This is a genomic window from Bartonella rattimassiliensis 15908 (genome assembly GCF_000278215.1).
GTDB lineage: Bacteria > Pseudomonadota > Alphaproteobacteria > Rhizobiales > Rhizobiaceae > Bartonella > Bartonella rattimassiliensis.
In genome coordinates this window covers 154,218-252,636 of sequence record NZ_JH725065.1, presented here as the reverse complement: position 1 = coordinate 252,636, position 98,419 = coordinate 154,218, and the positions used below count along the sequence as shown (strand labels likewise).

Below are 98,419 nucleotides of genomic sequence, written 5' to 3'. Positions count from 1 at the left end.
TCTCACTCACTTGTGGAGAAGATTGATCCTGAGTGCTTGGACGCAACATCGTCTGATCAGCTGAAGATTGAGAAGACACTGCAGAAACAGTTTGTTGTTTTACATTAGGAAGATAAGGAGAAGCTAATGAACCTGATACTTCAATAACTTGTTGTGCTTGAGTTGAAGATACCGACACACTAGAAACATTCTGTCCCTCTCTTAAATGACGTGGAGGCCGCAATTTAGCTGGTGGTTTGTTAGATCCACCGGAATTATTGCTTTTTCTTCTAGAAGAAGCGCCTTTCTGCGATGATGTACTACTACCAGCAGATAATGCAACAGGAACCTTCGTTTTCTTGCTTACACACTGTACCTCATTATTAGAACGCTCCTTGTCTTTAGATACTCTGCCTAAATACCAAGTTGCTGAATTACCACTAGAGTTAGCACATCTCTCTCTCTTCAGCAATTGATACTGATAGGTTCCACCATCAACAGTTGTAATTTCTTTACCAAAAAAATCTTCCAGAGTAAAATTAGCTCCTCCATTTTGGCTTCTATCGGTAGCTAACGGAATCTCAGTAACAAAACTATTTTCTTGTGAGAGAAAACCTGTAATTTCATGACCAGAATCTGCAATGCTTATTTTGTGGTTACCTGCACCCTCACCAATCGTCAAGTAATCACTTGCATCCCACGTAGCACTAATATTGAATCGAAAATGTAAATCCCCTGAAAGTTTCTCAACATGAAGTGAAATATGTCGTGGATCATACGGAATAGAAGTAAAAATGACAGTTCCTCCGTTCCCTCCTAAATCTTCAATTTCAATCTGAGGTTTCTCTCCTATCTTTCGTTCACCAATCTCAAATATCGTTTCATCAGCTCTTCCTTTTATAGGAATATTTTTCTTGGTAATGTGATTTGTTTTATCACCAGCGAATAAATAAAGTTCTCCACCACTATTGACCCTTACCTCTCCAACAACTGCTTGTACACCAATATGTAGCCACGATTTAGCAGAATCCATAATAGTTAAAGTATCAACAAACCCTCTAGGATATACAACTTGAACAGCTTTCCCCTTCAAATTAGTATTATAAGCTCCTCCATGCGCTAAAACATGCTGTCTCCCATCCCCAGATACTTCTGTATCCATTGATTTTCCCCCCTCTTGTCTTTGCGCCGCGTAAAGATTTTGTTCTCCGTTATTTCCTACTTTTGTCTTCCAAACCCATGCCCCATCATACACATTCTGCTGTCCCACTGCTCCCCCCTCCCCAGAAACTGTGGTATTATATGCAGTACTTTTTCTCTCCACGCTTGTAAGATCAAGATTTGCCTCTTCATGAACAAACTGCTTACCTCCAAGGATTTTAGCATTTATTGCATTTCCTCCACGTGTAACTATTTGCATCCCCCCTTTTTTAATAGTGGAACCTATAGAAGTTGCTCCATTTTCAACGATCTCAACACCACCATCTTCAATCTTAACGTTATTGCTGACAATACGAGAAATCAGTGCTGAACCTTTTGGTACCTCTACTCCATTCCCCAAATGTTCCACTCTTTTTAGCCCTTTACTCTCAACTGCACTTGCAACTTGCACAAGACAACTACTGATCATCAATACTGAAAAACTTAACTTGTACTTATACCGCATAATCTACACTCCACTTTCAATTATTTAGAAAAATATCCCGCGGCTACGTAGGTAACAGGCCTTAGATTGTATCGTAATGTGTTTTATTTATGTCTATATACAATTTAATAGTGTTATTTTTTAAATTAAACAACTATAAGTTGTAAATTTATAAATCACTAAAAAACTAAATAAAATTCAAATTGTTTATTTTTTTCAAGAAACAATTTGCAATATTTAAAGTTATAGATAAAAAAAACACTCGCACCTCTAAAAAAGAGTATAAAGACATCCTCATTGTTTAGAAAGTCTCTACACTCTCAAAAAGATAAAGCCGAGCGTTGTTTGCTTAAGTTTGCAAAACAATTACATTTGTAAAGTTAATCAATCGTGTACGCGTATATTTAGAAACTATAGCGTAATCCTAAAGTACCTTGAAGAGCATTCTTAAGCTTATGTCCTTTTAAATAATGTGCTTCCGCATAAAGTGTTAATTTATCATTGACTGAACTGTTTAAACCAATTCCCAATTTACCCACATTACCTGATAAGTCTGTGATAAATTTATGCTGATTATTAATTATCGTATAATTATTATTTATATTCTCACGCAACCAAGCTGCCATAATGTAAGCTGTTAATGAAGTTTCTGAGTTCACAAAAAATTCATGTCCTGCAATCAATCCAACTTCACTATGGAATGAAATCAATGGGCTTAGGTCACCTATCATTTTATTGGAGAGTTTTATTTTTTTACCTTCAACCTGCAAACCTGTTAGCTTTATATAAGGCTGCATCCAAGTATTCTGTGCCGGTTCAAAATAACAACCAATCTCAAATGACCCACCTATCGCCCACTGATTATAATGACTTTGAATAGCTAATCCATTCGTTGAGATGGCTTTCAAATTATCTCGGTAATAATTATATTTCAAAACACCATCCATATACCATCCACGATGATCGAAATAAGTTGTATAAGTTCCAATGCTATAAGAGTTCAGATCGCTATCACCACCTCGTGCATGAGAAATACGTGCTTGATCATAGCTACCGAAACCACCAACATACAGCTCACCATGCTTTAACTCCCTCAAATGATCAGCACCAAAAACTAAACCTGTTTGCCCAAGTTTAAAATGTATATGGCCTGTCGCAACGCGTTCTCTGCTCTTAATGGCATAAGTCCATAGTTCAATATCTTTCTTATTTCTGTCCCAAATTTTTCTACCATTCCGTACAATTTGCAACTCATTGTTAAAAATAATTCCAGGAACTACGGACAGTGTTAACACTGCATCAGTCGAGGGAGTGGTTGATGTTCCACCAGGAACGAATGGATTTGTAAGATCTGAAAAAGAAGTTTCCGGTCCATTGAGGCGGTCTGCAGATAAAAACCAAACTTTTCCATTTTCATACTTTCTTTCTTTCAGGCCATACATATAGGTTCCCCCATCAATGGCGTTAATGTTTTCACCTTTAAGATTTGTCAGCATAAAATGCGCCCCACCACTTTGATCCGTAATTAAATCACGTTTATTTGAAAAAGGATCAGTGATTTCAACTCCAGAATCAGCAACACTTATCGTATGCTTCCCAGTACCTTTCTCAATCAAGAGATAATCGCCACGGTTATGAGCAATTGTGGTATTGAATGCAAAATGTAAATTTCCTGAAAGATTATTTACATGAATCTGAGAATAATATGGATCAGAACCCGTAAACGCAAAAATAACACTCCCCTCACCGCTTAATCTTTGTATCAAAGAGCTTTTTCCATCAAACTCATCAGTGATAGTGTACAGTTTTGTATCTTTTCCATTTAAAATAACATCTTCTACCGTGGTACGATGTTGATCATTGCCAGCATAAAGATGAAGCTTTCCAGAATGATTTATTTGTGTCTTTCCTTCTAATATAGCTCCAGCACGCACCCACGATTTTGTTTCATCATGCATTGTTAGATTTTTTACAGATCCATCACTATCTATTTCTTGAATAGCGCTCTCATTTAAAGTGACACCAATAGCCTGACCACCTTTTAAGATACGTTGTTTTCCACCACCAAAAACTTCTGTTTCAAATGCAAAACCACCATTTTTTACATTTTGAGATTTTTTTCCAACCTCTTGTACGCCCCCTCGCATAACCTTGGTATTCCAAACTTTCCCTCCATCATATACCTTTTGTTGGCCGAATGTTTCATCTTGACCATAAATGACAGTATGAGAAGCAATACTCCCTTTAATCTCTCCTCCCACATCCCCCTCGCCGAAAACAAGCTGCTCACCACCATAAATTTTAGTCCCCTCTACTTTCCCTCCATTTCCAACACTTTGTTGTCCGCCTTCTTTAACAATAGTACCTTTCGAAAAGCCTTGTTTTCCCTTTAGAGCCTGAACATTTTCAATTCCACCATGTTCAATTTTACTATCCTCACTGAGACCTCCTGCATATACATAAAGCTCTGCACCATTCCTTACGGTGTTATTAATGGATTGCCCTGGATTATCACTTTCACCATCATTTGAAATGTAAGCTTTACCTTCATTATCAAGGACATAATTTTCTAGCAATGCCCCATCTTTAATAGAGATAAGTTCAGGTTTTTTAAGAAATGCAGTATTTTCTTGTACATTACATCCAACATTTTCATAACTACTTCCATCAAGTTCTTGTTGTCTCGCTAACCCTCTCACATCTTTAACAATAGTAAAATCGCTCGGATTTTTTAAAAAATCTAATTTATTGCGCTTCTTTACAGTGAAATCATTCGATGCTCTAAGTATGCAGCTTCCTGGCTCATTTTCATAACTTGAAGATTGACAAAAAAGTTGTTTTCTCCCCTCATTTGCCGCAGCAGTATACACAAAACAGTTACTTAATATGAATATCCAAAAATTCCGTTTCCATTTATATTGTATAGTCATATACGCCCCCCTTCACGTTTGCATAGACACCAAATGTAATTAGCTCTACAAAATACATTTTCAATCTTAGATTGTAATAATTCTTCTGAGTAGCTCCATTACTTCACTAAAAACTATTCTTTACAATCTCTTAGATGCGTTTCTGATCGAGAATATAAGGGAATTCCTATATTTCTTTAAAGTTTTTTATCAAAGAAAAAAGTAACATATAATAAACTATAATATAAAATAGAGTATATAATCTGTCATGAAAAGCGAAGCTGCATGCTCTGAAAATTGCACTTTAAATTAAAGATTTTAAAAAACAATCATACCTTAAAAATAAAGGATAACCTTATATTTAGAAACTATAGCGTACACCTAAAATACCCTGAAAAGACTGTTTTATTTTACGCCCTTTAACATAATGAGCCTCACCATATAACTTTAACTTCTCACTCACAAAACTGCTCAAACCTATTCCTAATTTACCCGCATTGCCTGATAAGTCTGTGGTAAATGGATGTCGTTGATTAATCAACGTCTGATTGTCATCTTTATTCTCACGTAACCATGCTGCTGTTATATATGCAAGTGATGAAGAAACCTCGCGAGGAGAGCCAAATTCATACCCTAAAGATAAGCCAACCTCACTGCGTAATGAAGTAAAGGGACGCATGTCACCTGTCATATCATTCGATAACTTGATTTCTTTACCCTCAACTTTCAGCCATGTAAATTGTCCATAAGGCTGGAGCCAACTGCTCTTTGACGTCTGAAGTCGATAACCCGCTTCAAAGGAGGTACCTACTGCCCATTGCGTATAGGTTCCTTCAATCCCTAAACCATTCGTTGAAACTGCCTTCAGAGTATTTTGATAATGATTGTATTTTAAAATACCGTCGATATACCATCCACTATGATCCAAATAAGTGACATAAGCGCCAATGCCATAAGTATTGAGATCACTGGTGCCTCCCCGTGCATGCGCAATACCGGCACGATCATAACTGCCAAAACCACCGATATAAAACTCTCCATTTTCCCACTCGCTTAAACCATTGATCCCCAAAACGATACCAGTCTGATCGAGCTTAAAATCTATATGTTCTGTTGCAATGCTCTCTTTAGATTTAATCGCATAGGTCCATAAAGCCGTATTCTTTTTACCTTTATCTAAAATTCCCCGTCCTGAACGCACAGTTTGTATTTCATTGTGAAATATCATCGCTGGAGCTACAGACATAGACAATACTGCATCTGTAGAAGGTGTTGTTAAAAACTGAGAAACTGAAAGCGTCTCACTCACTTGTGGAGAAGATTGATCCTGAGTGCTTGGACGCAACATCGTCTGATCAGCTGAAGATTGAGAAGACACTGCAGAAACAGTTTGTTGTTTTACATTAGGAAGATAAGGAGAAGCTAATGAACCTGATACTTCAATAACTTGTTGTGCTTGAGTTGAAACAGTTGGAGAAACAGATACTGGAGACTTTTGCCTCAAGTTTTGGCCATTTTCTCTTCGATCCGACAATTTAATCGCATACTCTTTTGTAGCTGTAATAGTTGAAAGAGAAGAAACCGGTTGATTTTGACTTAAATGCCGCGCAGATCTGCTTCTACTCCGTGGCAAGCTGTTAAGAAATGGAAAATTATCAATAAAGACCGCAGATAAATACCAAACTTTGCCCACCTCATCCTCACCAATTCTTTGTTTTAAACCATACGTGTAGGTTCCACCATCAACCATTCCAATTTTTAGACCAGAAAAACTTTGCAGAGTAAAATGCGCACCTCCACTTTGATCCCAAATTAAATCAAGTAACGTTGAAGAAGGATCAACAATTTCAATGCCAGAATCGACTACACTTACTGTGTGAGAACCATGACCATTCTTGATAAAGAGATAATCACCTTCTCCTTCTGCAAGGCTAACATTAAATTTGAAATGGAGACTGCCCGAAAGATCATCAACATGAAGCTTAGAGTAATGTAAATCGGATTCCGTAGAAGCAAAAATAATATCTCCTATACCGCTCAACTTCTTAATATACGTCTCTATAGTTCCATATCCATTAGAAATAGAGTATAATTTAGCATTTTCTCCCTCTAAATTGATATCATCGACTGTAGTATGATGATTTTTATCTTCCGTATAAAAACCATCACTTCCAGCATAAAGATGGAGTTGTCCAAAATTATGAACCTTTACTGTCCCTTCTAATATCGCACCAGCAAAGACCCATGAATTAGCTCGCTCTTTAATTGTTAGATTTTTTACAGTACCACCAGCATGAACTTCTTGAACAGCATAACTGTGTAAAGTCACAAGATCTGCCTTTCCTCCTTCTAATACCCTTTGTACACCATCCGCGAAAACCTCAGTATTCACCGCTAAACCACCGTCTTTTTCCGCAAAGTTATCATCACCGGGAAACCATTTAGCAAGAGTTTGTATTCCTCCATTCATCACTTTTGTTCTCACTGCCATTCCATCATCGTACACATTCTGCTGTCCCAGTATATCACCTTGTCCATAAATTATCGTGTTATAAGCACTACTTCCAACAACCCCACCGTTCTCGTAACTATCTCCCCAAATAAGTTGATCACCACCGTAAATTGTAGTCTGCAATGCTGTTCCTCCTCCTTCTATCTTTTGTTTTCCACCCTCGTAAATAATCGTAGACTCCGATATTCCCTGTTCCCCTACAATCTCTGAACCACCATTTTCAATTGTCGTATTCTTACTTAACCCACCAGCTTCAACATAAAGTATTCCAGATCCCTCAATTGTCGTATTAACGGATTGCTTATGAGCCCCTCCATCATCAGAAATAGAAACTATGCGATCATCACTAAGCCAAAAATTTTGTAAAATGCCTCCTCCCTGATGAATACTGAAATTCATGACATCAGAGATATTAAAATCTTTTGAAGATGTCACATTCTCTTCTTTTTCAAGAAGCTTATCTATAGAATCCGCATGAGGTGAGGAAATTACAGGAGTAAAAGTTGTTTGTGACGTAGCCAAATACCAAATCTTTCCACCGTTATGATCTTTCATCTTTAGATCATACATGTAGACTCCGCCATCAATCATACTAATCTTTTCACCGGAAAAATCCGTCAAAGTAAAATGAGCTTTTCCACTTTGTTCATGAATTAAATCAAGCTCTAAAACTAAGTTCTGGTTTTGTAGAGAAAAATTGGCAATTTCAATACCAGAATCAATCACGCTTATTGTATGATGTCCTTCCCCCTTTTTTATAAGAAGATAATCACCGCGCTGCTCCTCAAAATTGGTCTTTAGTCTAAAATGTAAATTACCTGAAAGATTACCGACCTCAAGTTTAGAGTAATGTGGATTAAAAACGGTAGAAGTAAAAATAACACTGCCATCGCCACTCAGATTCTCAATCAAGGAACTTTCACCATCCATATTGGAAGCAATAGCGTATAATTTTGTATCTCTGCCATTTAAAACAATTTTTTCGACTTCAGTACGAGATTGCTCAGCACCAGCATAAAGATAAATTCGCCCAGAATCATGAATCATAGTGCTTCCTTCTAATGTTGCACCAGAATGTAACCACGATTGTGCTTGATCCTTAATGATTAAATCTTTTACGTAGCCCCCTAAATCTATTTTCTGAAAAGCACTCCCTTGTAAAAGAACTCCAAGAGCCATTCCCCCCGCTAATACGTGTTGCTCTCCACCAGAAAAGATCTTCGTATCGAATGCAAAACTGCCATAATTGTTTAGATCCTCTTCTACATAAAGATTTTGTACCCCTCCTTCCATGATCTTTGTGCGAAAAACCTCTCCATCATCGTACACATTCTGATAGCCTCGCATATCCTTTTCACCAGAAATAACGATGTCATAGGCGCTGCTTCTTACCATCTCACCTTTGATATTAGACTTTCCTGAAACAAATTGCTCACCACCAGAAATTTTAGCCCCTTCAGCTTTCCCTCCATCTTCAATCTTTTGTTTTCCCCCTCTCTTAACCATACTATCCTGTGAAAGACCCTGTGTTTTAATAAGCTCAATACCACCTCTTTGAATTGTCGTATACAAGCTAAAACCACCGTTATAAATGGTGAGCTGTCCATCATCTTTAACCGTATTACTAATTGAAGTTTCTCCATTGCTATCAATTTTCTCACTGTTACGATCAGAGCTAGGATCAGAAATTGTAACAATCATTCCCTTTTCAATTGTGAGTTCTGTGAGATCATTCGATAATGAAGCTATAGCAGATGGTTGCAAACTAACATCAGAAAATAAAGAGGTATTTGTCTCATCAAGAGCATAATTCGCATCTAAAAACCAAATTTTACCGGTATTTTTATTCTTTCTGTATTTCAAACTATACCTATAGGTTCCGACATCAATCGTTTCGATTTTTTCACCAAAAGTATTTGTCAGAGTAAAATGAGCGCTTCCACTGTGATCAGAAATTAATTTAAGCTTTTTGTGAGAAGAATTTGTAATTTCACGCCCAGAATCAGTCACACTTATTGTATGATAACCAGAACTATTTTTTTTAATGACAAGATGATCACTAAGGTGTTTGGCAAAGTTGACATTAAAATCGAAATGTAAAGAACCTGAAAGATCATCAATATTAAGCTGAGAATAATGCTTATCAGTTCCTAAAGACGTAAAAATAACTCTACCATTTCCTTTTAAATTCTGGAGCTTAACATGAGATTTTTTGCTGTTATTTTCAGGAGCAACAATGTATGATTTGGTATCTTCTCCACTTAAATTAAGATTTTCTATTTCTGTAACTGATTCACCTTTACTAGCATAAAGATAAAGGCTTCCAAAATCATGAACATTTGTATCCTTATCTAATATTGCACCAGCAAAAACCCATGACTTTGCTTGATGATTAATTGTCAGATTATCCGCGTATCCAGAATCATATATATTTTGAGTAGCTCTATCGTATAAAGTAACTTCGCTCGCATTGCCTCCTGCGAAAATATTCTGCACCCCATTTTTAAAAAGTTCGGTATTAAGTACAAAAGCCCCCTCATTTATTGTAAAATCTTCATCTTCCGTATCAGCATCTTCTGAGAAGCCATTATTAAAATTCTCTTTACCATCAAGATTCTGGACACCTCCTTTCATAACCTTTGTGTCAACAGCCATCCCCCCACTATAGACACTTTGTATTCCTGGCATTCCATCTGCAGCATAAATTTCAGTGCTATAAACACTACTTTCCTTATCTTTAAGCAACAAACCATTTCCAAGGCGTCCCTTACCCCAAATAATCTGCTCACCACCATAGATTTTCACCCCCTCAGCATTTGCACCACTTTCAACAATCTGTTTTCCCCCTTTTTTAACAATGGTATATTCTGAATTGCTCAAGTTTTGAACATACTCAATCCCACCATGCTCAATTGTCGTATCTCTACTAACACTCGCCTCAACAATATAGAGTTTTCCACCCTCCTGAACTGTATTATTAATGGAATAGGCTGCATCTTCATAGCTAAAGCTATTTATTTCAGAATCTTCAGAGTCACGGTTAGTAATATAAATAGTAGCACCATCGCTTATTATTGAATTTGTGAGAACTTCAAAGAATAGGTTTTCTAATCCATCCCTTTCCTTTTCTGAATACTTCTTCCCTTCTATCGTCTTTTCATGTACTATCATCTCTGCCTCCCCTTTTTTTGCTTTTAATCCCCTTACTTTGGATGACAATTTTCGATTTTCTTTTAGATATTCATTGATACCTACTGGTGTTAATAGCTTTTCTTTTACTGTTGCTACTCCATCTGCATTCGCAATCTTGATAAAAAAACTACTGGTCATTAACGCATAAAAACTTAATTTCAATTTTCGTTGCATTATTCACACTCCATAATTCCAAATTTAAATCCCCCATTTAGAAAAAGTGCATAAACCAAAACAACACACTGTAATGGCTCAATCTTATCTTTTTTAAGAGATAACAAAGCATTCGATAATTAAGCTCAACAGATCAAATATACATCATGTGTTTTAAAATAATACACAACTAAAAGATTTAGTTTTTAACAATACACTTAAAAAGTGTTTTAATTATATTCATAAAAAAAATTTTTAATATTTTTTAGATACTAAACAAAGAAACAGCACCATAAATAAGAGCAGCCTTGATGTTCCCATATTGCCATCTTTTACAGCATTTAAAATAGTTTCTTTATTTTATTCAATTTGATAATCCCTAAAACACTTATTGATGTTCATAAGTTCATTATTATTGTTCTGATATATTAAGAAATATCATAATATCGACTCGACACTGATTTGAAATTTTTATAATTATAGTTTGTTAAGTTATATTCGATTTGTCATATTTTGTCATATACTGAAAGGGACATTCTATTCATGTCTATAAATTTAGAAATGCAAGGTACAAGCAACAGAAATTCCCATCGTCGTATTTTGTTTGCAAGCCTTATCGGCCCAACAATTGAATATTTTGATTTCTATGTCTTTGTCACTGCCGCAGCTATCATATTTCCTCGTGTGTTTTTTCCAACACAAAATGATCAAGTTGCCATTTTACAATCTTTCCTGATCTTTGGAACAGCTTTTTTTGCCCGCCCTTTAGGATCAATTATTTTTGGACATTTTGGAGATAAAATTGGACGAAAAGCAACTCTTATCGCTTCTCTACTCACAATGGGGATTTCAACAGTTATTATTGGTTTTCTTCCTACGTATGAAACAGCTGGCTGGTTTGCCCCTTTCCTGTTAGCCTTGTGCCGTATTGGACAGGGAATAGGGCTAGGAGGAGAATGGGGAGGAGCTGTTTTACTTGCAACAGAAAATGCACCTCCAGAAAAGCGTGGTTGGTACGCTATGTTCCCCCAATTGGGCGTTCCAATCGGTTTATTTTTATCCATTGCTGTTTATTTAGGTCTGTTACACTTCTTTGATCCTGATACACTCGTAGCTTGGGGATGGCGCATTCCTTTCATTGCTTCAATTGTTTTTATGATTATAGGATTATGGGTTCGTCTTTCAATCAATGAAACTGTTCAATTCAAAAAAAATCTTGAAAGTAAAGAGCGTGTTAAAGTTCCTATCATCGATGTCTTTTTAAAATGTCCACGAATCTTATTTCTTGGAGTATTTTCTGGTATGGCAACATTTGTTTTGTTTTACTTGGTCACCGCATATTTATTAAGCTATTCAACAAACCATTTGCAATTGTCATATTATCAAGCTCTTCAAGTCGAAATTATCGGTGCTATTTTCTGTGGAATTTTTACTGTCATTACAGGAAGACTTGCTGATCGGATTAGACGTAGAACTTTGATGATTTGGGTTACAATCATCACCGGTATTTACTCTTTCGCAATTCCCTATTTCTTAAATTCTGGAGTTATAGGAGTCCTTGCAATGTCTGTCATTGGTTTGTCTATCATGGGGATGATATACAGTCCTCTTGGTGCTGTTTTAGCTTCACCATACCCAACAACAATTCGATATACTGGTTCTTCTATCACTTTCAACTTAGCTGGTATTGTAGGAGCATCTTTTGCGCCATATATTGCCGAATATCTAGTCCAACATTTTGGTATATCTTATATCGGCTATTATTTGCTTCTTGCTTCTTTTATTTCACTGATTTGCTTCATTGGATTTACAGATGATGAAATATCTAACTAAAATATAATAAAGAAGAATAAAATAAATACTGGCAGCAAAAATGCTGCCAGTTTCATTTTTAAAGACATGGGTTGAGGTATTTTCCACCACAATATTCCCGAAAATAATGCGCTCAAAAAGAAAAATAAAAAATCTGCAATATAGTTCATATAAGCAACAGAAAACATTTGTGATAGAATATGCGTTGTCCCTAACCACGAAACGCAAAAAAAAGCCGACATCACAGCCCATAAAACAAGCAAAATTCGATCAATAATCACTATCACACCGTTTTGCTTTTCTTATTACAGGCCATATCTTTAAAAGACCTAAAAGGAAAATCACAATAAAAATCCAACGTCCTCCCCCTAATCCTTCAGCAATAAAAAGTGCTGGATTTACTATTCCTACTAATCCTATAAAAATCAGAATGACAGATACAAGACGCATTAAACCCGTTTTTCCCAACAACGATCTTCAGTCTGTTGCCAATACGTTAAATTATGATTTTCCATTTTATATTTTTTCCACTGTGCACGAACAAGATTCAACTGTTCAACACTGCTACCATCAAATATCACAACAAGCCGTTGATAAGCATCAATATCCGAGCAAACAGCCCCCTCTATGAGAAAACGAATCTTGGAATCATTCGGATTTTCTTGTCCTGTAGTAAGAAATACAGGCTGAAAGTTTGAATATTGATCACATTCAGTTCCATGTCCAATAAATGAGACATCAGAATAAACCCATAAATGGATATCTATGGAATCGCGTTGTTCTTTACTCACACATTGTATTGTTACTTTACCAAAACGAGCCAATGCACGCTCGACAAGCGTTGGCAAAATATCTTTTAGCGTTGACTGCGTCAAATGATAGAATAAAATATCCAACTCTTTAAACCCTCACTACTCCTTAATAAAAAGCTAACATCTCTTTAGAAAAACTTCTATATCTCCAATACAAAGGGAATAATGCAAGATACAAACTTCTTTTTCGATTAAAATATACTATCTTTTTATGTATATCTTTAAAAGACAAAAAACTGTTAGTTTATACATTAATAAAGAAGTTTTTTTTACGTTACTTTCTAGATTCCTTGTACTATACTTGAAAACAAAATATAATGCATGGAAAAATAGAGAAAACTTAATAGGCTATTTTATAGCATTTATTTGGTAAAAAGGTGCAATCCATAGAAGAATATTTTTTAAAATTTTATTACATTTTAACTGAAAGCAATATAAAATATTTGCTGTCTAATTTTAAAGACTGAGAATATTCCCCAATTATATGTATATTATTGAGTTCTATATCCTGAAACGCGTCTTTTTTTTATTTAGTTCTGTCATGATTGCGGCAGTGGGCATTAGTTGGACGGTACAGATTCTTGCAAAGATAAACTTCCTCACAACAAGTAAACAAACACTCCTTACTGTTTTACAATTTTCACTTTCATTGGTTCCTTCTGTTATTTTTCTTGTCATTCCATTTGCATTAGTGATCGCAATTATCACCATTCTTTCAGCAATGAATCAAGACTCAGAACTTGCTGTCATCAATGCTTCTGGTTTTCCTAAAAGTACCGTTTGGAAACCTATTCTTCTGCTTGCGATTGTTGCATCATGTATCTCATTTTCTATAGCTAACTTTGTTGTTCCTCAAGCGCGTCTTCACATGCGACACATGCTAGCAAGCGCCCATTTCGATCTTATTAATCTTTTCATCAGTGAAGGGAGCTTTCAAAAACTCGCCAATAACCTTTATATAGAAATTGGCGAACGAAATCCAAACGGAATCCTTGAACGTCTTTTCATTGTCGACCAGCGGGACCCTAAGACTGATCTTTTCTATTATGCAACAAAAGCATCCATTGTAAGCAATCAAAACGGTCGCTTTTTAATCCTTAATAACGGTGAAATAGAAAGAGTTAATCATCAAAATAACAGCGTTTCAATCGTTCAATTTAGCTCATATACCTTTAGCTTAGAGCAGTTTATCCCCAGTGATAAAACACCTATACTTTATCCAAAAGATCGGTCTCTTTCTTATTTACAAAATCCTGATCCCACAGATCCCTACTATCAACGAAAACCTCTCCAATATAAAGCCGAATTTCACCGCAGACTAACACAATGGCTCTACCCAATCGTTTTTTCACTTATTGCATTAGCAGCGGTAGGAAATGTATGCTCACATCGGCAAGCACGTCATTCCGCAAATTTCTCGGCTATTGCCCTTTCTTCGCTGGTGTATTGGATAGGGTATTTTTTCGCCGAAAAAGCCAAAAACGATCTTGCATACGTTCCGCTCCTTTACATCACGCCCATAGGAACAAGTATATTTGCCTTTTTTATGCTTTTAACGAATCACAAAATTGGCCTCCCCACAAAAATTAATGAGGTTATTCAAATCGTTTTTCAAAAAATAATGAACAAATTTGAACATAAAAAATCTCAAGATTTTCCGGATGAAATATCATGATTGGGTGGACACTTGGACGATATTTTTTTATACGTTACCTTAAAACAACTTGTTATTTCTGGGGGAGCATTTTTGTTCTTGCTCTTTTAATTGATTTTACAGAAAATTCCGGTAGGCTATCATCCGTTCCGCATTATACAGCAAAAGATGCATTTCTTCTCTCTGTTTTACGTATTCCTTTTATCATGCAACAACTTATCCCTTTTATTGCACTCTTTTCTGCAATGACAACGCTTATCTCACTTAACAAAAAACTTGAGCTTGTAGTGACTCGTTCAATCGGTGTCTCTGCATGGCAATTTCTTACGCCAGCTTGTTTAGGAGCCTTACTTTTGGGATTATTGTCAATTCTTCTCATTAATCCACTTGCTGCATGGGGATTTTCTCAAGCAGAAAAAATGATGACTGAATGGCGCAATAATAATGTGCTAACACCTCTTCAGAATACACGTATTCACTGGTTAACACAGCGTACAAATTTAGGCAGAACAACCATTGGTGCTAAATTAATCACCGATCAAGGACTTTCTCTTATCGATACAACTTTTGTACAATATAAGGACGATGCAACCGTCAAAAACTGGATTAACGCTCCAAAAGCAACATTAACCAATGGTGCTTGGCTATTAACAAATGGAACAATCTATAAAATAGGGCATCCTCCTGAAAAATTTACCGTATTGCAAATAAAAACCAATCTAAAACCTGAATTTTTAACGGAACGTCTAACGAATCCAGCAACTATCTCATTTTATCAATTACCCAAAAAGATTATGATTGCACGTTCATTTGGCTATTCGGCTAATAATTTTGATATGTATTTACAATCTTTGATCGCATTACCAGCATTGCTTGTGGCAATGACTCTCATTGCAGCAACTGTATCTTTAAATTTTACGCGTTCTGGACAATCTAAAACATTAATTCTTGGTGGCGTAATAGCTGGATTCATACTTTATGTTATTTTCGTACTCGTTCAAGCTTTTGGTAATGCTGGCTATATTCCACCAATTATTGCAGCTTGGACACCTGTTGTTATTGCATTATTCTTGGGAATCTTTTTTTTACTTCATAAAGAGGATAGCTAAGTGAAGGCCTTAACACATAAAAAAACCATTTTAACAAAATTAAGTGCTATCGCTTTTAAAAGTGTTATAGGGATTATTTTAGGGAGTTATTTGCCTTATTGTGCACACGCTCAAAGCTTTAGATCCCCTTCTCACAATTACATTCAAAATCAGGAACATCCTCTTTTGCTTTCTGCGGATGAACTCATCTATAACCGTGATGAAAATACTATTTCTGCACAAGGTAATGTTCAAATCGACTATGATGGCAATAAAGTTATCGCTCAAAAAATTATTTACAATCAAAAAACAGGACGACTTATAGCACAAGGTAACGTTGAAATTACTCAAAAAGATGGTAATAAAATTTATTCCAATCAAATTGATATGACTAAAGATCTTGGCGAGGGGTTTGTAAATGCCTTACGTATTGATACAGCCAATAACGTTCACTTTGCAGCCCAAAATGCTACACGCAAAAATAATCACATAACAGTTTTTGAAAATGCAACCTATACAGCCTGCGAACCTTGCTCTTATAAACCAGATAGAGACGTTTTGTGGAGAATCAAAGCAAGAAAAATCATATGGAATAATAGTATCAAAAAAATTCGATTTGAAAATAGCAGTTTTGAAATTTTTGGGGTACCAATTATAAAATTTCCAAATTTTGAGCTCTATGATCCAACTATTAGGCGTGCTAGCGGCCTACTTACTCCTCATTTTTTTTATACTGATTATCTCGGTATGGGAATAAAGAATTCTTATTTCTGGAATCTCACCCCCCATTATGATTTCACGCTTTCTACTACGGTTTATACCCAACAAGGATTTTTAACCGAAGGGGAATGGCGTCAACGTTTTAAAACGGGCCGTTATAACATTCGCTTTGCTCATATATATCAAATGAAACCGCATAGATTTGAGAATGATACGATTGATGGACAACATAAAAACCGTTATATGCTGGCGACAAAGGGAGACTTTCGTATTAATTCACACTGGACTTATGGATGGGATATTCTTGCACAATCCGATCGTCATTTTAGTCGTGTCTATAAACTTGAAAACTATAGCAATCCTATACAGCTTTCTCAGATTTATCTGAATGGTTTTGCAGGAAAAAACCATTTTGATATGCGTTTTTATCATTTTAAAGTTCAAGATCCGATACTGAATGATCCTCTTTATGAACGTCACTCTCAGCAAGCGTGGGTTCTACCGCGCATCGATTATTTTTTCACACCAAATACCCCCATTTATAATGGAGAGCTTACCTTCCACAGTAATATGCAATCAATTTATCGTCCTCATGCTGACTTCAATTCTATAGAATGGGACGGAAATCATCTAGTAAGACTTTCTGGTATGACTGGAAATAGTTTGCGTTTAACAAACGAGCTTCTATGGAAAAAGCGTTTCAACACGCAGAATGGACTCATCTTAACTCCCCTTCTCTCTTTACGAGCCGATGTCATTACAACTAATGTACGCGAAAATCATGATGATTCTACTATAGAAAGCAATATATTATCCAAAATTCGTGGTTCAGCAATTCGTGGCATGGCAACAGCAGGATTAGAATTACGTTATCCCTTTCTCATTACAGCCGTTCATTCTACCCATATTATAGAACCAACCGCACAAATTTTTATACGCAACAATGAACAATATATCGGACAAGTTCCTAATGAAGATGCTCAAAGCTTTGTATTTGATGCAACCACTCTCTTTCAAAGAGATAAATTTTCTGGTTATGATCGTGTAGAAGGTGGTACAAGAACCAATATAGGCTTAAGGTATTCTGGAAACTTTAATGATAATTGGTCTCTTTATGGTCTTATTGGACAATCCTTTCATCTAGCAGGAAAGAATTCTTTTGCAGAAAAAGACTTTATGAATGTAGGTATTCATTCTAGCCTCGAAGCAAAACGTTCAGACTATGTTGCAATGTTCGGAGCAATCCATAAAAATGGTTTTTCCTTAGAAACTCGTGGACGCTTTGACAAAAAAACAGGAAAAGTCCGCCGTAGTGAAATCGAAGCATCACAAAAATGGAAAGTTTTTTGGGCATCTGTACAATATGCTTATATCGCGAGCCAACCATCTTATGAATATCCCAAAGAACGCCAAGAAATTTCTTTTCAAACAGGCCTTAAACTGGCAGACTATTGGTCCATTAATAGCAACGCCGGTTATGATTTAGTATCTGGTACATTTATAAAGCGAGGAATTAGCTTGAATTATACAGATGAGTGTTTTGGGCTAACATTTGGTTATCAACAAGTAACAAATCCAGGAAGAAAAACACCTTTACAAAACTTTAATTTCTCTCTTTCATTGCGTACAATTGCAGATATTGGAAAAAAATAGATTCAAATTTATAAAGAGAATGTATAAGCGATTTAACTTATCGTTGTTTTTATGAAAGAAAAGGTATATTCTAAGCTATTGGTGAGAATTAATAAACAATGCGAAAGCCTATTTACATGAATAAATTGAAAAAGCGCGTTCTTGTTTTATTTTATATTACGTTTTTGTGCGTAAGCAGTTTGCTAATAAATGAACTTTTGATTCCGGCGGTCTTTGCACAGACTACTATTGTTGTTACAGTTAATGGCCATCCTATCACAAGTTATGATATGCAAAGGCGCATTGCTTTTCTTAGACTGCAACAAAAGCAAGGCAATTTGGCGGCACAAGCTAAAAAAGAGCTTATCGATGAAAAACTGAGAAATATTGAAATAAAACATCGTAATATTGAAGTAAGCAATGATGAAGTCGATAGAGCTTTTGAAAACTTTGCTACACAAAATAATATGACGATTGAGCTGCTCAACCAGATTCTGATCCAAAATGATATCACTGTGCAACACTTTAAAGATTACATTCGTGGACAAATAGGATGGGGACGTCTTGTTCACGCGCGCTATCAAGCTCAGATTAGTATGATTACTGAGCAGGAAGCTGTACGTAGAATATTAAAAAATGGTGGTGTTAAACCTTCAACTAACGAATATACATTACAGCGAATTATTTTTGTTATTCCTGCACATCGTCGTGCAGAAATCCTTGAAAGACGTCAAAGAGAAGCAAGAGATTTTCGCGCACATTTCCGTGGATGTGCCAATGCTCACAATCAAGCAAAAGGTATTTTAGACGTTACTATCCGTAACTTAGGAAAATTTTTGGAGCCCCAACTTCCCAGTGCATGGGAACAAGCTATTCTTGCAACACCTGCTGGAAAAATGACAAAATTACAAGAGACATCTGATGGAATTGAAGCAATTGCTGTTTGCAAAATAAAAAGGATCTCTGATGATTATGTCGCGCGGTTGATATTCTCTCTTCAAGATAATCAAAAAAGAAGCCCGGAAAAACTTGAAGAATTAAGTGAAAAATATTTAGAAGAACTGCGACGTATAGCACGTATTCAATAATGACTGCTCTTGTTGTTAGCGGTGGTGATCCTGCCGGAATTGGTCCTGAAATAGTACTAAAAACGTGGAATTTGCGTATTACGCGTCAAATTCCACCTTTTGTGTTGCTCGCTGATCCAGATGTTATTCGTTCGCGTGCTCGCTTTTTACAAATCGATGTTGAGGTGGAACCTGTTTTAATCAATAATCCCATAAAAAACTTTCAAAATGCACTTCCTATCATACCGTTAAAAAACAAACAAAGTGATCAATTAGGTATCCCTTCATCGGATAATGCTGCTGGAATCATTGAAGCGATTAAACGCTGTGTTCAATTTATTCAAAGTGGCGAGGCATATGCACTTATCACTTGTCCTATTGCAAAAAAGAATCTTTATGATGCCGGTTTTCAATTTCCAGGTCATACAGAATTTTTAGCTGATTTGGCACATAAAGCTTTTCATAAATCTTATCATCCAGTTATGATGTTAGCAGGACCTCAATTAAAAACAGTACCAATTACTGTTCATATTCCATTCAAAGATGTTCCTTCACAGCTTACCCATCATTTAATCACTCAAACGGCATTCATTACTGAGTGTGACTTAAAAACACGATTTAAAATAACATCACCCCGACTAGCTATTGCTGGTCTTAATCCTCATGCTGGAGAAGGAGGAGCAATGGGAAAAGAAGATATTGAAGTTATCACTCCCGCTATTGAATATCTTAAAAAGAAAGGACTCAATATTATAGGCCCGATTCCTGCCGATACAATGTTCCATGAATGTGCAAGAAAAACGTATGATGTTGCTCTTTGTATGTATCATGATCAAGCCCTTATCCCTGTTAAAACATTAGGCTTTGATACCAGTGTTAATGTCACATTAGGTCTACCTTTTATTCGTACATCTCCAGATCATGGAACTGCTTTTGATATTGCTGCTAAAGGCATAGCTTCTCCTGAAAGCTTTATTGCCGCTCTTAAACTTGCAAATAAACTTGCAACAAATAGTTTAAACCCATGCCAATAGATAATCTTCCTCCTCTGCGTGAGGTCATTGATATATACGGATTACAAGCACATAAATCTTTGGGACAAAATTTTCTTTTTGATCTTAATTTGACATCTAAAATTGCTCATCAAGCAGGAAATATAGAAGGAAAACCTGTTATTGAAATTGGTCCAGGTCCTGGAGCTCTTACTCGTGCCTTGCTGGCAAAGGGTGCCATTGTAACAGCAATAGAACGCGATGAACGCTGTATACCAGCTCTTCTAGAAATAGAAAAACACTATCCTCAAAAACTAAAACTTATTTGTAATGATGCTCTGAAGCAAGATTTTTCAAAACTCTTTAAAACAAGTCCAGAAAAACCTCGCATTATTGCAAATCTTCCCTATAATATTGGAACACAACTCTTATTAAATTGGCTTTTGGCTGAACCATGGCCTCCTTTTTATGAATCAATGACATTAATGTTTCAACGTGAAGTTGCCAAACGGATTACGGCCAAACCTCAGTCTGCTCACTATGGACGTCTTAGTGTCTTAACTGGCTGGCGTACCACTGCTAAAATTGCTTTTGATGTGCCTCCTCAAGCCTTCATACCAGCGCCTAAAGTAACTTCTTCCGTTGTTCATATTATTCCACGAACACAACCTATTACCTGCTCTGCACAAAAACTAAGCCTTGTTACAAAAACTGCTTTTGGACAAAGAAGGAAAATGCTTCGTCAAAACCTTAAACCACTTGGAGGTGAAGTGTTGTTAAAAAAAGCCGGAATTGATGGAACACGCCGTGCTGAAACACTCTCAGTTGCCGAATTTGTAAATTTAGCGCATCTAGTACTCTAAAAAATACACTTTTTATTATACAAACTTTTTTAATAAAGGCGTTTATCAATCTTTTCAGCAATAAGTCCATCAACAAAAGAGCTAAGAAAAGAACAGCGCTCACGTTTTACGGTTTCAGCTAAATAAATTGACTTAATAAAGGACAAAGATTGATCTAAATCTTCATTAACCATAACATAATCATAAGAACACCAATGCTTTAACTCCGTTCGTGCATTTTCCAATCGTAAATTGATAATATCTTGACTATCTTCTGCACGACGATATAAACGCGAAACAAGCTCTTTCATTGATGGTGGAAGAATAAAAACAGATACTGTGTCGTCTCGCATCTTTTTTTGAAGCTGCTCAGTTCCTTGATAATCAATATCAAATAACATATCATGCCCAGCACTCAAAGCATTTTCAACAGTTTCACGTAAAGTGCCATAATAATTACCGTGAACTTCTGCCCATTCAATAAATTCACCTCTATCACGCTTATATTCAAATTCTTCCTTTGAAATAAAGTGATAATGGAGTCCATCTACTTCACTAGGACGCCTCTTTCTTGTGGTTACACTGACGGAAAGCTCTAATTGTCTATCTTTTAGAAGTAATCGAGAAATTGTTGATTTACCTGCACCTGAAGGTGAAGAAAGAATAAATAAAAAACCACGACGTTGATTTGTTTTTATAGAACTCAATTTACTTTCAAACACTGTCATCATACCACTCTACTTTATTCATAAATTTTTCTTCAAAATTTAAATAATACATTATCTCAATCTTGCCCTTTATTAATTTTCTTTAGCAGCTTTCAAGATTATCCTGCTCTTCCGTTGAGATAACTTATCAACAGTATATTGACTTTTTTCTTAAATATTTTTTATCCATACGCTAATCCCACTTGGAACATATAAGAAAATTATTTTTTACAGTTCCTCATAAATATTTAAATAGAAAAATCTTGTTCTATTTTGAGTTATTATTTTATAATGTAAAAGGATGCGTTATCATTATAAATTAATGTTTTGCCTTGAACTCTCGCCATTTTCGAACATTCATATTATGTTCCTCTAAGGTTCGGGAAAAAACATGCCCTCCTGAACCATCAGCAACAAAATAAAGTGCATCACTGCTCGGTGGATGTGCCACCGCTTTCAAAGAATCTCGACCTGGATTTGCAATAGCTGTTGGTGGCAGACCATTAATTTTATAAGTATTATATGGTGTTTCCTTCTCAAGATCTGAACGGTAAATTGCACGCCCTGGTGGCTTTCCTTTCCCTCCAAAGAGACCATAAATTACCGTTGGATCCGATTGAAGACGCATATGCCTTGCTAGACGATTATAAAATACCGCAGCAACCATTGGCCTCTCTACTGGAATTCCTGTTTCTTTCTCAACAATTGAGGCTAGTATAACGAATTCATCAATTGTTTTAATGGGTAAATCAGGTGAACGTGTAGCCCATATAGCGTGAATTAATTTTTTCTGTCCTTCACGCAATCTATTTACAATTTCTTTACGCGTCGTTCCCCGAATAAAACGAACAGTATCCGTCATCAAGCAGCCCTCTGGAGGCAAATTCTCGGGAAGGTCTCCAATTAAAATTTCATTTGCCGCTAATCGATCAAAAACTTGCTGAACAGTTAAACCTTCTGGTACTGTAAACGTATATTCAATGGATTTTCCCTTCACAAGAATGTCCATAATATCCTGCATCGAAGCATGTGCTGGAATTAAATATTCACCAGCTTTCAGATGATTCGTTTTTTGGTGATAACCAACCCCATAAACAAAAATGTCTGATGATCGAATGAAACCACGTTTTTCTAGCAATAAAGCAATTTCACGAATTCCTGTACCTGGGTGAATAAGAATAACTTGTTCTTCTGTAATTTTTCCCTTTTCTTCAAAAATACTTTTTCCAATGTAAAGAGGAATACTGATGCCGCAAAGAATAATCACCATCAGCATGAGAAAAAAATGACCGACAATAACCAACGGGTTACGTACAATAGATGATTTTTTTCGCTTTTTATGTGTCAACATGCTATAATTATCCGCTAAGTGCTTCGAAAAGCAATTACCTACGTTCTTTAGTGATTTTCCATTTTTAACATCGGATGTAAATCCTCAATAGCAATGAAGTACAATATTATAATTTCTCATTCATCTTATAATAAAGATGAAAATTCAAAAGCAAAAATTAAATGAAAATACCTATTATCCTCTAAAACGCCGCATTACCAAAGATGCATTGGTCCCACCAAATCCAAAAGAATTAGAAAGAACTGTATCAATCTTTCGCTCACGTGGTTTGTGTGGGACAAGATCAATTTTTGTTTCAATCGATGGATTATCAAGATTAAGTGTCGCTGGAGCTATATTATCTCGTATGGCTAAAACACAAAAAATAGCCTCAGCAGCACCGGCAGCACCAAGCAAATGCCCGATAGATGATTTTGTTGATGACATAGAAACTTGTTGTGCATAATTTCCCAAAACACGCTCAACAGCAGCTAGCTCTATGGAATCAGCCATCGTTGAAGTACCATGAGCATTAATATAATCAAGTCCACTCACATCCACTTGTGCACGCTTAAGGGCAGCCATCATACTACGCTGCCCACCTTCACCACTTTCTGAAGGCGCTGTAATATGGTAAGCATCACCAGATAAACCATAGCCAATAACCTCAGCATAAATACGTGCTCCTCGTTTTTTGGCATGTTCCAGCTCTTCTAAAATAACAACCGCCGCTCCTTCTCCCATCACAAAACCATCACGATCAATATCATAAGGACGCGATGCTCGTTCAGGATCCTCATTGCGACAAGTAGAAAGAGCTCTACAAGCAGAAAAACCCGCAAGAGATATACGATTTATCGGAGATTCTGTCCCCCCTGCCACCATTACATCTGCATCACCCAACATAATCAAACGTGCTGCATCACCAATTGCATGCGCTCCTGTCGAACAAGCCGTTACAACCGAATGATTGGGTCCCCGTAAACCATATTGAATAGACACGTAACCAGAAGCAAGATTAATCAAACGACCCGGAATAAAAAAAGGAGAAATACGACGTGGACCTTTATCACGAAGCGTATATCCAGCTTCAACAATGCCCTCAATCCCCCCAATTCCCGAACCAATTAATACCCCTGTACAAATCTGATCTTCATCGCTCTGAGGAAACCATTCAGCATCTGAAAGCGCTTGGTTAGCAGCAGCCATTGCATAAACAATAAATGAATCCACCTTACGCTGCTCTTTAGGCTCCATATACAAATCAGCATTATAGGTACCATCTGTTCCATCTCCCAAGGGGATACGCGCAGCAATCTGACATGGCAAATCTGATACATCAAATTCAGTAATACGCCGAACACCACTTCTCCCTTCAAGAAGCCGTTTCCAACTATATTCAACATTACCAGCTAATGGAGATACCAACCCTAAACCAGTAACAACAACACGTCTCATAACTTCTAACCTTGAACTAGAATCCAACTGTCAAGCCCCCTTTTCAAAAGAGCCCCCGAAGGACACAGGCAAAAACAATTTATGCCTTTGCCCTTAGTAATCATTCAGAAGCTTTATCAATGAACTTGACTGCATCACCAACTGTGAAAATCGTTTCAGCAACTTCATCTGGAATTTCGACACCAAATTCTTCTTCAAAAGCCATAACGAGTTCAACCGTATCAAGACTATCAGCCCCTAAATCATCGATAAAGCTCGCATTTTCTACAACTTTATCAGTACTAACCCCAAGATGTTCCACAATAATTTTCTTAACGCGCTCTACTGTATCACTCATGTTAAAATCCTCGAATTTATATTTTTCCTATAATTTGGTTAACTATATCGGCTTATCTAATCAAGCAATAGATGCATTACTTTAAAAGATTTTAGCAATGATTTAAAACATCCTGTGGATATCCCCTACAAAATGAACCAGTCTGACATTCCGACATCAATTGATCAACGATCATCTTTAAAAAACAGATGAATTTTTCCATTTCAATCGTTACTATCTAAAATAATACAGTTTATAAATCAATGTGGAATAAAGAAAATACTCAAATCATTACCATTCCACCGTTGATATGGAGTGTTTGGCCTGTCATATATGCTGCTTCATCACTCGCTAAATAAACAGCCGCAGTGGCTATTTCTCGCCCATTCCCCATACGCTTCATTGGAATTGCAGTCATAATTTTTTCTTTTTGCTTTTCGTTAAGCTTATCTGTCATTGCAGATTTAATAAATCCTGGAGCAATACAATTGACAGTAATGTTTCGGGAAGCAATTTCTTGTGCTAATGCTTTAGAAAAACCTATCAAACCTGCTTTTGAAGCACAATAATTCGTTTGTCCAGGATTTCCCACAACACCAACAACAGATGTAATATTAATAATTCTTCCATAACGACGGCGCATCATAGAATGTATTAATTCACGGGTTAAAAGAGAAGCAGCTGTTAAGTTAACTTCTAAAACATCATTCCAGTCTTTATCTTGCATACGCACAAAAAGACCGTCTCGTGTGACTCCCGCATTGTTAACCAAAATATCGACACCACTCATTTCTCTTTCTGCAACTTCAGCCAATTGTTTAATTGATTGGCGTTCAGAAAGGTTAGCGGGAAATACAAAAGCATTCTTTCCTAATTCCGCTGACACTTCTTTAAGCTTGTCTTCACGTGTTCCATGCAGTCCAACAATGGCTCCTTGTTCATGGAAACAACGTGCAATTTCCTCACCAATTCCTCCTGATGCCCCCGTTATAAGAGCTTTACGTCCTGTTAATTTAAACATTTTTTAAACTCCTTATAGATTAAACGCTAAGCGTCCCTAACGCTGATTCTATTTCATCAACCGTTCCAATTGTTATCCCCTTTATATCCTTGTTAATACGACGCGTTAAACCTGTTAATACTTTTCCAGAACCAACCTCAAAAAGCGTATCAATCCCACTAGCACCGAACCATTCTATTGTTTCACGCCATCGTACTCTCCCCGTCACTTGTTGAACAAGAAGAGTAGCAATACGCTCTGGATCACTTTCTGGTGCCACAGAAACATTGGCAATTAAAGGAATAATAGGCGCCTTTTTGTTAACAGTCAAAAGTGCTTTCTTCATGGCATCAGCAGCAGGCTGCATTAAAGACGAATGAAAAGGTGCAGAAACCGGAAGCAGAAATGCACGTTTTGCACCTTTTGTTGATGCAATCTCTACCGCCATCTCCACCGCTTTTACTTCGCCTGAAATAACAATTTGCCCACCACCATTATCATTGGCAACTTGACATAGCCCTTCGCTAAAAACAGTTTCGCAAATTTCTTCCACAACTTGCTCTTCCAAACCGATAAGTGCTGCCATAGCCCCTTCACCAACCGCAACAGCAGCCTGCATGGCATTGCCACGAATACGCAAAAGCCTTGCCGTATCTATGAGACTAAATGTACCAACAGCACAAAGAGCTGAATATTCACCTAAAGAATGACCAGCAACAAACCTTACTTTTTTTTCTATATGAAGCCCTAATTGCTCCATCACACGAATGACAGCCATAGATACAGCCATTAATGCTGGTTGTGCATTGGCTGTTAACGTTAAAACATCTGCTGGTCCTTCAAAAATGATTTCTGATAATTTCTCACCCAAAGCATCATCAACTTCTTCGAAAACCATCCGCGCCGCAATAAATTGCTCTGCAAGCGCCTTCCCCATACCAACAAGTTGGCTCCCCTGCCCTGGAAAAATAAAAGCTGCACCCATTAATCGACTCCTAAATTGTGCAATTAAATTATTTTCTTTTGACCTTATTCATCTACACAAATCAAGATAAAGTCCTTTATTTAGAATGAATATCTCTTTTAAAATTATACTTTAAAGGCGGAATTTTATATAAAAACTTAGGAAAATAGGGAGCGATAAACTGAATAACACTCAGACTTATAAAACTTCCTAAAATGATACCTGCCACAATATCAAAGGGATAATGTACACCCACAAAGACCCGTGCCCAACAAATCAAGAATAAAAACACCACGGAAAACTTAAAAGCAACTTTGTATCGGTAAAAATAAAAGTTAGCTGTATAAGATGCAATGGTCAAGGCATGATTACTCGGAAAAGAAGCTGTTGCACGATGTTTAATCAGCGGTGTTGCTAAACCTACAACGAATGGGCGCGGATGAAAATAAAAAAGAGAAATAAGATAACCTATAAAAAGAGCAACACAAATGCTTATGCAAATGCTTAACACGACACAGCGCTCCCTCTCTCTACCGCAAAACCATAATGCACAAAGATGGAGAGGAATAATGTAAATTAAAAACTTTGCACAAAAAATACTAAATAAAACTAAAATAGACCAAGATTGATGACTGCCAACAAATATTTCAAAGAGTGTAACATCAACCTGATTTAAAAAATCCATTCTTCTCTCCCATTATCGTATTACAGAGCCATCTCTATCGTATTACAGAGCCATCTCTTCGTCAAAGAAGGAAATATATCAAGATTTAATAAATCAATTTTTTTATGTGCGTAAACTTGCTATTTTAAAAGATAACCTGTAAATGTGAAACGCTCATTGCCGGCACTTTAGCTGGAGGTTGAACGGAGGGCTGTAAAATATCAGTAGGGAATACAATGTTTCCGGCCTCCCGTGTCTCTGCTCTGAGATGTCTCGAATTGCAAACGCGTCCTTTCTTATTTGGATTTCCCAAAAAGACAAGTCGCAGAGGCTTTGCGCTAAAACCGGTGATATTTAATTGAAGAAAGGCAAAACAATGGTTCTCTATGAACATATGTTCCTTGCCCGACAAGATATTGCACCACAGCAAGTTGATGAACTTTTGAGTCTTTACAAAGGTGTTATTGAAGCGCATGGTGGAAAAGTTGGGCGTGTGGAAAATTGGGGACTTCGTCCTCTTGCGTACCGTATTCGTAAAAACCGTAAGGCTTATTATGTATTAGTCAATATTGACGCACCACCTCCTGCAATTGCTGAAATGGAGCGTCAAATGCGTATCAATGAGGATATTTTGCGTTACATGACCATTCGTGTAGAAAAACACGAAAAAGAAAAATCTGCGATGCTCTCACACCTTGATCGCAATGGTCACACTGGTCACGATGGAGAGCGCCCTCGTCTCCCACGTCGTCAACGTGAAAATGCTATAGAAGGGGTAGAATTATGAACGATACTAATCAAAACTCTGCACGTCGCCCCTTTCATCGTCGTCGCAAAACATGTCCTTTTTCAGGAGCAAATGCTCCAAAAATTGATTATAAAGATATTAAGTTGTTACAGCGTTATATTTCCGAACGTGGAAAGATTGTTCCTTCACGGATTACTGCTGTTAGTCAGAAAAAACAGCGTGAATTAGCTAGCGCTATCAAACGTGCTCGTTTTTTGGGATTACTTCCATACGTTATAAAGTAAACTATCAATACGCTATGCAACTGGAGAGATTCTCCAGTTGCTCTTCTTGTGTGATTCAGAGAAATAGCTTATTGTGTATTGTTTAAGCTATTAAATATCAAAGTTGAGGTATTGACATGCCTCTAACTGCAAAAAAGCAGGACAGCACTCCATGAAAAAAAATCGTACTTATGAGATATTAACCGGTATATTGGCGGGATTGTTTGCTGTCGTGATAGGAATGGCGATCATCAGCGCTGCAAATATCGCATCTTATTTTTCTCTTCTTCTTGGTTGCTTTCTTTCATTGCCAATTTTTATTGTTGCGTTCAGTCAAGGAACACTTGCTAGCTTTATTGCCTTAATAAGCGCTGCTGTTATTCTTTCCATAACCGTTAATATCTATATTGCGCTTGGTTTTATGCTGTTGTCTTTTCTTCCTGCTGTTTATGCCTCTTGGCTTCTTGGGCTTGCACGACCAGCGCAAAAAGAAAACACACTGATATGGTACCCATTATCAGCTGTTATCTTTCGTTTAACCAACTTTATTGCTCTCATAGTAACCTTCATTGGACTCTATATAAAATCCCGTCCAGACACCACTCTTACTGCAAAAAAAATTACTGAAAATATAGTACAGACTTTGCAACAATCACAGTCATTAAAAGAAGCTAATATACTTGCTGTTAGTGAGTTTTTAATGGCAAATGCTGCAACTTTAGCATCTATCGCTCTAACAATTTATAGTTTGATTTTTCTTATTGGTAATCTTTATTTTTCAATGATAACAGCTCAATATATGAAATGGTTAAAAAGACCTCGAGATGATTGGAGCAAAACTTTTCGCCTTCCGATTTCTGGAATTGTTATTTTTATTATTGTTTCCATTGCATCAATGATTGAATTAAGTGCTTCTCTTAATTTGGGTACATGTGTTTTTAGCTCTGCCTATATTATCATTATAGCAATTAGCGGTTTAGCATATCTTCACAATATTACAAAAGGGATAAACGGTCGGATTATTATACTTTCTCTTGTTTATATTGCTATTTTAACTGTTGTTTTTTCTCCACCTATCTCTTTCATGATACTTTTGATGGGTATTTGGGCTTCTATTCAATACAATTTTCAATCACACAAAAAACTTCACTAAATTTATTTGTTCGAAAGGAAAAACTATGGATATTATTCTACTTGAGCGCATTCCTCGTCTTGGTCAGATGGGTGATATTGTCTCAGTTAAAGATGGTTATGCACGTAATTTTCTCTTGCCTCAAGGTAAAGCTTTACGCGCAAATGAAGCTAATAAAAAACATTTTGAGATACAGCGTGCACAACTTGAAGCACGCAATCTTGAACGCAAAAGCGAGGCACAAAAAATTGCTGAAAAACTTGATGGCCAATCATTTATTGTTGTTCGTTCTGCTGGTGAAACAGGACAACTTTATGGATCTGTGTCAACGCGTGATATTTCTGAAATCATCACAGATGAAGGCTTTTCTATTGGGAAAAGTCAAATTGAACTTAACCATCCAATAAAAATGATTGGTCTTCATACCATCACTCTTAGCTTACATCCTGAAGTTCAAATTTCTGTGGTTATTAATGTTGCACGTTCCACCAGTGAAGCACAACGTCAAGCAGAAGGTGAAACTCTTACTTCTGCTGAAGAAATATATAATATTCAAGAAGAAATGTTAGAGGAAAGTCAGGAAAAATTATTGGTAGAGGAAACTAATGACAACGATATAAACAGTACTAATCAAAAATCTTGATTGCTATTTTTGTTCTCTGTTTTATATTTTTACTCTATTTGAATATTGGTCATAAAATACTCGCTTCTTAAAACTGGGTATTTTATGACTACATACGTAAAGAATCTAATATTTATGAAGGAATTACAAATATATTATATAAAAGCATTGCATGCCCCAAATGATAATATTTAAGCAGAGAGAATACTTGTTATTTTACCTCAAGAAACAAAAATAATTTAAAGTTCTACCCTTTAAAGATAAAATTTGCATGAGCAGCAAATTGATTATGTTCTTACATTATTTGAAATAATTTCAATTATAAAAAACAATTCTACTTACATCAATATTGAAGTTGCGTAACTACAAAACACTTAAATTTAGAGTTACAAAACTATCACTTTAAAAATCATAATTATAAAAATAAAATTTAAGAAATAGATATTATTAATTCACTAATGGTAAATTGGGCAATTAAAAGAGAGTTTTTTAGAATTTTATGATTTTAACTTAAAATAAAAGCTTTAACTCTATTCTTTTCATATATGGCTTTTAATTTATCGTTTTAAATAGATAGATTTGGATTTTGATGGAAAAATATTATGGAAGAAGGCGTTGTTAATGTCAGCTCTTCAAAAAAAGAAGTTTCCCCTTCTTTTCGACAGCTTCCACATAATATTGAAGCTGAACAAGCATTGCTTGGTGCCATCTTTATTAACAATGATTCTCTCGATCGCGTTTCAGATTTTCTAAAACCAGAACATTTTTTTGAACTATTGCATCAAAAAATTTATGACGTTTTATCTCATCTTATTAAAAAAGGAAAACTTGTAGATCCAGTTACAATAAAGCCTTATCTCCAAATGGAAGAAAAAATTGGAGATATTACCGTATACCAATATGTTGTTCGCTTAGCCAAAGAGGCAGTCACCATTCTTAATGCTGAAGATTATGGACGCGTTATTTATGACCTTTTTATCCGTCGTTCTTTGATCAAAATTGGAACTCAAGTTGTCAACACAGCCTTTGATGCTCCCGTAGAGCTTACACCCACCCAACAAATTGAAACTGTTGAAAATCAGTTATTTGAGCTAGCAGAAAAAGGGAAATACGGAGGCGGATTTGAAAACTTTAATGAAGCTGTCAAAAAAGCACTTGATATGGCAAGTGCTGCGAAAAAGCGCTCTTCACAATTATCAGGGATAGCTACCCATATTAAAACACTTGATGAAAAAATGGGAGGATTACAAGCATCTGACTTAATTATCCTTGCAGGACGCCCTGGTATGGGAAAAACATCACTTGCAACTAATATTGCCTTTAATATTGCTAATGCTTACAACCGTAATGTCAATATTCAAGAAAATGAAGGCGGCATTGTAGGATTCTTCTCACTTGAAATGTCCTCGGAACAACTTGCAACACGTATTATTTCTGAACAAACAGAAGTGTCTTCTTCTGATATTCGACGTGGTAATATTTCAGATGAACAGTTTTCAAGAATTATTCGTGCGGTGAACCAGCTACAAAAGGCACCGCTTTATATTGATCAAACTGGGGGAATATCAATTACGCAACTGGCGGCCCGTGCCCGACGTCTTAAGCGACAACATGGTTTGGATATTTTAATTATCGATTATATCCAACTCATGACAAGTGGCTCAAAGCGTTCATCTGAAAATCGTGTTCAAGAGATTACAGAAATTACGACGGGACTCAAAGCCTTAGCTAAAGAATTGAATATTCCTATTATTGCTTTGTCACAACTTTCACGTCAAGTCGAAAACAGAACAGATAAACGTCCACAACTCTCTGATCTGCGTGAATCTGGCTCTATCGAGCAAGATGCCGATATTGTTCTGTTTGTTTATCGCGAAGAATATTATCTCAAAAATGAAGAGCCTAAGCTGGGAAGCCCTGAACATACAAAATGGCAAGAAATAATGAACAAAGCTTTTGGAAAAGCCGATGTTATTGTTGCAAAACAACGTCATGGTCCAACAGGAACTGTGCAACTTGCTTTTCAATCTGATTTTACACGCTTTAGCGATCTGGCTGATAGCAATTATCTTCCAGAGCAAATTGGTTAAACCACTATGGCACGTGATCGTATTCAATTTATCTGTCAAAATTGTGGAACTATCTACTCCCGTTGGGCAGGGAAATGTAGTGCCTGTAGAGAGTGGAATTCTCTTGTTGAAGAAAATATAAATGGTGGCATAGGAAGTGCTCCTAAGCAGAATACGCGTAAAGGACGCATCGTCGCCCTTACATCTCTTTCTGGAGATATCCAAGATGCTCCGCGTATTCATTCTGGTATTGCTGAACTTGATCGTGTTACCGGTGGAGGCTTTGTCCGTGGATCAGCACTCCTCGTTGGTGGTGACCCAGGTATTGGAAAATCAACCTTACTAACACAAACAGCTGCGGCCTTATCGCGCAAAGGACATAATATTATCTATGTCTCAGGTGAAGAAGCTATTGCACAAATTTGTTTGCGTGCGCAAAGGCTTGGAGCTCATAATACAGAAGTGAAACTTGCTGCTGAAACCAATGTTGAGGATATTCTTGCAACCTTAAGCGAGCATAAAAAGCTTGATATGGTGGTTATCGATTCAATTCAAACCTTATGGTCAGATACAGCAGATTCAGCACCAGGCACTGTCACACAAGTCCGTATTGGTGCTCAAGCTATGATACGCTTTGCCAAGAAAACAGGAGCTGCTGTTGTTCTTGTTGGTCATGTTACAAAAGATGGGCAAATTGCTGGTCCCCGGGTTGTTGAACATATGGTTGATGGCGTCCTCTATTTTGAGGGTGAAGGAGGGCATCATTATCGCATTCTTAGAACTGTAAAAAATCGCTTCGGGCCAACAGATGAAATTGGTGTCTTTGAAATGTCCGATAAAGGTTTACAGGAAGTGATTAATCCATCTGAACTTTTTTTGGGTGAAAGAAATGAAAAAGCACCAGGCGCCGCTGTTTTCGCGGGTATGGAAGGAACACGTCCAATATTAGTAGAAATTCAAGCGCTTGTTGCTCCCTCTTCCCTTGGAACACCACGACGTGCAGTTGTCGGATGGGATGGAAATCGTCTTTCTATGATTCTTGCCGTTTTAGAAGCCCATTGTGGTATTCGTTTTGGACAGCATGATGTCTATCTAAACGTAGCAGGTGGGTATCGTATATCAGAACCCGCTGCTGATTTAGCTGTTGCCGCTGCTTTGATATCCTCTCTTGCTAATATTCCTTTGCCAAAGGATTATGTATATTTTGGTGAAGTCAGTCTTTCAGGAGCTACCCGCGCTGTTGCGCATTCAGCACAACGCATCAATGAAGCAAAAAAACTTGGTTTTCAGGGAGCATTTCACCCCTCGACCACAACTCAAATGATGAGGTCGCCCAATTTTCAGCAAAAAACTTTCTCCGCTCTTCCCGAACTCGTTGCTACTCTTACCGCAAGTAAAAAATGGCATACATCACAGGAAGGATAATATAGAAAAAAACATATAAAATACAAAATACCTTTGCTATAAGAACAAAAAATGGCATAACAAAAATATACTTGCCTACTGACTTAAAAGAAAACAACTTTATGTAGAAGGAACAAACAAATGATCATAACAATCCTTGATGGAATTGTCGTAGTAATCATCCTGTTGTCCGCTTTTCTTGCTATGCTTCGAGGATTTTCACGTGAAGTATTGTCGTTGATTTCTTGGGCGGTTGCAGCTGTTACGACACTGTTTTTATTCAAACCTGTCTTACCTTTCTTTGAACAATATCTCTCTAATAAAATGATTGCATTGATCACAACATTGATCACAATTTTTATTATTGTCCTTATTATTACTTCAATTATTACAATGAAAATTTCCGATTTTATTATTGATAGTCGAATTGGTATCCTTGATCGTACTATTGGTTTTATTTTTGGAGCACTTCGTGGTTTACTTATCATGGTTATCGGTATATTGCTAATTAATGCACTCATTACGCCTGAACACCAAGCAAACTGGTTAAAAAATGCAAAAACAAAACCTATTTTAGATTCACTGGGGCAAAAAGTTTGGGAATTACTCCCAAAAGATATTGGATTTGTTCTCGAAAAAGCAGAAAATTTGTTTAAAGATAAGGATAAACATACACATAAATAACGCTCTCATAAAAAGATAATTCTAAAAAATAGAGAATACCTTTTCATGAGAAAAGAAAATTAAATGATGTAAAATGTAATATTAATGTTTCCTTCATATCACAACTGAAAGAATACGATGATAAAAAGCGATATTTCCTGTCAAGAATTTTCATTAGATGATGATACACTTCATGAGGAATGTGGGATTTTTGGTATTCTTGGGCATGAAGATGCAGCAACATTAACGGCTCTTGGCCTCCATGCTCTTCAGCATCGTGGGCAAGAGGCAGCTGGTATTGTTTCCTACCATAACAGAATGTTTCATCAAGAAAAGCATTTAGGTCTTGTTGGTGATCACTATACAAACCCTGCAACGCTTGCACGCTTACCAGGAAATCGCGCTATTGGACATACCCGTTACTCAACAACTGGGGAAGTGGTATTACGCAATGTTCAACCCCTTTTTGCTGAATTGAAAGCTGGAGGCATTGCTATCGCACATAATGGTAATCTTACCAATGGCCTTACATTGCGCCGTGAACTTATTGCTTCTGGTGCTATTTGTCAATCAACATCAGATTCTGAAGTTTTTCTCCATCTTATTGCCCGCTCACGTTATGAATCCTCTTCTGATCGTTTTGTTGATGCTATTCGGCAAGTAGAAGGTGGATATGCTATGTTAGCGCTCACACGTACAAAACTTATTGCTGCACGTGATCCAACAGGAATTAGACCCCTCGTGATGGGGGAACTTGATGGTAAACCTATCTTTTGTTCTGAAACCTGTGCACTTGACATTATTGGAGCAAAATATGTCCGTGATGTTAAAAATGGAGAAATCATCATATGTGAAATACAAAAAAATGGGAAAATTACTAAAAAAATTATAAAATCAGAAAATGAAAAACCAGAAAAACTTTGCTTATTTGAATATGTTTATTTTGCTCGTCCTGACTCCATCGTTGGAGGACGTAATGTTTATACAACACGCAAAAATATGGGGATCCGTTTAGCACAGGAAGCTCCTTGTGAGGGCGATGTTGTGGTTCCTGTTCCTGACGGAGGAACACCTGCCGCAATCGGCTATGCACAAGAAATCGGAATTCCCTTCGAGCTTGGTATTATCCGTAACCACTATGTTGGCCGTACGTTTATCGAACCAACACAACAAATTCGTGCTTTTGGCGTTAAGTTAAAACATTCTGCAAACCGTCCTGTGATTGAAGGAAAGCGTGTTATTCTGATTGATGACTCTATTGTACGTGGAACAACCTCCCTTAAAATTGTGCGAATGCTCCGCGATGCAGGAGCAAAAGAAGTTCATGTGCGTATTTCTAGCCCTATGATTTTCTATCCTGACTTTTACGGTATTGATACACCTAAAATTGAAAGTCTTTTAGCAAATCAATATCCAGATTTAAAATCTATGGGTGATTTTATTGGAGCGGATTCATTAGAATTTCTTTCAACGGATGGGTTATATCTTGCTGTAGCAGGCGAAAAACGAAACAACGCTGATCCACAATTTACTGATCATTATTTTACTGGGTATTACCCTACCCATCTGGTTGATCAGGAAAATCTTTCCAAAATTCATCAAGCATCTGTTCTTAAAACAAGAGATTAATGATGACAAAGCTTGACTTTAGTCTCCATGGACGTGCTGCACTTGTTACTGGTGCATCAAGAGGGATTGGCTATTATTTGGCTCTCGAGCTCGCTGCACGCGGCGCTGATATTATTGCTCTTGCACGAACAATCAGTGGACTTACTGAACTGGACAATCAAATTCGAGAAAAAGGTGTTCATGCAACCCTCGTTCCACTTGACTTGCATCATATGGAAAACATCGATCCTCTTGCGATCTCAATCGCCAAACGCTGGAAAAAACTCGATATCATTGTTGTAAATGCTGGAATCCTTGGAACACTCTCACCAATAGCGCATATAGAAAATACAGTATTTGAAGATGTCTTTCAAATAAATCTTTTTAGCCAGTGGCGTTTAATGAAGGCCGTTGAGCCTTTATTACGTAGATCTGATGCTGGACGAGCTATTCTATTATCCTCAAGCGTTGCGCATGTTGCACGCCCTTTCTGGGGAGCTTATGCAGCCTCTAAAGCAGCTTTAGAAATGATTGCCCGCTGTTGGGCAGAAGAACTCAAACAAACCCCAATTAAGATTAATTGTGTCAACCCTGGAGCCACACGCACTGCCATGCGTGCTGAAGCTATGCCTGGTGAAGATCCAAAAACACTCCCCTCACCGCAAGAAGTTGCAAAAAAAATGGTACATTTGCTATCGCCTGATTTAAAAGAAACCGGAAAACTCTTTAATGTCCATAAAAATCGATTTGTAGATTATCATATTCCTAATTGATCATCATCTGAAATATACTTTATGATTCTTGGATAGCTTTATTAGAATCAGCCTTTTTCTCTTCTAAAGTAGCGCGTTTATTATAAGCTATAAAACTACAGGGAAGAAAAATCATATAGCTAATCGCTGTAATCAATAAAGTTGTCCATATATAGGTCGCAAGAAAACCGACGTAAATAACAATGACCAACATACAAGGTATAACGATATCACGCCTCAAATTTTGATCAATTGTCTTTGCATTCCATACTGGTAAACGACTAATCAAAAGAAAAGAAATAATGACAGTATAAAGACTAAAAAACAATGCCCACCCCCAATTTGGGACTAAACCAAGAGCACCTAAATAGGTAGGTAATAAAAGTAATAATGCTCCTGCAGGTGCAGGAACACCAATAAAATAACTTTTCTGCCATTGAGGTATATCGATATTATCCAACATCACATTAAAACGCGCTAACCGCAAACAACAAGCAACACAATAAACAAGAGCTGCAACCCAACCAATGTGGTATGCTTGATTCAAAATAAAGGAATAAACAATAAGTGCAGGGGTAACACCAAAATTTACAACATCAGCAAGAGAATCCATCTGTGCTCCAAAAGATGAACTCCCATCTATTAAACGAGCAATACGACCATCAGCACCATCTAAAACTGCGGCCAAAAGCACCATTAAAATAGCAGCTTCATAGCGACACTCAAAAGCCAAACGAATGCTGCTCATCCCTGCGCAAATTGCTAAAATAGTAATGATATTAGGAATGACATACCGCATTGATGTAGATGAACGCCGACGATTTGCAACATCATCATGCTGCCCTTCAGGATTGAATGAAGAAAATGGCGAAAAATTTTTCATTGTGCGTCCTAATCGTATCTGAAGTCCGTTGTGGCACTCTTATCATCGAAAGAACCCAAAACTGTCTCTCCAGCAATTGCTGTCTGTCCAACTGCAACACGCAATTTCATTTCAGTTGGTATATAAATATCAAGGCGAGAGCCAAAACGAATCAATCCAAATCTCTCACCAGTAATAACGGCGTCATTTTCTTTTGACCAACAAACAATCCGACGGGCAACCAATCCCGCTATTTGTACGATGCCAATTTTACCATGTTTGCTATCAATAATCATCCCATTACGCTCATTAAACTGACTAGCCTTATCAAACTCAGCATTGGTAAACCGACCTGGATGATAAACGATAGACTCTACCGTACCACTTATAGGAATACGGTTGATATGGCATGAAAAAATATCCATAAAAATGGAAATACGGATCATTTCATCTTTTCCTAAACCTAATTCCTCAGGTGGAACACACGATTCGACAAATGAAATACGCCCATCTGCAGGTGATATAACCCAATTTGAATTCAAAGGAACCACGCGATCTGGATCACGGAAAAAGTATATACACCACACTGTAAGAATAAGGCCACACCAAAACAATGGACTCCAGATCCAACCAAGAATGAGCGAAATAACAAAAAACGCTACAATAAAAGGATAACCTTCTTTATGAATCGGTACAAAACTATTGTGGACAGATTGCAGAATACTCATATAATTTCCTATTCATCGTAAACTTAAACAAGTAATAAATCTTTTTGTTCCTTTTGTCTTTTTTTATGTATTTAATCAATCACTCCATATAAAGATGTAGATTACGTTTTGCCCTATTTATTTTTTACGATTAACAATACCCGTCTCATCTTCTTCACGCATTTTACGTAATTTTTCTTCAGCCTGTGATGCTTCAAGCTGTTTATTCCACATTGAAGCATAGAAGCCTTTCTTACGTAAAAGCTCTATATGCGTCCCCTTCTCAATAATACGACCACTTTTAAGAACCAAAATTTCATCTGCATTGATAACAGTAGAAAGACGGTGAGCAATAATCAATGTTGTACGTCCACGGCTTACAATATCCAATGCTTGTTGAATTTCCTTTTCTGTTGCCGTATCAAGAGCGGCTGTTGCTTCATCTAAAATAAGAAGTGGGGGCGCTTTTAAGAGGGTCCGTGCAATCGCTATACGTTGTTTTTCTCCCCCTGATAATTTGAGACCACGCTCTCCTACCATAGACTGAAAACCTTCCGGTAACATCTTAATAAATTTTGATATTTGTGCCATTTCAGCAGATTTGAGTATCTCTTCATCTGTAGCACTTGGACGCCCATAGCGAATATTATAAGCAATTGTATCATTAAATAACACTGTATCTTGTGGGACCATGCCAATCGCTGCACGCAAACTTTTTTGGGTTATGTCCCGAATATCCTGCCCGTCAATTGTGATAAAACCCGAATCAACATCATAAAACCGAAAAAGCAACCGAGAAATAGTTGATTTACCTGCACCAGACGGACCGACAATGGCGACTGTTTTTCCTCCAGGGACTTCAAAATCAATATCTCTGAGAATCTGACGCGTCGAATCATAGGAAAACTTTACCTGATGAAAACGAATGGTCCCATCGCTTATCTCTAACGGTTTGGCATCCGATTTATCAACGATTTCCTGTTGAACATCTAGAAGATCGAACATTGCTTCAATATCCGTTAAACCTTGTCGAACATCTCGATAAATTGAACCAATAAAATTAAGGGGAATGGAAAGTTGCATTAAAAGTGCATTAATAAAAACAAAATCTCCTAAAGTTTGTGTTTTATAATAAACTTCATAAGCGGACATCAACATTATGATCGTCATTCCGATACCAAAGATAAGAGCCTGTCCAAAATTAAGCCAGCTTAACGATGTCCAAATTTTTGTTGCAGCTTTTTCATAACACACTATAGAAGCATCGAATCGACCAGCTTCGAGAGTTTCATTGTTAAAATATTTCACCGTTTCAAAATTCAAAAGAGAATCAACAGCGCGGATATTCGCCTCAGTATCCGCTGTATTCATTTGTTGCCGAATACGAATACGCCAATCACTCGCCTTAATGGTAAACAAAGTATACAAGCCAACTGTTACAACAACAATGAGAAGATAATGCCACCCATAACTTAGATAAAATACAAGTGCTGTTAATAGAAATTCTAAAATTGTCGGTACTGTATTGAGAATTGAAAATCTTACGATAGCTTCAATTCCTTTTGTACCACGCTCAATCACGCGAGAAAGCCCACCAGTTCGGCGTTCCAAATGAAATCGCAAAGATAATTCATGAACATGTACAAAGGTTTTATAAGCTAATTGACGAACAGCATATTGACCAACAGTGGCAAAAAGAGAATCGCGCAATTGATTTAATCCAGCCTGCATAATACGTGCAACATTATATGCCAAAACGAACATAATGGGAATAATCCAACTAGATGGAAACCATTCAAGGGGCTGAAAGCTTGCATCAAGTACATTTGTAGAATATTTAAAGAAATACGGTACAGATATGAGAATGAGTTTGGCCAAAACAAGATAAAATATTGCCCATAGTACACGGATTTTTAGATCACGCCGACCTATCGGCCACATATAAGGCCATAAATTGTAAAGTGTGCGCAGAGTTTTTCCTGTATCTGATGAGACAGTTTTTGTCATTTCATTGCATTTCATAAAGCCTTTACTTCTCTATCATCCACACAAACAGGCAAAACACCTCTCTGTAGTTGTTTATAAGTTTCCTATGCTTCCGATAAGCTATACCTACTCGTGTTTGAAATTAGACTGTTTTTGAAAACGGAACAAGAAATAATCCACTATACAGTTTATTATTTTGATCTGTATTCTCATACCACTCTGCTGCAAATAAATTTTCAATTCTTACATGCTTTTTTTTCAATTCTGTCTGAAGCCACTTTTTTGTTTTACCGATCTCTTTTAGACCATCATCAATAACTTCACCATTTTCTACTACAATCGTTGATTTCTTACCCTCTGCCTTTTTAATAACAGTGCAATCACCATTGGTTTCCAAACGAACAAAAGCAGCTTCATGTAAATGACACCCTTTAAGACGTAACATCGTAATGAGATCATTGACATTGATCCCTAAGTTCTTAATCTTATCCATTTGAAAAACCCCATCTAAAACTAATGTAACATTCTGCCCTGCAATAAGACGACGAAAAAAAACAGAATAGCGGGCAAAAAAATTAAAAGATGCAATCAAGGTTTGCCAAATGAGTAAAACAAGCAATAATTGAATGCTATTAATATTCTGATTATAAATGACTCCCCCAATAATACCTCCCATGACAAAATTGCTGACCAAATCAACGGGAGTCATTTGACTAAGACTACCACGACCTGTCGTTCTTAAAATAAATAGGAAGGCAACAAGACCTACAACCAGCTTAAGCGCGATATATCCATAATGATATAAAAATTCCATCAAACTTTCTCCTTTTTCTTATGAAAACTGCTAGAATAGAGGAATTAGAGTCGTTTTATTTCCCACATAGTTATACGCTCACCACTCTGCGGATCCTTACTATCTTTTAAAAGAATCCCCTCAGCTGCAAGCTCATCACGAATTATATCCGCAGCTTCCCATTCTTTATTATGGATAAGCCGTAGCCTTTCGGCAATGCGCTTATCAATAAATTTTGAATCAAGAGATGTTTTTTTTATAAATAATGGGCTGTCTATTTCCTTAACCCATTCTTGTCGTAATAGTCCTAATAAATCCATACCATTAGCAAGAGCCAAAGCATTACCTGTTTTATAAAATTTTCGCAAAAGAGTTAATGCTTTTGGAGTATTAAGATCATCACTGAGGACATCTATTAAAGTATTCTCAAGTACTTCATTGTTTTCTATTATAATCTTTTTACCGCGAAGCAACTCATACCAACGATACAGTTCACTGCTCGATTGTGTTAAACGCTGGACTGTCCAATTTAATGGTTCACGATAATGCGTTTGCAGCATCGAAAAACGTGCAGACAAACCAGCCCAATTTTGCTTCATTTCATCGGTTAAAACACCATTAAACTCGAAAAAATTATTCTCTAAAATAGAACGAATGGTTATGAAATTACCAAAGCTTTTCGACATTTTTTTGCCTTCAACTTGTAAAAAGCCGTTATGCATCCACAAATTAGCCATTCTCTCTGTCCCCAAAGCTGAACAACTTTGTGCAATCTCATTTTCATGATGAGGAAAAATTAAATCAAGTCCACCACCATGAATATCAAAAATATTAGCGGTCGGATCATCACAGGTTAAACCACCACCATAGGGCGCTAATAATTTTGCCATTGACATTGCAGAACACTCAATATGCCAACCTGGACGACCTAAAACAGGAATTCCAGCGGGCGATTCCCAACCTGGCTCTCCTTCTACAGAAGGCTTCCATAAAACAAAATCCATCTCCTCTCTTTTATAAGCAGCAACATCGATACGCGCCCCCGCCCTCATCTCATCTAAAGAACGATTGGCAAATGTCCCATAATAGGGAGGATTTTTTATACTACTTACAGAAAATAATATGTGATTTTTCGCTTTATAAGCATGCCCCTTTTCAAGTAATTTTTCAATTAAAGAGCGCATCTCTTCTAAATGCTCGGTGGCGCGTGGCTGGCTGGTTGGCAATAAACAACCAAGGGCCATTGTATCTTGTTGAAACTGAGAATATGTACGTTCTGTTAATCGACGGATAGCATCATTCAGTGATAAGTTTGGATATTCGCAAGCTGCTCGTGCATTAATTTTATCATCAACATCTGTAATATTACGCGCATATAGAACATGCTCTTTGCCATACACATAACGCAATAAGCGAAATAAAATATCAAAAACAATGACAGGACGTGCATTTCCTATATGTGCATAATCATAAACTGTCGGGCCACAAACATAAAGACGGACTCTTGTCGCATCGATTGGTATAAAATTTTCTTTTTTACGTGTCAGCGTATTATAAAATCGCAACTCTTTCATTATTGGCTCCATGAACGATATTATGCACCTATCCTTTTAGATTATCTTACCTCAAATCATCGCATTATACGGTTTAGGCTAAAAACTTTTAGCTTATAACCAACTCTTCTTCCCCAGTTCCTCCAGTGTATAGAGGCTGTATCCATCATTCATTATAAAAACAATCCATTTTATTTAATTGGACAAAAGCATTTAAAAAATAGAGACTTTTCCCTCCTTAAAGAAAATGAGCTTAGAAAAAGTTTTATAAGCAATACAATATAAATTTATGTGAAAAATAGACTGCAGGAAACAATTCTTAAATTTTTAACTACAAAAGACTTCATCAATATTTTCAATATTCCATAATGGTTTCCTTACTGTCTCTTACGCCCTACATTTTATAATCAATGATTGAGAATAATGTAACAATGAATCCTATTTTTTAACATTGTTCTTATGACAAAATTATTTTATCTGTACACAGTTTTGTTTAAAGAAAGCAATAAAAATGATGCGTAATAGATTGATAAACATCATTATTTTAATATTTATTGTCAATTCAATGCCAGCCTTTGCGCAAAAATTTCCACCTTATGAGAAAAAATTACTCCGACTAGCAGAAATTTTGGGATCACTGCATTCTCTCCAAAATCTTTGCAAATCTTCAACGAACCAATGGTATGACTACATGAACGCACTGATTGAAGCAGAACACCCAATTCCACAGAGGCGCGCTTATTTGTATGAAGCGTTTAATGAGGCGTATCGTGCTTTCTCAGAAAATTATCATCATTGTACACGAGCAGCAATTGAAGCCAATCAAAGATACATTGAAGAAGGAAGAATTTTATCCGAAAACCTCCTCATGCATTATAAATAATTAATCTATAAAAAACATTTCTCTCAATATTAGCGGTATCAATGATGCGCTCCTTACAAATGAAAGGAGAAATAGGTTACTTCTGAAAATAGAGAAACTTTTGAAGAATAATGCCTCGACATGCTTTTATTTTTATGAGCACCTTTTCCCCATACAAAATCGTTCTTTGGCTTCCTTCCCACCCTCAGATCAGGTTTGTAAACAATCTGGATTCTTGTTGAGCAGATTCCTCTTGGATTACCTCTCATATGCTTCAACTTGTAAAATAACAAGCCGGACACCATCACATACTTTGCTAGTTCTTAGATGTTGCGACAACCCTTGGCACTTGAGAGTATTTATAAGCCGTATTTTTACTCTTTTCTTTCTTGTCGTATTTTCACTTCTATGTACCTGCCCCACTTGTGATGTGCAAGCACGTGATTTTAATTACTTCAAGATAAAAGAAATTGGAAATTAAGAAAATCTTATAATATTCGAACTTCTCATTCAACATGCAAAATGATTAACTATCGTGATATATTAATTTGTTACCCCTAAAAGAAAGGTTCTGCAAACAAGACCAAGAATATTTACGACACACTAAAAAAAACACTTATGTGTCAAGAAAGCTGCCATGTCTCATACACCACACTAAAAAACAATATTTGAAGATACAACAGGATAAAAGCCATAAAATTTAGTCTATTTACGCTAAAGTTTCTATAAATTTAACAGGCTCTCCTTGTGAAGGAGTAACAATCTCACCTTCCCACATAACACACATACCACGGATAATGGTCCCAACAGGCCAACCTTTAACCTTTTGACCATCATAAGGTGTCCAACCAGCACGCGAACCAATTAAGCCATTCGTAATAATTTTTTCTCGCTTAAGATCAATAATAGTTAAATCAGCATCATATCCCACAGCAAGGCGTCCTTTACAGCTTATACCAAAAATACGACTAGGGCCATGCGAAGTGAGATCAACAAAACGCTCAAGCGATATTTTTCCTGCATTCACATGTGTCAACATAATTGCTGCCGTTGTTTGCACACCTGTTATTCCTGAAGGTGAAGAGGGATAAGGTTGAAACTTTTCTTCAAGGGTATGAGGCGCATGATCTGAGCCTAAAACATCAATAATCCCCTGCTGAACACCATACCAAAGAGCTTTACGGTGGCGCGACTCACGAATAGGTGGATTCATCTGAATTAATGTACCAAACCGCTTATAATCATCAGCCGTAAAAGTCAAATGATGTTGTGTCACTTCAATTGTTGCAACATCTTTATGTTTTTTTAGAAAATCAATTTCTTCTTCTGTTGAAAGATGTAAAATATGAATCCGCGCCTTCATCTCATGCGCAATTTTTACCAAACGCTGCGTACATTTTAATGCAGCAACCTCATCACGCCAAACCGGATGTGATGATGCATCCCCTTCAATACGCAGCATTTTACGTTCTTTGAGCCTCGCTTCATCTTCAGAATGAAAAGCTGCACGACGGCGTATATTCTTCAAGATAAGGCGTACACTCTCATCATCATCAACCAAAAGATCACCAGTAGAAGACCCCATAAAAACTTTAACTCCAGCCGCACCAGGAAGTCTTTCTAACTCCATCAATTCATGAGCATTTTCACGCGTTCCTCCAACCCAAAATGCAAAATCACAATGCATTCGATGAAATCCGCGTTTAACCTTATCGCGTAATGTTTCTTCTGATATTGTCAATGGATTGGTATTAGGCATTTCAAAAACTGCTGTAATACCCCCTAACACAGCAGAATACGAGCCACTTTCTAAATCCTCCTTATATTCATTGCCTGGCTCGCGAAAATGCACTTGACTATCAATAATGCCCGGCAAAATATGAAGTCCCGTACAATCAATCACCTCACCAGCTGAAACACATGTAAGGTCGCCAATTTCAGCAATACGGCCATTTGTCACACCAATATCGCGCTTGCTTCTTCCATCATGATTCACAAGTGTTGCACCTTTAAAAATTGTATCAAATGTTTTAAACATAGCCCACGCTCCTTACATACTACTCACTTCTCGATTATGTAACTTTGAGCAGAAAGGCAAGAACCATGATTGAAAAACAAAATGCCATTTGCTTAAAAAACCGCGCAATTATTAAAATTACAGGTGAAGAAGCAACAGATTTTCTGCAATCTCTGATCACAACAGATGTAAAAAAAATCAGCCCACAAGAAATGTTCCCTGGAGCTCTTTTATCCCCACAAGGAAAGATTCTTGCTGATTTTCTTATCGGAAAAAAAGAAGATGGTTATCTGATTGATATTACCATGTCTTTAGCAGATACGCTCTATAAGCGTCTGTTGCTCTATAAACTGCGTAAAAAAATAGAAATTATACAACCATTTCAAAAGCTTGTTACAGTATCTTGGAATAATAAAACAGATACTTTAAATTTTGATTCAAGTTTTGTTGATAAGCGTTTCCCACAACAAGAAAAAATAATACGAATCTATGGTAAAATGCCTTTTTTAGCTTCAGAATATAATGACATGTGGAATCAGTTGCGTATCCGTTATGCAATTGCAGAAAGTGGTCAAGATTATGAAATCGGAAAAGTCTTCCCTCATGATATTAATTACGATCAAATCAATGGACTTGCATTCAACAAAGGGTGTTATATTGGACAAGAAATTGTCTCACGTATGCACCATCGCCGTGCCGCACGTCGCCGTATTTTGATTATAAAAAGCCAAGGTGAATTAATCCCTCAATCGAATATTGAAGCTGGAACAAAAGTGCTTGGCCATTTGGGAACATGTGTTACAAATGAAGCTCTTGCTCTAATGCGTATTGACCACGTTAAAGATGCTATGGATCATAACATTCTCTTTACTGTAAAAAATATTCCTGTCACCATACATATTGCTGAAAATATGAACTTTACCTTTCCTGAAAAAATACTATAGAAAATACTTATGGCTAAAGCTGAACTATTAAAAAGTGGAGAAGCACGCGCTTGGCAAAGAATGCTTTCTGGACGCAGACTTGATCTTCTTAATCCTTCTCCTTTTGATATTGAAATTGAAGATATTGCTCATGGACTTGCCCGCGTGGCACGTTGGAACGGTCAAACGCGAGGAGAGCATGCTTATTCTGTGGCACAACATTCAATTTTGGTTGAGCAAATATTTCAAAAACTTTTCCCACAATCGCAGAGCAATGAATGTCTTTATGCTCTGCTTCATGATGCACCAGAATATGTTATCGGTGATATGATTTCCCCCTTTAAAGCTGTGATAGGAAAACAATATGAACGCATCGAAAAACGCATCCAAGATGCTATCCATATGCGCTTTTCTCTTTCCATTGATCTTTCTCAAAAACTTTTAAAAAAAATCAAACAGGCCGACCGTATCGCTGCATATTATGAAGCAATCACGCTTGCTGGATTTAACATAGAAGAAGCTCTTCGCTATTTTGGCTCTCCCAATAACATTTCACCCAATAACCTTATCTTACATCCCTACTCTACCCAACAAATTGAAAACGCATTTTTAACTCGCTTTAATGACTTGGATATCCAAAGATTATAGAATCTTCGCATTGTTTATTTCTTATCATTACAGCATCGTCACTTTGCTTACACATCATAAGTGGGGAGTGCCATGGGAATAAAAACTATATAAAAAAAGACTTTAAATGCCTCTTATGCATCATTTCAAATGCCAAACTCCTCAGCAACATTAGAAGTTGGAGAAACGTGTGATGGTGCCGACTTGCTATTTTATGAAGCGTAAAGATGGGAGTGCTTTATACACTTTATGGAAACTTTACCGTTATACCATTCACGGGCATACCATCGCAAATGGAATTAGGTACCTAAATGTTTCTTTTAAATAAGCAGATAAATTATCATCCCAATGACATTCTGTTTTATATAATGGGAACTACCATCAGTAAAGAAATGAAAAAAATCACCGTTCAAATTACATAAAAAATATATGAAATCATGCACTTTCATTATAAAAACAGACAAATGCTCTCTTTTCAAAACTTTCATCTTAAACTAGAATTTATTTCAGTTTATAAACTTCCTTATCCGCTGGAAAAGTACGAGATATAACATCATCTGCATAGTTTTTGATTGCAGTTTCCATAGCTTTTTCAAAGTCTCCATAACGACGTACAAATTTAGGCACATGAGCACCATAGCCCAACATATCTTCCATCACCAATACTTGTCCATCACACTGATTGGAGGCGCCTATCCCGATGGTTGGAATAGAAAGCTTTTCTGTAAGCTTTACAGCTAAAGGTTCGACAATTCCTTCTAAAACAACAGCAAAAGCACCTGCCTTTTCAATCGCTGCTCCATCTGCCTCAATTCTTTGCCAATCGCTCTCCTTACGTCCTTGTGTTTTGAAACCACCAAAACGATTCACCGCCTGGGGAGTAAGACCGATATGCCCCATCACTGGAATACCACGTTTACATAAAAAATCTATTGTTTCCGCTATATAAACACCACCTTCAAGCTTAACTGCCCCACACCCCGTTTGGGCTAGAATACGTGATGCATTTAAAAAAGCTTGCTCTGGACTTTCCTCATAAGAACCAAAAGGCATATCAATAACGACAAGAGATTTTTGAGACCCACGTACCACGGCCTTCCCGTGTAAGATCATCATATCTAAATTAACAGGAAGCGTTGTCTCAAACCCATATACAATCATACCAACACTATCGCCAACCAAAAGAATATCGCAATAGGGGTCAGCAATCCGTGCGGTATAAACTTGATAAGCTGTTAAAGCAACAATCGGCTGTTGTCCCTTTCTTGAGCATATTTCGGAAGATGTTATACGCTTAACAGTTTGATGCACAATCATTTTATGCCCTTTTCTTGCAATATATATTGATCAATAAGCCTTACTTCACCAAAGCGAACAGTAAGGAGTAAAACTGCAGATTTAGTCAATATTCCTTTCAACTCGCATAAGGTTTCCGCATCCCGTAAATCTACTGCTTCAGTGATTGCACGTGTTTCTTGTTGTAAAATATCACGAACAGTTTTGCATAACTTATCAACAGACCGTTCACCTTCATGGTAAAGTTTTTCAGCAGCCTTCCCACTTTTAGGAATAATTTTGGCAGCTTTACGATCTTCTGAGGATAAAAACTGATTGCGGGAAGAATATGCAACACCATCTGCTTCACGTAAAATAGGAACGCCAACAATCTCAACAGGAAAAGCTAAATCTTTAACCATACGCCGAATAATTAAAATTTGTTGAAAATCCTTTTCTCCAAAAAAAGCTTTATCAGGCTGAACAATATTAAAAAGCTTAGCAACAACACTTGTTACACCACAAAAGTGCCCTGGACGTAATCTTCCTATCAAAATACGTGATAATTTTTCCACTTGCACAATTGTATCATTTCCCGATGGCCACATTTCATCGACAGAAGGAGCAAAAACATATTCAACACCCGCTTTTTTTAATAAAGCACAATCGCTTTTTAAATCTCTTGGATATTGAGCAAAATCTTCATGAAGTCCAAATTGCTTTGGATTGACAAAAATAGATACCAATACGCGATCACACATTGCCCTTGCACCCTGGACTAAGGCAAGATGACCAGCATGGAGCGCCCCCATTGTTGGAACAAAACCAATCGAAAGACCTAAATGTCGTTCCTCTGAAGTATATCGGCGGACTTCAGCAACTGTTTTTAAAATTTTCATTTTTCTATTCTAATCAATTATTATCCGATGAACAAATTAGCGCTTACATACCAAATCGACGCTTAAACAATTCTATAAAATTCACACGCACTGACGGCTGCCTTATATCTCGTGGCTCCCAAACATAACGCATAAGAAAAAAGCCTGTTAGTATAAAACCATTGATTATGTCACTAAAATCTGTAGGACGAATTGCTCTTTGCACAAGAAATTGTGGCAGAATGAGGAGCCTTTTTTTCCAAGGTTCCCCTGCTTCTTTACAAACTGCCCGTCCAGATTTTGGCGATACGTAATGAAGCCTTTCCTGACTACCTGTTGCAGCACAACAAGATAAATCAAGACCAAAACCAAGTTCTTCAAGAAGCCGCATTTCAAAACGTACCAGCAATTCCGCACTGACAAATAGTTCCTCAAAGTTCTGCATAAAAAGGTGTAAAATATCATATAAAACGGGATGGGGATCACGCTCAGGAAGAGACCGTAAATGAAAAGTGATCACTTGCAAAACATAAAGTGCTCCTGGTAAACAGATTAATCGTGCTGCATGTAAATCAAGAGCTTCAAGCCGAAAAAGTCCCAAATGTTCTTCTAAACGTGCCCACCATTCAGCCTCAACAAAATTTCCAGGTTGAAGAAGAGCTGCCATACGCCGCGAACGCCCCCCTTTTACCACTCCCATATAACGACCGCGTTCACGTGTCATAATCTCAAGAATAACACTTGTCTCACCATATTGGCGTGTACCAAGAATAAAGCCTTGTTCTTTCCACTTCATTTTATTTTAATTATTTTTTAAAGCTTATTTTTAAAAATCCAATCCCATTTCGCGATAACGTTCTGGATCATTATCCCAATTATCACGCACTTTCACAAAGAGAAAAAGATGAACCTTTTGATTCATAATTTCCATGAGATCCTTGCGAGCTGCTTGACCAATCGCTTTAATTGTATCGCCTTTTGCTCCTAAAACAATCTTCTTCTGACTCTCACGCTCAATATAAATAACTTGATTAATTTTGACAGAACCATCTGAACGTTCTTCCCAGCTTTCTGTTTCAACTGTTGAAGAATAAGGAAGTTCATCATGAAGACGAAGAAAAAGTTTTTCACGCGTAATTTCAGCAGCAAGATGACGCATAGGCATATCTGAAACTTGATCCTCCGGATAATACCACGGCCCCTCCGGCATCATTGCACTGAGTGCATGAAGCAAATCCTTGCAACCAGAACCGTTTAGAGCAGAAATCATAAATGTTTGCGCAAATTCCACACGTTCATTTACTTTAGTAGTTAATGCTAAAAGAGATGACTTAACAATTGTATCAATCTTATTAAGAACAAGAATCTTTTCTTGTTTCATATTCTTTACAATATCTAACATCATATACACTTCATCCGAAAGGCCACTTTGAGCGTCAATTAAAACAAGCAAGACATCAGCACGCTTAGTACCTCCCCAAGCAGCAGATACCATGGCACATTCTAACCGTTTATGGGGGCGAAAAACACCTGGTGTATCGACCAACACAATTTGCACATTATCATGAATAACAATACCGCGAATTAAAGTGCGTGTTGTTTGTACCTTATGCGTTACAATTGAAATCTTTGTTCCAACCAATTGATTAACCAATGTTGATTTACCAGCATTAGGCATCCCAATAAACACAACAAACCCAGAACGCGTTTTCATTACGTTATTCATGATCATTTTTTCCCACTGTTTTCCATACACCCTCTCGTCGTAAAATCTTTTCAGCCGCCATTCTTTCGGCACACCGTTTAGAGCTTCCCTGTCCAATCTCTGAAGCAAAACCTGAAATACTAACCTCTACCATAAAAACAGGATCGTGATCTGGACCTGAACGTTTTATAACCTGATAATGTGGTTGTGCATTTCCTTGGATATGCGCCCATTCCTGTAATTCTGTCTTGGCATCACGTCGATCAGCATCCATTTTCTTTGCCCGAATTTGCCAATATCTTTGAATAAAAGGGCGAACGCTTTCCAATCCTCCATCGAGATACATTACAGCAATCAAAGCTTCCACAACATCTGCATGCATATTAGTGAGTCGACGCCCCTCGAAATTTTTCATCTCAAAACCAACACGGATCATATCGGGTAGCCTCATTTCGCGTGCAATTTCAGCACATGTCTGCGCATTAACCAGATGATTCAAACGGACTGATAACTCACCTTCACTTGCCTGAGGGAAAAGTTGATACAACATCTCTGCAATCAAAAGTCCTAAAACCCGATCCCCTAGAAACTCTAATCGTTCATAATTCCCTTGTTCTGAATCTTGTACACTCGAGTGTGTTAATGCCCTTTTCAATCTCTCTTCATCTTTAAAACGATGCCCAGTCAACTTGAAAAGCTGATCAATCATTAGACATTTCATCGTTGTTTCCTTGCTTGATAAACGGTAAAACACGAACCGTATTTATGACAGAAAACAAACGGCTCCAACGCACATCATATGGCCAGCGCCAAATCTTCCAAGCACTTGAACCATTACTGATAGAAAAGAAAATTACACTCGCGCGGCCAATAAGATTTTCTTCTGGAACATAGCCTACATCTAAACGACTATCATCTGAATTGTCACGGTTATCTCCCATCACAAAATAATGTCCTTGAGGAACTTCAAAGACTTTTGTATCATCAACTTTTGGAATGAAATCTAAATCAAGTGTATCATATCTAACACCGTTAGGCAGTGTTTCCAGATAAACCTTAACAGGATAATCAACCTCTGTTATATCAGAATTGTTAACCTTACCCATAAAGTGACGTGAAACAGCCTCTCCATTAATATAAAGAACACTTTGACGAACTTGGATACGATCACCTGGTAGTCCAATAACACGTTTTATATAATCAATATTCGGATTACTTGGTAAACGAAAAACGACCACATCTCCACGTTGAGGTTGAGATGCCCAAATGCGTCCAGAAAAAATGGGAGGAGAAAAGGGGATGGAAAAACGAGAATACCCATATGCATACTTAGAAACAAACAGATAATCTCCCACCAATAAAGTAGGACGCATCGAACCGGAAGGAATACTAAACGGCTGAAACAAAAATGTTCGGATAAACGCTGCTAAAAGCAGAGCCTGAATTAAAACAGAAATAAATTCAAGAATCCCACCTTTTTTTTCTTTTGTATGCACTGTATCTTTTGGGATTATCATCGCATTGCCTTCTCATCACAAATATAACTTTTTTTCATCATAATATTCAAATAACAAAAGCACAATCTCTTACAATATCTATCCACGTGGAAGTGCTTCGATAATAATAAAGGCCTGAGCCCAAGGAAAATCATCTGTTATGCTGAGGTGGATAGCTGCATCATGATGAGGAGGTAATAACTTTTGAAGTTGCAGTTGTGCACGATTTGTTAATTGCATTACTGGTTTACCAGATGGCAGATTAACAACCCCCATGTCTTTCCAATTGATACCACAGGCAATTCCCGTTCCTAAGGCTTTAACACATGCTTCTTTAGCAGCAAATCTTTTTGCATAAGAAGAAGAACTTTTTTTGAGATTTTCAGACCTATTCCTTTCGATATCCGTAAAAATACGTTGGATAAAACGCTCACCATAACGAACCAACATTCTCTCGATACGTCGTATATCAACCAAATCATTTCCAAGACCAACAATCATAAGATATTATATCATCCGATCTTTCCTACGATGAACGATTCTTTAAACGCTTTTTTTTTATAATCTTTTGATACCGTTTATGTTTAAAACGAATCGTTGCTCTATAAACACCTACATAAGACAAACCACCAAAAACAACACCTAAAAGAGTTCCACCTAAAATCATAGGTCTCATAATTGTGTCCCATGCACCTTTAAAAAGAAGAGAAAAATTTGACACTGTTAAACCATTAAACAGAGCACGAATTTGAGAAAGAGAAATCTCATTGATATCGCTAAAAAACGATAAACAAAAATACCCTACTTTATAATCAGCCATTACAATTAATAAAAATGTGAGTGGATTAGAAAAAACCGTACCAATGATTGCGGCAGCAAAATTTGCACGCAAAAGCCAAGAAAAAAATATTGCCAAAATAATATGCAACCCAAAGAAAGGGGAACAAGCTAAAAAAATGCCAACAGCAACCCCTAATGCAACTTCATGCGGTGTTGCTGATATACGCAAAATACGTTTATATATGTAGCAAAATGAACGAGAAAATGAACGACTTGGCCATAACCAAAGTCGAATACGCGTTACAAAATCTATTGGTTCTCGACGACGAAAAAGCATATAACTCCAATATACATCGCTTAAAGATGAAATAATCTATATCATCTAAATTAATCTTTTTAAGCTTTTGCATCAAAAAAAATAGAAAGACAATTAAATATTTCGACTGCCTGGTTTAATCGCTGGAAGAACAGAAAGCTCTGCTGGAAGTGCATCACTCGCATAAGAGGCTATCTCGTATTCAGCAAGCGCAATCAATGGAACCCCAACATTGACCTTACCACCAGAACGATCAATGATACATGCACTAGCCAATACCTCTGCTCTTGCTGCAACAAGCGCCTCAACGGTCTCACGAATGGAAAGACCTGTTGTCACAATATCTTCGACAATAATAACCCGTGCACCCTTCTTGATTTCAAAACGACGCAATTCAAAGATGCCATTTACGCGCTCTACCCAAAGAGAAGGAACACCAAGGTGACGCGCAGTCTCATACGAAGGAATAAGACCGCCAATTGCGGGACCAACAACATAATCAATGTTTTCCTCGATAGATTCTTTGATTTTTTCCGCCAATCCACGACATAACTTTTCCGTCAAATCAGCATGCATAAATACTTTCGCCTTTTGCATATAAATCGCACTATGGCGCCCCGATGTTAAAATAAAATGTCCTTCTAGAATAGCATCTGCTTGTTTAAAAATATCAATGACATCTTGTGTATTCATTGCAAAATCTTTCTTTTATCCATGAACTCGCCGTACTGTACTTACTGAACCTGCCTCTTTTAACTGAGAAAAAATACGATTCAAATGTTTTAAATCCCAAACTTCCAAATCAATCATAATTTCTGTAAAATCTGGTGCTGTACGGATAAAAGACAAATTTTGGATATTGGCATCGTTAGTAGAAATTATTTGCGTAATTTTAGCTAAAGAACCAGGACGATTTACAGCCAAAATATTCATCCGTGCAGGAAAACGTTCATTCATTTGGGCATCAATATCCCAGCGGACATCAATCCATCTTTCTGGTTGATCATCATACGCCATCAAAGCTGAAGACTGTATTGGATAAATAACGATTCCCGCGCCTGGTTGCATAATACCAACAATTCGATCTCCAGGCACAGCCCCTTCTGGTGAAAAACGTACGGGTATATCTCCACGCGTTCCTCGAATAGGTAATGCTTTAGATTGATGATTTTCGATTATTGTATCCTTTTCATTTTCTGGAACTTTAAAAATCATACCTTGAGCATTTTCAATATTAAACCACCCTTCTTCCCCAGGCTTGAAAGATGGCTTTTGTACTACACGCTCTTGATAATCAGGATAAACCGCTTTAATCACATCAGCGGAAAACAGTTCTCCACGCCCAACAGCAGCCAATACGTCCTCTACATCTTTACGTGCCAAACGCGGCAAAACTTTCTTCAAAACATCTTTTGAAAATTGTTTTCCCATATATTCAAACGAACGCTCAAGAATACGATATCCCAAACCCGAATATTGCTTACGTACCGCAGCTCGGCTTGCGCGTCGAATAGCTGAACGTGCTTTACCTGTGACAACAAGAAATTCCCACGCAGCTGGCGGAATTTGTGCATGTGAACGGATAATATCAACTTCGTCACCATTTTTTAATTTAGTCATTAAAGGCATAATACGACCATTGATTTTTACCCCCACACAAGAATCACCGATGTCTGTATGGACTGCATAAGCAAAATCAATAGGCGTAGCGCCTTTAGGAAAAGCAATTAATCGACCTTTTGGGGTAAAACAAAAAACTTGGTCTTGAAAAAGCTCAAGTTTTGTATGTTCTAAAAACTCTTCCGGATTATCTCCATCAGATAAAGATTGTATCGTTTGACGCAGCCATGCATAGGCATTCGTTTCACTTGATAATTTCAAAGTCGAATAATTGGAACCTTGTTCTTTATATATGGAATGGGCGGCAACTCCATATTCAGCAACTTCATTCATAGCAGCCGTTCTAATTTGCAATTCAACCCGTTGTCTCGAAGGCCCCACAATGGTTGTATGAATAGAACGATAATCATTTTGCTTTGGTATAGAGATATAATCTTTAAAACGACCAGGAACCATCGGCCATGTCGTATGAATGACACCAAGAGCACGATAACAATCATTCACGGATTCAACAATCACACGAAATCCAAAAATATCCGATAGCTGTTCAAAAGATAATGCTTTACTTTCCATTTTGCGAAAAACTGAATACGTTTTTTTCTGACGGCTTTTAACATCTGCTTTAATGCCATTTTCCAAAAAAAGTTTTGTCAACTCATTTTCAATTGTGAAAAGCAAATCACGGTTGTGATTCAATAATTCGGAAAGTCGATTGGTAATCGTACGATGACCTTCTGGATTTAAATAAAAGAAAGAGAGATCCTCTAATTCCTCGCGCATATCCTGCATACCCATACGACCCGCAAGTGGCGCATAAATATCCATTGTCTCCTCAGCAATTCGTCGACGTTTATCGTCACGCATAACGCCCAGAGTACGCATATTATGAAGACGGTCCGCAAGTTTAACTAAAAGAACACGAACATCATCAGAAATGGCAATAAGTAGTTTACGAAGATTTTCTGCCTGTACAGCTTTCTTTGATACAAGATCAAGCTTATTAAGCTTTGTAAGCCCTTCAACCAACTTCCCAATTTCAGAACCAAAAAGCTGATCAATTTCTGCTCGCGTAGCACTTGTATCTTCAATTGTATCATGCAAAAGAGCAACAGCAATCGTTGCTTCGTCTAACCGCATATCTGTTAAAATAGCAGCAACTTCTAAAGGATGAGAAAAATAAAGATCACCTGACGCACGCTTTTGATGTGCATGCTTTCTCATTGCATAATCATAAGCTCTGTTTAAAAGAGCTTCATCTACGTCAGACTTGTAATGCTGAACACGCCTAACAAGCTCACACTGACGCATCATACAAACACATCCTTTATCTTTTCACACCTCTAATCCTTATTGAGAACATCTTATCAATAAAAGATAAGAAAAATAACTCCCCTCACATAACAAGGTATCTTGCCCCTCGTAATATCAACCAATGCAATTAATAATCGTCATTTTTTTCTGGAACAACCAAACCTTCGATACCCGCTAAAAGCTCTTCTTCTGACATATGATCAAAAGAAATTCCTTCTTCTTGCGATGATGTATTAAAAACACTTTCAGTTTTACTTGAATGGGTAATAAATTCACTTGCTATTTCTGGCTCATCCACTTCTACATGTTTTTGCAGCGAATGAATAAGATCTTCTTTTAAATCAGCGGGCGATAATGTTTCTTCTGCTATTTCACGCAAAGCAACAACTGGATTTTTATCATTATCACGATTAACGGTAATCTGCGCGCCTTGTGAAATCTGACGTGCCCGATGACCTGCTAAAAGGACTAATTCAAAGCGGTTATCAACTTTATCAATACAATCTTCTACCGTTACGCGGGCCATTTATGCCTCTCTCATAAAAAAAAACTTAATAGTGGATAAGTGGAGTATATACAATAATCAGAATAAAACACAAGAAAAACAATACAAGCTTTCAATTTTTTGCTTAAAGAACTTATTTGAAGAAAATTCTTGGAAACTTTATAAAAAATGTATATCCTATTTATGTTCGTTATCAAAGTTGCCCTTAAAAGCATTCCAATAGATTGGATTCAAGCAAAGGAAGATGTTTCTTGACAAAATATCTCATTAGAGTCTTGATCCTTTAAAAAAAATGCTGGCTCTTAAGAGTTCTTTCCAATAACAACAGCCTTATGCATACTTTTTATTTTTATGATTATAAATTTATGAAAAATGGAATTCTTTCTTTGAACATTATATATCTCGCACTCTTAATTCATCGAATAAATGACTGAAAGAGTATCTCTTGTTACATTATAATTAGTTATAAGTTTATATTAAGCTTTCTTCTAAAACAGTTTATTTATATTCTAGATTGTTTATCAAAACATGATCCATCAGATACGCCATAAAAGACTCAAAAGAATAAAAAATTGATCCCTAACGCCATGAATAGCCCATTCACATCGCTTTGCCCAGAGCCACCCCAAAATTGCAATTTGTGCCCTAGGCTCCATCAATTTATCACTGACTGGCGTATAAAAGAACCAAGTTGGCATAACGCACCGGTACGCCCTTTTTTTCCTTATAAAGGAGCAGACACAACGCGTCTTCTCATTGTTGGTCTTGCTCCTGGATTACGCGGAGCCAACCGAACTGGACGTCCATTCACGGGTGATTATGCTGGGCACTTACTTTATTCTACTTTGAAAAAATTCGGATTTGCCCAAGGAACCTTTGAGGAAAGAGCAGATGATAATCTTGAACTGATTGATGCTGCAATCGTTAACTCTGTTCGTTGTGTTCCACCAGAAAATAAACCCACCGGTACAGAAATTAATACGTGCCGCTCTTTCTTTTCGCCTCTTTTAACAAATCTTCCAAAACTTAAAGCCGTTATTACCTTGGGCGCCATTGCACACCATTCAACCATACGGGCTCTTAATGCAAAAGTTTTAGCTCACCCTTTTGGACATGGCAAAATCAATAATATTGGCAGATTACGCATCTTTTCAAGCTATCACTGTTCTCGTTATAATACGAACACTGGTCGCTTGACAGACGCTATGTTTCACCAAATTTTTCAAGCAGCTAAAACATATTTAGATCAATGCTAAATAAATAAAGCATAGCCCAAATCGATCATCCATATTTTTTTAAAAATCTTGCTTTTTCACGCTCCCAATCACGTTTTTTTTCCGTTTCGCGCTTATCATGAAGTTTTTTCCCACGTGCTAGAGCAATCTCTAACTTAACGCGCCCACGTTCATTAAAATAAAGTTTGAGAGGAATAAGTGTCATTCCTTCACGGGATGTTGCATTAAAAAAACGTGCCATCTCACGTTTTGAAAGTAATAATTTACGCAAACGTCGCGGTTCATGATTAAAACGATTAGCCTTCGTATATTCAGGAATATAGCTGTTGACTAACCATAATTCCCCATGTTCAAAACTAGCGTAGCTTTCAGCAATATTAGCATGATTGGAACGTAAAGACTTAACTTCCGCTCCATGCAGAACAAGTCCCACCTCAAGATTATTGATAATCTCAAAATTAAAACGTGCTTTACGATTGTCAGCAATTATTTTTCGTACGAGCGCATTCTTTTTTTTATTCATGGTTTTGTCAATATTATTTTATGCTTTAAAAAGACCAGCATGACTGAGAGCTGCATCAATAATCTTTTTTGTACTTTCTGTTAATGAAACAATCGGTGAACGCACAGTATCACCACAAAACCCTAATTTTGCAGCAGCATATTTAATACCTGCCGGGCTAGGTTCAATAAACACAGCACGATTGAGAGGCATTAAGCGATCATTTAATTCTCGTGCCGTTTTATAATCACCACGAAAACAAGCGGCTTGAAGTTCTGCACAAAGCTTAGGAGCAACATTGGAGCAAACAGAAATACACCCCACACCTCCATGTGCATTAAAACCTAACGCTGTACAATCATCACCGGAAAGCTGTACAAAATCCTTGCCACATTTTTCACGTTGTTCACTAACGCGCTCCATTCTACTTGTTGCATCCTTAACACCAACGATATTTTTAAAATCTTGATAAAGATCTCTCATCGTTTCCACTGCCATATCGATAACAGAACGACCAGGAATATTATAAATTATAATCGGAATAGAAACAGCTTTAGCAATAGAAGAAAAATGCTTGTATAAACCAGACTGATTTGGTCTATTATAATAAGGAGTGACGACTAAAACCGCATCTGCTCCAGCTTTTTGTGCGTATTGTGCAAGCTCTATAGCCTCACTTGTGCTATTGGACCCTGCTCCGGCAATAACAGGAACACGCTTTGCGACCTGCTCAACACACAATGCTATAATTCGCTTATGTTCTTCATGACTTAAAGTTGCTGATTCACCTGTTGTCCCAACAGGACTTACGCCGTTGACCCCTTGTCTAATCTGCCATTCAACAAAATCACAAAACGCTCTCTCATCAATTGCTCCCTTCTGATCAAACGGTGTAATAAGCGCAGTTATAGCTCCCTTGAGCATGATAAACTCCCTATAATGTTCGCTTTATATTTTTTTAACAATCGCCTTTATAAATTTAAATAGAACATAATCTTGCTCTATCATTGAAGCAAGATGAATTTTAAAAAAAGCTCTCATAAGATGACCATGTCTCTCCTTAAATTTTGAACATTTCTTTAAAACAGGCAGTCTATATTAACGCGTTTTTCATGCTTGTGTTCTATAAATCCTTAAGTTTTTACAAAAGCAAGGTCTCAAGGTCTTTTCTCTATGCGTGTATTTTTCACCTCTCTTTTCGTATCAACCTTTACTGCATTTATACTGGCAATAAGAATTTTATTTTCAAGTGCATATGCACAAACACCTCTTTTACATGGGGAAACGCCTATCCCTTTGGCGCGTCCTGCCTCCTCGTCCGCAAAAAAAGAAGCTCAAAAACCTCTTCAACAGATACACACGACATCACACAATACTGCAACACTCAAACAACTAAAAGCTGGGTTAGAGGCCCTTGCAAACAACAATATTGCAAAAACAATAAACCTGCGTAATTCAATGGAAAAACATAGCCTTGACCATCATATTTTAACATGGGCGCTGGGGATATCAAACCAAGCTAATATACCAAGCGCTGAAATATTTAATGCAATCAACATGCTAAAAGGATGGCCTGGTATAGAAACAATGCAACGCAATGCTGAGCGTGCTTTTCTTAACGAAACCAACGTCACACACGCAATCCTTCAAAAATTTTCTCATCATCCACCCCGAACAGCACAAGGTATGGCTCTTTTCGCTAAAGCACTTATTGCAACAGGACAAACCACTCGTGCTCAACACGTTATTGCACCGTGGTGGCATAAAGCACAGCTTAATGCAAAAGAAGAAATGTTTGTCCTTAAAAATGCAAAAGCGGCCTTAAAACCTATTGATCATTTAAAACGCATGCAATTTATGCTATATGCGCACCGTTTTGATTCAGCAGAGCGTGTTGCAAAATTAGCCCATGCTCAATCTCTTTTTAATGCTTTTGTGGCTGTCGAAAAAAATGATCCTAGAGCCACACAAAAATTACAAGCTGTAGAGAAAACATGGCAAAAAGACCCACTCTTTCAGTTTTCTCGAATGCGCTATCTTCGGCGAACAGAGCAATATGATGTAGCTGCAGAACTTATGATGAAAACACCAAAAGATGCATTTCGTCTTATGAACCCTCATTCATTGTGGAAAGAACAACGTGCCCTTTCTCGCGAAATGCTCGATTTAAACAAACCCAAAATCGCTTATCAACTTGTTGCAATGCATACTAACACTAGTATAGTATCTGCATTAGCAGTTGATGCTGAGTTTCATGCCGGATGGTACGCACTACGGTTTCTTCATAATCCTAAATTGGCAATGCACCATTTTTCACGTATTCCTCAACTATCTCCTTTACCTTTTTTTGCATCACGTGGATATTACTGGATGGGGCGAGCAGCAGAAGCGCTAGGCGAACATAAAAATGCCCAGTATTACTTTCATCGCGCAGCTCATTTTGGTGCAACTTATTATGGTCAACTAGCCGCTGCACGACTCAATCAAAAAAAGCTTAACATTTCTTTTCCTAAACCAACAAACGCTGAGCGACAACATTTTAGTGCACGAAAAGCTATCAAAGCAATTCAACGTCTTGAAGAAGCCGGCTATGCTGATTTTGCTAAAATTTTTTATAGAGAACTCGGAAAAAATATAGAAAGCCCCGGTGAATTAGCTCTTCTGACTGTTATGGCAGAAAAAAATGGTGACTATTATACCAGCCTAAAAATCGGAAAAATGGCTGCTTTTCAAGGTAAAAATGTTGGAGCACTTTCTCATCCTTTGGGAGCCATACCAGCTTCTGCTCATATTTCTGTAGAAGAAAAATCGCTTATCTATGCCATTGCACGCCAAGAAAGTGAATTTAATCCAACAGCCATATCAAAAGCAGGTGCACAAGGTATACTCCAATTACTTCCTACAACAGCAAAAGCACTAGCAAAAAAATACTCAATAGCATGGTCTCCTAAAAAACTCAGCAGTGATGCTCATTATAACGCAACATTAGGCGCCCACTTTCTCAATGAACAATTGGAACGTTTTAATGGATCCTATATCCTAACGCTTATTGGTTATAATGCGGGCCCCCGTCGAGTTAATGAATGGATAAAACGTTATGGCGATCCTCGAGGAAAATCTCTCGATAACGTCATTGATTGGATTGAGCGCATTCCTTATACAGAAACACGGAATTACGTGATGCGTGTCATGGAGAATTATGGTGTCTACAAAGCAAGACTCACTGGGAAAATAGATCTAAAAACCGACTTGCTTTCTGGTCGATGGAAATAATATACCTTAATCTTCCCAAATAGCATTGCGTTCTTAAAAAGTATTTTAATTCTTTTTTTAAATCGTACTTACACACCAGCCTGCTTACAATGTATAAGTAAGCGATTTTGATTGATTCATTCTCAATAGAGTATAAATAGGAAAATCCTATGCTATTCAAAGCTTTCATTTCGAATATAAAATAATGAATTATCATTATAAATCATCATGTTGCATAAATAGTTCATTTCTTCTCAATACATAAACGACATTATTATAGAGATTATCAATACAAGAAAAGTGAAATGAATAGCACATTCTTTTATTGTTGCTGATTCATTAACATTCAAATCTTGTACAATAGCATGTTTTGAAGGTATTTTTTCTGCTTACAATATTTCTATAACCCATAGGGGTGGGTCATTACTTATGCCTGTTTGGATCATCTCTAAAGCAAAAAGATAGACTCATTGGATTTAAAAGCCTTAAAAAAGTACTTACGAAAATCTTCTCATGAATGGTATAAAATCTATTAGATACGGTTAACCTTCACTTAATAAACACTATACTCCTATTATTCCATAACTCCCAGTGTTGCAACACCCCTTTCATCTAGAGTATTCATAAGGAAGATATTTACTGCTTTTCTTAATTTTTTTTACCATACTCCCCACTTGCCCACTTAATATCATAAGTAAGCAGATGTTTTTGATTGCTTCAATGTCAAAAAAATTTCCAAAGAACTATATTTGAACTTTTATTCAAACTATAAGTAATAAAAAAATCAATATATCACTTAACATAAAGCGCCCCATAAAAATCAGCTAAATATCAAGGATACTCTAATCGCTTTATTCACTTTTGATGGTGGAGGGGGTGGAAAAGAACCAATACGTTGAAGTGCCGCCATTGCTAATCGATCAAGTTCTGGATCTCCAGCAGAAGCGACAACACGGCTAGAAAAAATATTCCCCTGCTTATGCACCCTAAATTCTAACTTCACCGTTCCTTTGGCCCAACTGGTACGCTGTCTCACAACATAATTTTTTTGCCTTTCTAATTGTGACTGCACCTTTGCTAACCACTCCATTAACAACATATCTTCAAGTGCCGCTGTGCTGCCCCCCTGTTTGGCGACAGATGAATGCACGGCCTTTACAGATAGCTGTTTTACGACTGCTTTTGGTACCGGTATCGGTTTTTTTTCAAAAATTTTATCTTCTACTTTTTGAAGAAGAGATTCTTCCAAAGATTTTACTGTAAAATCATCTTTTTCTACATCATAAATACGCTGTAGCCCTTCCGGTTGAACTTCATCCACTGTTTCTAATATCTCAGCTTCTTGCTTTGCAAGATCTGGCGGCAATAGTTCTGGTTCCGTGCTAACATTTGATAAATCTGTATCACGATCTGGACTCGACGAATCTATACCAACATCCAGATATAGAGCCTCTTGAGCAAAAGTTAGCATAACCGTTGATGAGAGTATACCTTTACTTACACCAATATTTCGAAAATAAAACTGTGCTCCTAATGCTATATGCAAAAAGAGAGCACCAACAAATGCACAAACCCAAAGAGTTGATAACTGCCTCGTATTTGCAAAGCTCATCGTTTCTTCCGTTGCTATTCTATAATGCAATATTCAGTATTTTGTCATTCGGTATTTCGTCTCATTAAAACAGGCTATTTTGAAATTGCAACTTTTTTCTTGACTGATTTTATCATGTTTAATATGGTTCTTGTGCGATTTTATCTTATCAAATCATTCTGGGCGACGAGTTTATGATAGGGTTAAGTCAAGCGTTTCTTAATATTAAAACTTCAAGCTTAGAGAGGGGATATTCAAAAAAAGGTTATAATATGTTATGCGAATAATACGAAAAAATATCCATAAAAGCTGTATGATTTTAGGTGCATTGTCGGTCTGTATACCTTCATTTGTTTTTGCACAAAACAGCGGTAAGAATGGTGTAACTGAGCTCAACCCAATTTTTATTAAAGGAAAAAAAGTAGAAGATTCTTCAAATTCGATAACCATTCTGACTGATCGTACAACCGATAAAAATATTGATGAAAAACAAGTAACCGATGTTTATGACGTTAGTCGTCTTAATCCTTTCGTATCCTATAATTCAGAAAATAACAGTTTCGTTGTTCGTGGTTTAGATGCGAACCGTGTTCTTACAACAATGGATGGTATTTCTCTTCCGTGGTTTGATGATATATTGCGTGGTGGAGGTGGAAATACAACTTTTGATTTCAATGCACTTTCTACGTTTGATACTATTCAAGGATCAGATTCTAGTCTTTATGGTTCTGGTGCCTTAGGAGGCATAATTGCATTGCGTACCCTTAATCCTGAAGACCTTATCGTAGAAGGAAAGAATTGGGGAAGCCTTATAAAAAGTGGTTATCATTCTGTTGATAACAGCTGGCGAATCGATCAAGCTTTTGCTGTACGCAATTACCGAACATTCTTGCTTTTCCAAGGATCTTATGTAGAAGGTCATGAACGCAAAAATATGGGAACAGTGGAAGGATATGAAGAGCGCACGCGTAAGAATCCTTCTCATTTTGACAAAAATAACTTGCTTTTTAAAATTCATCAATATTTGAGCGATAATCATCGGCTTGGCTTTACCGCAGAACGTTTTGGTCATGATAGCAACACACATTCATTAAATTCATCTAAAAGATATGCTCCAGGTTCTGTTTATGAGCGGGATAATAAACTTCGTGAGCGCTTTTCTCTTTCTTATAGTTATAATGGTAATGACGATGCGGTACTTGATGCATTTAATGGGAAACTTTATTGGCAAAGGCAATCAAATCGTTACATCATGACTGGGGTTCGTGTTTCAGCTCCCAAAGGGGATTATTTGAGAGATAATTTTTTGCGTAATATCAACTATGGTTTCAATGCTGATGCACTTAAAAAAGTGAATTTTGACACTATAAGCCATACGTTAAAGTTTGCAACGAATGTTTCGTCATCTAAGTTTCATCACTATTTATTAGGGAAAGACAATTGTCATGTAAAAGAATACGCTCGAGGATGTCTTTTTGTTCCTGCTAATCGATCAGATTCACCAGATACAAATGGTTACAACTTAGGTTTTGTTTTTGAAGATGAAATTGGTCTGGTTGATAATCGTTTTCGTGTAACGTCGGGGATTCGGTATGATTGGTATAAATATATTCCTCAGAAAACATCTTCTTATGAGAAAGCGCTAATTTCTGATAAATTCCCTCCAGAAAGAAATGGAGCGCGCTTTTCTCCTAAATTACGCATGGAGTGGGATATTCATAATCAAGTAACGCTCTATGCTCAGTGGGCACAAGCTTTTCGTGCACCACGTATTTCAGAACTTTACGTCTCTTATATCAAACCTTCTGCTTATTACGTGAAAGGAAACCCTGATCTTCAACCGGAAACAAGCAATGGGTATGATGTTGGTCTAAAGTATGGAAATGAAAATTTTGGTGGTTCTTTCAATGCCTTTATTAACCAATATAAGAATTTCATAGATACTGAGGATAGAGGGCCATCAGAAGAATTTAGATTTGCACGTCGGCATTACATGAATCGTTTTCGCGTACAAATTTTTGGTGTTGAAACAAAAGCGCATTTAGTTCTTAAAAATGGTTTTCATAGCAATATTGCTCTTGCTTATTCACAAGGAAAAGATCTTGATAAAAAAGAATATCTTAACTCAATTCCTCCTTTGAAAACAGTTATCGGATTAGGATATGCAAAAGAGGTTTGGGGAAGCGATATTATCCTTACTTTGGCAGCCAAACGTGATAAAGTAGCTAAAGAATCTGAGTACTCAAAAATCCCAGGATACCATGTTGTTGATATGACAGGATGGTGGAAACCATTCGGTGAAACAGGACCTACTTTAAGAGCTGGAGTTTATAATCTTTTCAATACAAAATATTGGAATGCATCAGAACTTCCTTCAAAAAGTAATACACCGAAAGATTATTATAGCCAACCTGGTCGTAACTTTAAGCTATCATTCGTACAAAAATTTTAATCACTTCTATTAACTCTTAAGTCAATAGAAAATCATATCGATAAAAGGATAAATTATTTGTGTTTCTATTTTTAGCATCTTTAAAATTACAAAGACTAAATAGAAAAGTTTTGATTTTTTCTGTTTTATCATTTTTTGATTATTCTGCTGTTAGTGATAAAGGTATATGTTGTTGTGATAGATTGAACTCTTAAAGAGTTCAATCTATTGCTTTAGCGTTGTAGAGTTTGAAAGTTAGTTCTTAAACTAAGTAACATAAGGTAGAGTCCATGGCGCATACAGCTGAAATGATTATTCGTTTGCGTGAAGAAAAAAAAGAAATGCGAAACCGTGATTTTGCGGTTGCTATTGGTATATCTGAAGCGGAGCTTATTGCGGCTTATTGTACAATTGGGAAAGCAAAAAGACTACAAATTGATATTGCCATTTTTTTGGAAAGTGTACCCCATTTTGGAACAGTTATGGCTTTAACACGTAATGAATATGCTGTTCACGAAATTACAGGATGTTTTGAAAAAACTGTTCACAATAAACACGTCCCTATCACACTTGGTGAAATAGATCTGCGTATTTTTGCAAAGCAATGGAAATTTGGATTTGAATATGATGTAGTTATTCTTGGTAAGCCTGCAAAAAGTCTGCAATTTTTTGATCAATATGGGAGTGCTATTTTAAAAATTTATTCTAAGGACACTACGAATATGGAAGAATGGAGTAAGCTTGTTGAGAAGCTCCTTCTTGAAGATCAATCTTCTGCCTTAGATATTCTTCCCACTTCTGTTCCATCCCAGTGGAATAGTACAAATTTGGATATTGAACAATTCCGTGATTGTTGGCGAAAAATGACTGATGTACACCAACTTCATGATATTATTTCTAAGTTTAAAATCAATCGACATGATGCGGTGAAATATATTGGTCATGAATTTGCTAGTAAATTAAAGATAGAAGCTATTGAAGTGATGCTTAACCAAGCTGCACAGCAAAAGATACCTATTATGTGCTTTGTTGGAAACAGAGGATGTATCCAAATCTTTACGGGGCAAGTAAAAAATATTAAGAAAATGGGCCCGTGGCTTAATGTTCTTGATGATAAATTTGATCTGCATTTGCTTATTTCTGGTGTTGATAGCGTATGGTGTGTCCGTAAACCTACCAGTGGTGGTTATGTCAGCTCACTTGAAGTTTTCGATAAAAATGATGAAATGATTGTTCAATTTTTTGGTATGCGAAAAGAAGGTCAAAAAGAACGTGAAGATTGGCGTTCTTTATTGAAATCTCTGCCTCCATATCAAGAATTAAGCCTCGCTTAGAGAGATAAAATATGCTTACATTTCTTTTGCGCAGGAAACTAAGTTTTTTTCTCCTTTTTATGCTGCTTTCTCTTAGCTTCTTTTCGCAGCGAATCATCGCTGAACCTACTACACATTTCTCTGAAAATGCACGAATTGTCTCTATTGGTGGCTCTCTTACAGAAATTGTTTATGCATTAGGAGCACAAGATCAGCTTATTGCCCGCGATAGTACAAGCGTTTATCCAAAAGAAGCCCTCAAACTTCCCGTGCTTGGCTATATGCGTGCTCTTTCACCTGAAGGTGTTCTGTCCCTTGCTCCAGAAGGCATCTTACTTGTTGAAGGAAGCGGTCCTCCTTCAACAATTGAAATTCTCAAAAAAACATCAATCCCTATCGTGATCATACCAGAAAGTTATTCTCGAGAAAGTGTAATAGAGAAAATTCGTCTTGTTGGAAAAGCCATCAACCGTGAAGCACAAGCAGCTGCATTAATTCAAAAAGTAAGCCGTGCTTTTGTAGACAATGATGCTCTTTTAGCAAAAGTAACAAAACCAAAGCGTGTTCTTTTTATTTTCTCTGTGCAAAATGGACGCGTTATGGCATCTGGAACAGATACAGCGGCTGATGGTATCATAAGACTTTCAGGTGGTATTAATGCTATTACTGGCTATAAAGGGTATAAACTTCTCAATAACGAAGCGTTATTGAAAGCGAATCCTGATGTTATTTTGCTTATAAAACATAGTGGAAAATCCATTAATCTTGAAAAGATTTTAGCTATACCAGCAATTCAAGCAACAACTGCAGCCAAAAATCATGCTATTAAACAAATGGATGCTATGTATCTTTTAGGATTTGGTCCACGCACAGCAGATGCATCAAGAGAACTTATTCAGATGCTTTATGGTGCAAACCAAAATGATAAAAACGGATAGAATTGATAGAGAATCCATTCATGGTTTATGCATCTAAAACAAAAAAAAACAAAAAAATAAATCGCGAAAATTTGAGAAAAATATTCTTATTAGGTCTGATAATATTCCTCATCTTTAGTATTTTGAGTGGACTTTTTAATGGTGCTTCAAATATTTCTTTCCTTGAGTTTCTTTATATCATGTGTACGCAAGAATTTTCAGTAAGTAGTAAAACACATAATTATCTCATATTTGTTGATATAAGGCTTCCTCGCGTTATCCTAGGATTATTGATAGGGGCCGCTTTGGCTGTCTCTGGTGCTCTGATGCAAGGACTTTTCCGTAATCCTCTTGCTGATCCTGGAATTGTAGGTGTATCAGCAGGGGCCGGTCTTGGTGCTGTTTTAGCCATTGTTGTAGGTTTTGCCTTTCCTGTTTCATTTGCACCTTTTCTAGAACCTTACAAAGTTATCATAGGTGCTTTTTTTGGTGGGCTTTTATCAACCATTATTCTCTATATAATAGCAACGCATCATAGCTTTACCTCTATTGCAACTATGTTACTTGCCGGTATTGCTCTTGGTGCATTAAGCGGTGCTGTTATCGGAACGTTGATTTTTATTGCAAATGACCAGCAATTACGTGATATCACCTTTTGGAGTCTTGGCTCTCTTGCAGGCGCTACATGGTTGAAAGTATGGCTTGTTCTCCCTTTCATCTTTATTGGTCTTCTTTTTTCTCCCTTTTTATCACGAGCACTGAATGCTTTTGCGCTTGGAGAAGCTGTTGCTGGCCATATCGGTTTTCATATTCAACGCGTTAAAAATATTGCTATTCCTCTTGTTGCCCTTATGTGTGGTAGTGCTGTTGCTGTCAGTGGTGGTATTGGTTTTATTGGTATTATTGTTCCCCATATTTTGCGCCAGCTTATTGGTCCTGATCACCGCTATCTCATTCCTTGCTCTGCTCTTTTGGGAAGTTCATTACTTATTTTTGCTGATACGTTTGCACGTTTAGTTGTTGCTCCCGCAGAATTGCCAATTGGAATCGTAACAGCGCTTTTTGGTGCTCCCTGCTTTCTGTGGATTCTTATATGCAAACGAGGAGCGGACTTTTCATGATTGAAGCAACAGATATTTGCGTTCAGCGCGGAAAGAAACAGATTCTTAATCACATTAATCTTCAAGCTAAAAGCGGTGCTTTTACCATTATTATCGGTCCTAATGGATCGGGAAAAAGTACTTTTATCAAAGCATTGAGTGGGGAAATTTCTTACAGTGGAAAAATAACCTTAAATGGTTATGAGGTACGACAAACAAAAACTTATAAAATGGCAAAAATGCGTGCTGTATTACCACAATCAACAGCGCTCGTATTTCCATTCTTAGTCCATGAAGTTGTAGGTCTTGGCCTTTCTGTAAACCAATTGACCACTTCCAGAGCCGAATTGCAAAATCTTATCCAAAAAGCTTTAGAGCGCGTTGATCTTTCTAATTATGGTAACTTATATTATCACCAATTATCAGGTGGAGAACAAGCAAGAGTACAACTTGCGCGTGTTCTTTGCCAAATCTGGAAACCAATTTATAATGGAATTCCTCGCTGGATGATATTAGATGAACCTATTGCTAGCCTTGATATTCAGCATCAAATTATCGTTATGGATATTGCTAAACAATTTGCCCATTCTGGTGGGGGCGTTCTTACTGTTCTTCACGATCTCAATCTTGCGGCACATTATGCAGACAACATAATTTTACTCAAGGAAGGGAAAATTTATTGTGAAGGAAATGTGACTAACGTTTTGACAACACAAAATCTCCGCGATGTTTATCATTGTTCTTTAAACGTTTCTGAATTACCTAAAGAAAATATCCCATTTATACTTCCTCAAACAGCCTCCTCCTATAAAACTAAATCTTAAGGCTATTGGTTTTAATCTAAAATTAAAGTACATAGCAAAATAAAACACACAATTATTTAAGAATCTGTTTTATTTTACATGAACTTCTTTTCTGTGTTTTTAAAAAGAGATCCACATACTTCAAAGATCTTTTTGGAGTATTGAGGGGAAAACTACCTGTTGAAAATCCTTCAAGATTTTACATAGCTAAAAAACTTGATTTCTTTACTATCAGACCTTTTATAATACAAATTTATATAACATTAAATATGAGTTTTCCCACTTATCGCTCTTATCTTTATGAAAATGATTCAAAAAATATATACAAATGCTTTTTTCATAATAATTAGAGGTATTATTTATATTTTCTAAGGACCAGATAAAAATCAAATGCCGTTCTCCTATCCATAGAAGATTTATTTATGCCTTTAATGGCGCTATTTTTTTATAACGCATATGCTTTGATTGTTTTTCTAAATAAGTAAGTATCAATTTATAATGATTATTTATCAATCTCTAGAATCAAAAAGAATATTGAATATTATCATATTTTTTCCTTTTCTCTCTCTATAAAAAAATTGTTTACTGGCACATCATAAAAAGTAAACAATTGAATAAAATTTTTTTCAAATAAACTCAATAATTCTTCTTGTAGATCTCCTAATGTAAAAACAATGTATAGTAATATAAGGATGAAGAGAAAGTATAACGATAACGTTGATCTGTTACTTCATAAGCATAACGTTGCTTCCACTCAAAGTGGTATACCACTTACAGGTAAAATACATATTATAGCAATGCAAAGAAATGGAATTGACAAAAAGACGAGAAACCTTTCTATGAGAATGAATTAACTCATACAGGGGTACTATTTTTCGTAACAAAATGTTACAAATATTGCACTTTCTCATGCCTCAAATTGAATAATGTTATCACTTCAACCACTATCAAAATACCTTATGAAAAAATATGTTTTCAGATCACTTAACGACACATTTTAAATGATTTTTGATATATCTCCTTTATCTCATCACACAATTATAAAAAATTATAATTTTCTTATTCTTATAATAAATTATATCATTAGCTTTTCCTTCAAATCATTAAAAAATTATTCTTTGATTCTCCTAAATATCCTAGTTTTCTTTTCAAAGAGACATGTCTTAAAGCTCATCACCTCCATTTCACGACGGTGCCCATAAATGGTATAACGATACCCCCCATAAATAAGATAAAATTTAAGAGCATCATCACACTATCTATCAACTCTTGGGTGTTGCTACATCCCTTATATCCCATCAATTTAATTTGGGAAGAGTTACAATAAGAGAATCTTACGATACTCGAGGTTTTAATTCAAGTTGAAAATAGATTATTTATCTTTATAAATCAATATATTGTCTTTTTATATGCATAAGAATAACGCGGACCGTAGATCTGCTCCGCGTTAACAAAATTACCAGAATGTATAGATTTTTATTCCTCAATCATACTCATGATTTTATAGCATAGATAACAGTTGTATTAACAGGTCGCGTTTCTGCCTCACCCGTATGAGAAAGAGTTACCTTGTGTGTATGTGCTCCAGCAGAAGCTGTTGTTCCTTTCAAGGTAGCATTATAAGTATAATAATTCGAATGCCTCCCAATATTACCAGTTTCCCATCCAACTCCTTTATACTCAAAATCGTGTGTATGCTCTCCTGCTTTTTCAATGGTTCCAATATGCGTATGTGATTTTATGCTATCTTGTTGTTCATCGGCAAATTTTCTATTACCATCTAAACCACGACCATCATCAAAGCCGCGTAAAAACATGCCTCTAAAATCAGGAACTCTAAAAGTTTTATAGCTATCTTTTCCCCATTTATCACCTATTGCCCTAAATAACTGCGGATAATCTTCACACTTATAGGCCTTACCATCACATAAAAGCCAACCATTTGGCACCTTTTGCATCGCAAATGTTGCAATGAATCCAGCAGGAAAACTTTCTATCTTCGGTGGTGTAGGATTTAATAAATACCATCCCTCATGTTCTTTTATGAAAACACCGTTATTATATACCATTTCATAAATGCCACCAGTTTGCAATTCTCCCCCTTCTAATGGTCTAATACCCGCATCGGTAGCTTTATAGATAAGCTTTTCTCCTATATTATTAACAGTTATTGTCGTCGTGCCAATATTTACGCCACGAGCTTTAAAACGTATAATAATATCGTTGTTGTAGTTCTTAATCGGCGAAACTGTCTTTAAGGTAATTAATGTTGTTTTATCTTCCGCGTTTACCATAAAGCTTGAGTTAATAGATCCACCATTATCTGCAAGATATTCACGCACGCGCTGCATCATCGCCCGTGCACTATCATTGACAGAGCTAGGCGGCTGACCTTCTGCCCAATTAATGATACTATCTGAATGAGCATTTTCATCAGCTTTTAGCGACCAATCATAAATGTTAGACATTTTAAATCCCCCATTATTTTCATCGTTTTTTTAATAATTTTTTTCTGCACACTAGAATGTGCAGCCGCTATTTATTGCTACATCACAACCACTACATCCTCTATTTTTACGTATTTTGTCTCTCTTTACTCCTTTCAATTTAATAACCTCAATTCATTAGACATTTTTCATAACATCAGCATTAATGCTACCACTGCTAATATAACTTCCTTATCTGAGATTGCTAATATATCGTTTTATTGCTTTGCTGATGCTATATATTTAAACTTTCAATATTTTGTATTTTGTTGCAAAATTTACAAAGGCTGTTCAAATTTTTCCTTACTATGGATTTCATAGAATGTGATAACTTGTCATCTGCAAAGTTTCTGATTTAAATTTTTAATAAGATATTTTATTTTTTTAATATGTTAAATCTATCTTTTGACTGTGATTTTTATTCATAACAATTCAACAGTTAGCCTCAAATTTTTTACATATTATATCTTTAATTTATAGGCAAATACTTTGCTTTATCTTATTCAATTTATTCCTGAAATTGTGCTACAAAATTAGCACCAATATTTTTTGAATAGACTTCTTCTCAACTTCAATATATCATAAGGAATATATTCGATGCGATAACTCTTCTCTCTTCAATGATCTGAGATACTCAAAAGATATCGCCCCCTCAAGCTGAAGATTGCATCTAATTCAGATAGTAAGAAATATAACCTAGACTTAAACCTTTTATGGACACACATCATCGGTTTATAAAACTCAACTCTCTGTAACCGCCTGTTCTCCTCCCGCACTTACAAACGGCTTTCTCGACATATATATTTTATTATATGTATATTTTTTTTGCAAGAACAATAAATTCTTCTGAACATAATCTTGCAATTACTCTTTAATTCATTGCAATATAAAAGTAAGTATTCTCCAAACTATTTTGCTAACTCATCTACCTCATCAATCCAAATAAAAAATGCTCTATCGATTTAATATCCCCTCAGCTGTCAAAGATAATTTCTTAATATTGTAGTTTATCGCTTCATAATATCTACTTTCATTCTCAAAAAACACACCAAAATCGTTAAAAATATATCTTTGTGATTGACAATGTCGGTATTTAAGCCAATCATATCCGTACTAATAAAAGTGTTTAATATGGGGGAATGCAGATATTATTGAGATATTGCATTAATCTTTTCAAAATAAATTTTCTTAAGCTTTATTGAAGATCGCTTGCTACAGGATGTTATAAGCATTTCTTCATTCAAGAGTATATAATTGATCATTTGAATATATCCCCATGACACCTTAATTTTTGAACTCTGTGTTTAGAAGGAAAAAATTTGTGCCGAAAAATATTCCATCAATCAGTTGTAGTCCCTTTCCCGCCTCACGTAAAATTTATCAACAAAGTCCTCTTTTTTCTAATGTGCGTGTTCCATTTCGTGAAATTTCATTGACCGATGGTAGTGGTGAAAAACCTTTAAATGTTTACGATACTTCTGGGCCCTATACCGACAAAGATGCAATCATTGATCTTACAAAAGGTTTACCCGCAATTGGCTCATCTTGGCTCTTTCAGCGTGCTGATACTGAATCTTACCCTGCTCGCTCAGTTAAACCTGAAGATAACGGATTAACGAGCTCTCCTATACCAGAATTTGAACAAAAACGACCTGTTTTACGAGCCAAAAGTGGAAAAGAAATTACACAAATGGCATATGCACGCGCAGGTATTATTACCGCCGAAATGGAATATGTTGCTATACGAGAAAATGAAGGGCTAGCAATAAAAGATCAACAAAAAGTGCACTCAAATATATCACATGAAGAAATACCAGAAATTTATACTGCAGAATTCGTTCGGAATGAAATTGCAAACGGACGAGCCATTATTCCGCAAAATATCAACCATCCAGAATGCGAACCAATGATTATTGGACGTAATTTTCGTGTTAAAATTAATGCCAATATTGGCAATTCAGCGGTAACTTCATCAATGTCAGAAGAAGTTAATAAAATGGTTTGGGCTATTCGTTGGGGAGCTGATACAGTTATGGATCTCTCGACAGGGCGGAATATTCACAATATTCGTGAGTGGATTATTCGAAATTCTCCAGTACCCATTGGAACTGTTCCTCTTTATCAAGCACTCGAAAAGGTACAAGGAATTGCTGAAAATTTAACATGGGATATTTTTCGCGATACTCTTATAGAACAAGCAGAACAAGGTGTTGATTATTTCACTATTCATGCAGGATTAAGATTACCATTTATTCCTATGACTATTGATCGTGTAACAGGTATTGTTTCACGAGGTGGTTCCATTATAGCAAAATGGTGTCTCCATCATCACAAAGAAAGCTTTCTCTATGAACATTTTGATGAAATTTGTGATATTGCAAGGACATACGATATCTCTCTTTCATTAGGAGATGGATTACGCCCTGGCTCTATTGCCGATGCCAATGATGAAGCACAATTTGCCGAACTTCAAACTTTAGGAGAATTGACAAAAATTGCTTGGGAAAAAAATGTACAGGTTATGATTGAAGGACCAGGACATGTTCCAATGCACAAAATTAAAGAAAATATGGAGCAACAATTCAATCTTTGTCATGAAGCACCTTTTTATACTTTGGGACCTCTTACTACTGATATTGCTCCCGGTTATGACCATATTACATCAGCAATTGGTGCTGCTATGATTGGATGGTTTGGAACTGCCATGTTGTGCTATGTAACGCCTAAAGAACATTTAGGACTTCCCGATAAAAATGACGTTAAAACTGGAGTCATCACTTATAAAATTGCCGCTCATGCTGCTGATCTTGCAAAAGGTTTACCCAGAGCACAGTTACGCGATAACGCTCTTTCACGCGCACGATTTGACTTTAGATGGCATGATCAATTCAACTTGTCTCTTGATCCAGAAACAGCTTGTAGCTTTCATGATGAAACAATGCCTAAAGATGCCCATAAATTAGTGCATTTTTGTTCTATGTGTGGACCAAAATTCTGTTCGATGCGTATTTCCCATAATATTCGTGATGCTGCAGCACTCAAAAAAATAAAAGGTGAAGGTATGATTGCTATGGCTGAAAAATATCAAAAAAGTGGTGACCTTTATGTTGAAGCATCTCAAAAAAAGAGAGTAAATAGTTGAAAAATATTCTTATCAAAGGTGCGGGAGTTGCTGGTTTAACCGTTGCTTTTATGTTACAACAAAAAGGCGCTCGTGTTACTGTATCAGCGCCTCTAAACTCTCCTATAGGATCATCCAGTTGGTATGCAGGAGGAATGTTAGCTCCTCATTGTGAAAAAGAAAATACTAAACAGATTGTTGAAGACCTTGGTGTACAAGCTATAAAATGGTGGCGCAAAACATTTCCAAATCTTGTTATCCAAAAAGGTACTTTAGTGGTGGCTCCTATACGCGATAGAGGAGAACTTGAACGATTTTCACTTCGCACACATCATCATAGAACCATAAACCGTGAAGAAATAGCTCATCTTGAACCAGATATTGCTGAACGTTTCGATTGCGCGCTTTTTTATGAAAATGAAGCTCATCTGGATCCTCGTAAAGCGCTTATTGCTTTAAAAGAAATTCTGATAAAAAATGGTGCATATTTTGTTGATATCAAAACATCCGAAACAAATTTTGATATAATTATCGATTCAACAGGAATAGCCCGTTTAGGAAAAGATAAAAATATACGAGGAGTGCGAGGTGAAATGCTGCTCGTGCGGAGTACAGATATTAAACTTTCCCGCCCAATTCGTCTCCTCCATCCACGATTTCCTTTATATATTGTTCCGCGGCAAGATGATATTTTCATGATTGGCGCAACGATGATTGAAAGTGACTTTGGTGGTGCAATCTCTGTGAGATCCATGATGGAATTGCTCAACGCGGCTTATACATTGCACCCTGCTTTTGCCGAAGCAGAAATTATTGAATCCGGCGTTGGTGTCCGTCCAGCTTATCCTGATAACTTCCCTTCTGTATGCAAATATGGTAACCATATCTCTATTAATGGATTTTATAGACATGGTTTTCTTTTGTCTCCGGAAATGGCAAAACGAGCAATGAGGTTGGCATTGGGATAAAATTGGCATTGGGATAAAAAATGAAAATATTTGTTAATGGTCAAAAAATTCAAACAGAAGCCACTTTTCTTAGTCTTTTGCTTGTGGAATTGGGATATGAAGGAGATTGGCTAGCAACTGCTGTTAATGCTGAAGTTATTCCTGTGAAGGCGCGCGACAAATTTATTTTGCATGAAGGAGATAAAGTAGAAATTTTAAGCCCAATGCAAGGAGGTTAAGATTATGTTGAATCTTTATGGACGTGAATTCTCATCCCGTCTTATGTTAGGTACAGCGCAATATCCTTCTCCTGCTATCCTTCGTGATGCTATTCAGAAATCGAATACAGAAATTGTAACCGTTTCATTACGTCGAGAAAGTGCGGGTGGAAAACAAGGGGGGCAGTTTTGGCAATTTCTTCAAGAACTCAATATAACGATACTTCCCAATACCGCTGGTTGTTATACTGTTAAAGAAGCTGTAACGACAGCCCATTTAGCTCGTGATCTTTTTAAAACCTCTTGGATTAAACTTGAAATTATCGGTAATTCAGATACCTTACAGCCAAATGTTTTTTCTTTAATTGAAGCAGCAAAAATTTTAAACAGTGAAAATTTCAAAGTTTTTGCTTATACAACCGATGATCTCATTGTTGCTGAAAAACTTTTAGATGTTGGTTGCTTTGTTATTATGCCTTGGTGTGCACCTATTGGATCAGCCAAAGGCCCTCATCATACTGATGGGCTGCGCTCTATCCGTGCTTACCTTCCTGATGTTACTCTTGTTATTGATGCCGGTATTGGGCGTCCATCCCATGCCACTGTCGCTATGGAGCTTGGTTACGATGCAGTCCTTCTTAATACCGCAGTTGCCAAAGCTGGTGATCCTGTTTTAATGGCTGAAGCATTTTCTAAAGCTATTCAGGCAGGACGTATGGGATATAAAGCAGGTATTCTTGAAGCGCGCAATGTAGCAGTCCCTTCAACCCCCGTCATTGGAAAAGCGGTATTTTAATGAAATTAGATCCTTTTTACCTCATCGTTGACAATGCTGATTGGATTGAACGCTTGGTCCCTCTTGGTATCAAACTTATACAATTACGGATGAAAGATGAAGATCTTAAAACGATCAGTCAACATATCAAGCGCGCAAAAAATATATGTGATAAATGGGGAGCACAATTAATTATTAATGATCACTGGGCCATTGCTATTGATGAAAAATGCAATTTTATTCATCTTGGGCAAGAAGATCTAAGCAATGCTGATCTTCCTGCAATTCGTAAAAATGGTATAAGATTTGGTCTTAGCACCCATGATGAACATGAATTGGATATCGCGCTCTCTATTAACCCTGACTATATTGCTCTTGGTCCTATTTATCCGACAATCTTAAAAAAAATGAAATGGCAACCTCAAGGATTAGAAAAAATCAAACAATGGAGAAATCGGATTGGTGCCTTACCTTTCGTTGGCATTGGTGGTTTAAACCCAAAACGTGCAATAGACATTTTGAAAGCAGGAGCCAATAGCGCGGCTGTTGTAACCGACATTATCCTCCATAAAAAACCCGAAGTGCGGGTACAACAATGGATCAAGGTAACCCAACCATGGCGTTAACCCCTTCTATTCTCATTGTTGCAGGCACTGATCCAACAGGAGGTGCTGGTATTGTTCGTGATATAGAAACAACTGCATATTTTCACATAAAAATAAATTTAGCCATCACTTGTGTAAATGTACAAGATGATCATCACGTTGCTAAAGTTGTACCCATGAATGAAAAGCTTGTTGCCGAGCAAATGCGCATAGCCCTAGAGGCTCATTCAATCAACGCAATAAAAATTGGCATGACAGGAAATCAAGCAATTATAGCAGCAATTTGTCATGTACTCGAAGATTATCCCCATATTCCGGTTATTCTTGATCCTGTACTGATTGCTTCATCGGGCGGAAAACTGACAACGGAAAAAATCATAGAAACTATAATCAATCAGCTTCTTCCACACGTTACTCTTTTAACACCAAATAGAAACGAACTCGCTCTTCTAAGCCAAACTCCATTGGCATTTCATCATAAGCAAGCTATCGAACAAGCAAAAAAGCTTTTGTCATTGGGTGCACGCTCTATCTTAGTAAAAGGTGGACATGCAGATGGTCCTCTTGCAATTGATAGCCTCATTGACAAAACTGAAATCATAAATATTTCTGCTCCACGTTTAAAAGGAACAATGCGTGGAACAGGTTGCATTCTCTCGAGTGCTATTGCTGCTCACTTAGCATTAAATGAACCTCTTATTTCAGCCGTAAAAAAAGCAAAAGCATATACCCACACTTTGCTTTTAACTCATTGTAAAAACAACTTTTAAAATCTTAGTATTTTCTCATACAAAAATAATATTTATATAGTTCATTTATATGTTTAATATTTTTTAATAAAAATTATTTAATAAAGATGAAAATTTATACTTAAATTTACAAATAAAATACTATAAAAATTATTTTCATTAATTATTAAATATAAAATATAATGGTCAAAAATACTATTATTTATATCACTCACATTCAGTAGAAAATGCTCTTATTATATAAAGAGATTAATCTGTTTAAAAAGCTAAAATAGTGCATTTAAATAAATTGTGCATTTTAAAATGTATATAATTGCAAGAACCTGCATTTTACAATCTGACTTTATTTTGAACAGAGAAAATGCTATCATCGTTCTTATACATTAATACTAACGAATATATTTATAAAATTTGAAGGATGATTTTGTTTGATCTATAATAGCTAGATCATTAGAAAAAATAAAATGTTAAATCAAACCCCATGCTCAATTTCCTATGAAGAACTCTTAAACTTTTATAAAGAAAGTGGTGTAGATGCTGTTCTGACAGATTTACCTATTGATCGTTTTAAGAAATCTGCTTGTTCAGAGAAAAAATTAGCACCTATTATTAATATTTCTCATAATCAACAGACATCTCCAGCCATAAAATTAGATAATCATCCACTGCATAACTCTAGGGTTATACAAAACGAACCCGCCGCTATAGAGAGTGCAAAAAATGCAAAGACACTTGATGAATTAAAATCTGCTCTCCTTGCCTTTAATGGCTGTTCATTAAAATTAACGGCAAAAAACACTTGTTTTTCAGATGGAACAGCAGGAAGCCCCCTGATGCTCATAGGCGAAGCACCAGGACGAGAAGAGGATCTACAAGGAATTCCTTTTGTGGGAAAAGCAGGAATGTTACTTAATAAAATTCTCGCATCAATTGGCTTAACAAGAAATAATGTTTACATTGCTAACACTATCCCTTGGCGTCCACCAGGAAATCGTACACCAACACCAAGAGAAGTTGCATTGTGCCGCCCTTTCATTGAACGGCACATTTATTTAGCTCGTCCTCGTGTTCTTATAGCACTGGGGGGTGTTGCTGCACAGCTTCTCACCGGATCTCAAAACGGAATTATCCGAACACGAGGGAAATGGCATATTTATGAAAGCGAGGATATCAAAATACCTGTTATGCCAACTTTCCATCCAGCTTATCTTCTCCGAACCCCTAGTCAAAAGAAGCTTACATGGATGGACTTCTTAGAAGTAAAAAATCACCTCGATAGCCTTTTGTAATTCTTTAGTCCTATCTTGATTATAAAATTAAATAGCCTTTTCTAACTCTTAAAATACAAATGGGAAAAAACTATGGAACAACCAACAAAATCTATTTATCGTTTGGAAGACTACCAGCCAACCCCTTATGCTATCCCCAAAACACAGCTTTCTTTCCAATTGGCACCAACAAAAACCTATGTTACAGCTATATTGTCTATCGAGCCCCGTCACGATACAAAAGAATTAATACCCCTTGTACTTTCTGGCGATGATCTTACTTTAATTTCTGTTGCAATTAATGGTGAGATATTAGCTCCAAACACTTATACAGTTACGCCTTCACGTTTAGAAATCACAATGCCACCAACGGTTCCTTTTACATTGAAATTGGTTACGGAAGTGAATCCTGAAAGCAACCGCCAACTTATGGGGCTTTATCTTTCAAATGGTGTTTATTGCACACAATGTGAATCGGAAGGTTTTCGTCGTATTACTTATTTTTATGACCGCCCAGATATCCTTTCTACCTATAGAGTGAAAATTGAAGCAGATTCTCAAACAGTCCCCATTTTGCTTTCAAACGGTAATCTGGTGGAAACAGGAACTTTGGAGAATAATCGCCATTTTGCCATTTGGGAAGACCCTTACCCCAAACCATCTTATCTCTTTGCTTTAATAGGTGGCAATCTTGATAAGTTAGAAGACCATTTTACAACTATATCCGGACGACGTATTGAGCTTGGTATTTATGTAGAAAAAGGAAAAACCCAACGTGCAACCTATGCAATGGATGCTCTCAAACGTTCCATGCGTTGGGATGAACAATGTTTCGGACGCGAATATGATCTTGATGTTTTCAATATTGTTGCTGTTTCAGACTTTAACATGGGGGCAATGGAAAACAAAGGACTCAACATTTTTAATGATAAATACGTTCTTGTCAATCCTGAAACAGCAACCGATCAGGATTATAGAAATGTTGAACGTGTCATTGCCCATGAATATTTCCATAATTGGAGCGGTAATCGTGTTACCTGTCGTGATTGGTTTCAACTCTGTTTAAAAGAAGGATTCACTGTTTATCGTGATCAGGAATTTTCATCAGATCAAAATGTACGCAGCCTACAGCGAATTGAAGATGTGAAAATATTAAAAGCGACGCAATTTGCCGAAGATGCAGGACCTCTTGCTCATCCTGTTCGCCCTCGTCAATATAGCCAAATTAATAATTTTTACACCACAACGGTTTACGAAAAAGGTGCTGAGATTGTTCGCATGATACGAACAATTTTAGGACCTTCTCTGTTTCGGAAAGGCACTAATCTTTATTTTCAACGTCATGATGGACAAGCTTGTACAATTGAAGATTTTATCGCCTGTTTTGCTGAAGTGTCTGGCCAAGACTTTTCCCAATTCATGCTGTGGTATGAACAAGCTGGAACCCCCAATGTAGAAATCGATAGTCATTATAGCGATGGTGTTTTAACAATTCATGCAAAGCAACATATTCCCGCAACCCCACAACAAAATACAAAAAAGCCCATGCTTATCCCTATCGCATTTGGCTTGTTAGGATCTAACGGAGAAATCCTCACCTATGAAGCCGATACAGGAATTCAATCAGACGTCATGCTTTTGTCCAAAGAAAATCAAACATTTACATTAAAAGGACTGCGTGAAAAACCCATTTTGTCACTGCTGAGAGACTTTTCTGCGCCAATCATCCTAAACACTCCATTCAATGAAAGAGAACTTATTTTTCTTGTACAAAATGATGACAATCACATCAATCGTTGGCAATCTCTTAATCATTTAATGACGCAAGCTTTGGTTCAAAGCATTCAAGATAAAACACAAGAAAAAGAAACAATCTCCCCTGCTTTGCTAGACCTGATTGAAAATATTATAACAGACGAAAACTTAGAGCCCGAGTTTCGTGCTTTCTGTTTAAATTTACCTAGTGAAATTGAGCTTGCTCATATAATTGGTCAAAATATTGATCCAGATCGTATTCATTATGTTCGCAATCAGTTTCTAGTTTCACTTGCACAAACACATCAAACACTTTTAACAAAATTTTATGTGCAAATGCAAACCCAAGAGCCCTATTTACCAAACACTGTACAAACTGGAAAGCGAGCCTTGAAAAATATAATATTGGATTATCTTTCTATTGCTGAAGCCAATCCAAATCGTGCTGCGAAACAATATGAAATAGCTGATAATATGACTGACCGTATGGCGAGTATCACTGTTCTCGTGAAACATTTTAATAAAAGTGAGCAGACAAAAAATGCCTTAAATGATTTTGAAAACCGCTATCGACATGACCCTTTAGTCATGGATAAATGGTTTTCTATTCAAGCAATGGTTGCTGGCGCATCAACACTCGAGAATGTTCAAAAGCTTATGCGACACCCGCTGTTTTCAAAAGATAATCCTAATCGTGTACGTTCCCTAGTCGGTGTCTTTGCATCTAACAACCTCACGGGTTTTAACAGGATGGATGGAGCTGCTTATCATTTTCTTTGCCAAATCATTTTGGAAATTGACAAAAAAAATCCACAGCTCGCTTCACGATTATTAACAATGATGCGCTCTTGGCGACAATTAGAACCTATTCGGCAACAAAAACTTAAAATTGAATTAAAGATGATTGCTGCTGCGCCAAAATTATCAAGCGATGTTTCTGATATCATCAATCGTCTTCTTACTTAAAAAGTATTTTAAATCAATATATTATAATATTTAAAAGTAAATTCTACAAAATCATCGATTATCATTAAGCCTATAAACAGGCAATCTAAGCCTGTTTATAGGCCATGTTTAAAATGCCTTTTCCTTTTCATGTTCCAAGTTCATAAAAGTTAAAGTTGTTTTTTTTTAAAAAAAATACTGGACAGAAGACTCCTGTTTTGATTCACTGTACTTTCATGGGGTTTACTCATGAAAATGGAAGCAGTTTTTAAATCGCATTATTCCGGAATTAAAGGAACAAGAGATGACTAAATTGGATGCATATAATGCGCCAACAGAGATCTATGCTGATTCAAAATCAAGTGCTCAAAGTCAGAAAGCGCAAACAAAGCATATTCATCTGCTTTCTGGCTCTGCCTATCAAAAACTTCTCTTTATTGAACCTTGGTTGCGACGCTCACTTCCATTTGTCATTGTGGCATTTCTTATTGTCATTGCAGCAATTCGTTTTATATCAATCTATGATTGGCGCGATACAATCGATAAAAATACACGTTCTACCATCATTCTCTTAGCTTCTCATATTACCAATACAATCGATCATGATTTATTGGCTGTTTCTCAACAAGGAAAAGTTTCTGCCCTTTCTCCTAATCATTTGCAAAATATCATCAATACTTTTCGTCATAAAGATCTTATTACGCCCAACACTCTAATCGCCATCGTTGATCAAAAAGGCAATGTCTTGGCTTCATCTAATTCACAGATCACTTTGGGGAAACCTTTGCAAAATTTTATCTCTGATAGCATTGCTTTACAATCTCTTGGACAACACACTGGAGTTATGAAAATCACAATAGGAAGAGATACTCCAGCTCTTGCTTCATTTCACCAAACAGAAAATGGACAATATAGCGTATTCATTAGTGAAACGATACAAGATAGCACTCTGAAATGGCGCAATTTTTTTTCGCTTAATATAACTCTATTCATCGGAACAAGCGCTATTATTCTCGTTCTTCTTTATGCTTATTATAATCAACTAGTTCGAGCACGTAAGACAGATATTATTTCAGAAAAAATTCAAAACCGTATTGATATGGCAATGATGCGTGGACGTTGTGGATTGTGGGATTGGAATATGGCAAGTGGACGCGTCTACTGGTCACGAGCAATGTACGAAATGCTCGGCTATGTCCCTCAAGATGCATTGCTTTCAATTTCCCAAATTAGCGCCATTATTAATCCAAATGATGCCAATTTTTTTGATATTGCTCAAGAGTTAATGGGGGGCAAAAAAAATCATATTGATATCAATATTCCCATGCGTCATGCTGATGGTCATTATGTATGGATGCGACTTCGTGCCGAAGTTACTGATGAAGAAGAACCCCATTTGGTTGGTATTTCGTTCGACATTAGTGAACAACAACAATTGGCTGAACAAACAGCTCGAGCAGATCTTCGTATCCGCGATGCAATTGAAAACATTTCAGAATCTTTTGTCTTGTGGGATGCCGAAGGACGCTTAGTTATGTCCAATAGTAAATTTTGCGAATATGCCACTATCCCTAAACAAATTCTACAATCAGGTATCCAACGTGCAACCGTCGAAGCCATGGCCCGCCCTGCCATCAGTGAATATCCCCTTAAAGATGATGGGAATGGTAACTTAACCAGTATTCGCCAAACTGCAGATGGTTTTTGGCTTAAAATTAATGAACGGAGAACTCAAGACGGAGGGCTGGTTTGTATTGGTACTGATATTTCTGAGCTTAAACAACAACAGGAAAAATTTGAAGACAGTGAAAGGCGTCTTTTTTCTTTTATTCAAGAACTCAAACGTACGCGAGGAAGTGCTCAACAACGCGCAACAGAAGTTGAAAAACTTAATAAAAGTCTGAAAGCAGAAAAAGAACGTGCCGAAAGTGCTAATAAGGCTAAATCAGAATTTTTAGCCAATATGTCTCACGAATTGCGGACTCCACTAAATGCTATTCTCGGCTTTTCAGATATCATGTTGCAATCGACTTTTGGCCCTCTTGGTTCACAACGCTATAAGGAATATATGCGTGATATTTACAATTCAGGAACTCATCTTCTAACTCTTATCAACGACATCCTTGATATGTCAAAAATTGAGGCTGGAAGGTTTACGCTTGATTGTAAAAATACTGATCTTGAACCCATCATTAGTGAAGCAGTACGGACACTAACGCCTCAAGCACAAGAAAAAAATATTGTTGTTACAACAAACATTACCCCAGAACTTCATGCTGAAGTTGATGGTCGTGCAATGAAACAGATTTTCCTTAATCTCATCTCTAATGCGGTTAAATTTACTCCTTCTGGCGGTAATATTGATGTCTGCGCTTTTAGAAAAAGAAATAATCTTATTTTTAAAATTACAGATACAGGCGTTGGCATTCCCCAATCAGCAATTAAAAAACTCGGGCAACCTTTTGAACAAGTTGAAAATCAGCTTACTAAATCTCATACGGGTTCAGGTCTTGGATTAGCCATTTCACGCTCTCTGTTAGAGCTACACAAAGGAAAACTTGAAATTACTTCAAAAGAAATGAAAGGAACAACAGTAACAATTATAATGCCCATCACACAAAGTTAAATTTATTTTTAATTCTCCTCATTATTGTTCTCGTTGTAACAAAATCTGTTTTCGTTCGATCCCCCAGCGATACCCTGAAATGAAACCATCTTTACGCACTACACGATGACAAGGAATGATAATAGCCAGTTCGTTATGCGCACACGCATTAGCAACGGCACGAAAAGCTTTTGGCATACCAATACGGCATGCTAATATCTCATATGAAATTGTTTCACCACATGGTATGGTACATAATACCGCCCATACTTTTTGTTGAAAAACTGTACCATTTATGTCTAAGGGAAAAGTATATTTTTTTATCAACTTAGGAGTTTCTATCATAGCGATAATATGAGCAACTTCTCTCTTAAATGTATTATCACCCACAACTTGTTGTGCATTACCAAAGTGTACCGTGAACTCCTGTAATAATTGCTCTGCGGTGTCTCCTAACGCTATATAACAAATCCCTTTTGGGGACTTAGCCACCAAAAGCTTTCCTATGGATACATCTTTCAAGCAGAATATTCTTGTTTGAGAAATGTTCAGCATTTTAACTTCCTTTATATTTTAAAAAAGTTTTGAACATCATACATAAAGTCAAGGAAGAGTATTTTACCACTATCTTTCAACACCAAATAAGTTCATCTTTGAAATTATCTCCTTAGCCACATTATATTAGAATACACTCTCACCCTTCATGGAATGGAAAAATACATAGATTGACTTTCTTTCTAACCTAAAGAATCAAACCTTCGATCAAAACTGATTTGTAAACAATCTAGCTTCTTGTTTTGCATATCCTAGCCGCAACTATTTCATATAATTCATTCCACAAGCTCTACAGACAAATCTGTACTGAATTTTATCACATACTCTAACAAAAACGCCTAATGCATAATTTTTATGCCCTATATCATCGCTCTAAACGATAATATTATACGGAACAATAAGATAAGCTTCCCATTTCATTTGGCAAAACTCCATCGAACCATAAATCATAAATAATGATTTATCTTTTATTCTCTACAGTATGCCTGAATATTCTCTTTTTTGAGAGAATTATTATTTTTTATCAAAGGTCGTAGTTTTAATATACTTATAAGATGTCTCAACCAAGAAAAGAAATTTATCTTCAACTTTATAAAAAAAGCATGGAAAAGGTATTTTAGTACTTACTTTCTTTGTCACTTAACTTATAAAGTGATTGTAGCCTCGAAACTGAAATATTTTGCCTGCCACAATCGTGCACAAATCTTTGTCATAGGAAAAAGCCATGCCCAAACGCACAGATATAAAATCTATTCTTATCATCGGAGCAGGACCTATTATCATTGGTCAGGCATGTGAATTTGACTATTCAGGCACACAAGCCTGTAAAGCACTAAAAGAAGAAGGTTACCGAATTATTCTGGTAAATTCTAATCCTGCCACGATCATGACAGATCCAGATCTAGCGGATGCAACTTATATAGAGCCCATTACTCCTGAGATCGTTGCCAAAATTATTGCCCATGAACGTCCCGATGCCCTTTTACCCACTATGGGAGGACAAACAGCCCTCAACACCGCTTTATCATTAAAACGTATGGGAGTTTTAGACCGTTATAACGTTGAAATGATAGGAGCTAATGCCGATGCTATTGATAAAGCAGAAGATCGTGCTTTATTTCGCCAAGCAATGGCAAAAATCGGTTTGGAAACACCACGTTCGATGTTAGCCAATGCAACAGAATTGAAAGAAAAAAATCGCCAACAGCACGCCAAAATGCGTGCTGAACTTAAAGCAAAACTTTCTGGCACTGCGCTTGACAAAGCACTCGAAGAACTTGAGCGAAACTGGCGGCATACTGAAGCTGATCGCAAACAACATTATATCGCCCATGCAACAGCAAAAGCAGTTCAAGCTCTTGATGTTATTGGACTTCCGGCCATTATTCGTCCTTCATTCACCCTTGGTGGGACTGGTGGTGGAATCGCTTACAATCGCTCTGAATTCTATGAAATTATTGAATGTGGGCTTGAAGCTTCTCCTACAACAGAAGTATTGATTGAGGAAAGTGTTTTAGGGTGGAAAGAATATGAGATGGAAGTTGTTCGTGATAAAAACGACAACTGTATCATTGTTTGTTCTATTGAAAACGTTGATCCGATGGGGATTCACACTGGTGATTCGATCACCGTCGCTCCAGCTCTTACCTTAACCGATAAAGAATATCAATGTATGCGCAATGCTTCGATTGCTGTCTTGCGTGAAATTGGCGTTGAAACGGGAGGATCTAATGTACAATTTGCTGTTAATCCTGAAAATGGTCGCCTTATTGTTATTGAAATGAATCCACGTGTTTCCCGCTCTTCAGCCCTTGCCTCAAAAGCAACAGGTTTTCCCATTGCCAAAATAGCGGCTAAACTGGCTGTTGGTTACACACTTGATGAATTAAAAAATGATATTACAGGAGGAGCAACACCAGCATCATTTGAGCCTTCTATTGACTATATTGTGACAAAAATTCCTCGTTTTGCCTTCGAAAAATTTCCAGGTTCATCACCTATCCTCACAACTGCGATGAAATCTGTAGGAGAGATCATGGCAATTGGACGCACTTTTCAAGAATCGTTGCAAAAAGCACTCCGTGGACTTGAAACAGGGCTTACTGGTCTTGATGAAATTGTAATTCCTGAACATGCTGAAGGTGATGAAAAAAATTCTATATGCTCAGCCATTGCAATACCAAGCCCTGATCGGCTACGCTACATTGCTCAGGCCATGCGCATAGGTTTACCTTTAAATGAAATTTACCAAATTAGTAAAATTGACCCATGGTTTTTAGAACAAATAGCCTCCATCATTAAAATGGAACAACGTATCCGCATTCATGGATTACCCGAAGATGCAGATAACTTGCGTATGTTAAAAGCCATGGGCTTTTCAGATGCACGATTAGCCGCTCTTATCGGACAAGAACCCGATGACGTTACAGCTTTGCGCAAATCACTGAATGTTAGACATGTTTTTAAACGAATTGATACCTGTGCCGCTGAATTTTCTTCTCCTACAGCCTATATGTATTCAACATATGAAGTTCCCTTTGCAGGTGTAGAACACTCAGAAGCATCCGTTTCTAACCGCAAGAAAATTGCTATTTTAGGCGGTGGACCAAACCGCATTGGACAAGGTATTGAATTTGATTACTGTTGCTGCCACGCTGCTTTTGCACTGCGTGACGCAGGCTTTGAGACTATCATGATTAATTGCAATCCCGAAACGGTTTCAACCGACTATGACACCTCTGATCGCCTTTACTTTGAATCTTTGACAACAGAAGATGTTATCGCTATTTTAGAAGCAGAACAGGAAAAAGGCGAATTGGTTGGAGCCATCGTTCAATTTGGCGGCCAGACTCCATTGAAATTGGCAAGCGCTCTAGAAAAACACAACATCCCCATCCTAGGCACTTCACCTGATGCCATCGATTTAGCAGAAGATAGGGATCGCTTTCAGAAACTGTTATTTAAACTTAATTTAACACAACCTCAAAATGGTATTGCCCATTCCATCGAACAAGCACACCTCATTGCTCATGAACTAGGCTTCCCATTGGTTGTACGCCCTTCTTATGTTTTAGGAGGACGTGCTATGCAAATTATCCGTGATGAGCGTAGCTTACAAAATTATTTACTTGAAAGTGTTCCTGAATTAATTTCAGAAGGTATCAAAGCCCGTTATCCTAACGATAAGACAGGACAAATCAATATATTGCTTGGTAAAAATCCACTTCTCTTCGACACCTATCTAACAGAAGCAATAGAAGTAGATGTTGATTGTCTATGTGATGGTAAAGATACACTGGTTGTTGGTATTATGGAACATATTGAAGAAGCTGGTATCCACTCTGGTGATTCAGCATGTTCTTTACCAGTCCATACGCTCTCAAATAAAGTAGTGGCTGAATTAGAACGTCAAACCAAGGAACTAGCACAAGCACTTCATGTTCGTGGCTTAATAAATGTACAGTATGCCATTAAAAATGACACCATTTATGTCTTAGAAGTTAATCCCCGTGCGTCACGTACTGTTCCATTTGTTGCAAAAACGATTGGGCGTCCTATTGCTAAAATGGCTGCACGTATTATGGCTGGAGAAACGCTTAATGATGCTCTTCAAGCTTATGGTGGATTACCTTCTTCACCGGAAAAAAAACATATTGCTGTTAAGGAAGCAGTGTTTCCTTTTGCTCGTTTTTCAGGTGTTGATACACTTCTTGGTCCAGAAATGCGCTCAACCGGTGAAGTTATGGGACTTGACTATGAATTTTCGCTTGCTTTTGCTAAAGCCCAACTGGGAGCTGGTGTAAAACTCCCCAAGGAGGGAACTTTGTTCGTTTCTGTAAGAGATGAAGACAAAAAACGCATCTTAAACCCTGTAAAACGTTTAACTGAACTTGGTTTTTCTGTTGTTGCCACAAGTGGAACACAAAAATTTCTTACTGAAAATAAGATTGGAGCAAAAAAAATCAACAAAGTTTTAGAGGGACATCCTCATATTGAAGATGCTATTCGTAATCGCCAGATTCAATTGATTTTTAACACAACTAGTACTGCCAGCGCCATTTCAGACTCCAAATCATTACGTTATGCAGCACTAATGCAAAATGTTCCCTATTATACAACAATAGCTGGAGCCGAAGCCGTCGTAGAAGCAATCAAAGCTCTCAAACAAAGGCCTCTTGAAGTACGTTCACTACAAAGTTATTTCAGTTGAATTTTTTGCTATACAGCAAAATATATGCTGTTTTCTGATTTTTCCTTTATATAAAAAACAATTAAAGCTTGCTTTTTGTTATAAAAACTTCTATAAGGGTTCTGTCGAATTTTCGGTTACGTGACTTTCTTTCCTGTGCAATCTGCACTTTTGACGAGACTTCTCCCACCCAATTTCGATCTATAGCCGTATTGGAGAATGGAAGCTTCAATACTCAAATAATTATATATTCTAAGGAGTTTCCTATGTCTACAGGAACAGTTAAGTGGTTTAATACAACAAAAGGTTTCGGATTTATTCAGCCTAGTGATGGTAGTGCAGATGTATTTGTACACATTTCCGCTGTTGAACGTTCTGGTCTAAGTAGTCTTAATGAAGGGCAAAAAATTTCTTATGATGTGCTTCAAGATCGTCGTTCAGGAAAATTTGCTGCTAGCAATCTTGCTGCCCTTTAAAGTTTAAATTCTGCAATATTTTATTTAAAAAACTTCGTCTGAAACGACGAAGTTTTCTTTGTTTTGTATAAAGCATAATTTTATCTTGTTAAAATCAGAAACTGCTTGTTTCCTTTGTACAATTTATCAAATATCCTTTAATTTTCCCTCTAAAATTTTCATTAAATCTAAGAGGAGACTACCTTAAAAAATTTCAAAAAAGAAGAATGTAAAGCCCGTGTAAGGATATTTGGAAAGTTTTTTATTGCATACGATATAATCTCTTATAGAATATCCTTAAAGCAATGATCATTTGTTGATATAATATAAGGATTTTAAATTATGGCTTTTATTGCCGACAAGTTGTCTCGGATCAAACCTTCTGCAACAATTGCTGCTTCCCAAAAGGCCCGCCATTTAAAAGCATTGGGACGCAATGTTATTGCTTTAAGTGCTGGAGAACCGGACTTTGATACCCCAGAAAACATCAAAAACGCCGCTATTGAGGCTATTCGGAGAGGAGAAACAAAATATCCTCCTATATCTGGAATTCCAGAATTGCGCCAAGCAATTTCCGCAAAGTTTAAAAGAGAGAACAACCTTCTCTATCAACCAGAACAAATTATTGTTGGTACCGGTGGAAAGCAAATTCTCTTTAATGCATTCATGGCAACTTTGAATAAAGGAGAGGAAGTTATCATTCCATCCCCTTATTGGGTTAGTTATCCAGAAATGGTCGCTCTTAATGATGGTATACCTGTCTTTTTAGAAACAAAAGCTGAATTTTCTTATAAACTCCAACCACAAGAGCTAGAAGCTGCTATTACCTCTAAAACCAAATGGTTCATTTTTAACTCTCCTTCAAATCCCTCAGGTGCCGCTTATACACATAATGAATTAAAAAAACTTACAGATGTTTTAGTAAAATATCCTCATGTTTATATCCTCTCCGATGATATATATGAACATCTCACCTATGAAGGTTTTACCTTTGTTACTCCAGCTCAAGTAGAGCCAGCACTTTATGAGCGTACACTCACAATGAATGGTGTTTCTAAAGCCTATGCGATGACGGGGTGGAGAATCGGTTATGCAGGCGGTCCACAGGAACTCATTAAAGCTATGGATACCATTCAGGGTCAGCAAACATCTGGCACAAGTGTTATTTCACAATGGGCTGCTGTTGAAGCACTCAACGGACCACAAGACTTTATTGCTAAAAATAAAAGTATTTTTCAAGCACGCCGTGATCTCGTTGTTTCCATGCTAAATCAAACTTCTGGCATTCACTGTCCAACGCCTGAAGGTGCTTTTTATGTTTATCCTTCTTGCGCAGGACTTATTGGTAAGAGAACACCTAACGGCCAATGTATTACGAATGATGAAGACTTTGCCATAGCGCTTCTGGAAACAGAAGCTGTTGCTGTCGTTCAAGGGTCTGCTTTTGGACTTGGATCAGCTTTTCGTATTTCTTATGCAGTATCAGAAAAATTACTTGAAGAAGCTTGCTCACGTATCCAGCGCTTTTGCCACAGTTTAATTTAAAGTTTTTAACATCATCTCTTGTGATCGTTTTTTACTAAACGTTAGTATACCCGAGAAAATTGACTTCTTCTTTACCCTAAAATGAAGAAGAAACTGCCTCTTGTCGCTGTATAAATAGTCTAATCTCTCTTGGTACCCCTAACTAATAACCACTTGATTTGCGTCATAGGCTTTATGAATCCCTGCCCTGAACATCCATCTCATACTCTCTAATAAAGAGTACTTCATGTATAAAAATTTTTATATCTTATATCATGTCCCTAAAGATAATATTTTTATGGCACAACAAAATAAATCTCTTTCAAATCCCTCACTGAACTTTAGTATACTTAAAAAATTTTTATATCAATAAGTTGTCAAATCCTTTTCTCATCATCTTCCTATGTATTACAATTTCTAAGAACTCTATCAGAAATAAAAAAAAAGCCGGACAAACGCCCGGCAAACTTGGAAAATCCTCAGAGATAAAATCAATCTGACAGACCTTCGTAAGGGAACACTCAAGAAAATGCAATGGGAGGCAACATAATCGAGAGATAGTATTTTATGTCATTTTATAAGAAGAAGTACAATAAAGACTTAAGCGTACCTGCTATGCAATAAACACATAGCTTTAAGTTGCCCCTCAATCGTGTACTGCTCTTTTTAATTAAATATAAAGATGTCAGGTACACCATCATATAACTGTCTAATTTTCAATATTGTGACAACCTTTACATTTGAAAATATTCATACACAATATTTTATTCCTTTCTTCAAAAGTGTTTAACCCACATGAACTCTCTCCACTTGTAATAGGCAGAAAATTATTTTAATTGATTCAATAGAGGAAAATTTGAAATGAGAGAATATTACGGGAGTCTCTCATTTAAGTTGCAAGACAATTAATTATTCCTTATAAATTAAGTCATTAACGCTAAAAAGACCACTGACGAGCTTTCAAAAAAATATAATCCCGAAAAGCATTCAGTTTTGCCAAATTCTTTAAATTATAGGGATAACAAAAAAAAGTATCAAAAGAAGGAATATCAACCATATCAGGAAAAAGACGTACCAATCGCTCATCATTATTGACGATATAATCGGGCAGTACGGCAATACCAAGATCACGCATAAGTGCATTCTTAATTGAGATGATATTGTTTATTTGTAAGACAGAAATGCGCAACGATCCATCACTTCTACCAGCCTTTTCTAACCAATTTAAACCAGCTAAATAAGGTGGAACAGGTTCACCGAATGAAATAATACGGTGATCATCGAGATCAGATAATTTTTCTGGTTTTCCACAGTTTGCAATATACTTTTCCGAAGCATAAACATGCATATGAATTGTAAATAATTTTCTTTGTATAAGATCAGGCTGCTGAGGTTGATGTAAGCGAACCGCACAATCTGCATGACACATTGTCAAATCAAGCTCTTCATCGGAAAGCAAAAGCTGAACCTGCATATCAGGATAAAGACTAAGAAATTCTGGCATACGCTCTGCAATCCACCCTGCACCCATCCCAAAAGTCGAGGTCACACGTAAGTGCCCTGTTGGTTTTGCATAGCTTTCACTTAATTCTAACCGTACACTTTCAAGCTTCATCAAAACATCATGAGCTGTACGATAAAGAATTTTTCCCTGTTCTGTAAGGATCAAACCACGCGCATGACGCTGAAATAAGGATACCCCAACCTCCTGTTCTAAAGCCGAGACCTGTCGTGAAACAGCTGATTGGGATAAATGCAGTTGTTGTGCAGCATGCGTAAAAGATCCCGCTTCTGCTGCAGTGTGAAAAACCCTTAACTTATCCCAATCCAACGGTGGCGACACAATTAATTGTACCTCTAAATTTTCTATGTTCTCAATGAGTTACTAACGCTTAAATCTATCCAAAAATCGTTCTGCTTCCAACGCTGCCATACATCCCCTTCCCGCGGCTGTTACAGCTTGGCGAAATGTTTCATCTGTTACATCCCCTGCAGCAAAAACACCAGCAATGCTTGTTGCGGTTGAGTCCGGTGCTGTCCATAAATAGCCGCCTCGTTTTTGTTTCAGTTGTCCCTCAAACAGAGAAACAGCTGGATCATGCCCAATAGCAATAAATATACCCTCTGCATTCATTTTCATCTCGTGACCTGTTTTAACATTTTTCAGACGTGCCCCTGTTACAATAGCCCCCTTTGTTCCCTGAGCTGGCATCCCCACAATTTCTTCAACCACATGATCCCAAATAACATGTACATTATTACAAGCCAGCAACCTATCTTGCAAAATTTTCTCTGCCCGAAACTGCCCCCGTCGATGAACTACGCTTACACTCTTTGCTACATGCGATAAATAAAGCGCTTCTTCAACAGCCGTATTTCCCCCGCCGACAACAATAACATCCTTATCACGATAAAAAAAGCCATCACATGTCGCACAAGCAGAAACACCACCGCCCATAAAGGTCTGTTCACTTTCCAAACCAAGCCAGCGTGCTTGAGCTCCCGTTGCAATAATTAATGCATCACAAGAATATTGTGTTCCTGAATCCCCATATAAGATAAAAGGATACTTCAATAAATCAGCTTTTGTAATCGTATCATAGACAATTTTTGTTCCCATATTCTCAGCTTGCTTTGCCATTTGTTCCATCAACCATGGTCCTTGAATGGGATCAGCAAAACCTGGATAATTTTCAACATCAGTTGTAATTGTCAATTGTCCTCCCTGCTGCAAACCCGTCACTAAAACCGGCTTGAGCATTGCTCTTGCTGCATAGACTGCTGCTGTATAACCAGCAGGACCTGAACCAATAATAAGCAAGCGAATATGCGATTGTACCATTAAATCCCCTTCACTTTTTATGATTTAATTATTTTATAACGTTATAATAACATGTAACATTTTAAAAAAATATTTTTCAACAACCTAAATTATGTTGTATATATATATATATATATATTTCTTTTTGAATCTGAAAGGATTTAATTACCGATTTATCAAAGCGCACTTAGTGTAAAAATTAATCTTTATCCTATAAAGTGGAAAATATAATAAAAAGAAATCAAAGATAGGGAACGATCATTTTTCAATTTATTATCAATGTCTGTGCACGTTTCGCGTTAATCATGGGAGGGGCGATGCTTTTGCCAATTTTGGTGGATTTGCACGATAACAACCCTAATTGGGTGACCTTCCTCTATTCTTGTGCCATAATCACTATTTTAGCAATCTTAATTCTTTTAGCAACCAAGGGAGCTACTTGTCGTTTTTCAGCACGGCTTGGCTTTATGCTCACTGTATGTCTTTGGCTTACAGGAAGCGTTGTGGGTGCTTTGCCTCTTTATCTTTCCCCTCTACCTATTTCACTAGCAGGAGCTATTTTTGAATCTGTTTCTGGAATTACAACAACGGGCTCTACAGTCCTTTCTGATCTTGATAATTTATCGCGAAGTATTTTGTTATGGCGTTCTATCATATGCTGGATTGGAGGCATTGGTTTTATCGGTTTAGCCCTCTTGCTTTTGCCTTCACTGCGCGTGGGGGGCGTGCGACTTTTTCATATGGAATCATCTGATAAATCTGAAAAAATATTGCCTCGCATCAATCAAATTGCTAATGGAATTATCATAGCTTATGTTGGACTCACATTGGCTTGTATGCTTTCTTATTTTGCCACCGGCATGAATTTATTTGATGCTATTAACCATGCAATGAGTACAGTAGCAACTGCTGGTTTTTCAACTCATGACGCTTCTTTTGGCTATTTTTCCGATACGCCAGCCATTTTAATTATATCAACAATCTTTATGCTGCTTTCTGCTTTACCTTTCGTGCTTTATGTTAAATTAGTACTTCCTGGACACTCAAAACGCTTTCTTGATCCACAAGCAATTGTTTTTCTTCATATCGTTCTCTTTTTCAGCTTTGCTTTAGCAGCGTGGCTACAGTTTCATGATCATCGTGCTTTCCACTTGGTTTTTCTTGATGTCATTTTTCACCTTTCATCCATTATTAGTACCACAGGTTACAGCGCTGAAGATTATCAACTTTGGGGGCCGTTTGCACTTGGAATTTTCTTTATTGTTTCTTTTACAGGCGGATGTGCTGGCTCTACTTCTGGGGGCATGAAAATCAATCGCCTCATTATTCTTTGGCGTATTACACAAAAAAATATAGAAAAACTTCTTTCTCCTAATGTCGTTGTAAAGGCTCGCTATGATCATTCAAATATATCAAACGATGTTGCTCAAGCCGTTTTATTTTTTGTATGTCTTTATATGTTCTGCCTTGTCATCGGCACTGCACTTTTGCTTACAACTGGTCTTGACTTTACCACTGCCTTTACAGGAGTCCTAACCGCGCTTTCAAATGTTGGTCCAGGCTTTGGAAATATTATTGGTCCCATTGGTAATTTCTCTAAAATCAATGATAATGCTTTATGGATTTTAAGTTTTTTGATGTTAGCTGGACGTCTTGAAATCATAACGATTTTTGTCCTTTTTATTCCCGCTTTCTGGCGTGAACAATTTTAATACATAGTATTTTATTTTATCATGATAAAAAATATGAACAATAAGCGTAATAACACTTAACCTTCACTCAATCGACTAAAGATTTTCTAAAATATCAAACAATTTATCATATAAATGATTATATAAATTGACATAAAAATAACTCTGTAAGAATAATCAAGTATCAAGAGATTTCACTACCATAACATAGAACACTTTAGTTTATTAATCTTCTTTATCAAATAAAAAATGAGCACATAGAATGTCCCTTTTCATGCATAATCTCCCCATAAAAAGCACGAAATCGGATTGTCCTCATCATTTTACTTAAAATAATAAAGTGCAAGCTGGTACCACAAATTAAGATGCAAGCTAACATCAGCATATTACTTTTCTGCTGTTAATATTGTAACAGCCTGCATTGCAGACAATTTATAAAAGGCCTCTTTACACCTTATCTTCAATAATTTTTATCCACCACATGCCCTCTCTCAATTATGACGGGCAAGAATATAGTTTTTATAGTTTTCATTGATTTAATATAAACAGAATTGATATGAAAGAATTACACGATAATCCAATATCTTATTCAAATTACAAATATAAATTATCTATATAATATCAATATCTTAATCTTAGAACATATTTTATTATGAATTGCTATTATTGAAAACATACATGACTATTTTATCTGTGAAAATACTATAAACATCTTCAAAAATATACTCTCATGAAAAGAATACCGTTATAATCTTTTAAGATAAGAAAACATTTTTTGTTGTATATTTTTCTTATGAAAATATAATAATATTAGCATAACACCCTTGAGATGGTGGTTAAATCTCTTAACTTTAAAAAATTAAAACATTATTTTCTTATATTAAAAATATTACTGAAGTAAAACATGATAAATCTTTTGAAATAACATTTATATAATTGAGCTACTTTCTTGATGATTATGAAAAACCTTTAAGCAAAACACATTCTATCACTCCTCGAGAAGATTTTGAAATGATATCCTTTAAAGTGTTTTTTCTGCAAACAGTTCTTTATAAACATTCTCAATCTCGGCTGCCTCCTTTTCCAAAGGAAAGTGAGTACGAACATGGGTTAAAGCTTTCTTTCCTGCAGCTAATGTTTTTTCTATATCAGCAAAATAAGGTTCAATCGCTGCTGTTAAAGCCGAGCCATCTCCTGCTTTTACAACCGTTCCTGTTTTCTCTACTACTAATTCTTTATAAGCTCCCGCATCACTCGTTACAACTGCAATCTGTGATGCCATTGCCTCTAAGGGTGTTAAACCAAAACCTTCTGTACGAGAAGGTGCTACATAAAGTGATAAACGACGATACCACAAAGGTGTGTCTAGAATCTCACCAAGAAAAATAATGCGATCATTCAGACCAGCTTTAGCAATCTTTTGGCGTAACTCTTTTTCAAAATGATAATGTTGCCCTGTCGTACGACCAGCGATAAGTGCTGTCCATTCAGGATAATGAGGCAATAATGCTATCATTGCATCAACAAATAAATCTGTTCCCTTTGAGTAGCGTACACGTCCAAAACACCCTACGGCATATTTTCCAGGAAACCCAGATGAGGAAAAATAATCATCAAGAGTTTGTCGTGGAGAAAAACGCC

Annotated in this window: 77 protein-coding genes (1 of these 77 running past the window's edge); 39 read left to right on the top strand and 38 right to left on the bottom strand. The window is 36.8% G+C overall.

The features are described 5' to 3' along the window. From MCY_RS03980 to bafA (MCY_RS03970), 3 genes are all read right to left on the bottom strand, one after another. A partial coding sequence (locus tag MCY_RS03980) for a pertactin-like passenger domain-containing protein (protein ID WP_007347086.1) occupies window positions 1–1,645 on the bottom strand: 1,645 nt, incomplete at its 3' end. 383 nt (window positions 1,646–2,028) lie between these two features. After that, a complete protein-coding gene (gene bafA, locus MCY_RS03975) occupies window positions 2,029–4,554 on the bottom strand; it encodes a BafA family autotransporter (protein WP_007347085.1) in 2,526 nt (841 codons plus the stop codon). Window positions 4,555–4,894: 340 nt separating this feature from the next. Then, entirely contained in the window at window positions 4,895–10,411 is a 5,517-nt protein-coding gene (gene bafA / locus MCY_RS03970) for a BafA family autotransporter (RefSeq protein WP_007347084.1), read from the bottom strand. Between the two features lie 522 nt (window positions 10,412–10,933). Between bafA (MCY_RS03970) and MCY_RS03965 the strand changes: the two genes are divergently transcribed. Beyond that, window positions 10,934–12,223 (top strand): MFS transporter, encoded by a 1,290-nt coding sequence (locus MCY_RS03965; protein WP_007347083.1) that lies wholly within the window; start codon window positions 10,934–10,936, stop codon window positions 12,221–12,223. On the opposite strand, the gene MCY_RS09965 is transcribed toward MCY_RS03965, so the two are convergent. Genes MCY_RS09965 through MCY_RS03950 form a run of 3 tightly spaced genes read right to left on the bottom strand, consistent with a single transcriptional unit; the run spans window position 12,220 to window position 13,098 of the window. Next, a complete protein-coding gene (locus tag MCY_RS09965) occupies window positions 12,220–12,483 on the bottom strand; it encodes a hypothetical protein (protein WP_019224340.1) in 264 nt (87 codons plus the stop codon). The genes MCY_RS03965 and MCY_RS09965 overlap by 4 nt on opposite strands. After that, window positions 12,473–12,652, bottom strand: a complete 180-nt coding sequence (locus MCY_RS03955; RefSeq protein ID WP_007347082.1) for a hypothetical protein — start codon at window positions 12,650–12,652, stop codon at window positions 12,473–12,475. The genes MCY_RS09965 and MCY_RS03955 overlap by 11 nt, the downstream gene beginning before the upstream one ends. Next, a complete protein-coding gene (locus tag MCY_RS03950; RefSeq protein WP_007347081.1) occupies window positions 12,652–13,098 on the bottom strand; it encodes a DNA polymerase III subunit chi in 447 nt (148 codons plus the stop codon). The genes MCY_RS03955 and MCY_RS03950 overlap by 1 nt, the downstream gene beginning before the upstream one ends. A gap of 400 nt (window positions 13,099–13,498) precedes the next feature. On the opposite strand from MCY_RS03950, the gene lptF reads away from it, so the two are divergent. The 6 genes from lptF to rsmA all read left to right on the top strand — a co-directional run bounded on the left by lptF (window position 13,499) and on the right by rsmA (window position 21,030). After that, complete coding sequence (gene lptF, locus MCY_RS03945) at window positions 13,499–14,689, top strand: LPS export ABC transporter permease LptF (protein ID WP_007347080.1); 1,191 nt, start codon at window positions 13,499–13,501, stop codon at window positions 14,687–14,689. Then, complete coding sequence (gene lptG / locus MCY_RS03940) at window positions 14,686–15,777, top strand: LPS export ABC transporter permease LptG (RefSeq protein WP_007347079.1); 1,092 nt, start codon at window positions 14,686–14,688, stop codon at window positions 15,775–15,777. Before lptF ends, lptG begins: the two co-directional genes overlap by 4 nt. Then, window positions 15,778–18,129, top strand: a complete 2,352-nt coding sequence (locus tag MCY_RS03935; RefSeq protein ID WP_007347078.1) for an LPS-assembly protein LptD — start codon at window positions 15,778–15,780, stop codon at window positions 18,127–18,129. Window positions 18,130–18,245: 116 nt separating this feature from the next. Continuing rightward, window positions 18,246–19,196, top strand: coding sequence for a SurA N-terminal domain-containing protein (locus MCY_RS03930; RefSeq protein ID WP_026088003.1), 951 nt, complete (start codon window positions 18,246–18,248; stop codon window positions 19,194–19,196). Then, on the top strand, window positions 19,196–20,209 hold the full coding sequence (gene pdxA / locus MCY_RS03925) for a 4-hydroxythreonine-4-phosphate dehydrogenase PdxA (protein ID WP_007347076.1): 1,014 nt from the start codon (window positions 19,196–19,198) through the stop codon (window positions 20,207–20,209). The genes MCY_RS03930 and pdxA overlap by 1 nt, the downstream gene beginning before the upstream one ends. Next, window positions 20,200–21,030 carry a 16S rRNA (adenine(1518)-N(6)/adenine(1519)-N(6))-dimethyltransferase RsmA gene (gene rsmA, locus MCY_RS03920; protein WP_007347075.1) on the top strand — a complete coding sequence of 277 codons (831 nt, stop codon included), beginning with the start codon at window positions 20,200–20,202 and terminating at the stop codon, window positions 21,028–21,030. Before pdxA ends, rsmA begins: the two co-directional genes overlap by 10 nt. Window positions 21,031–21,059: 29 nt before the next feature. On the opposite strand, the gene gmk is transcribed toward rsmA, so the two are convergent. The 7 genes from gmk to MCY_RS03885 all read right to left on the bottom strand — a co-directional run bounded on the left by gmk (window position 21,060) and on the right by MCY_RS03885 (window position 27,469). Beyond that, the gene (gmk, locus tag MCY_RS03915) at window positions 21,060–21,737 is read right to left on the bottom strand and encodes a guanylate kinase (protein WP_007347074.1); all 678 of its coding nucleotides are present in this window, start codon (window positions 21,735–21,737) and stop codon (window positions 21,060–21,062) included. Window positions 21,738–22,035: 298 nt separating this feature from the next. After that, window positions 22,036–23,067, bottom strand: coding sequence for an endolytic transglycosylase MltG (gene mltG / locus MCY_RS03910; protein WP_007347073.1), 1,032 nt, complete (start codon window positions 23,065–23,067; stop codon window positions 22,036–22,038). Window positions 23,068–23,241: 174 nt separating this feature from the next. Beyond that, entirely contained in the window at window positions 23,242–24,504 is a 1,263-nt protein-coding gene (fabF, locus tag MCY_RS03905) for a beta-ketoacyl-ACP synthase II (protein WP_007347072.1), read from the bottom strand. Window positions 24,505–24,604: 100 nt separating this feature from the next. Further along, complete coding sequence (locus tag MCY_RS03900; protein WP_007347071.1) at window positions 24,605–24,841, bottom strand: acyl carrier protein; 237 nt, start codon at window positions 24,839–24,841, stop codon at window positions 24,605–24,607. 262 nt (window positions 24,842–25,103) lie between these two features. Then, window positions 25,104–25,841, bottom strand: a complete 738-nt coding sequence (gene fabG, locus MCY_RS03895; protein WP_007347070.1) for a 3-oxoacyl-[acyl-carrier-protein] reductase — start codon at window positions 25,839–25,841, stop codon at window positions 25,104–25,106. Window positions 25,842–25,860: 19 nt separating this feature from the next. After that, window positions 25,861–26,805: an ACP S-malonyltransferase gene (gene fabD, locus MCY_RS03890; RefSeq protein ID WP_007347069.1), complete on the bottom strand. Its 945-nt coding sequence runs from the start codon at window positions 26,803–26,805 to the stop codon at window positions 25,861–25,863. Window positions 26,806–26,881: 76 nt separating this feature from the next. Next, window positions 26,882–27,469, bottom strand: coding sequence for an undecaprenyl-diphosphatase (locus MCY_RS03885; RefSeq protein ID WP_007347068.1), 588 nt, complete (start codon window positions 27,467–27,469; stop codon window positions 26,882–26,884). Window positions 27,470–27,824: 355 nt separating this feature from the next. Between MCY_RS03885 and rpsF the strand changes: the two genes are divergently transcribed. The 9 genes from rpsF (at window position 27,825) to MCY_RS03835 (ending at window position 36,730) form a co-directional block, all read left to right on the top strand. Then, on the top strand, window positions 27,825–28,235 hold the full coding sequence (rpsF, locus tag MCY_RS03875) for a 30S ribosomal protein S6 (protein WP_007347067.1): 411 nt from the start codon (window positions 27,825–27,827) through the stop codon (window positions 28,233–28,235). After that, window positions 28,232–28,480, top strand: a complete 249-nt coding sequence (rpsR, locus tag MCY_RS03870; protein WP_007347066.1) for a 30S ribosomal protein S18 — start codon at window positions 28,232–28,234, stop codon at window positions 28,478–28,480. Before rpsF ends, rpsR begins: the two co-directional genes overlap by 4 nt. Window positions 28,481–28,631: 151 nt before the next feature. Then, entirely contained in the window at window positions 28,632–29,612 is a 981-nt protein-coding gene (locus tag MCY_RS03865) for a hypothetical protein (RefSeq protein ID WP_007347065.1), read from the top strand. A 25-nt stretch (window positions 29,613–29,637) separates the two neighbouring features. After that, a complete protein-coding gene (gene rplI, locus MCY_RS03860) occupies window positions 29,638–30,234 on the top strand; it encodes a 50S ribosomal protein L9 (RefSeq protein ID WP_007347064.1) in 597 nt (198 codons plus the stop codon). Window positions 30,235–30,815: 581 nt separating this feature from the next. After that, a complete protein-coding gene (locus MCY_RS03855) occupies window positions 30,816–32,303 on the top strand; it encodes a replicative DNA helicase (RefSeq protein WP_007347063.1) in 1,488 nt (495 codons plus the stop codon). A 6-nt stretch (window positions 32,304–32,309) separates the two neighbouring features. Beyond that, window positions 32,310–33,707: a DNA repair protein RadA gene (gene radA / locus MCY_RS03850; protein ID WP_007347062.1), complete on the top strand. Its 1,398-nt coding sequence runs from the start codon at window positions 32,310–32,312 to the stop codon at window positions 33,705–33,707. Window positions 33,708–33,827: 120 nt separating this feature from the next. Beyond that, window positions 33,828–34,370, top strand: coding sequence for a CvpA family protein (locus MCY_RS03845; protein WP_007347061.1), 543 nt, complete (start codon window positions 33,828–33,830; stop codon window positions 34,368–34,370). Window positions 34,371–34,487: 117 nt separating this feature from the next. After that, window positions 34,488–35,978 carry an amidophosphoribosyltransferase gene (purF, locus tag MCY_RS03840; RefSeq protein ID WP_007347060.1) on the top strand — a complete coding sequence of 497 codons (1,491 nt, stop codon included), beginning with the start codon at window positions 34,488–34,490 and terminating at the stop codon, window positions 35,976–35,978. Window positions 35,979–35,980: 2 nt separating this feature from the next. Then, window positions 35,981–36,730, top strand: a complete 750-nt coding sequence (locus MCY_RS03835; protein WP_007347059.1) for an SDR family NAD(P)-dependent oxidoreductase — start codon at window positions 35,981–35,983, stop codon at window positions 36,728–36,730. 19 nt (window positions 36,731–36,749) lie between these two features. Here MCY_RS03835 and pssA read toward each other — a convergent pair whose 3' ends face one another. From pssA to cysS, 5 genes are all read right to left on the bottom strand, one after another. Further along, complete coding sequence (gene pssA / locus MCY_RS03830) at window positions 36,750–37,592, bottom strand: CDP-diacylglycerol--serine O-phosphatidyltransferase (RefSeq protein WP_007347058.1); 843 nt, start codon at window positions 37,590–37,592, stop codon at window positions 36,750–36,752. A gap of 8 nt (window positions 37,593–37,600) precedes the next feature. Continuing rightward, a complete protein-coding gene (locus tag MCY_RS03825) occupies window positions 37,601–38,299 on the bottom strand; it encodes a phosphatidylserine decarboxylase (RefSeq protein WP_007347057.1) in 699 nt (232 codons plus the stop codon). A 117-nt stretch (window positions 38,300–38,416) separates the two neighbouring features. Continuing rightward, on the bottom strand, window positions 38,417–40,300 hold the full coding sequence (locus tag MCY_RS03820; RefSeq protein WP_007347056.1) for an ABCB family ABC transporter ATP-binding protein/permease: 1,884 nt from the start codon (window positions 40,298–40,300) through the stop codon (window positions 38,417–38,419). 106 nt (window positions 40,301–40,406) lie between these two features. Then, entirely contained in the window at window positions 40,407–41,078 is a 672-nt protein-coding gene (locus MCY_RS03815) for a DUF421 domain-containing protein (RefSeq protein ID WP_007347055.1), read from the bottom strand. A gap of 44 nt (window positions 41,079–41,122) precedes the next feature. After that, window positions 41,123–42,631, bottom strand: coding sequence for a cysteine--tRNA ligase (gene cysS, locus MCY_RS03810; RefSeq protein WP_007347054.1), 1,509 nt, complete (start codon window positions 42,629–42,631; stop codon window positions 41,123–41,125). Between the two features lie 493 nt (window positions 42,632–43,124). On the opposite strand from cysS, the gene MCY_RS03805 reads away from it, so the two are divergent. Then, window positions 43,125–43,493: a TIGR02301 family protein gene (locus MCY_RS03805; protein ID WP_007347053.1), complete on the top strand. Its 369-nt coding sequence runs from the start codon at window positions 43,125–43,127 to the stop codon at window positions 43,491–43,493. A gap of 688 nt (window positions 43,494–44,181) precedes the next feature. Here MCY_RS03805 and MCY_RS03800 read toward each other — a convergent pair. Continuing rightward, entirely contained in the window at window positions 44,182–45,510 is a 1,329-nt protein-coding gene (locus MCY_RS03800) for a dihydroorotase (RefSeq protein WP_007347052.1), read from the bottom strand. A gap of 65 nt (window positions 45,511–45,575) precedes the next feature. Between MCY_RS03800 and ygfZ the strand changes: the two genes are divergently transcribed. After that, window positions 45,576–46,433: a CAF17-like 4Fe-4S cluster assembly/insertion protein YgfZ gene (gene ygfZ, locus MCY_RS03795; RefSeq protein WP_007347051.1), complete on the top strand. Its 858-nt coding sequence runs from the start codon at window positions 45,576–45,578 to the stop codon at window positions 46,431–46,433. A gap of 9 nt (window positions 46,434–46,442) precedes the next feature. Next, window positions 46,443–47,060, top strand: coding sequence for a YfbR-like 5'-deoxynucleotidase (locus MCY_RS03790; protein ID WP_007347050.1), 618 nt, complete (start codon window positions 46,443–46,445; stop codon window positions 47,058–47,060). 480 nt (window positions 47,061–47,540) lie between these two features. Here the strand turns inward: MCY_RS03790 and panB are convergent, their stop codons facing one another. The 11 genes from panB to rpoZ all read right to left on the bottom strand — a co-directional run bounded on the left by panB (window position 47,541) and on the right by rpoZ (window position 56,946). Continuing rightward, window positions 47,541–48,356 carry a 3-methyl-2-oxobutanoate hydroxymethyltransferase gene (gene panB, locus MCY_RS03785; RefSeq protein WP_007347049.1) on the bottom strand — a complete coding sequence of 272 codons (816 nt, stop codon included), beginning with the start codon at window positions 48,354–48,356 and terminating at the stop codon, window positions 47,541–47,543. Next, a complete protein-coding gene (panC, locus tag MCY_RS03780; RefSeq protein ID WP_007347048.1) occupies window positions 48,353–49,213 on the bottom strand; it encodes a pantoate--beta-alanine ligase in 861 nt (286 codons plus the stop codon). Before panC ends, panB begins: the two co-directional genes overlap by 4 nt. A gap of 43 nt (window positions 49,214–49,256) precedes the next feature. Then, window positions 49,257–49,988 carry a DNA repair protein RecO gene (recO, locus tag MCY_RS03775; protein WP_007347047.1) on the bottom strand — a complete coding sequence of 244 codons (732 nt, stop codon included), beginning with the start codon at window positions 49,986–49,988 and terminating at the stop codon, window positions 49,257–49,259. Window positions 49,989–50,018: 30 nt separating this feature from the next. After that, window positions 50,019–50,918: a GTPase Era gene (gene era / locus MCY_RS03770; RefSeq protein WP_007347046.1), complete on the bottom strand. Its 900-nt coding sequence runs from the start codon at window positions 50,916–50,918 to the stop codon at window positions 50,019–50,021. After that, a complete protein-coding gene (rnc, locus tag MCY_RS03765) occupies window positions 50,911–51,618 on the bottom strand; it encodes a ribonuclease III (protein WP_007347045.1) in 708 nt (235 codons plus the stop codon). The genes era and rnc overlap by 8 nt, the downstream gene beginning before the upstream one ends. Next, window positions 51,599–52,414 carry a signal peptidase I gene (gene lepB / locus MCY_RS03760; RefSeq protein WP_007347044.1) on the bottom strand — a complete coding sequence of 272 codons (816 nt, stop codon included), beginning with the start codon at window positions 52,412–52,414 and terminating at the stop codon, window positions 51,599–51,601. The genes rnc and lepB overlap by 20 nt, the downstream gene beginning before the upstream one ends. 78 nt (window positions 52,415–52,492) lie before the next feature. Then, a complete protein-coding gene (gene acpS / locus MCY_RS03755) occupies window positions 52,493–52,894 on the bottom strand; it encodes a holo-ACP synthase (RefSeq protein WP_007347043.1) in 402 nt (133 codons plus the stop codon). A gap of 25 nt (window positions 52,895–52,919) precedes the next feature. Next, window positions 52,920–53,510, bottom strand: a complete 591-nt coding sequence (locus MCY_RS03750; RefSeq protein WP_007347042.1) for a DUF2062 domain-containing protein — start codon at window positions 53,508–53,510, stop codon at window positions 52,920–52,922. Window positions 53,511–53,603: 93 nt separating this feature from the next. Further along, window positions 53,604–54,182 (bottom strand): orotate phosphoribosyltransferase, encoded by a 579-nt coding sequence (gene pyrE, locus MCY_RS03745; RefSeq protein WP_007347041.1) that lies wholly within the window; start codon window positions 54,180–54,182, stop codon window positions 53,604–53,606. Window positions 54,183–54,197: 15 nt separating this feature from the next. Beyond that, window positions 54,198–56,420, bottom strand: a complete 2,223-nt coding sequence (locus tag MCY_RS03740) for a RelA/SpoT family protein (RefSeq protein WP_007347040.1) — start codon at window positions 56,418–56,420, stop codon at window positions 54,198–54,200. A 127-nt stretch (window positions 56,421–56,547) separates the two neighbouring features. Continuing rightward, the gene (gene rpoZ, locus MCY_RS03735; protein ID WP_007347039.1) at window positions 56,548–56,946 is read right to left on the bottom strand and encodes a DNA-directed RNA polymerase subunit omega; all 399 of its coding nucleotides are present in this window, start codon (window positions 56,944–56,946) and stop codon (window positions 56,548–56,550) included. A gap of 566 nt (window positions 56,947–57,512) precedes the next feature. Between rpoZ and MCY_RS03730 the strand changes: the two genes are divergently transcribed. Next, window positions 57,513–58,181, top strand: a complete 669-nt coding sequence (locus tag MCY_RS03730) for a uracil-DNA glycosylase (protein ID WP_007347038.1) — start codon at window positions 57,513–57,515, stop codon at window positions 58,179–58,181. A gap of 25 nt (window positions 58,182–58,206) precedes the next feature. Here the strand turns inward: MCY_RS03730 and smpB are convergent, their stop codons facing one another. Continuing rightward, the gene (smpB, locus tag MCY_RS03725) at window positions 58,207–58,683 is read right to left on the bottom strand and encodes an SsrA-binding protein SmpB (protein ID WP_007347037.1); all 477 of its coding nucleotides are present in this window, start codon (window positions 58,681–58,683) and stop codon (window positions 58,207–58,209) included. Window positions 58,684–58,701: 18 nt separating this feature from the next. After that, the gene (gene dapA, locus MCY_RS03720; protein ID WP_007347036.1) at window positions 58,702–59,586 is read right to left on the bottom strand and encodes a 4-hydroxy-tetrahydrodipicolinate synthase; all 885 of its coding nucleotides are present in this window, start codon (window positions 59,584–59,586) and stop codon (window positions 58,702–58,704) included. Window positions 59,587–59,835: 249 nt separating this feature from the next. Here dapA and MCY_RS03715 point away from each other — a divergent pair, with 249 nt between their 5' ends. Further along, complete coding sequence (locus tag MCY_RS03715; protein ID WP_007347035.1) at window positions 59,836–61,935, top strand: lytic transglycosylase domain-containing protein; 2,100 nt, start codon at window positions 59,836–59,838, stop codon at window positions 61,933–61,935. Between the two features lie 799 nt (window positions 61,936–62,734). On the opposite strand, the gene MCY_RS03710 is transcribed toward MCY_RS03715, so the two are convergent. After that, window positions 62,735–63,526: an energy transducer TonB family protein gene (locus MCY_RS03710; RefSeq protein WP_007347034.1), complete on the bottom strand. Its 792-nt coding sequence runs from the start codon at window positions 63,524–63,526 to the stop codon at window positions 62,735–62,737. Window positions 63,527–63,782: 256 nt separating this feature from the next. Here MCY_RS03710 and MCY_RS03705 point away from each other — a divergent pair, with 256 nt between their 5' ends. The 5 genes from MCY_RS03705 (at window position 63,783) to MCY_RS03685 (ending at window position 70,090) form a co-directional block, all read left to right on the top strand. Continuing rightward, window positions 63,783–65,957 (top strand): TonB-dependent hemoglobin/transferrin/lactoferrin family receptor, encoded by a 2,175-nt coding sequence (locus MCY_RS03705; protein ID WP_007347033.1) that lies wholly within the window; start codon window positions 63,783–63,785, stop codon window positions 65,955–65,957. A gap of 269 nt (window positions 65,958–66,226) precedes the next feature. Continuing rightward, the gene (locus MCY_RS03700; RefSeq protein WP_007347032.1) at window positions 66,227–67,270 is read left to right on the top strand and encodes a hemin-degrading factor; all 1,044 of its coding nucleotides are present in this window, start codon (window positions 66,227–66,229) and stop codon (window positions 67,268–67,270) included. 11 nt (window positions 67,271–67,281) lie between these two features. After that, a complete protein-coding gene (locus MCY_RS03695) occupies window positions 67,282–68,187 on the top strand; it encodes a heme/hemin ABC transporter substrate-binding protein (RefSeq protein WP_007347031.1) in 906 nt (301 codons plus the stop codon). Between the two features lie 20 nt (window positions 68,188–68,207). Then, window positions 68,208–69,287, top strand: a complete 1,080-nt coding sequence (locus tag MCY_RS03690; protein ID WP_007347030.1) for a FecCD family ABC transporter permease — start codon at window positions 68,208–68,210, stop codon at window positions 69,285–69,287. Continuing rightward, on the top strand, window positions 69,284–70,090 hold the full coding sequence (locus tag MCY_RS03685; RefSeq protein ID WP_007347029.1) for a heme ABC transporter ATP-binding protein: 807 nt from the start codon (window positions 69,284–69,286) through the stop codon (window positions 70,088–70,090). Before MCY_RS03690 ends, MCY_RS03685 begins: the two co-directional genes overlap by 4 nt. Window positions 70,091–71,562: 1,472 nt before the next feature. Here the strand turns inward: MCY_RS03685 and MCY_RS03680 are convergent. Next, a complete protein-coding gene (locus MCY_RS03680) occupies window positions 71,563–72,537 on the bottom strand; it encodes a phage tail protein (RefSeq protein ID WP_007347028.1) in 975 nt (324 codons plus the stop codon). A 1,339-nt stretch (window positions 72,538–73,876) separates the two neighbouring features. Here MCY_RS03680 and thiC point away from each other — a divergent pair. The 9 genes from thiC to MCY_RS03635 all read left to right on the top strand — a co-directional run bounded on the left by thiC (window position 73,877) and on the right by MCY_RS03635 (window position 85,564). Next, window positions 73,877–75,697, top strand: coding sequence for a phosphomethylpyrimidine synthase ThiC (gene thiC / locus MCY_RS03675; RefSeq protein ID WP_007347027.1), 1,821 nt, complete (start codon window positions 73,877–73,879; stop codon window positions 75,695–75,697). Then, window positions 75,694–76,644 carry an FAD-dependent oxidoreductase gene (locus tag MCY_RS03670; RefSeq protein ID WP_007347026.1) on the top strand — a complete coding sequence of 317 codons (951 nt, stop codon included), beginning with the start codon at window positions 75,694–75,696 and terminating at the stop codon, window positions 76,642–76,644. Before thiC ends, MCY_RS03670 begins: the two co-directional genes overlap by 4 nt. Before the next feature lie 20 nt (window positions 76,645–76,664). Next, window positions 76,665–76,862 (top strand): sulfur carrier protein ThiS, encoded by a 198-nt coding sequence (gene thiS / locus MCY_RS03665; RefSeq protein WP_007347025.1) that lies wholly within the window; start codon window positions 76,665–76,667, stop codon window positions 76,860–76,862. A gap of 4 nt (window positions 76,863–76,866) precedes the next feature. Beyond that, window positions 76,867–77,637, top strand: a complete 771-nt coding sequence (locus MCY_RS03660) for a thiazole synthase (RefSeq protein WP_007347024.1) — start codon at window positions 76,867–76,869, stop codon at window positions 77,635–77,637. Next, window positions 77,637–78,242: a thiamine phosphate synthase gene (locus MCY_RS03655; RefSeq protein WP_007347023.1), complete on the top strand. Its 606-nt coding sequence runs from the start codon at window positions 77,637–77,639 to the stop codon at window positions 78,240–78,242. Before MCY_RS03660 ends, MCY_RS03655 begins: the two co-directional genes overlap by 1 nt. Then, window positions 78,233–78,991 (top strand): hydroxymethylpyrimidine/phosphomethylpyrimidine kinase, encoded by a 759-nt coding sequence (locus MCY_RS03650; RefSeq protein ID WP_007347022.1) that lies wholly within the window; start codon window positions 78,233–78,235, stop codon window positions 78,989–78,991. Before MCY_RS03655 ends, MCY_RS03650 begins: the two co-directional genes overlap by 10 nt. Window positions 78,992–79,434: 443 nt before the next feature. Continuing rightward, entirely contained in the window at window positions 79,435–80,259 is an 825-nt protein-coding gene (locus MCY_RS03645) for a uracil-DNA glycosylase (protein WP_007347021.1), read from the top strand. Window positions 80,260–80,331: 72 nt separating this feature from the next. Continuing rightward, window positions 80,332–82,959, top strand: coding sequence for an aminopeptidase N (pepN, locus tag MCY_RS03640; RefSeq protein WP_007347020.1), 2,628 nt, complete (start codon window positions 80,332–80,334; stop codon window positions 82,957–82,959). Window positions 82,960–83,242: 283 nt separating this feature from the next. Further along, complete coding sequence (locus MCY_RS03635) at window positions 83,243–85,564, top strand: ATP-binding protein (RefSeq protein WP_007347019.1); 2,322 nt, start codon at window positions 83,243–83,245, stop codon at window positions 85,562–85,564. Window positions 85,565–85,585: 21 nt separating this feature from the next. Here the strand turns inward: MCY_RS03635 and MCY_RS03630 are convergent, their stop codons facing one another. Then, window positions 85,586–86,098, bottom strand: coding sequence for a methylated-DNA--[protein]-cysteine S-methyltransferase (locus MCY_RS03630; protein WP_007347018.1), 513 nt, complete (start codon window positions 86,096–86,098; stop codon window positions 85,586–85,588). Between the two features lie 724 nt (window positions 86,099–86,822). On the opposite strand from MCY_RS03630, the gene carB reads away from it, so the two are divergent. The 3 genes from carB to MCY_RS03615 all read left to right on the top strand — a co-directional run bounded on the left by carB (window position 86,823) and on the right by MCY_RS03615 (window position 92,287). Then, a complete protein-coding gene (carB, locus tag MCY_RS03625) occupies window positions 86,823–90,308 on the top strand; it encodes a carbamoyl-phosphate synthase large subunit (RefSeq protein ID WP_007347017.1) in 3,486 nt (1,161 codons plus the stop codon). 245 nt (window positions 90,309–90,553) lie between these two features. Continuing rightward, window positions 90,554–90,763: a cold-shock protein gene (locus MCY_RS03620; protein ID WP_007347016.1), complete on the top strand. Its 210-nt coding sequence runs from the start codon at window positions 90,554–90,556 to the stop codon at window positions 90,761–90,763. 321 nt (window positions 90,764–91,084) lie between these two features. Then, window positions 91,085–92,287, top strand: coding sequence for a pyridoxal phosphate-dependent aminotransferase (locus MCY_RS03615; RefSeq protein WP_007347015.1), 1,203 nt, complete (start codon window positions 91,085–91,087; stop codon window positions 92,285–92,287). A 916-nt stretch (window positions 92,288–93,203) separates the two neighbouring features. Here the strand turns inward: MCY_RS03615 and MCY_RS03610 are convergent. Both MCY_RS03610 and trxB read right to left on the bottom strand, forming a co-directional pair. Continuing rightward, window positions 93,204–94,109 (bottom strand): LysR family transcriptional regulator, encoded by a 906-nt coding sequence (locus MCY_RS03610; RefSeq protein WP_007347014.1) that lies wholly within the window; start codon window positions 94,107–94,109, stop codon window positions 93,204–93,206. Window positions 94,110–94,151: 42 nt separating this feature from the next. Further along, window positions 94,152–95,108, bottom strand: coding sequence for a thioredoxin-disulfide reductase (gene trxB, locus MCY_RS03605; protein ID WP_007347013.1), 957 nt, complete (start codon window positions 95,106–95,108; stop codon window positions 94,152–94,154). Window positions 95,109–95,404: 296 nt separating this feature from the next. Between trxB and MCY_RS03600 the strand changes: the two genes are divergently transcribed. After that, window positions 95,405–96,799: a TrkH family potassium uptake protein gene (locus MCY_RS03600; RefSeq protein ID WP_007347012.1), complete on the top strand. Its 1,395-nt coding sequence runs from the start codon at window positions 95,405–95,407 to the stop codon at window positions 96,797–96,799. A 1,000-nt stretch (window positions 96,800–97,799) separates the two neighbouring features. Here MCY_RS03600 and MCY_RS03595 read toward each other — a convergent pair. Then, window positions 97,800–98,419, bottom strand: the 3' portion of a protein-coding gene (locus tag MCY_RS03595; protein WP_007347011.1) for a glycosyltransferase family 4 protein. It continues 439 nt past the right edge of the window; only the last 620 of its 1,059 coding nucleotides appear in the window; its start codon lies off the right edge, out of view — the gene reads right to left on this strand; its stop codon occupies window positions 97,800–97,802.

What these genes read in the sequence shown, in the direction of transcription:
- lptG (WP_007347079.1), top strand. Translation starts at nt 14,686, where the DNA reads ATGATTGGGTGGACACTTGGACGATATTTTTTTATACGTTACCTTAAA.
- pepN (WP_007347020.1), top strand. Translation starts at nt 80,332, where the DNA reads ATGGAACAACCAACAAAATCTATTTATCGTTTGGAAGACTACCAGCCA.
- MCY_RS03885 (WP_007347068.1), bottom strand. Translation starts at nt 27,469, where the DNA reads ATGGATTTTTTAAATCAGGTTGATGTTACACTCTTTGAAATATTTGTT.
- MCY_RS03835 (WP_007347059.1), top strand. Translation starts at nt 35,981, where the DNA reads ATGACAAAGCTTGACTTTAGTCTCCATGGACGTGCTGCACTTGTTACT.
- purF (WP_007347060.1), top strand. Translation starts at nt 34,488, where the DNA reads ATGATAAAAAGCGATATTTCCTGTCAAGAATTTTCATTAGATGATGAT.
- pyrE (WP_007347041.1), bottom strand. Translation starts at nt 54,182, where the DNA reads ATGAATACACAAGATGTCATTGATATTTTTAAACAAGCAGATGCTATT.
- mltG (WP_007347073.1), bottom strand. Translation starts at nt 23,067, where the DNA reads ATGTTGACACATAAAAAGCGAAAAAAATCATCTATTGTACGTAACCCG.
- MCY_RS03805 (WP_007347053.1), top strand. Translation starts at nt 43,125, where the DNA reads ATGCGTAATAGATTGATAAACATCATTATTTTAATATTTATTGTCAAT.
- MCY_RS03645 (WP_007347021.1), top strand. Translation starts at nt 79,435, where the DNA reads ATGTTAAATCAAACCCCATGCTCAATTTCCTATGAAGAACTCTTAAAC.
- rpoZ (WP_007347039.1), bottom strand. Translation starts at nt 56,946, where the DNA reads ATGGCCCGCGTAACGGTAGAAGATTGTATTGATAAAGTTGATAACCGC.
- MCY_RS03955 (WP_007347082.1), bottom strand. Translation starts at nt 12,652, where the DNA reads ATGCGTCTTGTATCTGTCATTCTGATTTTTATAGGATTAGTAGGAATA.
- MCY_RS03635 (WP_007347019.1), top strand. Translation starts at nt 83,243, where the DNA reads ATGACTAAATTGGATGCATATAATGCGCCAACAGAGATCTATGCTGAT.
- recO (WP_007347047.1), bottom strand. Translation starts at nt 49,988, where the DNA reads ATGAAGTGGAAAGAACAAGGCTTTATTCTTGGTACACGCCAATATGGT.
- dapA (WP_007347036.1), bottom strand. Translation starts at nt 59,586, where the DNA reads ATGCTCAAGGGAGCTATAACTGCGCTTATTACACCGTTTGATCAGAAG.
- rsmA (WP_007347075.1), top strand. Translation starts at nt 20,200, where the DNA reads ATGCCAATAGATAATCTTCCTCCTCTGCGTGAGGTCATTGATATATAC.
- MCY_RS03620 (WP_007347016.1), top strand. Translation starts at nt 90,554, where the DNA reads ATGTCTACAGGAACAGTTAAGTGGTTTAATACAACAAAAGGTTTCGGA.
- MCY_RS03820 (WP_007347056.1), bottom strand. Translation starts at nt 40,300, where the DNA reads ATGAAATGCAATGAAATGACAAAAACTGTCTCATCAGATACAGGAAAA.
- lepB (WP_007347044.1), bottom strand. Translation starts at nt 52,414, where the DNA reads ATGATAATCCCAAAAGATACAGTGCATACAAAAGAAAAAAAAGGTGGG.
- MCY_RS03650 (WP_007347022.1), top strand. Translation starts at nt 78,233, where the DNA reads ATGGCGTTAACCCCTTCTATTCTCATTGTTGCAGGCACTGATCCAACA.
- MCY_RS03845 (WP_007347061.1), top strand. Translation starts at nt 33,828, where the DNA reads ATGATCATAACAATCCTTGATGGAATTGTCGTAGTAATCATCCTGTTG.
- fabF (WP_007347072.1), bottom strand. Translation starts at nt 24,504, where the DNA reads ATGAGACGTGTTGTTGTTACTGGTTTAGGGTTGGTATCTCCATTAGCT.
- acpS (WP_007347043.1), bottom strand. Translation starts at nt 52,894, where the DNA reads ATGATTGTTGGTCTTGGAAATGATTTGGTTGATATACGACGTATCGAG.
- bafA (WP_007347084.1), bottom strand. Translation starts at nt 10,411, where the DNA reads ATGCAACGAAAATTGAAATTAAGTTTTTATGCGTTAATGACCAGTAGT.
- MCY_RS03655 (WP_007347023.1), top strand. Translation starts at nt 77,637, where the DNA reads ATGAAATTAGATCCTTTTTACCTCATCGTTGACAATGCTGATTGGATT.
- MCY_RS03690 (WP_007347030.1), top strand. Translation starts at nt 68,208, where the DNA reads ATGGTTTATGCATCTAAAACAAAAAAAAACAAAAAAATAAATCGCGAA.
- rpsF (WP_007347067.1), top strand. Translation starts at nt 27,825, where the DNA reads ATGGTTCTCTATGAACATATGTTCCTTGCCCGACAAGATATTGCACCA.
- MCY_RS03825 (WP_007347057.1), bottom strand. Translation starts at nt 38,299, where the DNA reads ATGAGTATTCTGCAATCTGTCCACAATAGTTTTGTACCGATTCATAAA.
- ygfZ (WP_007347051.1), top strand. Translation starts at nt 45,576, where the DNA reads ATGATTGAAAAACAAAATGCCATTTGCTTAAAAAACCGCGCAATTATT.
- MCY_RS03790 (WP_007347050.1), top strand. Translation starts at nt 46,443, where the DNA reads ATGGCTAAAGCTGAACTATTAAAAAGTGGAGAAGCACGCGCTTGGCAA.
- thiS (WP_007347025.1), top strand. Translation starts at nt 76,665, where the DNA reads ATGAAAATATTTGTTAATGGTCAAAAAATTCAAACAGAAGCCACTTTT.
- MCY_RS03685 (WP_007347029.1), top strand. Translation starts at nt 69,284, where the DNA reads ATGATTGAAGCAACAGATATTTGCGTTCAGCGCGGAAAGAAACAGATT.
- carB (WP_007347017.1), top strand. Translation starts at nt 86,823, where the DNA reads ATGCCCAAACGCACAGATATAAAATCTATTCTTATCATCGGAGCAGGA.
- MCY_RS03695 (WP_007347031.1), top strand. Translation starts at nt 67,282, where the DNA reads ATGCTTACATTTCTTTTGCGCAGGAAACTAAGTTTTTTTCTCCTTTTT.
- panC (WP_007347048.1), bottom strand. Translation starts at nt 49,213, where the DNA reads ATGAAAATTTTAAAAACAGTTGCTGAAGTCCGCCGATATACTTCAGAG.
- rpsR (WP_007347066.1), top strand. Translation starts at nt 28,232, where the DNA reads ATGAACGATACTAATCAAAACTCTGCACGTCGCCCCTTTCATCGTCGT.
- MCY_RS03715 (WP_007347035.1), top strand. Translation starts at nt 59,836, where the DNA reads ATGCGTGTATTTTTCACCTCTCTTTTCGTATCAACCTTTACTGCATTT.
- pssA (WP_007347058.1), bottom strand. Translation starts at nt 37,592, where the DNA reads ATGAAAAATTTTTCGCCATTTTCTTCATTCAATCCTGAAGGGCAGCAT.
- MCY_RS03615 (WP_007347015.1), top strand. Translation starts at nt 91,085, where the DNA reads ATGGCTTTTATTGCCGACAAGTTGTCTCGGATCAAACCTTCTGCAACA.
- MCY_RS03600 (WP_007347012.1), top strand. Translation starts at nt 95,405, where the DNA reads ATGCTTTTGCCAATTTTGGTGGATTTGCACGATAACAACCCTAATTGG.
- MCY_RS03965 (WP_007347083.1), top strand. Translation starts at nt 10,934, where the DNA reads ATGTCTATAAATTTAGAAATGCAAGGTACAAGCAACAGAAATTCCCAT.
- gmk (WP_007347074.1), bottom strand. Translation starts at nt 21,737, where the DNA reads ATGACAGTGTTTGAAAGTAAATTGAGTTCTATAAAAACAAATCAACGT.
- MCY_RS03710 (WP_007347034.1), bottom strand. Translation starts at nt 63,526, where the DNA reads ATGAGCTTTGCAAATACGAGGCAGTTATCAACTCTTTGGGTTTGTGCA.
- fabD (WP_007347069.1), bottom strand. Translation starts at nt 26,805, where the DNA reads ATGGGTGCAGCTTTTATTTTTCCAGGGCAGGGGAGCCAACTTGTTGGT.
- cysS (WP_007347054.1), bottom strand. Translation starts at nt 42,631, where the DNA reads ATGAAAGAGTTGCGATTTTATAATACGCTGACACGTAAAAAAGAAAAT.
- MCY_RS03660 (WP_007347024.1), top strand. Translation starts at nt 76,867, where the DNA reads ATGTTGAATCTTTATGGACGTGAATTCTCATCCCGTCTTATGTTAGGT.
- MCY_RS03815 (WP_007347055.1), bottom strand. Translation starts at nt 41,078, where the DNA reads ATGGAATTTTTATATCATTATGGATATATCGCGCTTAAGCTGGTTGTA.
- MCY_RS03930 (WP_026088003.1), top strand. Translation starts at nt 18,246, where the DNA reads ATGAATAAATTGAAAAAGCGCGTTCTTGTTTTATTTTATATTACGTTT.
- fabG (WP_007347070.1), bottom strand. Translation starts at nt 25,841, where the DNA reads ATGTTTAAATTAACAGGACGTAAAGCTCTTATAACGGGGGCATCAGGA.
- pdxA (WP_007347076.1), top strand. Translation starts at nt 19,196, where the DNA reads ATGACTGCTCTTGTTGTTAGCGGTGGTGATCCTGCCGGAATTGGTCCT.
- lptF (WP_007347080.1), top strand. Translation starts at nt 13,499, where the DNA reads ATGTATATTATTGAGTTCTATATCCTGAAACGCGTCTTTTTTTTATTT.
- bafA (WP_007347085.1), bottom strand. Translation starts at nt 4,554, where the DNA reads ATGACTATACAATATAAATGGAAACGGAATTTTTGGATATTCATATTA.
- MCY_RS03750 (WP_007347042.1), bottom strand. Translation starts at nt 53,510, where the DNA reads ATGCTTTTTCGTCGTCGAGAACCAATAGATTTTGTAACGCGTATTCGA.
- MCY_RS03855 (WP_007347063.1), top strand. Translation starts at nt 30,816, where the DNA reads ATGGAAGAAGGCGTTGTTAATGTCAGCTCTTCAAAAAAAGAAGTTTCC.
- smpB (WP_007347037.1), bottom strand. Translation starts at nt 58,683, where the DNA reads ATGAATAAAAAAAAGAATGCGCTCGTACGAAAAATAATTGCTGACAAT.
- era (WP_007347046.1), bottom strand. Translation starts at nt 50,918, where the DNA reads ATGAATAACGTAATGAAAACGCGTTCTGGGTTTGTTGTGTTTATTGGG.
- MCY_RS03705 (WP_007347033.1), top strand. Translation starts at nt 63,783, where the DNA reads ATGCGAATAATACGAAAAAATATCCATAAAAGCTGTATGATTTTAGGT.
- MCY_RS03700 (WP_007347032.1), top strand. Translation starts at nt 66,227, where the DNA reads ATGGCGCATACAGCTGAAATGATTATTCGTTTGCGTGAAGAAAAAAAA.
- MCY_RS03730 (WP_007347038.1), top strand. Translation starts at nt 57,513, where the DNA reads ATGAATAGCCCATTCACATCGCTTTGCCCAGAGCCACCCCAAAATTGC.
- MCY_RS03630 (WP_007347018.1), bottom strand. Translation starts at nt 86,098, where the DNA reads ATGCTGAACATTTCTCAAACAAGAATATTCTGCTTGAAAGATGTATCC.
- rplI (WP_007347064.1), top strand. Translation starts at nt 29,638, where the DNA reads ATGGATATTATTCTACTTGAGCGCATTCCTCGTCTTGGTCAGATGGGT.
- MCY_RS03800 (WP_007347052.1), bottom strand. Translation starts at nt 45,510, where the DNA reads ATGTTTAAAACATTTGATACAATTTTTAAAGGTGCAACACTTGTGAAT.
- MCY_RS03680 (WP_007347028.1), bottom strand. Translation starts at nt 72,537, where the DNA reads ATGTCTAACATTTATGATTGGTCGCTAAAAGCTGATGAAAATGCTCAT.
- trxB (WP_007347013.1), bottom strand. Translation starts at nt 95,108, where the DNA reads ATGGTACAATCGCATATTCGCTTGCTTATTATTGGTTCAGGTCCTGCT.
- MCY_RS03740 (WP_007347040.1), bottom strand. Translation starts at nt 56,420, where the DNA reads ATGATGCGTCAGTGTGAGCTTGTTAGGCGTGTTCAGCATTACAAGTCT.
- panB (WP_007347049.1), bottom strand. Translation starts at nt 48,356, where the DNA reads ATGATTGTGCATCAAACTGTTAAGCGTATAACATCTTCCGAAATATGC.
- MCY_RS03900 (WP_007347071.1), bottom strand. Translation starts at nt 24,841, where the DNA reads ATGAGTGATACAGTAGAGCGCGTTAAGAAAATTATTGTGGAACATCTT.
- rnc (WP_007347045.1), bottom strand. Translation starts at nt 51,618, where the DNA reads ATGAAATGTCTAATGATTGATCAGCTTTTCAAGTTGACTGGGCATCGT.
- radA (WP_007347062.1), top strand. Translation starts at nt 32,310, where the DNA reads ATGGCACGTGATCGTATTCAATTTATCTGTCAAAATTGTGGAACTATC.
- MCY_RS03865 (WP_007347065.1), top strand. Translation starts at nt 28,632, where the DNA reads ATGAAAAAAAATCGTACTTATGAGATATTAACCGGTATATTGGCGGGA.